At 42.3% G+C, this 115343-nt stretch carries 102 protein-coding genes and 4 pseudogenes (1 of these 106 running past the window's edge); 45 read left to right on the forward strand and 61 right to left on the reverse strand.

The genetic code is table 11. The features are described from left to right. The 4 genes from V7K46_RS15380 to V7K46_RS15395 form a co-directional block, all read right to left on the reverse strand. The coding region (locus V7K46_RS15380) for a hypothetical protein (RefSeq protein ID WP_442939843.1) at nucleotides 1-214 on the reverse strand (214 nt) is incomplete at its 3' end. Between the two features lie 122 nt (nucleotides 215-336). Continuing rightward, nucleotides 337-912: a GNAT family N-acetyltransferase gene (locus tag V7K46_RS15385; protein ID WP_335114510.1), complete on the reverse strand. Its 576-nt coding sequence runs from the start codon at nucleotides 910-912 to the stop codon at nucleotides 337-339. 143 nt (nucleotides 913-1055) lie between these two features. Beyond that, nucleotides 1056-1724 carry a DUF1345 domain-containing protein gene (locus tag V7K46_RS15390; RefSeq protein WP_335114512.1) on the reverse strand — a complete coding sequence of 223 codons (669 nt, stop codon included), beginning with the start codon at nucleotides 1722-1724 and terminating at the stop codon, nucleotides 1056-1058. 408 nt (nucleotides 1725-2132) lie between these two features. After that, on the reverse strand, nucleotides 2133-3014 hold the full coding sequence (locus tag V7K46_RS15395) for an SDR family oxidoreductase (protein WP_335114514.1): 882 nt from the start codon (nucleotides 3012-3014) through the stop codon (nucleotides 2133-2135). A gap of 565 nt (nucleotides 3015-3579) precedes the next feature. Here V7K46_RS15395 and V7K46_RS15400 point away from each other — a divergent pair. Beyond that, complete coding sequence (locus V7K46_RS15400; RefSeq protein ID WP_335114518.1) at nucleotides 3580-4728, forward strand: alanine--glyoxylate aminotransferase family protein; 1149 nt, start codon at nucleotides 3580-3582, stop codon at nucleotides 4726-4728. A 427-nt stretch (nucleotides 4729-5155) separates the two neighbouring features. Next, a complete protein-coding gene (locus tag V7K46_RS15405) occupies nucleotides 5156-5944 on the forward strand; it encodes a DUF4198 domain-containing protein (protein WP_335114520.1) in 789 nt (262 codons plus the stop codon). A 109-nt stretch (nucleotides 5945-6053) separates the two neighbouring features. Here the strand turns inward: V7K46_RS15405 and V7K46_RS15410 are convergent, their stop codons facing one another. The 5 genes from V7K46_RS15410 to V7K46_RS15430 form a co-directional block, all read right to left on the reverse strand. Further along, nucleotides 6054-6458, reverse strand: a complete 405-nt coding sequence (locus V7K46_RS15410; RefSeq protein WP_335114522.1) for a response regulator — start codon at nucleotides 6456-6458, stop codon at nucleotides 6054-6056. Between the two features lie 996 nt (nucleotides 6459-7454). Then, nucleotides 7455-8882, reverse strand: a complete 1428-nt coding sequence (locus V7K46_RS15415; protein WP_335114524.1) for a hypothetical protein — start codon at nucleotides 8880-8882, stop codon at nucleotides 7455-7457. A gap of 615 nt (nucleotides 8883-9497) precedes the next feature. Beyond that, the gene (locus V7K46_RS15420) at nucleotides 9498-9857 is read right to left on the reverse strand and encodes a VOC family protein (protein WP_335114526.1); all 360 of its coding nucleotides are present in this window, start codon (nucleotides 9855-9857) and stop codon (nucleotides 9498-9500) included. A 571-nt stretch (nucleotides 9858-10428) separates the two neighbouring features. Then, nucleotides 10429-10605, reverse strand: a complete 177-nt coding sequence (locus tag V7K46_RS15425; protein WP_335114528.1) for a hypothetical protein — start codon at nucleotides 10603-10605, stop codon at nucleotides 10429-10431. A 261-nt stretch (nucleotides 10606-10866) separates the two neighbouring features. Next, complete coding sequence (locus V7K46_RS15430; RefSeq protein WP_335114530.1) at nucleotides 10867-11556, reverse strand: class I SAM-dependent methyltransferase; 690 nt, start codon at nucleotides 11554-11556, stop codon at nucleotides 10867-10869. Nucleotides 11557-11769: 213 nt separating this feature from the next. Between V7K46_RS15430 and V7K46_RS15435 the strand changes: the two genes are divergently transcribed. Together V7K46_RS15435 and V7K46_RS15440 are read left to right on the forward strand one after the other, a co-directional pair. Beyond that, entirely contained in the window at nucleotides 11770-12846 is a 1077-nt protein-coding gene (locus V7K46_RS15435) for a sulfonate ABC transporter substrate-binding protein (protein WP_335114748.1), read from the forward strand. 293 nt (nucleotides 12847-13139) lie between these two features. Then, complete coding sequence (locus V7K46_RS15440; RefSeq protein ID WP_335114532.1) at nucleotides 13140-13859, forward strand: pyridoxine 5'-phosphate synthase; 720 nt, start codon at nucleotides 13140-13142, stop codon at nucleotides 13857-13859. A gap of 75 nt (nucleotides 13860-13934) precedes the next feature. Here the strand turns inward: V7K46_RS15440 and V7K46_RS15445 are convergent, their stop codons facing one another. Then, a complete protein-coding gene (locus tag V7K46_RS15445) occupies nucleotides 13935-14534 on the reverse strand; it encodes an arsinothricin resistance N-acetyltransferase ArsN1 family B (RefSeq protein WP_335114534.1) in 600 nt (199 codons plus the stop codon). A 28-nt stretch (nucleotides 14535-14562) separates the two neighbouring features. Further along, nucleotides 14563-14778 (reverse strand): hypothetical protein, encoded by a 216-nt coding sequence (locus V7K46_RS15450; RefSeq protein ID WP_335114536.1) that lies wholly within the window; start codon nucleotides 14776-14778, stop codon nucleotides 14563-14565. Between the two features lie 172 nt (nucleotides 14779-14950). Between V7K46_RS15450 and V7K46_RS15455 the strand changes: the two genes are divergently transcribed. Further along, entirely contained in the window at nucleotides 14951-15496 is a 546-nt protein-coding gene (locus tag V7K46_RS15455; protein ID WP_335114750.1) for a protein-tyrosine phosphatase family protein, read from the forward strand. A gap of 242 nt (nucleotides 15497-15738) precedes the next feature. Here the strand turns inward: V7K46_RS15455 and V7K46_RS15460 are convergent, their stop codons facing one another. Continuing rightward, nucleotides 15739-16317 (reverse strand): hypothetical protein, encoded by a 579-nt coding sequence (locus V7K46_RS15460; RefSeq protein WP_335114538.1) that lies wholly within the window; start codon nucleotides 16315-16317, stop codon nucleotides 15739-15741. A gap of 159 nt (nucleotides 16318-16476) precedes the next feature. Between V7K46_RS15460 and V7K46_RS15465 the strand changes: the two genes are divergently transcribed. The 6 genes from V7K46_RS15465 (at nucleotide 16477) to V7K46_RS15490 (ending at nucleotide 20955) form a co-directional block, all read left to right on the forward strand. Continuing rightward, nucleotides 16477-16722: a UPF0175 family protein gene (locus V7K46_RS15465; protein ID WP_334829096.1), complete on the forward strand. Its 246-nt coding sequence runs from the start codon at nucleotides 16477-16479 to the stop codon at nucleotides 16720-16722. After that, entirely contained in the window at nucleotides 16719-17207 is a 489-nt protein-coding gene (locus V7K46_RS15470; RefSeq protein WP_335114540.1) for a DUF3368 domain-containing protein, read from the forward strand. The genes V7K46_RS15465 and V7K46_RS15470 overlap by 4 nt, the downstream gene beginning before the upstream one ends. A gap of 245 nt (nucleotides 17208-17452) precedes the next feature. Beyond that, on the forward strand, nucleotides 17453-18304 hold the full coding sequence (locus tag V7K46_RS15475; RefSeq protein WP_335114542.1) for an ABC transporter ATP-binding protein: 852 nt from the start codon (nucleotides 17453-17455) through the stop codon (nucleotides 18302-18304). Beyond that, the gene (locus V7K46_RS15480; RefSeq protein ID WP_335114544.1) at nucleotides 18261-19115 is read left to right on the forward strand and encodes an ABC transporter permease; all 855 of its coding nucleotides are present in this window, start codon (nucleotides 18261-18263) and stop codon (nucleotides 19113-19115) included. Before V7K46_RS15475 ends, V7K46_RS15480 begins: the two co-directional genes overlap by 44 nt. A 132-nt stretch (nucleotides 19116-19247) precedes the next feature. Continuing rightward, the gene (locus V7K46_RS15485) at nucleotides 19248-19721 is read left to right on the forward strand and encodes a MarR family winged helix-turn-helix transcriptional regulator (RefSeq protein ID WP_335114546.1); all 474 of its coding nucleotides are present in this window, start codon (nucleotides 19248-19250) and stop codon (nucleotides 19719-19721) included. Beyond that, the gene (locus V7K46_RS15490) at nucleotides 19687-20955 is read left to right on the forward strand and encodes an MFS transporter (protein WP_335114548.1); all 1269 of its coding nucleotides are present in this window, start codon (nucleotides 19687-19689) and stop codon (nucleotides 20953-20955) included. Before V7K46_RS15485 ends, V7K46_RS15490 begins: the two co-directional genes overlap by 35 nt. Nucleotides 20956-21233: 278 nt before the next feature. On the opposite strand, the gene V7K46_RS15495 is transcribed toward V7K46_RS15490, so the two are convergent. Together V7K46_RS15495 and V7K46_RS15500 are read right to left on the reverse strand one after the other, a co-directional pair. Continuing rightward, the gene (locus V7K46_RS15495) at nucleotides 21234-21617 is read right to left on the reverse strand and encodes a hypothetical protein (RefSeq protein WP_335114550.1); all 384 of its coding nucleotides are present in this window, start codon (nucleotides 21615-21617) and stop codon (nucleotides 21234-21236) included. 464 nt (nucleotides 21618-22081) lie between these two features. Next, nucleotides 22082-22356: pseudogene (locus V7K46_RS15500) on the reverse strand (DNA repair protein RecN); the annotation flags it as partial. 540 nt (nucleotides 22357-22896) lie between these two features. Here V7K46_RS15500 and efeU point away from each other — a divergent pair. The 4 genes from efeU (at nucleotide 22897) to V7K46_RS15520 (ending at nucleotide 27182) form a co-directional block, all read left to right on the forward strand. After that, complete coding sequence (efeU, locus tag V7K46_RS15505) at nucleotides 22897-23730, forward strand: iron uptake transporter permease EfeU (protein ID WP_335114552.1); 834 nt, start codon at nucleotides 22897-22899, stop codon at nucleotides 23728-23730. A gap of 31 nt (nucleotides 23731-23761) precedes the next feature. Beyond that, nucleotides 23762-24949 carry an iron uptake system protein EfeO gene (gene efeO, locus V7K46_RS15510; protein ID WP_335114554.1) on the forward strand — a complete coding sequence of 396 codons (1188 nt, stop codon included), beginning with the start codon at nucleotides 23762-23764 and terminating at the stop codon, nucleotides 24947-24949. A 29-nt stretch (nucleotides 24950-24978) separates the two neighbouring features. Next, nucleotides 24979-26247: an iron uptake transporter deferrochelatase/peroxidase subunit gene (efeB, locus tag V7K46_RS15515; protein WP_335114556.1), complete on the forward strand. Its 1269-nt coding sequence runs from the start codon at nucleotides 24979-24981 to the stop codon at nucleotides 26245-26247. A gap of 527 nt (nucleotides 26248-26774) precedes the next feature. After that, on the forward strand, nucleotides 26775-27182 hold the full coding sequence (locus V7K46_RS15520) for a hypothetical protein (protein WP_335114558.1): 408 nt from the start codon (nucleotides 26775-26777) through the stop codon (nucleotides 27180-27182). A gap of 938 nt (nucleotides 27183-28120) precedes the next feature. Here V7K46_RS15520 and recN read toward each other — a convergent pair. Beyond that, the gene (gene recN / locus V7K46_RS15525) at nucleotides 28121-29869 is read right to left on the reverse strand and encodes a DNA repair protein RecN (protein ID WP_335114752.1); all 1749 of its coding nucleotides are present in this window, start codon (nucleotides 29867-29869) and stop codon (nucleotides 28121-28123) included. A gap of 248 nt (nucleotides 29870-30117) precedes the next feature. Between recN and V7K46_RS15530 the strand changes: the two genes are divergently transcribed. After that, nucleotides 30118-32109: an ABC1 kinase family protein gene (locus V7K46_RS15530; RefSeq protein WP_335114560.1), complete on the forward strand. Its 1992-nt coding sequence runs from the start codon at nucleotides 30118-30120 to the stop codon at nucleotides 32107-32109. Between the two features lie 275 nt (nucleotides 32110-32384). Here the strand turns inward: V7K46_RS15530 and V7K46_RS15535 are convergent, their stop codons facing one another. Together V7K46_RS15535 and V7K46_RS15540 are read right to left on the reverse strand one after the other, a co-directional pair. Further along, nucleotides 32385-32819, reverse strand: coding sequence for a hypothetical protein (locus V7K46_RS15535; protein WP_335114562.1), 435 nt, complete (start codon nucleotides 32817-32819; stop codon nucleotides 32385-32387). Nucleotides 32820-33112: 293 nt separating this feature from the next. Next, complete coding sequence (locus tag V7K46_RS15540) at nucleotides 33113-36094, reverse strand: valine--tRNA ligase (protein WP_335114564.1); 2982 nt, start codon at nucleotides 36092-36094, stop codon at nucleotides 33113-33115. A gap of 63 nt (nucleotides 36095-36157) precedes the next feature. Between V7K46_RS15540 and V7K46_RS15545 the strand changes: the two genes are divergently transcribed. The 3 genes from V7K46_RS15545 to V7K46_RS15555 all read left to right on the forward strand — a co-directional run bounded on the left by V7K46_RS15545 (nucleotide 36158) and on the right by V7K46_RS15555 (nucleotide 38908). After that, the gene (locus V7K46_RS15545; protein WP_335114565.1) at nucleotides 36158-36580 is read left to right on the forward strand and encodes a GxxExxY protein; all 423 of its coding nucleotides are present in this window, start codon (nucleotides 36158-36160) and stop codon (nucleotides 36578-36580) included. Between the two features lie 72 nt (nucleotides 36581-36652). Next, nucleotides 36653-37915 (forward strand): MFS transporter, encoded by a 1263-nt coding sequence (locus V7K46_RS15550; protein ID WP_335114567.1) that lies wholly within the window; start codon nucleotides 36653-36655, stop codon nucleotides 37913-37915. Between the two features lie 15 nt (nucleotides 37916-37930). Then, nucleotides 37931-38908: an N-acetylglucosamine kinase gene (locus tag V7K46_RS15555; protein ID WP_335114569.1), complete on the forward strand. Its 978-nt coding sequence runs from the start codon at nucleotides 37931-37933 to the stop codon at nucleotides 38906-38908. A gap of 9 nt (nucleotides 38909-38917) precedes the next feature. Here the strand turns inward: V7K46_RS15555 and V7K46_RS15560 are convergent, their stop codons facing one another. Next, a complete protein-coding gene (locus tag V7K46_RS15560) occupies nucleotides 38918-39658 on the reverse strand; it encodes a dienelactone hydrolase family protein (protein WP_335114571.1) in 741 nt (246 codons plus the stop codon). Nucleotides 39659-40306: 648 nt separating this feature from the next. On the opposite strand from V7K46_RS15560, the gene V7K46_RS15565 reads away from it, so the two are divergent. Then, on the forward strand, nucleotides 40307-40636 hold the full coding sequence (locus V7K46_RS15565) for a hypothetical protein (protein ID WP_335114572.1): 330 nt from the start codon (nucleotides 40307-40309) through the stop codon (nucleotides 40634-40636). A 41-nt stretch (nucleotides 40637-40677) separates the two neighbouring features. Here the strand turns inward: V7K46_RS15565 and V7K46_RS15570 are convergent, their stop codons facing one another. Next, nucleotides 40678-41949 carry an FGGY-family carbohydrate kinase gene (locus V7K46_RS15570; RefSeq protein WP_335114574.1) on the reverse strand — a complete coding sequence of 424 codons (1272 nt, stop codon included), beginning with the start codon at nucleotides 41947-41949 and terminating at the stop codon, nucleotides 40678-40680. Between the two features lie 227 nt (nucleotides 41950-42176). On the opposite strand from V7K46_RS15570, the gene psaM reads away from it, so the two are divergent. Together psaM and V7K46_RS15580 are read left to right on the forward strand one after the other, a co-directional pair. Then, a complete protein-coding gene (psaM, locus tag V7K46_RS15575; RefSeq protein ID WP_040630342.1) occupies nucleotides 42177-42266 on the forward strand; it encodes a photosystem I reaction center subunit XII in 90 nt (29 codons plus the stop codon). A gap of 253 nt (nucleotides 42267-42519) precedes the next feature. After that, a complete protein-coding gene (locus tag V7K46_RS15580) occupies nucleotides 42520-42930 on the forward strand; it encodes a hypothetical protein (RefSeq protein WP_335114576.1) in 411 nt (136 codons plus the stop codon). A gap of 248 nt (nucleotides 42931-43178) precedes the next feature. On the opposite strand, the gene V7K46_RS15585 is transcribed toward V7K46_RS15580, so the two are convergent. Continuing rightward, the gene (locus tag V7K46_RS15585) at nucleotides 43179-43898 is read right to left on the reverse strand and encodes a tetratricopeptide repeat protein (protein ID WP_335114578.1); all 720 of its coding nucleotides are present in this window, start codon (nucleotides 43896-43898) and stop codon (nucleotides 43179-43181) included. 418 nt (nucleotides 43899-44316) lie between these two features. Here V7K46_RS15585 and V7K46_RS15590 point away from each other — a divergent pair, with 418 nt between their 5' ends. Together V7K46_RS15590 and V7K46_RS15595 are read left to right on the forward strand one after the other, a co-directional pair. Next, entirely contained in the window at nucleotides 44317-44781 is a 465-nt protein-coding gene (locus V7K46_RS15590) for a hypothetical protein (protein WP_292738383.1), read from the forward strand. 6 nt (nucleotides 44782-44787) lie between these two features. Further along, on the forward strand, nucleotides 44788-45345 hold the full coding sequence (locus tag V7K46_RS15595; RefSeq protein WP_335114580.1) for a glutathione S-transferase family protein: 558 nt from the start codon (nucleotides 44788-44790) through the stop codon (nucleotides 45343-45345). Nucleotides 45346-45877: 532 nt separating this feature from the next. Here V7K46_RS15595 and V7K46_RS15600 read toward each other — a convergent pair. The 4 genes from V7K46_RS15600 to V7K46_RS15615 all read right to left on the reverse strand — a co-directional run bounded on the left by V7K46_RS15600 (nucleotide 45878) and on the right by V7K46_RS15615 (nucleotide 47837). Beyond that, entirely contained in the window at nucleotides 45878-46369 is a 492-nt protein-coding gene (locus V7K46_RS15600; protein ID WP_273767944.1) for a YajQ family cyclic di-GMP-binding protein, read from the reverse strand. 131 nt (nucleotides 46370-46500) lie between these two features. Continuing rightward, the gene (locus V7K46_RS15605) at nucleotides 46501-46899 is read right to left on the reverse strand and encodes an MAPEG family protein (RefSeq protein WP_335114582.1); all 399 of its coding nucleotides are present in this window, start codon (nucleotides 46897-46899) and stop codon (nucleotides 46501-46503) included. Between the two features lie 101 nt (nucleotides 46900-47000). After that, nucleotides 47001-47504, reverse strand: a complete 504-nt coding sequence (locus V7K46_RS15610; RefSeq protein ID WP_334976739.1) for a DNA recombination-mediator protein A — start codon at nucleotides 47502-47504, stop codon at nucleotides 47001-47003. Between the two features lie 81 nt (nucleotides 47505-47585). Then, nucleotides 47586-47837: a hypothetical protein gene (locus V7K46_RS15615; protein ID WP_335114584.1), complete on the reverse strand. Its 252-nt coding sequence runs from the start codon at nucleotides 47835-47837 to the stop codon at nucleotides 47586-47588. 94 nt (nucleotides 47838-47931) lie between these two features. Here V7K46_RS15615 and V7K46_RS15620 point away from each other — a divergent pair, with 94 nt between their 5' ends. Continuing rightward, nucleotides 47932-48210 (forward strand): monooxygenase family protein, encoded by a 279-nt coding sequence (locus tag V7K46_RS15620; RefSeq protein ID WP_335114586.1) that lies wholly within the window; start codon nucleotides 47932-47934, stop codon nucleotides 48208-48210. 41 nt (nucleotides 48211-48251) lie between these two features. Here the strand turns inward: V7K46_RS15620 and V7K46_RS15625 are convergent, their stop codons facing one another. Continuing rightward, nucleotides 48252-49346: a phosphotransacetylase family protein gene (locus V7K46_RS15625; protein ID WP_335114588.1), complete on the reverse strand. Its 1095-nt coding sequence runs from the start codon at nucleotides 49344-49346 to the stop codon at nucleotides 48252-48254. A gap of 673 nt (nucleotides 49347-50019) precedes the next feature. Here V7K46_RS15625 and V7K46_RS15630 point away from each other — a divergent pair. Next, a complete protein-coding gene (locus tag V7K46_RS15630; RefSeq protein WP_335114590.1) occupies nucleotides 50020-50484 on the forward strand; it encodes a hypothetical protein in 465 nt (154 codons plus the stop codon). Here V7K46_RS15630 and V7K46_RS15635 read toward each other — a convergent pair. The 6 genes from V7K46_RS15635 to V7K46_RS15660 all read right to left on the reverse strand — a co-directional run bounded on the left by V7K46_RS15635 (nucleotide 50470) and on the right by V7K46_RS15660 (nucleotide 58062). Beyond that, nucleotides 50470-50700: an SDR family NAD(P)-dependent oxidoreductase gene (locus V7K46_RS15635; protein WP_335114592.1), complete on the reverse strand. Its 231-nt coding sequence runs from the start codon at nucleotides 50698-50700 to the stop codon at nucleotides 50470-50472. The two genes, V7K46_RS15630 and V7K46_RS15635, sit on opposite strands and share 15 nt — an antisense overlap. 187 nt (nucleotides 50701-50887) lie before the next feature. Then, nucleotides 50888-51265, reverse strand: coding sequence for a response regulator transcription factor (locus V7K46_RS15640; RefSeq protein WP_335114594.1), 378 nt, complete (start codon nucleotides 51263-51265; stop codon nucleotides 50888-50890). Between the two features lie 90 nt (nucleotides 51266-51355). Next, nucleotides 51356-54724, reverse strand: coding sequence for a PAS domain S-box protein (locus V7K46_RS15645; RefSeq protein ID WP_335114596.1), 3369 nt, complete (start codon nucleotides 54722-54724; stop codon nucleotides 51356-51358). 13 nt (nucleotides 54725-54737) lie between these two features. After that, nucleotides 54738-56747, reverse strand: coding sequence for an ATP-binding protein (locus V7K46_RS15650; protein ID WP_335114598.1), 2010 nt, complete (start codon nucleotides 56745-56747; stop codon nucleotides 54738-54740). Then, a complete protein-coding gene (locus V7K46_RS15655; protein WP_335114600.1) occupies nucleotides 56734-57159 on the reverse strand; it encodes a hypothetical protein in 426 nt (141 codons plus the stop codon). The genes V7K46_RS15650 and V7K46_RS15655 overlap by 14 nt, the downstream gene beginning before the upstream one ends. 402 nt (nucleotides 57160-57561) lie before the next feature. Continuing rightward, complete coding sequence (locus V7K46_RS15660) at nucleotides 57562-58062, reverse strand: fatty acid hydroxylase (protein ID WP_335114602.1); 501 nt, start codon at nucleotides 58060-58062, stop codon at nucleotides 57562-57564. 1019 nt (nucleotides 58063-59081) lie between these two features. Here V7K46_RS15660 and V7K46_RS15665 point away from each other — a divergent pair. Further along, nucleotides 59082-59228 (forward strand): CopG family transcriptional regulator, encoded by a 147-nt coding sequence (locus tag V7K46_RS15665; protein ID WP_335114604.1) that lies wholly within the window; start codon nucleotides 59082-59084, stop codon nucleotides 59226-59228. A 484-nt stretch (nucleotides 59229-59712) separates the two neighbouring features. On the opposite strand, the gene V7K46_RS15670 is transcribed toward V7K46_RS15665, so the two are convergent. Next, complete coding sequence (locus V7K46_RS15670) at nucleotides 59713-59892, reverse strand: CopG family transcriptional regulator (protein ID WP_273767958.1); 180 nt, start codon at nucleotides 59890-59892, stop codon at nucleotides 59713-59715. Nucleotides 59893-60330: 438 nt separating this feature from the next. Here V7K46_RS15670 and V7K46_RS15675 point away from each other — a divergent pair, with 438 nt between their 5' ends. Continuing rightward, nucleotides 60331-63897 carry an NB-ARC domain-containing protein gene (locus V7K46_RS15675; protein ID WP_335114606.1) on the forward strand — a complete coding sequence of 1189 codons (3567 nt, stop codon included), beginning with the start codon at nucleotides 60331-60333 and terminating at the stop codon, nucleotides 63895-63897. Between the two features lie 152 nt (nucleotides 63898-64049). Here the strand turns inward: V7K46_RS15675 and V7K46_RS15680 are convergent, their stop codons facing one another. The 4 genes and pseudogenes from V7K46_RS15680 to V7K46_RS15695 all read right to left on the reverse strand — a co-directional run bounded on the left by V7K46_RS15680 (nucleotide 64050) and on the right by V7K46_RS15695 (nucleotide 68776). Next, entirely contained in the window at nucleotides 64050-64805 is a 756-nt protein-coding gene (locus tag V7K46_RS15680; RefSeq protein ID WP_335114608.1) for an SDR family oxidoreductase, read from the reverse strand. After that, nucleotides 64802-65821, reverse strand: coding sequence for an SGNH/GDSL hydrolase family protein (locus tag V7K46_RS15685; protein WP_335114610.1), 1020 nt, complete (start codon nucleotides 65819-65821; stop codon nucleotides 64802-64804). Before V7K46_RS15685 ends, V7K46_RS15680 begins: the two co-directional genes overlap by 4 nt. 40 nt (nucleotides 65822-65861) lie before the next feature. Next, a pseudogene (locus tag V7K46_RS15690) lies at nucleotides 65862-67002 on the reverse strand (3-oxoacyl-ACP synthase III family protein). A 13-nt stretch (nucleotides 67003-67015) separates the two neighbouring features. After that, on the reverse strand, nucleotides 67016-68776 hold the full coding sequence (locus V7K46_RS15695; RefSeq protein ID WP_335114612.1) for a ScyA-related TPP-binding enzyme: 1761 nt from the start codon (nucleotides 68774-68776) through the stop codon (nucleotides 67016-67018). Between the two features lie 377 nt (nucleotides 68777-69153). Between V7K46_RS15695 and V7K46_RS15700 the strand changes: the two genes are divergently transcribed. Both V7K46_RS15700 and V7K46_RS15705 read left to right on the forward strand, forming a co-directional pair. Beyond that, nucleotides 69154-69858, forward strand: coding sequence for a haloacid dehalogenase type II (locus V7K46_RS15700; protein WP_335114614.1), 705 nt, complete (start codon nucleotides 69154-69156; stop codon nucleotides 69856-69858). 240 nt (nucleotides 69859-70098) lie between these two features. Then, nucleotides 70099-70968 (forward strand): DUF5895 domain-containing protein, encoded by an 870-nt coding sequence (locus tag V7K46_RS15705; protein WP_335114616.1) that lies wholly within the window; start codon nucleotides 70099-70101, stop codon nucleotides 70966-70968. Between the two features lie 132 nt (nucleotides 70969-71100). Here the strand turns inward: V7K46_RS15705 and mltA are convergent, their stop codons facing one another. Together mltA and V7K46_RS15715 are read right to left on the reverse strand one after the other, a co-directional pair. After that, complete coding sequence (gene mltA / locus V7K46_RS15710; protein ID WP_335114754.1) at nucleotides 71101-72360, reverse strand: murein transglycosylase A; 1260 nt, start codon at nucleotides 72358-72360, stop codon at nucleotides 71101-71103. Between the two features lie 3 nt (nucleotides 72361-72363). Beyond that, nucleotides 72364-72618: a hypothetical protein gene (locus V7K46_RS15715; protein WP_335114618.1), complete on the reverse strand. Its 255-nt coding sequence runs from the start codon at nucleotides 72616-72618 to the stop codon at nucleotides 72364-72366. A 314-nt stretch (nucleotides 72619-72932) separates the two neighbouring features. Between V7K46_RS15715 and V7K46_RS15720 the strand changes: the two genes are divergently transcribed. From V7K46_RS15720 to V7K46_RS15735, 4 genes are all read left to right on the forward strand, one after another. Then, nucleotides 72933-73670, forward strand: a complete 738-nt coding sequence (locus V7K46_RS15720; protein WP_335114620.1) for an IS6 family transposase — start codon at nucleotides 72933-72935, stop codon at nucleotides 73668-73670. Between the two features lie 80 nt (nucleotides 73671-73750). Continuing rightward, on the forward strand, nucleotides 73751-74920 hold the full coding sequence (locus V7K46_RS15725) for an epoxide hydrolase family protein (RefSeq protein ID WP_335114623.1): 1170 nt from the start codon (nucleotides 73751-73753) through the stop codon (nucleotides 74918-74920). A gap of 141 nt (nucleotides 74921-75061) precedes the next feature. Continuing rightward, nucleotides 75062-75382, forward strand: coding sequence for a hypothetical protein (locus V7K46_RS15730; RefSeq protein WP_335114625.1), 321 nt, complete (start codon nucleotides 75062-75064; stop codon nucleotides 75380-75382). Nucleotides 75383-75556: 174 nt separating this feature from the next. Further along, nucleotides 75557-76936 carry a serine/threonine-protein kinase gene (locus V7K46_RS15735; RefSeq protein WP_335114627.1) on the forward strand — a complete coding sequence of 460 codons (1380 nt, stop codon included), beginning with the start codon at nucleotides 75557-75559 and terminating at the stop codon, nucleotides 76934-76936. Between the two features lie 105 nt (nucleotides 76937-77041). Here the strand turns inward: V7K46_RS15735 and V7K46_RS15740 are convergent, their stop codons facing one another. After that, on the reverse strand, nucleotides 77042-77950 hold the full coding sequence (locus V7K46_RS15740) for a Tll0287-like domain-containing protein (protein WP_335114630.1): 909 nt from the start codon (nucleotides 77948-77950) through the stop codon (nucleotides 77042-77044). A gap of 181 nt (nucleotides 77951-78131) precedes the next feature. On the opposite strand from V7K46_RS15740, the gene V7K46_RS15745 reads away from it, so the two are divergent. Next, nucleotides 78132-78986 (forward strand): phosphate/phosphite/phosphonate ABC transporter substrate-binding protein, encoded by an 855-nt coding sequence (locus V7K46_RS15745; protein WP_335114756.1) that lies wholly within the window; start codon nucleotides 78132-78134, stop codon nucleotides 78984-78986. A 129-nt stretch (nucleotides 78987-79115) separates the two neighbouring features. On the opposite strand, the gene V7K46_RS15750 is transcribed toward V7K46_RS15745, so the two are convergent. After that, complete coding sequence (locus tag V7K46_RS15750) at nucleotides 79116-79493, reverse strand: hypothetical protein (protein ID WP_335080793.1); 378 nt, start codon at nucleotides 79491-79493, stop codon at nucleotides 79116-79118. Between the two features lie 127 nt (nucleotides 79494-79620). Between V7K46_RS15750 and V7K46_RS15755 the strand changes: the two genes are divergently transcribed. Further along, nucleotides 79621-79809 carry a hypothetical protein gene (locus V7K46_RS15755; RefSeq protein WP_335024727.1) on the forward strand — a complete coding sequence of 63 codons (189 nt, stop codon included), beginning with the start codon at nucleotides 79621-79623 and terminating at the stop codon, nucleotides 79807-79809. A gap of 164 nt (nucleotides 79810-79973) precedes the next feature. Here V7K46_RS15755 and V7K46_RS15760 read toward each other — a convergent pair whose 3' ends face one another. The 5 genes from V7K46_RS15760 to V7K46_RS15780 form a co-directional block, all read right to left on the reverse strand. Then, nucleotides 79974-80744, reverse strand: coding sequence for a hypothetical protein (locus V7K46_RS15760; protein WP_335114632.1), 771 nt, complete (start codon nucleotides 80742-80744; stop codon nucleotides 79974-79976). A gap of 774 nt (nucleotides 80745-81518) precedes the next feature. Beyond that, a complete protein-coding gene (locus V7K46_RS15765; RefSeq protein WP_335114634.1) occupies nucleotides 81519-84296 on the reverse strand; it encodes a GAF domain-containing sensor histidine kinase in 2778 nt (925 codons plus the stop codon). A 555-nt stretch (nucleotides 84297-84851) separates the two neighbouring features. Then, entirely contained in the window at nucleotides 84852-85322 is a 471-nt protein-coding gene (locus V7K46_RS15770; RefSeq protein ID WP_335114636.1) for an NADAR family protein, read from the reverse strand. 314 nt (nucleotides 85323-85636) lie between these two features. Then, nucleotides 85637-85780, reverse strand: coding sequence for a hypothetical protein (locus tag V7K46_RS15775; RefSeq protein ID WP_335114638.1), 144 nt, complete (start codon nucleotides 85778-85780; stop codon nucleotides 85637-85639). Between the two features lie 53 nt (nucleotides 85781-85833). Beyond that, nucleotides 85834-86550, reverse strand: a complete 717-nt coding sequence (locus V7K46_RS15780; protein ID WP_335114640.1) for an ROK family protein — start codon at nucleotides 86548-86550, stop codon at nucleotides 85834-85836. A 298-nt stretch (nucleotides 86551-86848) separates the two neighbouring features. Here V7K46_RS15780 and V7K46_RS15785 point away from each other — a divergent pair, with 298 nt between their 5' ends. Further along, nucleotides 86849-87352: a 2TM domain-containing protein gene (locus tag V7K46_RS15785; RefSeq protein ID WP_335114642.1), complete on the forward strand. Its 504-nt coding sequence runs from the start codon at nucleotides 86849-86851 to the stop codon at nucleotides 87350-87352. A 468-nt stretch (nucleotides 87353-87820) separates the two neighbouring features. Here the strand turns inward: V7K46_RS15785 and V7K46_RS15790 are convergent, their stop codons facing one another. The 3 genes from V7K46_RS15790 to V7K46_RS15800 form a co-directional block, all read right to left on the reverse strand. Further along, nucleotides 87821-88879, reverse strand: a complete 1059-nt coding sequence (locus V7K46_RS15790) for a 3-deoxy-7-phosphoheptulonate synthase (protein WP_335114644.1) — start codon at nucleotides 88877-88879, stop codon at nucleotides 87821-87823. A gap of 198 nt (nucleotides 88880-89077) precedes the next feature. After that, nucleotides 89078-90736, reverse strand: a complete 1659-nt coding sequence (locus V7K46_RS15795) for an alpha-amylase family glycosyl hydrolase (protein ID WP_335114647.1) — start codon at nucleotides 90734-90736, stop codon at nucleotides 89078-89080. Nucleotides 90737-91214: 478 nt separating this feature from the next. Further along, nucleotides 91215-91592: a DUF1823 family protein gene (locus V7K46_RS15800; RefSeq protein WP_335114650.1), complete on the reverse strand. Its 378-nt coding sequence runs from the start codon at nucleotides 91590-91592 to the stop codon at nucleotides 91215-91217. Nucleotides 91593-91812: 220 nt separating this feature from the next. Between V7K46_RS15800 and V7K46_RS15805 the strand changes: the two are divergent. Beyond that, nucleotides 91813-92001: pseudogene (locus tag V7K46_RS15805) on the forward strand (ShlB/FhaC/HecB family hemolysin secretion/activation protein); the annotation flags it as partial. 269 nt (nucleotides 92002-92270) lie between these two features. Next, the gene (locus V7K46_RS15810; protein ID WP_298919940.1) at nucleotides 92271-92927 is read left to right on the forward strand and encodes a pentapeptide repeat-containing protein; all 657 of its coding nucleotides are present in this window, start codon (nucleotides 92271-92273) and stop codon (nucleotides 92925-92927) included. 110 nt (nucleotides 92928-93037) lie between these two features. On the opposite strand, the gene V7K46_RS15815 is transcribed toward V7K46_RS15810, so the two are convergent. The 3 genes from V7K46_RS15815 to fraC all read right to left on the reverse strand — a co-directional run bounded on the left by V7K46_RS15815 (nucleotide 93038) and on the right by fraC (nucleotide 95582). Beyond that, nucleotides 93038-93817, reverse strand: coding sequence for an ABC transporter permease (locus tag V7K46_RS15815; protein WP_335114652.1), 780 nt, complete (start codon nucleotides 93815-93817; stop codon nucleotides 93038-93040). Nucleotides 93818-93982: 165 nt separating this feature from the next. Then, entirely contained in the window at nucleotides 93983-94990 is a 1008-nt protein-coding gene (gene fraD / locus V7K46_RS15820) for a septal junction protein FraD (RefSeq protein ID WP_335114654.1), read from the reverse strand. Nucleotides 94991-95042: 52 nt separating this feature from the next. Further along, complete coding sequence (fraC, locus tag V7K46_RS15825; RefSeq protein ID WP_335114656.1) at nucleotides 95043-95582, reverse strand: filament integrity protein FraC; 540 nt, start codon at nucleotides 95580-95582, stop codon at nucleotides 95043-95045. Between the two features lie 236 nt (nucleotides 95583-95818). Between fraC and V7K46_RS15830 the strand changes: the two genes are divergently transcribed. The 3 genes from V7K46_RS15830 to V7K46_RS15840 all read left to right on the forward strand — a co-directional run bounded on the left by V7K46_RS15830 (nucleotide 95819) and on the right by V7K46_RS15840 (nucleotide 98470). Further along, nucleotides 95819-96955, forward strand: a complete 1137-nt coding sequence (locus V7K46_RS15830) for a cob(I)yrinic acid a,c-diamide adenosyltransferase (RefSeq protein WP_335114658.1) — start codon at nucleotides 95819-95821, stop codon at nucleotides 96953-96955. Between the two features lie 89 nt (nucleotides 96956-97044). Then, nucleotides 97045-97374 (forward strand): type II toxin-antitoxin system RelE/ParE family toxin, encoded by a 330-nt coding sequence (locus V7K46_RS15835; protein ID WP_335114660.1) that lies wholly within the window; start codon nucleotides 97045-97047, stop codon nucleotides 97372-97374. Next, nucleotides 97367-98470, forward strand: a complete 1104-nt coding sequence (locus V7K46_RS15840) for a helix-turn-helix domain-containing protein (protein WP_335114662.1) — start codon at nucleotides 97367-97369, stop codon at nucleotides 98468-98470. The genes V7K46_RS15835 and V7K46_RS15840 overlap by 8 nt, the downstream gene beginning before the upstream one ends. Nucleotides 98471-98537: 67 nt before the next feature. Here the strand turns inward: V7K46_RS15840 and V7K46_RS15845 are convergent, their stop codons facing one another. The 7 genes from V7K46_RS15845 to V7K46_RS15875 all read right to left on the reverse strand — a co-directional run bounded on the left by V7K46_RS15845 (nucleotide 98538) and on the right by V7K46_RS15875 (nucleotide 103709). Then, the gene (locus V7K46_RS15845) at nucleotides 98538-99515 is read right to left on the reverse strand and encodes a PleD family two-component system response regulator (protein ID WP_335114664.1); all 978 of its coding nucleotides are present in this window, start codon (nucleotides 99513-99515) and stop codon (nucleotides 98538-98540) included. Beyond that, the gene (locus V7K46_RS15850) at nucleotides 99512-99757 is read right to left on the reverse strand and encodes an Hpt domain-containing protein (protein WP_442939844.1); all 246 of its coding nucleotides are present in this window, start codon (nucleotides 99755-99757) and stop codon (nucleotides 99512-99514) included. Before V7K46_RS15850 ends, V7K46_RS15845 begins: the two co-directional genes overlap by 4 nt. A 1210-nt stretch (nucleotides 99758-100967) precedes the next feature. Continuing rightward, nucleotides 100968-101204, reverse strand: coding sequence for a hypothetical protein (locus V7K46_RS15855; protein ID WP_298919930.1), 237 nt, complete (start codon nucleotides 101202-101204; stop codon nucleotides 100968-100970). 561 nt (nucleotides 101205-101765) lie between these two features. Further along, nucleotides 101766-102116, reverse strand: coding sequence for a hypothetical protein (locus V7K46_RS15860; RefSeq protein ID WP_335114666.1), 351 nt, complete (start codon nucleotides 102114-102116; stop codon nucleotides 101766-101768). Between the two features lie 435 nt (nucleotides 102117-102551). Further along, complete coding sequence (locus V7K46_RS15865) at nucleotides 102552-103058, reverse strand: PIN domain-containing protein (protein ID WP_335114668.1); 507 nt, start codon at nucleotides 103056-103058, stop codon at nucleotides 102552-102554. After that, the gene (locus V7K46_RS15870; protein ID WP_335114670.1) at nucleotides 103055-103354 is read right to left on the reverse strand and encodes a hypothetical protein; all 300 of its coding nucleotides are present in this window, start codon (nucleotides 103352-103354) and stop codon (nucleotides 103055-103057) included. The genes V7K46_RS15865 and V7K46_RS15870 overlap by 4 nt, the downstream gene beginning before the upstream one ends. Nucleotides 103355-103586: 232 nt before the next feature. After that, a complete protein-coding gene (locus V7K46_RS15875) occupies nucleotides 103587-103709 on the reverse strand; it encodes a hypothetical protein (protein ID WP_335114672.1) in 123 nt (40 codons plus the stop codon). A gap of 129 nt (nucleotides 103710-103838) precedes the next feature. On the opposite strand from V7K46_RS15875, the gene gatB reads away from it, so the two are divergent. Together gatB and argJ are read left to right on the forward strand one after the other, a co-directional pair. Beyond that, a complete protein-coding gene (gatB, locus tag V7K46_RS15880) occupies nucleotides 103839-105314 on the forward strand; it encodes an Asp-tRNA(Asn)/Glu-tRNA(Gln) amidotransferase subunit GatB (RefSeq protein WP_335114674.1) in 1476 nt (491 codons plus the stop codon). Between the two features lie 793 nt (nucleotides 105315-106107). Next, nucleotides 106108-107421: a bifunctional ornithine acetyltransferase/N-acetylglutamate synthase gene (gene argJ, locus V7K46_RS15885; RefSeq protein WP_335114676.1), complete on the forward strand. Its 1314-nt coding sequence runs from the start codon at nucleotides 106108-106110 to the stop codon at nucleotides 107419-107421. Between the two features lie 276 nt (nucleotides 107422-107697). Here the strand turns inward: argJ and V7K46_RS15890 are convergent, their stop codons facing one another. Further along, nucleotides 107698-107889, reverse strand: coding sequence for a PepSY-associated TM helix domain-containing protein (locus V7K46_RS15890; protein ID WP_335114760.1), 192 nt, complete (start codon nucleotides 107887-107889; stop codon nucleotides 107698-107700). Between the two features lie 379 nt (nucleotides 107890-108268). Between V7K46_RS15890 and V7K46_RS15895 the strand changes: the two genes are divergently transcribed. Then, complete coding sequence (locus tag V7K46_RS15895; RefSeq protein ID WP_335114678.1) at nucleotides 108269-109615, forward strand: DUF58 domain-containing protein; 1347 nt, start codon at nucleotides 108269-108271, stop codon at nucleotides 109613-109615. A gap of 87 nt (nucleotides 109616-109702) precedes the next feature. Here V7K46_RS15895 and V7K46_RS15900 read toward each other — a convergent pair whose 3' ends face one another. Continuing rightward, a complete protein-coding gene (locus V7K46_RS15900; RefSeq protein ID WP_335114680.1) occupies nucleotides 109703-112531 on the reverse strand; it encodes a beta strand repeat-containing protein in 2829 nt (942 codons plus the stop codon). 1214 nt (nucleotides 112532-113745) lie between these two features. Beyond that, nucleotides 113746-115343, reverse strand: a pseudogene (locus tag V7K46_RS15905) (beta strand repeat-containing protein) (its annotated part continues 982 nt past the right edge of the window); the annotation flags it as partial.

A 115343-nucleotide genomic window follows, 5' to 3' on the forward strand; every position in this document is an offset into this window, starting at 1 on the left:
TTATTTCGGCGTATGCATTTGTTATTTCGGCGTATGCATTTGTTATTTCGGCGTATGCATTTGTTATTTCGGCGTATGCATTTGTTATTTCGGCGTATGCATTTGTTATTTCGGCGGACGCATTTGTTATTTCGGCGTATGCATTTGTTATTTCGGCGTATGCATTTGTTATTTCGGCGGACGCATTTGTTATTTCGGCGTGTCCATAACGCACCCTACGAAACTACTATAAGAGTTGAAACCTATGCTGGTCATACTTGTGTGTACACCGTAGACCAGGGAAGGGGGTTAGGTTTCGCGTTGGTTTTTCCACATAGCGTGAAAAGTCTGTGTAAATTAGCAATGCAATGGATTCTTTCGGTCTATTGCCATAAGCCAACAATCTGAGTATTCTCCTTCATGTAGCTCATGGGCAGGCAATAGTTTTACTTTGACAAAACCACATTTTTCATAGCAACGGATAGCGCGAGGATTGTCAACATGAGGATCTATGACAATTTTATGAGCTTGTCGCTGTTCAAAAAGAAAACTGATAACTGCTGACAATATTTTTGTACCAATTCCCTTGTTCCAATAGTCGGTTTCGCCTATGAACAAGTCAACTCCGTAGACATAATCAGTTTGATCGAGATGATACAATTGTCTATCGGTTTGGGATAAGTCATTGAGCGCACAATACTGCAAATAACCAATGGGGATATTTCGATAGTAGAACAGACACGGAACAAGCGGGTCATCTCCCCTGATCATAGGTTTGTACGCTTCTATAATTCTTTCTAAATCAAAAGGATTATCTCTTCCTTCATAAAATTTCAAAACTTGTGCATCAGTTAACCATTTTGTCATCAACTCATAATCATATATTTCATCTTGCATTAGACGAATAGCAATTTCGTCTTGTTCAATTAGCATTTAATGTATATATTTTTTTAGACGATATTTAAATAATTATAAGTCAAAGGTTGTAAATATATTAAAGGTTTGTAGTCAAGACTTTAGTCCAAAAAAAGGGTAGAGAAGCAAATAATTATAATTTTGGCTGAGTTAAGCAATTTTTAAATCAGCGATGCAACGATATTAATAGTCATAGCCAAAATGGTGGTATTGAAAAAGAAGGATAATATGCTATGTAACAGAGTTAAGCGCCTCATATCAGGTGATCTCGTCTCCACATCTGAAACTTGACTAGTCATGCCAATTACAAAAGAATAATATAAAAATTCCCAATAGTCTGGATAGTCGTTATTAGGAAAATCTAAACCTCCGATGATTTCTTCACTATTATTATGATTAATATATTTGTAATAGTTGTGTGCATATTGCACTGCAAACATCGTATGCACTAGTAACCAGGAACCGACAATGGTCATAATTGAAAGTATGACATGTAGGGTAAGCAGAATTGTTGACAACCCTTTTTTATCATTTAGTAAAAACCCAATAGCTAAAATACTCGCACTAGCTGCACCTATTACCAGCATGAATATAGCCAAATGTCCTTCATATTCATTCTCAGCATAACGGCGAATTTTTTCTGGCGTAGCCTTGTTCATTTTCCACCACGTTACGGCTAAGAAAAATTCAGCACCGGAGTTCCAAGCGCAGAGAATGCGAGTGGGTAAGTGCAGCCAAGGCGGAACGATTACTAAAACGAATACAGCGAGTCCGACAGCAATGATCAGTCGGGGTCGGGAATCAAAGTTTTTAAATAAATTAAGGTTCACAAATATCTTATACCAACTGATAGAGATTAGAAATTGTACTTCAATTGCTAGCCTTTGGAGAACCTGAAGGAGTACAAGTTTATAAAGTTACCCAACACACTGACTCGGCTATACAGAAGCGGCTTCCCTTAGTCCGTAGGGAAACGAGCTACGCGCAGCGTCAACCAAAAAAGAAGGGTAGTCCGCCCAATGGTTAACGCTCTTTTATGTCTCTGAGGAGAGAAAAATAAGATGCTGACCTTAAATCTTTTTCAAAGCCTCGCTTGATAAGGATTGCCAAAAAATCCTTGCTTGGAATCAAGCACGGAGAAAGAAGGTTTTAAATATTCTCTAATGAAAGTAATAAAAGAGCGTTAATTGAGATGGTAGCTGGATTTGAGCCAAGCTGTATTAGAGCGTGTTGCATTATCAACCCTTTGTATGTGTAGAAAAATCTTGAGCGTGAACCTGGGCGTAATACTCAGCAAACAATTCAAATGAAGTTGCAGGCTTGTGTAAGATATCTGTGATCAGCGTTGTCACCATTGAGCCTGCTCCAGCTTTCCAGCAGTCAAATAACTGCCCTTCCGCATCCAAATACCATTCGGGTTCTCCATTGGCGAGTCGAGCCGCTTTGAGGTCGGCAGGTGTAAGATTGACGTACTTAACTTCTTGGTTTAAGACTTTAGCAAAATAGTCCGCAACTTGATCAAATGAAACGGCTTCGGGGCCTGTCAGGTCGTAGGCTTGATTTTCGTGTCCTGACTGAAAAAGACAGACGGCTGCCACTGCGGCTACATCTCGCGCATCGACATGAGAGATTTTTGTGTCTCCGACTGAATTATAGAATGCACCTTGTTGCGCGATCGTTTGAGTAAACCAACGCATATTCTGCATCAACATATTCGGGCGTAAATGTGTCCATGCCATGCCTGATTCTTCCAAGTGTTCTTCAATTTGGCGATGCCACTGTTGAAATTTACTGGGTAATTCCCCAGCATGAAGCACAGAAATCTTTACAACATGGCGAACGCCTGCCCGTTTTGCTGCATCAATAAAATTGCATTCTAACTCAACTTGATGTGGCTCGTTGGGGGTAACCAGAAAGGCGGTTTCACAGCCTTGAAGGGCAGGGTCTAAAGTCTGTGGCTGTGAGAAATCACCTTGTGCCAGTTCGATCCCTTGCGCTTGGAGTTTAGCAGCTTTTTTCGGATCTCGCACCAGTCCTCGAATTACAACATCTTGGTTCAGTAGATGCTGAATGACTTCTCCTCCAATGTTCCCAGTTACACCAGTTACTAAAATCGTCATTGGCATTCTCCTAAAATAAATAAAGCATTAATACAATACCTGTTTATTAGCAATTTTAAAAAGTGCGTCGTCACGCGTTAGTTTGGATTCCAACTTATTGCGGTAAGTCTAATTGTTCATGTTTTTGAATGCAACCTGCTTGAACATCTTTAACGTACTTATTCCACTAAAAGTAAGCTTTCAAAAGCTCTCTCGCCAGGAATTTTTTACAATTAATCAATTTTAGAGTATCTGGTTCTCTAAAATAAAGTTAATGGTGCAATTTTGTGAACTGCATCTGCACTCTGATTAGAAAGGTAGTTAGGGGAATTAGGGCAAGGTACTAATTTACTGTTGTTAACATCTAAATTATTCCGACGTTTGCTAGTAAAAACCATAATTATGTCTTATGAAAAGTAAATAAGTATACTCTCACACTTTGGTTTTAATCACTGTAATACTTTAGTGCGATCGCATCTTCTGGCAAATGACAGATTCACTAAAATATCGGTGATGCGATCGCCTCTGGCGTTGGCGAAGCCATCGCTCTATGATTCGGTAAGTATGGTCTAAGCGAAAACGGATTATGACGCAAACAATTTCCATCAACGACTCTGGGCGCTTGCAACTCACACCGCTAGAAATCCCATCCCGTCTACTGTTAGGGCCTGGGCCCTCCAATGCCCATCCTACAGTTCTCCAGGCGATGAATACTTCACCTGTTGGGCATCTTGACCCAGCTTTTCTCGCAATCATGGATGAGATTCAGTCGTTGCTACGCTACGTATGGCAAACAGAAAACCCACTCACCATTGCAGTTAGCGGTACGGGAACAGCCGCAATGGAAGCAACCATCGCCAATGCTGTAGAACCTGGTGATGTGGTTTTGATTGGTGTAGCGGGTTACTTCGGTAATCGCCTCGTGGATATGGCTGGACGTTATGGCGCGGATGTGCGAACCATTACCAAACCTTGGGGACAAGTTTTTAACCTTGATGAACTTCAAACAGCATTAAAAACTCATCGTCCAACTATTTTAGCTCTAGTTCATGCCGAAACTTCCACCGGCGCACGTCAACCGTTGGAAGGTGTCGCTGATTTGTGTCGTGAATTTGGCACTTTGTTGTTAGTTGATTCAGTTACAAGTTTGGGTGGTGTCCCCTTGTTTTTGGATGCTTGGGGAGTTGACTTAGCCTATAGTTGTAGCCAAAAAGGGTTGGGTTGCCCACCTGGTGCTTCGCCTTTTACAATGAGTCCGCGTGCAGTTGAGAAATTGCAACAGCGCCAGACAAAGGTTGCAAACTGGTATTTGGATATATTGTTACTGGGTAAGTATTGGGGCGCTGAACGCACCTATCACCACACAGCACCGATTAATTTATACTATGCATTGCGGGAAGCATTACGTTTACTTGCAGAAGAGGGGTTAGCAAACTCCTGGCAGCGTCATCAGAAAAACGTAGAATATCTTTGGGAAGGGTTGGAGAATTTAGGATTGAGTATGCACGTTGAGCAGCAGTATAGACTGCCAACGCTGACTACTGTCTGCATTCCAACAGGGGTAGATGGGAAAGCGATCGCCCGGCAGTTACTCAATGAACATAATATTGAAATTGGCGGTGGTCTTGGCGAACTCGCTGGTAAAGTTTGGCGCGTGGGATTGATGGGCTTTAATAGTCGTAAGGAAAGTGTTGACCAACTTTTAGCAGCACTGCGGCAAGTTTTGCCTAAGTAGTTTTAGGTTAATTAGGTGTGTTAACAATAGCTTAACGCACCTGAGAGCAAAGGTGATTGCGCTAACATTGTTTGATAATTAAAGCAAAGCTGATACTTCACACTTGTATTATGTCCGGTTAATCAACCTGAGTAAAATCGTAGTCAGGACTTCAGCCCTGATTTTGTTCGCCTCTGGTGTCGTAGAGATGACTAGAGTCCTCACTAGAAACCAATTTCAAGTAAGCAATATATAAAAATTCTGTCTAAAAATCAGATATCAAACTTATTTTCCTTCTCAGTCCTAAATGCTTTCTCTTATTTAAATAATATTAAGAAAATCTAAATATTAAAAAATTATCCCTGTGAGGGGGATTGTTCAGAAGAAAAAAATGTGGTTTTCTAAACATGTTAGTAATTAATTAAACTAAGTAATCAAGAGAGTTAAAATGTTTCTGCAAAAAATTAAAACACTGCTTATAGCAGCAGCTATTTTGCCATGCTTTATCCAACCAGCATCAGCACATGTTGTCTGGTTTGATTACAAAAGCGGTGAATATAATATTTTGTTTGGACATCCAGAAGAGGGGCCAGAATCTTATGAACCCTCTAGATTTAAAGAGGCAATAGTTTATGATAGTGACAAACAAATACTTCCTTTTAATCTCAATGGAAAACAAGATGCTTTATCTTTGACTGCTGGTAAAAATGTAGCAGCCATTCAAGGTTTTTTTGATAATGGCTATTATGCCAGACTATCGAATGATGAATATCTTCGGATCACAGAACCAGAAATTAATAACTATGATAATGTTGGTCATTACCTGAAATACACTAAAGCTTTTTATGATTGGTCTGATGCTTTAGCCAAACCATTCAATTTGCCATTAGAAATTCTACCTCTAGAAAACCCTTTAGCTCTCACTCCAGGCGAAAGCTTACTAGTTCAGGTATTATCTGAAGGGCAACAAATTACTGATAATGTTACAGTAGAATATTTTGGTCAAGTAATAGCAAAAAACCCAAATGGCACTTTTTCCATACCCACTGGTCAAAAAGGACTAGAGCAACCTATTGAAGCTAGCTACTCACTTCCATCTAACAGTAATCTGACTATTTCTTACGAAACTAGCTTGACAGCACAAAGTATCTCTGTCCCAGAACCTTCAGATTTATTAGGATTAGGTTTTCTTGGATTACTAATTTTATATAAAAAGAAGTTACTGCTGAATAAATAGCAGAGTAATTCTATTATCATAAAAAGCACGTATTTACAGCCTCTTTGGAGATTATAGTTTTGACTAAACCTGTGCCTCCCAATCTTAAAGACATCAGGCACTACAATCGTTACCAATTACAACAAGCAACCAAGCTAGCTACTATCTCAACTAGTTCTTCTGGATCAATCGGTTTAGATACATGAGTGTCAAAGCCACCTTCCAAGGCACGGATACGAGCCTCACTATCAGTATAGGCTGTTAAAGCAATAGCCAGTACTCGTCCACCATTCTTTGGTTTTAGCGCACGAAATTTGCGGATGAAAGTGTAGCCATCCTCCCCAGGTAACCCAATATCAGAAATTAAAACATCGGGCTGCAATTCGGATAATACTTTGCGTGCCGCATCTGCTGATATTACTGATACAACTTTTGCTCCATCCATTTCCAACACAGTAGTGATAAAAAAGCGAGTATCATTATCATCCTCAACTACCAGAATATCTAAACCAGTAAGAGTTCCAGAAGGTTCCATAAATGACATTTTATTCTAACTTTCTGTAACGCATTCCCCACGACTAAAGTCGCAAGCTTTTAGTAAAGAAAGAGAAATAGCAGTTTGGTTCTTGTACAGGTTCCGAAACACTATCCCCCGAACCTCTAGGTGCGGTTACGATTAATAGAGGATGGACTCATCCCCACGCCCCAGAAACACATTGCTTTGCCAGTAGCAATCGACACTTCGCAAGCTCAATGATCATATGCTTCTACCCACTACGAGACTACGCGACAGTCTCTTATCTACTGGAAAGCCGTTTCTATTGGGTAGTAGTGCCTTATCCGATTTCGACATCACATATATTATCTCATGATTTACCATAAGTAATTGAGCAGCGATTAAAATCGCCTGGGGTACGGCACGAAGATTATGGTGACTTTTATTACTACCAGGACTTACGCAACTGTCATAAGCGATCGCTATCTATACTGAACTGCTATCCTTTTTTCATTTAGGAGATTGGGTTAAGATGGCATGGCAATACAAAGTCCGACTCGTTCAGATTTTGTGAAAAACATCGGGAGAATATATCTGTTGAGTATTCCTCACGAGCTTCACTGCGACAAAAAGCCAACAAACAGCAGAGGTAAGAGTATCAGGACAGACACAATTAAAACTAGGGTTGCTGGCTCGATTTTAATCTGATTCTTCTGTGGTTCGGGCATTTGGCACTCTCTCGAACAATAAGTATATCAACTCAGCCTAAAGGATGTTTACTTCTTTTTCCAAGCCCAATGAGGTTTAGAAGTATAAACTTTTTAGCTATTCCAGCCCATTCAATTTGCAGATTTTTGATTTTAGTAACTTTATCTCCCCATCAGGTTATTTCTTCCAAGGTAGTTTAGTTCCCATTTCAGTCAATGCAGAAAAGATGAGATAGACAATAAGTAACCCAGCACCTGCAAAGAAAGCCAGTAAATCGTTATCCATAAATGCTATTTGGTAAAACTTTGCTAATCATAACGGAATTACCTAATCTTTAAGGTTTTTCTGAGCCTGCAATCTTTGGTCTTCTGGGTGCAAATTGTACCAGCCATACCAGTGACGAACTCCTAGCCAAACGGCTGAAAGCAAACCCGCTAGGCTGAGGGTGAGGCCGCTAAACGGTACTAATAATCCAAAGATGGGTAATACTGCTCCAGCAATAGTGCAGATAATCGTAGCCAGGGAAGCACTGCGGCTGGCTCCTAATCCCCATGTTAAAATTAGTAAGATGATGGAAATTAAAGTCCAAGCCAACTGAGCATTGATGACGCGAGCTAGATAGGTCAAAGTCAATAGACAAGCAAAGAAAATACTACCAGCGATCGCTACATTTTTGAAACTCATTGGCAGTGATAAATATAATAACAATATCCACCACAAAAATATTGCTGGTGCTAGTAATAAAAGACGCCCAATTACTCCCGTCTGACGAATAGGTTCGGTGTTGGTAAACACTCCAAATGGATTTTTGACTGAAACATTATCGTCAAATTTCCAGGTAAATTGCGTACTGCGTCCGTCAGATTTAATCTCATCAGGTTCAATACCACTAGCAAAATTAGCCGGAGCAAAGTTAGCAATTGCGGTGAGGCGGAAGTTAGATAGCATCTGTCCGGCTGCACTATAAACCCAGCGAGGCCCGCCTCTAGCCTGATAGGTGACTCGAAAGGTGGTTTCTTCGCCTGGTTGCAGCCGGAAGGGAAAACCATAGTCTCCCGGATTGGTTTGTTGTAACCTAGTACTGTCACGCTCGATTTTGTAGCTAGCAAGCAGTGTGTAGCCGTTGGGTGGCGGTGCTTCAAAGAAAAAATTATTAATATCCTTGAGTTGGTTAACTACTTTATAATCGGCAGTATAATTTGCCCGATAAATTGAGCTGCGACCTGGAACATCTACGCTTTGGTCAAGCTTGACTTGAATTTGCGAACCAGCCAACGTCAAAAAGCGGTTGATCTCTCGTGTCTGGTTTACCTTAACTATTTTGCCATTGACTTGAGTGGTATAAGAGTACGGCTCTCGAATAGAGTAGCGCACTTGGGGCGCAAATTGTTCGAGCTTCTCACCTGCAACACTTTCAGCTACTTGAGCCACCTTTGCTTGTTCCCAGTAGTGGTAGCGATTGCTTAAAGTTGAACAGAGAAAAAATCCCGGTACTAACAGAACTAATACCAGAGTTAAATGCTGTAATCCCCGCAACAGTTGGGAATAACGAACAGCCCATTCACCGATGAATATAAGTTGTTCCGGCTGGCTTCGACGCAGGGAAAAACTGATCAGAGCGATCGCAACTCCCAAAGCTACAATCAAAAATACTAATAACAGTGAAGCTTTGAGCGCCTGGGTTCCAAATTGAACAAGCTCAATCGGATGCGTCAAATCGGGTAATCCGGGAATACCTTGAGCAGAAGATGACATTGGTTGATTTTTGCAGAATTTGGAGAACCAGACCGATAAAATATCTTAAAAGTTTCTGGACAATAGTTTTATTTGATACACTAACAGTTGAAACAAGGGCTGCGTAGGCGTAGCCAACCGTAGGCATCGCTCTAACCCAGAATTGCTCGACTGCAACTTGGTATAAACATCAAAAGCCCGGTCATGAAGACCGGGCTTTTGAGCGGAAACAATGGGGCTATATTCCCCGAAGGTTAGTTATAGAGGTTCAGTATAATATCGATGCTCTAATAAGTGATACCACCCCGCTGTTATCGATTCCGGAAAATTCGCTAAGAATTTTTGAGTAGCCTTTATCTCCCAAAATATAGCAAGTGACTAGTGCAGCACAGCAGAAATAACTATCCAGTTGAAAAAACCTAAAAAGGTTACTGTATAAGCTTTCTTACTTCTTGGATTATAGCAATCCGAATTTAAACGTGAGAAAATACGGAGATTAAAAGTACGTATTTATAGGCATTTCAGCGATTTTATCTCTCACGAATGATTTAGGATTGCTATAGCGCTGTTGTATCATTTTCATTAGCCAGTCTGATTGCAGCCTTCACAGCAAATCCTTTTTGGATTAAAAATTAATTATCCAAACTCAACATACTCAATAATGGTTCCATCAGGATGCATCGCTCGCATATTAAATCCAGTGGGAACATTGTTAGGTTCCACCAGAATCACTGCACCCTGCTGAATAAGTACTTCTTTAAAATCATTGAGAGAGTCAACGAGAAATGTTGCGTGTGTACTTTTGAATGGAGAGAGTGTTTCAGCTGAACCAGCAATTAAAAGAATAGAACCCACACCTGCAAGTTCCAACTCCGCCTCGGAATATTGAAACCACAACCAACATTTTTCTGTAAAAAGGTTTTCATAGAATGTGATCGCCTCATCCAAGTCTATCGGACTTAGATAGACTCTGGTTAGTACTTTAATAATTTGCATTACAAACTGTCTATTAGGCAGCAAGTGTATTTTATTTTGCTTATTCGGCAATCATCGTTTACTAAGATTAATCAATAAATAGCCTATCTTCAATTTGAAAAAGGTCTTCAACTCTCTGTTCACCTAGCTGTTGATCACGTTGTTCACTGTCAATCAAAATACATTTCATTTCTACACCTTTAGCTCCATAGAAGTCATCTGTATAGCTATTACCAATATATATACATGCTCAAGCATCAGTACCTAGCTTTAAAAAATGTCTGAAAAGTTTTTTGTATACATAAAACGCTTAGAGATCCCTCTAAATCTACACCACTTGCTCATGGGGAGCCAATGCGGTCTTGGGCTTCAAGTAAAGGAGCCAGCCGTGTGGTGTTAGCGACGTAGGAGCGTCGGCAGTCCGGTCTTCTCCCATTCATGAGAGGCTAGCGCCTGCCGTAGGATGCCCGTTCGCCGCAAGGCGTCCCGTTAGGGAAGGGCTGTAGGGGGTTTCCCCCAGGAGGAACTGCCGTTAGCGTAGCGTTAGCGAGTCATCGAGCGTCAAGGGTCTGGCGACTTGAGCGGAGTGGCGTCAAGTGGCGTGGCGTGAGACTATGCCTGCCGCCCATAGCGCAGCCTCTTCTCTACCAGAGGCTGCGCCAACGAGTCCGCGTTCGCCTCTGGTCTTATAGAGAGCGTCTGGGGTTTCCCCAAGTGGAGTGACTGGCGTGGGGAGTGGGGGGATCAGCAAATATTTGATACTTCTCATACATCCTCTCAGGAGTGTGTCATAAGTCTGTGGGCAAGGGAGCATCCCAATGCAAGCAAATTTACTAATGAAGCGTAGTCCAACTCTACCAGACGCTTTGCGAACCCAGAACCCGCAGGGTAGCCCAAATGTTGCAATTCGCTTCATCTGTACAAAACGATTGCTTTGCTTGACTGCATTCCGTACCCTACGGGAAGGCTCCGCCTACGCAATCACAAATTATGTTTTTACACATTTGGGATGCTCCCTGTGGGCTATCTGCTAAACCTTTTTCCCCTGTGCATAAATAAAATAGTTATCTGTCACCTTCACCTCAGCCTGAAAACCTGCTTTTTTTAGCTTATCCTTAAGTTCATCTGGCTGATAAAAAATCTTGAAAATCTGGAATTCTTGACCATTATTTAACTTACGGGTTTTATATATGTTTCCGTCGTCTTCAAGGATATGATTGTTAGCCGTGGATGTCGGTTCAAAAGAAGAGTCAATGATAAATACTTGTCCACCAACGCGAACAGATTGATAAACTTTCGTCAAAAATGAATCAAGTAATTTTGGTGGCACATGAGAGAGCCAAAAGGCAAAGAACACTAAATCATATTCAGTATCAGGTTGCCATGCAAATAAATCAATTAAGTGATATTCAACACTCAGTGAAAATAACTTAGAGCGATTAATTGCAATCACTTCTTCAGAGGCATCGATCGCAGTAATTTTTTTACCGATACTTAAAAGCTCCTGCGTCCAGATACCTGTTCCACATGCTAACTCTAAAATATCATCCACCACGCCAATTTGGTGTAATGTATTTTTGATAACAGCTACTTCATTAAACCAGCGCTGATTGTTTTCGATACCGCGATCGTAGCGTCCTATCCTATAGAACCACTGATCATATTCGTTGGCTCTAGCGCGATAGTACTCAATCTGTTGTTGAAGAATATTATCTGTCATCGCCTACTTTGTGATCTGATTGAGTTTAGATTTAACACCAACAGCCATAGCTTTAAGGAAAATTTTTTATTCAGCGAATAAACTTGCTTTTTAGCCTTAACTATGTGATATTTTTATCATTCTCTAATCATACGGTAAATCAATAAACTTGCCGGAGTTATGCCGTAGGTTTGCTGAAGTCTGATATTAATTTACCTTGAAAGCAGAGTGATGATGTTGAATAAGTTCTCTCCAACCCAACTGTTGGGTATGGGTTTTGCCTTCCTCCAAAGGTTCCAACAACAAAGAATCCGCACCTTTTCCCTACTGTTTGCAGTGGGATTTAGTTTAACTTTGGCTGTCTCTGCTTGTTCTCCAAGCGCAAGCAACAATGGCACACAAGAGACAACTAGCCCCAGTCCAGCAGCTAGCGGCACTACAGTTCACATAGGTTACCAGAAAGCGTCAACTGTCCTTTATGCACTGAAGGCGAGAGGGGAATTAGAGAAAGCTTTTGCAGCTTCAAAATCTTCCGTAACTTGGTCGGAATTTCCGGCTGGTCCCCCACTCCTAGAGGCATTGAATGCAGGCAGTATTGATTTTGGCTATACCGGAGAATCACCACCTATATTTGCTCAAGCTGGGGGTGTTCCTTTGGTTTATGTTGCCTATGATCCTTGGAGTTCCAAGGCTGAAGCCATCCTGGTGCCCAAGGATTCACCTATTAAAAGTGTAGCTGAACTCAAGGGCAAAAAAATTGCTTTTGCCAAAGGTTCTAATGCTAACTACCTATTGGTGAAAGCACTGGAAAAAGCAGGAGTACAGTACAGTGACATCCAACGAGTAACTCTCACTCCCGCCGATGCTCGTGCTGTCTTTGAGAGAAAAAACGTTGATGCTTGGGCAATTTGGGACCCTTACTTAGCCGCAGCAGAAGCAGCAACAGGCGCACGTACTTTAGTAGACGCGACGGGATTAGCTCCCAATCGTGGTTATTATCTGGCTGCAAAATCTTTTGTTGATGCCAAGCCGGATGCCTTGAAAATAGTTCTAGATCAGGTCAAGGAAGTCAGCAACTGGGCAAAGAATAATCCTGGTGAAGTTGCTAAATTTCTTTCCCCTGCTTTGGGTATAGATGCTCCTGTATTGGAAATAGCAGAAAAGCGGCGTGAGTATGATGTACTTCCGCTCACAGATGAAATAATTACTAAACAACAAGAGGTTGCAGATACTTTCTACAAAATTAAATTGATCCCGAAAGAAATCAAAGTTAAGGAAATTGTTTGGCAAGGCAAAGTGAATAATTCCTAATTCCTAATTCGTAATTCCTAATTTGGGAATTACGAATGATGTTACAAGCTAAATTAACAAGTTAATGATTACGACAGAAATAATGAGACACCAATTCAGTTTTACTGGAAATTGTATGTACCCGCTCCCGACAAAAAACCAACGAGCGCAGATATATTCCTCGTACCTCAAGTTTATAATGCCGAGCGATTTAAATACTCTTTAGATCCATATCCAACTATTCGTAAAATCCACAAATCATTTACATGTCAGGCGGTAAATAACAAACCTAACGATGGACTAAATTTTGTAGTATGACCAATCTCAGCGTTAACCTTAACAAAGTCGCTTTACTCAGGAATACTCGAAATTTTGGTAGACCGAGTGTGATTGAAGCGGCTTTTACCTGCATTAAAGCTGGCGCACAGGGAATCACAGTTCACCCACGCCCAGACCAACGACATATCAAGCCCGAAGATGTCGATGCACTGGCGCAGATATTGACTGTTGAGTTCAACATAGAAGGTAATCCATCACCTGAATTTTTAAAGATAGTCCGAAAAATCAAACCAACGCAGTGTACCTTAGTTCCCGATGCACCTGATGCTTTCACATCAGACCACGGATGGGATCTGGCTACAGATGGCTTTTGGCTCAGACCAATCATTCGAGAGTTAAAAGACCTCGGAGTTCGAGTCAGCCTGTTTATGGATACTGACTTAACTCAAATTAAACGTGCTAAAGAGATTGGAAGCGATCGCATTGAGCTATATACAGAACCTTATGCTACAGCTTTTCGTAATGGGAATGTAGAGTCTGTATTTCAAGACTACCAACAAGCAACACAAAAGGCTCAGGAAATTGGTTTAGGAGTGAACGCTGGGCATGATTTAAATCTACAAAACTTAGAAAAGTTCTGTTCAATTTCTGGCATACTTGAAGTGTCTATTGGTCATGCCCTGATTGCCGATGCTTTGGAGGTAGGACTATTTACTGCTGTGCAAGAGTATTTAAAAATCCTATCTTTGAATTAAATTTAAAAACTTTTCTGAATCCCAAAAGTACTTCAAAGGTTAGTATGCCAGAATCTATAATGGCAAGAAGTTAATTTAAACTCGAAGTAGCAAGAGTCCACTTCTTAAAGCTTCATCCCACAGAGACAGTTTTTGAAGTTCTAGCAAAGAAAGAGGTGGATTTACAGGTAGCGGTTGCTCTTGTTGCAGAGATAGTTGCCACCACCCGACATCATGCCACTCACTAAATTTATACCCAACTCTGCAAAATACACCTACAGGTGAAAAACCGACAGCCTCATGCACAGCTACACTTGCTGGGTTAGGTAAAGCTATCGCGGCAAAAACGTTGTAAAATCCTTGGAGTTGAAGTAACTGAAAAAGGGAACTATACAAGGCTTTAGCAACTCCTTTTCTGCGATGCTCAACATTTACGTACACAGATGATTCCACAGACCATTGGTAAGCGGCACGAGTCCGGTAGGGAGTAGCATAGGCATAACCTAGAAGTTCACCGTTAATTTGACACACCAGCCAAGGCATTTGCTGTTGATAGTTCTTGATGCGCCCTTGAAATTCCGTTTCACTAGGAGGTTGTATCTCAAAGGAAATCGAAGTTTCTCGGACAACTGGCGCATAAATTGCCAGCATTTTTAAGGCATCACTTTCATTAGCTAGTCTAATTGTAGCCTTCATAGCAGATCCTTTTTGGGCTAAAAACTAATCAAGCGAACTCAACATACTCAATAATTGTTCCATCAGGATGCATCGCTCGCATATTGATTATAATGGGAACTTTATTCGGTTCCGCCAGAATCACTGCACGCTGCTGAATAAGTGTTCCTCTAAAATCATTGAGTGAGTCAATGAGAAATGTTGCTTGTGTACTTTTGAATAGAGAAAGGGCTTCATCTGCTACCAAGGATTTCAGGCAATGCATAATTAATTTCTGGAGATATCTAATCCGAACGTGATATTATCGACGCAGATTTATACCATGTGTTTTACCGCCTGAAGGCTTTGGCAAAGTATTCTATGTTAATCAAAAAATAACTAACTATTTTATGGCTGTAACGAGCAACTTCCAAGATTCCGAAGTCAGATTGTTAAAGATATATAAGTTTGCCCCAGCTTGGAAGAACGAACAAGTAGTCTTTGGTGCTGCACGACCTGGATACATTAACAATAAGGTTCAAGATTGGAGAAAATTCATTAAGTATCAGGATATCAAGCGAATTTGCTGCCTTCTTCCTGATCAACAGCTAGCTTATTACTCTGGACTTCTGGATACATACAAACAGGAATTTGGTAATCAGCTAGTTTGTTGGGCACCAATTGCAGATTTCCATCTATCTGATTTAGAAACCCTCACACAGAAAATACTTCCTTTCTTAAGCGAAGCAGATAAGCAAAACGAGAAAGTCGTTGTCCACTGCTCTGGTGGAATTGGACGTACTGGACATGTGTTAGCGGCATGGCTAGTTAGTGTCCGAGGATTATCAAATCAAGCTGCAATAGCTGCTGTCAAAAGAACAGGTAGAAATCCTTATGAGGCTGCGATCGCTGCTGTGTTAAAAGGCAGAAATCTTTGGAAAGTTGTAAAAGAACTTGACGTGCTTCTGAATGATTGCCGTCTAGCAGTGCATGAAGAATCTTGAGTCGGATATTTTGTGGAAGGTTTATAGATAAACCTCATCTATGTTGAGAACTGTAGTTTTTGCCCTCACCCTAAATTCACATAGAAAATACCTGTGCAAATTAAGTTTTATAGCGAAGGCGGCTATTTGCGCTTAAAATACACAGGCACTTAAATTTTATTTATTTGCTACATATTATACATTTAATTGATAGCAAGGGTATATTTATTAAATTTTATTCAACTTTTTCAACAGAGTTAATGCTATTCCTTACCGCCGCCGAAAAGTTTGTATATCCCGTATCCAATAGCTGCCGCAGCCGCAACAGGTGCAGCAGCAACTATGGCAGTACCAGCGATCGCACCTCCCCCAACAACACCACCGATACCTGCAAGAGTACTCATAATTGCAGCACCAGAAGCACCAGCAGCTACTGTTACAGCACCAGCACCAGCTACACCAGCAGCAGCCCCAATATTTGTAGCTGTTCTTGCAGCTGCACGAGCTTCACGTTCTTCCTCAGACAAATCCGGTTGGTCTTTGAAGAAAGTTTCATTCATTATTTTTGCTCCAGCATAAGCTGGGCCTGCTGCCAATACAGCAGGAGCAGCCGCCATGCCACTACCAACCACACCACCTGCCGCAGCTAGACCGGAAGTGATTCCTGCTCCTGAAGTTGCTGCAACAGATAACCCTGTAGCAGCACTGACAGCAGCCCCTGCGGCCGCACTGGTCTCTACAACGGCTTTTACCGTCTTTAGGTCTTTAACGCCTAAAGTTTTTTCTACAGCAGTTTCTACACCTTTTTCAACGGCTTTATTGGTAATATCTTCAAAATTCATAAATCAATTTCTTCTAATCTGGTACACAATACTCTACTATAGCATAATTATTACTATGCTTATGTCAGTATTAACACTGGTGGCATTTCGCTGTATACCAAATCAGCAACAAAGAGTTTGCAGCTGCTTAGAATAGTAGTGATAGAGAGGATTATAATTATGAGCGTCGTCATTCCTAATGAAATATTAACCGTAACTCGGATGACTGAAGGCGAAATGAAGCAAGAAATTGCAGTGATGCTCTTTCAAAAAGAAAAGTTAACCCTTGCTCAAGCCAGCCGATTTGCAGGCATGAATCGTATAGCATTTCAGCATCTACTCGCAAGTCGTCAAATTTCAGTTCATTATGGGGTCGAGGATTTTGAACAAGATATAAAGAACTTGCGGGCGATGGGTAGGCTGTGATCATTGTCAGTGATACTTCACCCATTAATAACCTCGCCGCCATTAACCATCTTCATTTACTACAACAGCTTTATGGAACAGTCCTAATTCCTGAAGCTGTCTACCGAGAACTGACTGATCCCAACTTTCCAGTTGCAGGTGCAATTGAAGTCCAAACTTTTATCTGGATTCAAACTCGTCCAGTTCAAGATCGTATACTGGTTGAAGCACTCAGCAATGAACTGGATATTGGTGAAGCTGAAGCGATCGCTCTAGCGCTGGAAATGAAAGCAGATCAAGTTTTGATTGATGAACGTCGTGGTCGCATGGTTGCAGCTAGGCTAAATCTTGGTTACACAGGGATTTTAGGAATCTTGGTTGAAGCTAAAAGTCAAAGGCTGATTTCTGCTGTGAAACCTTTATTAAATGCACTGATTAACCAGGCAGGATTTTGGGTGGCGGAACCTTTATACAAGACGGTTTTGCAGCTTGTTGATGAAAATTAAATGCGGCATAGACTTCTTAACTGAGCAGCAGTAGGCATTCTGAAAATTTTTCACCTATTAACCATCTTAGCAAGTGTTTGCGGTTAATTTGTCAGTGATACTTCGCCCATCAATAACCTCGCCACCATTCTACTGAGTTTTCTTTTACTCTGATTCAAATTTATGCCAGAAGTCTATTGACTTCAAACAAATATATTGAGAAGCTAATAGTTAGTTTTGCTAATTAATAGAAGTGCATCAAACTTGTGACAATACTGACGGGAAAAATAAATCGGTTAGAACCTCCTACCGAACCAAAACCTCTGATTTTGGAAACTCAGGGACTCACGCGCCGTTTTGGTAAGTTAACGGCTGTTAATAATCTGAGCATATCTGTGGAACAGGGCGAAGTATTTGGCCTACTTGGCCCCAATGGGGCAGGGAAAAGTACAGTTATTAAGATGTTGACAACTTTACTGCCTATCAGTGCAGGGAAAGCAACCTTAGCTGGCTATGATGTGACTCGTCAACCTAATCCTGTGAGACGGGCTATCGGCTATGTTCCCCAGGCCCTCTCTGCTGATGGTAGTCTCACGGGTTACGAAAATCTTTTAATCTTCGCCAAGCTGTATGGAATACCTGCCAAAGGACGCGATCGCCGCATTTATGAGATTTTAGAATACATGGGTTTGCAAGATGCGGCGCAGCGCTTGGTACGAAACTACTCTGGTGGGATGATCCGCAAGCTGGAAATCGGCGTATCAGTTCTGCATCAACCCAAAATTTTGTTTCTGGATGAGCCGACTGTTGGACTAGATCCGATCGCTCGAACTCAAGTATGGCAACTTGTGCTACAACTCTGTGCTGATTACGGCACAACTATATTTTTAACAACCCACTTTTTAGAAGAAGCGGACAGCTTATGTAACCGAGTGGCGATTATGCGACAAGGTGAAGTCGTAATTACAGGGACACCAAGCGACTTAAAAGCTTCTTTAGATAAACCAAACGCAACTTTGGATGATGTCTTTATTTACTATACAGGCGACCAGTTAACATCAGGAGTCAACTACCGTGACACAGCAAGAACCAGACGTACTGCTCAACGGTTGGGTTAAAGCACCACCCACTGTCCGAATAAATATCATCTCTGCAATTAAAGAGCTAGTTACGAAAACTCTAGCGATCGCTGAATTGGAAGTGCGTAAACTCCGCCACGATCCCACTGATTTAGTAGTCAGATCAGTGCAACCGTCATTATGGTTGCTGATTTTTGGGCAAGTATTCTCCAAACTTCGGGGAATTCCTACAGGGGACTTACCATATTTAGACTTCATGGCTGCTGGCATTCTCGCTCAAAGCGTGTTAAATGTAGCCATTTTCACCGGTGGAATGACACTAATCTGGGAGCGAGATTTAGGAATTGTCCATAAATTCCTTGCTAGTCCTACACCCCGTCTAGCAATGGTCTTGGGCAAAGCTCTAGCATGTGGGGTACGGTGCTTATCACAGGTAGCAGTAATTTATGTATTGTCTTTTGTCTTAGGTGTAAAATTAAATCTCCATCCTCTAGCTTTTGGGCAAGTGCTACTGATAGTGATGCTGGGGGGGGCTTGCTTTTGTCTTTTTTCATTAATTATTGGCTGTTTGGCAAAAACCAGAGAGCGGATGACCGGAATTGGACAAATGTTAACCATGCCGTTATTTTTTGCCAGCAATGCTATTTATCCGATCTCAATCATGCCCGACTGGTTAAAGTTTGTTTCCCACTTAAATCCCTTAACTTATGAGGTTGACGCCTTACGCAGCACAATGCTAGTGGATGGAATCAGCGTTTATGGCTTTGGTTGGGATTTGGCAATTCTCTTATTAACAGTAACAGTCTTGGCGATCATCAGTGGACGACTTTATCCACGGGTAGCAATGTAATCCGTAATCGAACTAGCATCTATGACTTTGGTCGGGATTGTACAATTCTCTTATTAGCATTAATAATTTTAGCCATCATTGGTGGAAAACTTAATCCACGGGTGGCGATGTAATCAGGAGAACAACAAGCCCATGACCTTGGATAAACCTACTCAAGGTGCAACTTCCGAAGAATGTGCCGCTAGGGTAATGGACACAGTTCCATTAATGATGCGGTTTATCCGAGCGGATATGCGTGCCCATAGTGCCGCTTTTTTATCTATACCTCAGTTGCGATCGCTGGCATTTATCAACCGCAATCCTGGTGCTTCATTATCTGACCTTGCAGAGCATTTAGGTGTCACCTCTGCCACCGCATCAGCAACCATAGAACGCTTGGTACAACGCGACTTTGTGCAACGCATCGCTCATCCTCAAGAGCGGCGGCGGGTGCTGCTCAATTTGACTGAAGATGGAAAACACCATCTGAAGCAATCCCAAGATCAAACTCGTGCTCATATTAGCGACCTGCTGAAAGGTCTTACACAAGAGCAAATTTCCAACATTGAAGAAGGCTTAACTCTACTAAAAAATGTCTTCGAGAAAACAGAACTCAAATCCCCATAACTCTGAGCTTGGACAGCACGATCCCTTTGCAGCCCTGAAGTTTCGAGACTATCGGCTATTTACCATTGGACGGCTGGTGCTGTCCGTAGGGTCGCAAATGCAAACTGTAGCTATCGGCTGGGAACTCTATGAGCGGACTAACTCACCTATCATTCTAGGTGGTGTGGGATTAGCGCAAGTCTTGCCGATGATTGCTCTCACCTTGATTACTGGACATGTGGCCGATCGCCGCGATCGCAAACTCATCATGTTACTGTCAGTGATGTTGCTAGCTCTCTGCTCCCTGGCTTTGGCAGTGCTTTCCTATACTCAAGGTGCAATTTTTATAATTTACGCCTGCTTGGTATTAACAGGTGTCGCTAGGGCGTTCTCTAGACCTGCCAGTGATGCTCTGATGTGGCAGTTGATACCTGTGAGTGCGTTTACGAATGCAGCTACTTGGAATAGTAGTAGCTTTCAGTTAGCCGCTGTAATTGGCCCTGCTTTGGGGGGATTCGGCATTGCTTTGCTAGGAAGTGCTACAGGAGTATATGCAGTAGCAGCGATCGCCGCGTTGCTGTGTTTTATTTTAACAGTACCGATTAAAGAGCAAAAAGGCATCCGCACAACTGAGCCAATCTCATTCAAAGCGTTGTCAGCTGGTGCTAAATTTGTTTGGCAGAATCAGTTGATTTTAGCAGCGATCACATTGGATATGTTTGCTGTATTGTTGGGTGGTGCGATCGCTTTGCTACCCATCTTTGCCAAAGATATCTTACATGTGGGGCCAGTGGAATTGGGATATTTACAGGCAGCTAACTCCATCGGTGCTTTGACTATGGCGATTACCCTAGCGTATTTACCACCATTACGCAAAGCAGGCCCAGCCTTATTATGGTCAGTGGTTGGTTTTGGCGTTGTAACAATTATCTTTGGGCTTTCTCGTTCCTTTTGGCTGTCCATGTTGATGCTGACCCTTGGTGGCGCACTGGATAGTATTAGCGTTGTGATTCGCCATACATTAGTTCAAATCAGAACTCCAGATCATTTGCGTGGTCGGGTTGCTGCTATTAATAGTGTGTTTATTAGTGCCTCGAATGAGTTGGGGGGCTTTGAATCAGGCTTGACTGCGGCTTTATTTGGCCCGGTGATTTCGGTTGTGGGTGGTGGAATTGGCACAATTGTAGTAGTGATTGCTATAGCTATGATTTGGCCGGGAATTCGGAAATTAGGGGCTTTGCAGGAGTATAAATAGAAGTACTTATCTATTTATATAAATTGCATTCTATAGCAATCCGATTTAATTTTTGAAAAAATCTAAGTATATTGATCAAGTTATAGCCATTATCAAATCTTACATAAATAACAAAAATTCCACCCCAGCAAGAGATAACAATCAGAATATCGTAGCTTTTGCATTGAGTGGAATTTTTGTTTAGCGAAAGTAGCACATCGCGTAATTAAAAGGTAGAAAAACCCAGAGTTTTGGGATAATATCTAACTTCAATTGCCTTGAAAGTTATGCAATTGGTACTAAGCAATCGGCAAACCACCGTTACTAGCATCAAAATTTGGCATACTGCTATTAGCTGAACTACCCAAATTTAAGCTGCCTTCATTTGGAATTCCGTACTTAGCAAAGTCGAAAGTGTTAGACGTTGGGATCACAGAGCTACCCAAATTAAAGCTGCCTTCTTTTGGAATACCATACTTAGAAGGGTCAAAGCTGCCTTCTTTTGGAATACCATACTTAGAAGGGTCAAAGCTGCCTTCTTTTGGAATACCATACTTATCAAAGTCGAAGCTGTCAGCCGTTGGGATGCCAAAAGCACCTCCAGGTGCAAACGGATCGCTGAGATTGCTAGGCTGACTACCACCAAGGGAGTTACCAAAAACAGAATTTGCATCAGATGCCATTAGATTTAATCCTCCTATTAGGATATAAATTTTGCTTCATTAATAAATTTCCAGAAAGCACAATTTAGCTTCCTTAGTAGCTTTTTCCTTGCTTTTTTAATTGCTAATCTTGAGCTTTTTAGACTTAATCACAGAGTGTTTTGATGAAATTTACTGACTAAAACAAACCTGTAATTAATAGTCGTCATGTCAATAAATATATAAAAGTTAACTTATTTTTACAATGAAAAATCTTTAGATGCTGGTGTCAAATCTTTAGATACTTTTACTACTGAAATTTGCCGAAAAAAATCATTTAAATTTGTATAAATCGGGCTTGACAAATGGACATAACAAATAATAATACAATCATGCTACTTTTAAAACTTCAAGAAGCAGATTGCTTGCATACCTCAAACAGTGTCTGGAGAAGGGGAGTGATAAACCTATTCCTTACCTCTTTCAGAATTGGCAACTTAAACTTGTTAAGTTTGCTTTCCACGACGGTGGTTAGCAGCTTGTAATAACAGAGATTTTGCAAATGCGATCGCATTTGCAGATTTCTCACCAGCTAACTGCGCTAGTTCTTCCCAGCGAGTGGTTAAATTATCCAAGGTAGTAACTCTTACAACGATACGCTGCTCACCCGGCGTTGCCATTGTTGGCTTTTTTACCTTTGCCTTGATTATACAGTTTGCTTATCCACACGGAAATGACGGTCAGCCATTGCAGCAACTAAAAGCTGGTGGGTACACAAGATGTATGACACAATCCCAATTGCTAGCTGATATAGGTTAGCTAATGCAAGAAACACAGGTGTTCAACTAACCCTTTACTATCCAACTCCCAAAAGTGAAAGCACTGGAAACGACTCTTAGAGAGCCAGTCCACTAATACGTATTGACAAAATAAAAGTATGTGTATAAAGAAACGCCTATTCTGGGCTAAATATTTAAGCCTTATTTTTAGCGATGTCTACGACGGGCTATTCGGCGTCGCATCAAAACGGAGAGCCTAAATGTTTAATTTAAACAACACCCATATTCTATATTTTACATCAACTCCTTCTACTGGACTGGCGCTCTTGCAATGCGTTGCATGAGTTGTTTAATTAATTTACGTAGTTCAATTGAGTAATAATTTATAGTCAGCAATATTTTTTTGACAGACTGTCATTTAAATGAAAATTTTTCCTTCCAGAATTTTAGAGATTTTTAACTCACACTTATATACAAATGTTCTCAAGTAAGTTATTATTCTCATGATGATTTGATAGTAATTATAACTAATAAGGTTATCCATGCTTTTTCCCTTCTTGATCATGTTCCGAGAGGGCGTTGAAGCTGCACTTGTCGTAGGGATCATTGCCAGTTATCTCAAGCAAACTGGACGTACCCATCTGATGAAGTCAGTCTGGATTGGCATCGCACTAGCAACTTTTCTTTGTCTAGGTGCTGGAATTATTTTGCAAATAACCAGTCAGGAGTTTCCGCAAAAAGAACAGGAACTATTTGAAGCGGTAATTTCCATCGTCGCAGTTGGGGTTCTCACCTGGATGGTTTTCTGGATGCGCCGTGCTGCTCGTTCGATTAAAGGCGAGTTACAGTCTCAAATTGAAACTGCCATTCAGTCGGGGGATAAATGGGGTACTGCACTAGTGTGGATGGCATTCTTTGCAGTACTACGGGAAGGTCTGGAAACAGTAGTGTTTTTGCTGGCCACGTTTCAGCAAAATTTGGGAATTCAAGCTCCCGTGGGGGCATTGTTTGGATATGCAGCCGCCCTAGCCGTCGGTGTAGGCATCTATCAAGGTGGTATCCGCATCAACTTGAAGCGATTTTTTAAATGGACAGGAGTCTTCATTATTGTGGTTGCTGCTGGACTCTTAGCAAGTGGGGTGAGAGCTTTCCATGAAGCCGGAGTCTGGAATTCACTACAATCAGTAATATTTGATGCTAGCGGGGTACTTCCCAAGAACGGATTTCTCGGTTCACTTTTGACAGGATTTTTTGGATATAACGATACCCCGACTGTCAGCGAGGCGATCGCCTATTTTGGCTATCTAATTCCTACTATGTCGCTGTTCTTCTTAGGGGATAACGCTGGACAGAAGACTACAGCAAGGCATTCTTAGCTACTTAAATAATTTTTAGGAAAATACAAGAATGAAAAATGTTTTAAAGTACTCAACAATTATCTGTCTAATTGCCTTGATAGCTGCCTGTGATTCCAACAAATCAGGCGATACTTCCACGAATAATTCTCCAGAAGCTAAGGTAGCCAGCGATACCTCTACTAAAAATTCTCCAGAAACTGCTTTGACTGTGACAGATAAAGGTTGCGAACCAAATCAGCTGACACTAGCATCTGGGGAAAACAACTTTGTGCTTACAAACAAAAGCAGCCAACCTTTGGAGTGGGAGATTTTGTCTGGAGTGAAAGTCGTTGAGGAAAAGGAAAATATTGCTCCTGGCTTTGTTCAAAAACTCAAAACCAATCTACAACCGGGTGAATATGACATGGCTTGCGGTTTACGCAGCAATCCCAAAGGGAAAATCACTGTCAAAGCAGGAGGTGGAAATTCTCAAGCCAAAGGGACTGTAGATCAAGGTCAATTAGTCGGTGCGATCGCGGAATACAAAGTCTACGTCACTAAAGAAACTGACCAACTAGTGGCAGACACCAAGACTTTCACAGATGCCGTGATTGCTGGAGACGTTGCTAAAGCTCAGAAACTTTATCCCTCTACCCATGTCCACTGGGAACGTGCAGAACCGATAGCGGAACTTTTCTCCGATCTCGATAAAACTATGGATTCCCGTGCTGATGACTTTGCTAAAAAAGAGGCTGACCCAGCATTCACTGGATACCATCGTATAGAGAAAGCTTTATTTCAGGACAAAACTACAAAAGGCATGAAACCTTTTGCCGAAAAGCTACAGAAAGATGGACTAGACTTACAAAAGCGCATTGCCACCTTGACCATTGAACCAAAAAATATGGTTGGTGGTGCTGCTGACTTGATTGAAGAAGTGGCTGCTACCAAAATTTCTGGGGAAGAAGACCGTTACAGCCATACTGACCTCTGGGACTTCAGCGCTAATGTAGAGGGTTCCCAAAAGATTGTGGAGTTATTGCACCCCGTCATCCAAAAAGCCAACCCAGATTTGCTGACGCGTGTGGATAGCAATTTCACCAAAGTTAACCAAAAACTTGCTAAATACAAAACCCCTGATGGTGGTTTTGCTACCTACGATAAGGTGAGTGAAGCAGACAAGAAAGACATGAAAACAGCGATCGCTGCTCTTTCTGAAGATTTGTCTCAGTTGCGCGGCACTCTGGGCGTTAACTAATTGATTAAGAATTCCTAGAAGAGTAAATTATGTCTATTACAAAGCAACCAAGTTTACGCATTACTCCTAAGTTAGGCCGTCGTGACTTGTTAATTGGCATGGCAGCAGCAGGTGGAATAGCAGCTTTGACGACTTTGGGTTATCGGACTCTTCTGGGAACACCTCTTGACCCATCTGAAGAGGTCGTGCCCTTCTTTGGGTTTCACCAAGCAGGTATTCTTACTCCTACTCCTGCTTCCGGATTATTTGTATCATTTGATACAACCGCTACAAATAAAGCTGATTTAGTGCGGTTGTTCAAAACTTTAACTGAGCGCATCCAGTTTCTCATGGCAGGGGGAACACCCAAGCCGCGCGACCCCAAATTTCCACCCAGTGATTCCGGGATTATGGGCCCGGAGATTGCTCCTAATAACCTGACAATCACCCTAGCTGTGGGTAACTCACTGTTCGATAACCGCTTTGGACTCGGCAACTTTAAACCCAAGCGGTTAGATACTATGGCCAATTTTCATAATGACCAGCTTGACCCAGATTTATGTCATGGGGATATACTGTTACAATTCTGTGCCAATACTGAGGAATCGAATCTCCACGCTTTACGTGACATCGTTAAGAACTTACCTGACTTGCTCACTTTACGTTGGCAAATAGCGGGGTTTCTGCCGCCGAATACCCACAAAAAACAAGGCAAATCTACGGTGCGTAACCTGCTTGGTTTTAAAGATGGGACGGCAAATCTAAATGCTAGTGACGACAAATTGATGAACCGGATTGTCTGGGTACAGCCAAACAGTGGTGAACCAGCTTGGACAGTAGGGGGAAGTTATCAAGTGGTGCGGGTGATCCGCAACTTAGTCGAACGCTGGGATCGTACACCACTACAGGAGCAAGAGACAATTATTGGGCGAAACAAGGAAATTGGCGCACCCTTGGGGATGAAGCACGAGAAAGATACTCCCAATTATGATCAAGACCCTAAAGGTAAACAAATTCCTCTCAATGCTCATATCCGCCTTGCTAATCCTCGCAAATCAGAGTCGAGTTTGATTCTGCGGCGTGGTTTCAATTATTCACGCGGGTTTGACAAATCTGGACATTTAGATATGGGTTTGTTGTTTGTTTGTTTTCAAGCTGATTTAGAGAAGGGGTTTGTGACAGTGCAAAATCGCCTGATTGGGGAACCTTTGGAGGAGTACATTCGCCCTATTGGTGGTGGATATTTCTTCGCTTTACCTGGTGTCAAAGCTGAAGGAGGTTATCTCGGTCAGTCATTACTAGAAACATCAGCGGTGTAGATTTATCTTTAATTTTTTGCCGATGATTAGTCACTGTAAATAGTAGCGATCGCCTTTGTTGTAGCTTAATAAGAGTTTTCAATTAGTGAAGTCCACGACATTGTAGGGGCAATCCATGAATTGCCTCTACCACAGATATCTGCTTTCACCCTTTGTAGCTAGAACGAGTTTAGTAGGAAGAATTAATCGTGTCTTCTATCACTGAAAAGGTTTTGGAAAAAAACATGGTTTAGTAACTTGGAATCAAATAAGTAAGTAGGCAAGAATAAATCAAACTAAGTTACGCAATGTAAAATTAATTGAATTGGCTCGTATTAAGCGGCTCTATCCCTATTTTCAAGGCTAGAGCCGCTTACTACAAACCTTTAATTATTCGTAAAATTATTTAGGTAACTACTTATACCAATTTTATGTGAAGTTGACTTTATTCGCGTACTCCTGGTTTATCCCGTAGGTATAAGAGATGAGATAATATTTATGAAATTTTCAACAACATACTACATATGAAACCACGAATTCTAATTTCAATGATTACAGTCGTTTCTTTGTGCAGTGTATTTTTTTCACCAACAGCTTACGCGACCTCGGTCTACAACTACAAACCAGGTGAATACGTCGTTATTGTTCACGGTCGCTCTCCAAATGGACGTTACTCAATCGCCTCGCATGGTGAGGGCGATCTTGGCGTAGACAATTTTCACCTTTATTTGATGGATGCTCAAACAGGGAAAAAAATTGGTCCTCTCGAAGAAGTCAACGAAATACTTGATACAGGTGCCAACGCCTATTATGCAAAATGGTCAGCCGACTCTAGTCAAGTCTCCATTACTTATCGAGTTGATAGACATGTCGGTGTAATGATTCGCTATTCTATTAAAGGCAGGCGTGCCTACATCATTAGTGGACCAACACCAGTAGACAAGCTACAGCAATGATCTGTCTGAATATTGGGACTACGACGAGAGATCTATGGCAGTGCGAGTCTGTTTTAATTGTTTGTCTAAAAATTCTACACTCTCTTCAATCACGATCTTCAAACTACGCGCCATAATATCCACCACCCGAGTGTCCTTCTATTCTATGCAACTTCACATAAAATTGGTATTACTTGAAAAAATAGTTTTCGGAAAATCTGTGGTTAAGTATTTAAACCTCATCTATGTTGAGAACCGTAGTTTTATGCCCTCACCCTAAATCCCTCTCCCAAGTAGGCTAGGGTGTACACACAAGTATGACCAGCATAGGTTTCAATTCTAGTAGTTTCGTAGGGTGCGTTATGGACACGCCGAAATAACAAATGCGAACGCCAAATCAACAAATGCGTACGCCAAATCAACAAATGCGAACGCCAAATCAACAAATGCGTACGCCAAATCAACAAATGCGTATGCCGAATCAACAAATGCGAACGCCGAATCAACAAATGCGAACGCCGAAATAACAAATGCGTACGCCAAATCAACAAATGCGAACGCCGAATCAACAAATGCGAACGCCAAATCAACAAATGCGAACGCCGAAATAACGAATGCGTTGGCTAGCAAGAACCGCAGGCATCGCCATGATTGCAACAATTTAGCTTTGTCACGCCAGCGTAACGCACCCTTCTCCTATGGTCGACGCTACGCGAACGGGTTCAGCAGTCGCTTACGGAGGGAAACCCTCCTTCAGCGCTAGCTTCACTGCAAATCTTTGGTAGATGAAGTTTTTCCAACTTGTGTGTACACCGTAGCCCAAGTAGGGGAAGAGGGACTTCTTTCCGGCTCCGCTTCTGGCAATATTGGGAGAAGGGGCTGGGGGATGAGGGTTTTTTCTTTTCATACGGAAAGAACTACAGTTTTCAAGGTGGATGTAGTTTAATAATGCTACCGATCTAACTTTGGTTCCCACGGCGGTGGTTAGCAGCTTGTGATAACAGAGATTCGGCAAAAGCGATCGCATCACTTGCAGATTTACCACCAGCTAACTGTGCTAGTTCTTCCCGGCGAGTAGTTAAATTATCTAAGGTAGTAACTCGCACAACGGTACGCTGTTCGGCGTTATCATTGTTAGTTTTTTTACCTTTGCCTTGATTGATAGTTAACTTATCTACGCGGAAATGGCGATCGGCCATTGCTGCAACTAAAGGCTGGTGGGTAACACATAATACTTGATTACGTTGACTTAGCTGGTGTAATTTTTCCGCGATCGCTTGGGCTACCCTTCCCGAAACCCCGACATCAATTTCATCAAATACCATTGTCCCAGCCACATCAACCTGAGAAAAACAAGCTTTCAGCGCCAGTAAAAAGCGGCTCATTTCCCCACCAGAGGCAATTTCTGTTAAAGGTTGTAGTGGTTCTCCAGGGTTGGGACTAAACATAAAGGTAATTTTATCTGCTCCGGTGGCAGTTGGAGAAGCAGGCACTATCTCAACCTGAAACTTTACCTTTTCCATCGCTAGGGGCTTGAGTTCAGCTATCAAACGTGATTCTAAATTAGCAGCCGCCTTACTCCGCAGTTGAGTTAACTGATTACTTGCTTGGGTGAGTTTCTCAAAACACGCCTTTTCTTGCTGTTCTAGGTTTTCAATAGATTGTTCGCTGTCGTTAAGTACCGCTAATTCCCCTTGAATACGTTGGTAATAGGCGATCGCTTCTTTTAGTGTCGGCCCATACTTGCGGCAAATTTGCTTTAATTCCCGAACGCGTTCTTCCACCTCTTCCAACCTGTGGGGATCGGCTTCCAAACCATCCCCATAGGCATTAATCTGCCTTCCCACTTCCATTACCGCAGCTTGCGCGTCTCTCACCAATTCCAATAGGGGTTGCAGTTGGGTATCATATTCTACCATATGATTTAATGTCGCCTCACTGTCTCCCAATAAATCGGCGGCGGCTGGGGTTTCATTATCATTTTGATACAAAGCCTGATAAACTTTGTAACTCATCTGTTGCAAATCGACGACGTGATTTAGGCGTTCCCGTTCTTGTCCTAACTGTTCCAATTCATCAGGTTCAGTGAGATTGGCTGCTCCCAATTCCTGCACTTGATAGGTGAGCAAGTCGAATTGTTGCAACCGTTCCCGTTCTGATGTCCGGCGTTTTTCTAGTGCTAAATGCGCCTGTTGGTAAGTACTGAAGCTGGTGGCAACTTTATGACGTTGCTGCATCAAGGAGTCGCCGCCATATAAATCTAGCCAGTCGCGGACTTGGGCAGATTGTCCCACTTGTACCGTTTGACCTTGGGCTGTGATTTCCACCAAGCGATCGCGCATTCCTCCCATGATCTGCCGATTTACCAACACGCCATTCACCCGCGATCGACTGCGGACATTACTAGCAGTGGCTGTGATTTCTCGGCTAATGACTACGGAATTTTCATCAAGCAAATCTATTTCCTGTTCACTCAACCAAGCTGCTAGGGGGGCGTTTGAGGTGAAAGTAGCTTCTACCATTGCCCGACTTGTCCCCGTGCGAATCACTCGACTAGAGACTTTGCCACCCAAAGCGGCATCAATGGCATCCAAAATAATCGATTTTCCAGCGCCGGTTTCACCTGTCAACACATTTAGTCCCGCGTCAAATTCCAATTCCAGTTGGTCAATTAGGGCAAAGTTTTCAATTCGCAGGCAAAGCAACATCAAACCAAATTCTCCGTTAGGACAGATGCCGGATACTTCTAACTTACAGGACAATAAGTATGATATTTCAGCAACTAGCAATACCTACTACTATTGAACTAGTATGCCCATTTAAGTGTAGCAAACGACTGGGAACTGGAAAAAAATTATTTTAATTCCAATGCCCTGTTTGACTTATACCTAATGCTCAATCTCTGAACATATTGTTACAATACTTAATGTGATCGTTCTGACTGGTGGCCTTCTTCATGATTGTTAAGACACTTCCCCCTAGTTCCCGACCGATTCAGGAGGACAGTCGCAACGGCACAAATGGCCGAGGCGAACTGGACGTTATTGATGTAGTGCCAGAAGAAAATGGTACACAAGGCTTGGTTGTGCAATCGCCAGAACTTTCAGTTGCCCAACAGTTAAGGATAATAGCCCAACCTCAGACGCTTTACGATCCTCTGGGCATAGCGGCGCATTATCAAAACAGAAAAGTGCAAGTTATCCGACGGATTTTCGCCGTGTTGGGGCCGACTCTATCCTTTGCTTTTGGGTTGTGGTCGGATAGCAAACGGGGAATTGTCGTCAAAAATAACCGCCGCCGAGCCACTCAGCTACGAGTCTTGCTGACCCAACTGGGGCCTGCTTACATCAAAATTGGACAAGCTTTGTCCACCAGACCGGATCTGGTTCCTCCCGTATACTTAGAAGAATTAACTAAGCTACAAGACCAATTACCGCCTTTTGCCAACGAAATTGCTTACCAGTTTATCAAAGAAGAACTTGGTGCCCCTCCAGAAGAGGTTTACGCCGAACTCTCGCCCCAGCCAATTGCTGCGGCTTCATTGGGACAAGTTTATAAAGGTAAGCTAAAAACTGGTGAAGAAGTAGCTGTTAAAGTCCAACGCCCCGATTTAAGAGAGGGGATCACAATTGACTTGTATATTTTGCGTAACCTCGCCGCCTGGGCGCAGAAAAAGATCAAGCGGGTAAGAAGTGACTTAGTTGGTATTCTCGATGAATTAGGTGATCGCATTTTTGAAGAGATGGACTACATCCATGAGGGTGAAAATGCCGAAAGATTTTTCGAGTTATACGGTCATATAAAAGACGTATACGTACCGCAAATTTACTGGGAATACACCAATCGTCGTGTGTTGACGATGGAATGGATTAACGGCACGAAATTAACCCAGACAGAAGAAATTAGCGCCCAAGGGATAGATGCTCGTTATCTAATTGAAGTGGGTGTCCAGTGTTCCCTACGCCAACTGCTAGAACATGGATTTTTCCACGCCGATCCCCACCCTGGTAATTTGTTAGCAACAACCGATGGCAAATTGGCTTATCTCGACTTTGGGATGATGAGCGAGATTAAGCCACCACAGCGTTATGGTTTAATTGAAGCGATCGTCCACGTCGTCAACCGCGACTTTGAAGGATTAGCAAAAGACTACGTTAAGTTAGATTTCTTATCACCAGAAACTGATTTAACACCAATTATCCCAGCTTTTGCCAGAGTCTTTGCTGATGCCCAAGGAGCCAGCGTAGCCGAACTTAACATTAAAAGCATTACCGATGAACTATCGGCTTTGATGTATGAGTATCCTTTCCGCGTACCGCCCTACTACGCTTTAATTATTCGCTCTCTGGTGACGCTTGAAGGGATTGCAATATTTATAGATCCCAACTTTAAAGTCCTCAGCGAAGCTTATCCCTACGTTTCTAAACGCCTGTTAACAGACCCAGCACCGCAATTAAGAACATCATTGCAAGATTTGCTATTTAAAGATGGCAGATTTCGCTGGAATCGCTTAGAAAACTTGTTACTTAATGCGCGTAAGAGTCAAGACTACGACTTTGACTTAGTGCTGAATCAGGGGATAGAATTTCTGTCATCTGAACGCGGTGCTTTCATTCGTGACAAGCTGGTAGATGAATCTGTTAACGGACTTGATGCTTTAGGTAAAAATGTTTTGCATAACTTCACCTATCTGCTGCGAGAACGCGTTGGGTTAACAGCAGTTAATAAAACTCCGGCGGCGACAGTTGAGCAACAACAAACCTTAGAGCATATTAAACGTATATTGGGTATTCTTCGAGAAACACGAGGCTTTGATCCAGTGCAACTTGCGCCCCAAATTGCCCAGTTATTGGTAAATTCTGATGTCCAACGTTTGGGTCAACAAATTGCCAGCCGCTTCACGCAAAAGGCTGTAGCCAGGTTAATTCGGCAATTATTGGCATCTTAGTAAAAATTATGAGTTAAAAACTTTTTTTAACTCATAAATCATTCACTCTAGCAACTATAGCGGTTCCCATTCAGATGCGGTACAAAATTATATCGCCAAGTGTAAGGGCACGGCAGTGCCGTGCCTCTACGGGTATACCTCATGAAAACGAGAACCGCTATATATAGCAACGGACAGGAAGCTTAGGACGACGATAAATTCACAATGTATCCTGTTGAAGGTGTCTATCGCCAACTTGTCCTAACGGCTTTGGCGACTGCTATAATTGCAAACTTTTAACTTTCCTCTTGGAGATAGCCATTTTTATCGCGTTTGAGGCTTTCTTCTAAGGCTTGAATTTGTTCACGACGAGCTTCCAATTCCAAGGAACGCCGCGCTAAGTCTTGGTTTTGCAACGTCAGGGATTGTCGCCAATGTTCTGCTCGTTCAGCTTCCTGCTGCAAAAATTCTGGGGTAATGCCGCTGGTGAGGTAGTTTTGTACGAGATGGAGTACCCAGTTGGTAGCATCTTCTAGTTTTTGAATGTCGCCTGTAGAGGAAAGTTCTACTAAAACAAGCAAGTTCTCACTCATTAGCTTTCCCTTTCCCAGCAGAATAAAAGCCTCTTCTGGAATTATCGCCCACAAGTTATCAGCTTCTTGACGCGCCAACAAGCGTAACTGGTGCTGGTCTAAAAAATCGTTTTTACGCACCTGGGCTAGATATAGCATGAGAGTCGCTTCGCTCCAATTCAAAATTCAAAATCACCGTTGGCGCAGCGTTTGCGATCGGAGAAGTTCTGATCTAAGGAAGCCTTAGCTTCGACTTCTCTGGAGTAACGGAAACGTCCCCGGCTCCACTCAAAATTCAAAAAATGATTTTTAATAAAAAACAAGGACAAAAGTGATATTTGGAATAAATTTAATTGGTAATGGGTGATCGGGAATTAATAACTTTCCCATTACCCATTACAGTTATCCTAAGCCATGTAGGTGACGCCTACAGCAATCCCTTCAAACGATGCCTACGGCAACGCCTTAAGGCGTACGCGCAAAATTTCAGCTTGCTTCTGTGCTTCTGCTAAGGCATCCCGCGCTCCTTGTACTACGTCGGCTCTAGCTCTATCCACAAAACTAGGATTGTTTAATCTTGTACTCAGGGATTGAACTTCGGCTTCAGCTTTACTCAGGCTTTTCTCTAGTTTGGCACGCACAGCTTCAATATCTACTACACCGCTAAGAGGAATTAGCACTTGTATTGTACCAATCACACCAGCGATTGCATTTTCTGGTTCTTGTGATTGTTCTAATTCTCTCTGCAAGAAAAAGCGTCTCCATAACTTAAGTCTCGCTTGAGCAGTTAGTAAATTTTGGCTAACAAACCAAGCTGTGTAACTAAAACCAACTATTTCAAAGAAAGTTCCGACGATGGGAGTATCATCAATGGCATTCCCTACAGCTAAACCCAATCTACCTAAGAAAATCGCCAAAATAACTAAGCCAATTGTCTTCAAACCACTCTGAGGTTTTTTAGCAGCAATTTGGTTTTCTTGCTTGTCAGTTATGCTTAAAGTCTCAACCTTAGCCAAATCTTTAATGTAAGACTGTCCAGCAGTGAGAATTTCCCGCTCCTTCTCGCTTTCAGTTTGCAAATTCGCTGTCACTTTTACCCCTGGCTTAATATCCGCTTCAGCACGCAAATTCCGAATTGTGCGGATAGTACCAATCAGCAATTCAAACTGTTCTTCTAAAGCTATACCAATCAAGTTTGCATCTACCTGGGGATAGATTTGTAACGGTAAAGTTTGCGGGGAATCTGCTGATTGTTGCGTGAGAGTCTGCCAAATTTCTTCGGTAATATGAGGCATGAAGGGATGAAGCAGTTTCATAATCCCTTCCAATATGTAGCCGAGGGTTTGCTGTGCTACTCGCCGCGATACTGGATCAGCGTCTGCTTGCAATCTGGATTTCACTAGTTCAATATACTGATCGCAGAAATCACCCCAGATGAATTCGTAGAGTCCTTTTGCTGCTTCCCCTAAACCGTAATTATCGATGTAATTAGTGGTTTGTTTGATAACTTGATGATACCGCGAGATAATCCAGCGATCGCTCAGTTCTGTGGCGACTGGATTCCCTAATTGTTGCGGCGTTTGTCCATCCAAATTCATGATCACAAACCGGGCAGCATTCCACAACTTGTTAGCAAAGTTGCGGGCTGTTTCTACCGATGCTGATTCATCCTTTTTGCGATCGTATTCCAATCTGATATCTTGTCCAGCGCCAGCCACTTCCCTAATTAGGGTATACCGCAAAGCATCAGTACCATATTTGTCAATTAATAACAACGGGTCAATACCATTACCTTTGGTCTTTGACATCTTCTGGCCTTTTTCATCCAGCACCAAGCCGTGGATATAAACTGTTTGGAAAGGCATTTGACCAGTAAAATGCCCAGCCATCATGGTCATTCTGGCTACCCAGAAAAAGATGATATCAAAGCCTGTCACCAAGGTAGTAGTTGGGTAGTAAGTTGCTAAATCCTGAGTTTGTTCCGGCCAGCCCAAAGTCGAAAACGGCCAGAGTCCAGAAGAAAACCAAGTATCTAGCACATCTGGGTCTTGTTCTAACTTGACATTTTCACCAAATTGTGATTTAGCTTTATCCCAAGCTTCGGTTTCCGATTTCGCCACCACAAACGGCGTGTTATCGGTAATTTGTCCATCCGTTTCACTAACAGCGTACCAAGCAGGAATTTGGTGTCCCCACCATAATTGGCGAGAGATACACCAATCAGTGAGTTTTACTAGCCAATCACGATAGACCTTAGTCCAGCGTTGGGGGACAAACTCTGGAGAAGTTTGCTGGTCGAGGAATTCTAAGGTTTTGTCAGCTAGGGGGCGAATTTTGACAAACCACTGAGTCGAGAGGAGAGGTTCAATAGGTACTTTACCGCGATCGCTGTAGGGAACGGTATGTTTATAATCTTCTATCTTCACCAAAAAGCCATCTGCTTCTAGGCGAGAAACCACATTTTTTCTAGCAACAAAGCGGTCTTGTCCTTGAAACTCCCCAGCATTGGCGTTGAGAGTGCCGTCTTTATTCATAATGTTGATTAACGGCAGATTGTGACGCTTACCCATGTCAAAATCATTCGGGTCATGGGCGGGAGTTATCTTTACGCAACCTGTGCCGAAAGTGGGATCAACATATTCATCGCCAATGATCGGAATTTCTCGGTGTAGAATTGGCAGAGTTAAAGTTTTGCCGATGAGATGTTTGTAGCGATCGTCATTGGGATTAACTGCTACAGCTGTATCACCCAGCATCGTTTCTGGTCGAGTTGTCGCCACCTCTACAAAACCGGAACCATCGGTGAGGGGATAGCGGAAGTACCAGAGATTTCCATTCACCTCTTGATTTTCTACTTCCACGTCAGACACAGCCGACCCAGAAGCGGGACACCAGTTAACTAAATATTCACCACGATAAATTAAGCCTTCCTCGTAAAGACGAGTAAACGCCTCGACAACAGCTTTAGATAAACCCTCATCCAGGGTAAACCTTTCCCGTGACCAGTCCACCGAGACACCCAAGCGTCGTAGCTGATTCAGAATCGTTCCCTCTGACTCCGCCTTCCATTCCCAAGCGCGTTCTAAGAATTTCTCGCGCCCCAATTCGTAGCGAGTCTTACCCTCTGTCTTGAGTTGCTTTTCCAGCATACTATGCACAGCAATGCTGGCGTGGTCAGTTCCGGGTAGCCACAGGGTATTGCGTCCCTGCATCCGGTGGTAGCGCACGAGGGTATCAATTAAGGCACTTTCAAAGGCGTGACCCATGTGTAAGCTGCCGGTGACGTTAGGCGGGGGGATGACGATGCAGTAGGGTTCGCCGCTTTTGTTGGGGTCAGCTTTGTAAACTTGGTTGTCTTCCCAGAATTTTTGCCACTTGGCTTCAGTGGAAAAGGGGTCGTAGAGACTGGGGAGATTGGGGATGGTTGCGGTCATGCGGGGAAAACTAGGTATGGAAGGACTTTAATAAATTTTGCCATAGGGTTGGAGAGGGTTTATATGGAAACGAACCGCAGAGGCGCAGAGAACGCGGAGGGAAGAGAGGTAGGAGAAGAAATGAATCGGCTTACGGGCGAGGTGATTGGGGCGGCGATTGAGGTGCATAGGGTGTTGGGGCCAGGGTTTTTAGAGGAGGTGTATAAGGAGGCGCTAATTATAGAATTTTTCAGATGTGGGATACCTCATGTGGTTGAGAAGGGGGTAATAGTAAATTACAAAGGACATGAAGTAGGCAAGGGGAGATTAGATTTTCTGGTTGCCAATTGTTTAATTGTGGAATTAAAAGCTGTCCAAAATTTAGCCCCAATCCACGAAGCTCAAGTCCTCTCCTACCTTAAAATGACTAATTACCCCTTAGCCCTTCTCATCAACTTTAACGTCCCCCTTCTCAAAGACGGCATCAAACGCATTATCCTCTCTTAATCTCTCTCTGCGCCCTCTGCGCCTCTGCGGTACCCTTCGGGAAGCCACTTCGTGTCTACGTCCCCCAAACCTATGAAAAATCAAACAACCTTCCCTTGGACATTCATCCCCACCCTATATTTCACCTCCGGCATACCTTACGTCATCATCAACACAGTTTCCGTAATCTTTTACAAAAAACTCGGAATAAATAATACTCAAATCGCCTTATGGACAAGCTTTCTCTATCTACCCTGGGTTATCAAAATGTTTTGGGGCCCAATTGTCGATATTTACTCTACCAAACGCAAATGGATACTTTATACCCAATTTGCCATGTTCTGCTGTTTGAGTTTGATAGCCTTCTCCTTACAACTGCCAAATTTCTTTTTCATCTCCCTTGCAACATTAACAATAGGAGCATTTATTTCTGCAACTTATGATATTGCTACAGACGGCTTTTATCTGCTGGCTTTATCTCCAGAACAACAAGCCTTTTTTGTTGGCATTCGCTCACTGTTTTATCGAATGGCTGTTATCTTCGGTTCTGGGATATTAGTAGTTTTAGCAGGTCAGCTTGAAGTATCTCTTAATAACATTCCTTTAAGCTGGACTATAGCTATTGGCTTCTCAGCTTTAATTTTAGCAATCCTATTTATTTTCCATCGCCTAATTTTACCCTTACCTGAATCAGATAATCGCCGACAAATACAAGCTAGGGAAAATATACCCTTTTGGTCAATCATTAGCTCATATTTTGCTCAAGAGAAGATTATAGCCATTTTAGCATTTATCTTACTTTATAGACTTGGTGAAGCAATGCTTGTCAAAATAGCCTCTTTATTTTTATTGGACAAACCAGAAGTAGGTGGTTTAGGGTTATCAACATCAGATGTCGGATTAGTCTACGGGACATTTGGGGTAATATCCCTGATTTGTGGAGGAATTTTAGGAGGTTTGTTCATTTCTAAATATGGATTAAAAAAATGTCTGTTTCCTATGGCTTTGGCGTTAAACTTGCCTGATATATTTTATGTGTATATGGCTTACAGTAAACCTTCACTAACATTAGTGTATCCCTTGGTTTCTTTGGAGCAATTTGGGTATGGGTTTGGATTTACAGCTTTTAGTGTTTATTTAATGTATATTTGCCAAGGCGAATATAAAACTTCTCATTTTGCTATTTCCACTGGCATCATGGCTTTAGGAATGATGCTACCAGGTTTAATTAGTGGTTATCTGCAAAAAGCTTTTGGTTATCCATTATTTTTTATTTTGGTTTGTTTGCTGACCATTCCTGGGATGATTGCTCTATTTTTTATACCTTTAAAAGAACCAAAGCATCAGAATAATTAACATTATCACAGAATTATGAGTTATGTTTTGGGAATAGATGGCGGCGGTAGCAAGACTGTTTGCATACTAATGAATGATTTGTGTCAAGTACTAGGTCGCGGTGAAGCCGGTTCATCTAATTATCAGAGTATAGGTATTGAAGCCACTTTAGAATCTATTCAATCAGCAATTCACAATGCGCTTGAAACAGCAAGAATTACAAATACTGTGAATATTGAGGCGATATGTCTGGGTTTAGCTGGTATAGGTCGTGCAGCAGATATCGAAGTAGTAAAAGGTTTAGTTAAAGAGTTACAAGATAACAAATATCTGCCTATTACTTGGGCATTACAGCCAGCGAATATTGTAATTTGCAACGATGCTTTAATTGCTTTAGTTGGTGGAATTGGTCAGCCTGTAGGAATTGTGGTTGCAGCAGGTACTGGTTCGATAATTTTTGGGCGAAATCATCAAGGACATACTAAGCGAGTCGGCGGCTGGGGGTATATTTTAGGAGATGAAGGGAGCGCCTATAAAATTGCGATCGCTGGCATGAATGCAGCATTAAAATCTTATGATGGGCGGGAAATATCAACAAGTTTGCTAGAGGATTTCAAACAGCATCTTGATTTGGAAAGTATAGAAGATTTAATAGAAGTAGTCTATCGGCGAAAATGGGGAGTGAAACAGATAGCGGCTTTAGCACCAATTGTAGATTTTGCAGCAGCATCAGGTGATATAGTAGCGAATATCATCATTGATGATGCTGTCAAAGAATTAGTGAAAGCTACATCTACAGTAATTGATGCAATTTTTACTGCCGACTCAGTTTTAGAAGTAGTCACAACGGGAAGTCTATGGCACGGTAGATGCAAGATCCATGAAAGATTTGCAGCATCTCTTGTTAATAAGTTTCCTGAAGTAAAGGTGATTTTTCCGAGGTATGAGCCTGCTTATGGTGCTGGTTTGTTAGCATTGCAGACAACTTCAAAATTGACGCAAAGAAAGCAATAATAGGAGTTTTCAGTCTGCGAATATGCGCTCCAAAAAAGCTACAATTTCAGACCAAGCTGCGGTGGTAGCACTAGAATCATAACGATAACCGTCGTCGCGCATGAATGTATGCTCTGCTTCATACAAGAAAACTTGGTGAGGTACGTTAGCATTCTCAAGAGCTTTAATTATAGTTTGGCGATCGCTCTCTGGTATATGAGGGTCAAGAGTACCAAACACCATTAGCATCTCGCCTTTAATTTCACTTACTCTCTCGATTGTATCGGCTACCTCCTTACCCAGTTTGCCACTGGGAATACCAGTAGGGTAACAGCAAACGGCAGCCCGAATTTCGCTTTGAAATGCGGCGCGGAAAGCTAAATGTCCACCAATACAAAAGCCGAGAGTCCCTATTTGATTTGGAGAAACCGCACTTTCTGTTTTCAGAAATTCAATCACAGCAAGGCAATCGGCATCATAATCAGCTACCGAGGTTCGACGCGCATCGTCATTACCCCGCATTCGTCCAAGATCGTCTGGCTCAATTACTAAACCAACTGGCTCAATTCGGTGAAAAATTTCTGGGGCTGCTACTACATAGCCGTATCCTGCTAAGTAGTTAGCTAGACGAATCATTGGCTCACCTAACTGATAAATATCACTGTAGAACACAATACCAGGATATTTTCCTGCTGCTTTGGGAGCCGCTACATAAACACGCATTAAGCTGCCATCTACTCTTAACTCAACATTGCGCTTAGTGATTTGCACTTTTTTATCTCCGTGTACTGCTTGCTGTGATTAAAGTAGCTACTGCCGTCAGGCATTCATCCGCATCTACAAAATACCCGAAGTTTTTCCAGCATCAGGATAGGCTACTAACTGTCAATGAAAGAAAGCAATGGCGTTGCATATTTGCGGGATGATTTTTTTAGTTTTGTGAGACGGGCAACATGAGCGTTCCTTGTATATCGGGGCGCTCATGTTGTCCACCCTACAAGAATCATCCCTTGATTCAGTAACGCCAAAGCAATAATAGGAGTTTTCAGTTTGCAAATCACCCCACCCTAACCCTCCCCTTATAAAGGGGAGGGAACTAGATTTCCTGTTTCCCCCCTTTGCAAGGGGGGACTAAGGGGGGTAATTCGACTTGTGTGTACACTGTAACCTTTCAGGAGAGAGGCTTTGAATCTTACTCCCCTTCCCTTGCACTACGGTGTACACACAAGTATGACCAGCATAGGTTTCAACTCCTCTAGTTGTTTCGTAGGGTGCGTTATGGAGCAATACAGTTCAGTTAAGCATTTTTTTCTTCTCTCTGTGTCCTCTGCGCCTCTGCGGTAGTCTGCGGCAAGCCGCTCCGCGTCTACGTTAAAAAAACTGACTTTGACAAAGAGTTTTAGCCTTAACTGAACCGTATTGCGTTATAGAGACGCCGAAATAACAAATGCACTCGCCGAAATAACAAATGAGTTCGCCGAAATAACAAATGAGTTCGCCGAAATAACAAATGAGTTCGCCGAAATAACAAATGAGTTCGCCGAAATAACAAATGAGTCCGCCGAAATAACAAATGAGTTCGCCGAAATAACAAATGAGTTCGCCGAAATAACAAAGGGGACAGATGACATTCGCTTGCTGCGAAGCACCCATCCCCGAATAGCTGCCCAGATGATCAACCTGGAATCTATAGTCCGGTATCTAATAATTCCAATATCGGCCGAGATATGTAGATTGTCACTGGGATAGATACTGATTTACGAAATACCTATGAAAAGATAGTTACACAATTACTCTTGCTCACTCCTTCTTCCTTTCCCCATTGCCAACAGCGCCGTTCCGTAAGCAGCTTCTGTATATACTGACGCTACTACAGGAACCTGCAAATAACGCGCCCTAATTGCAGTCCAAGTATCATTCGTTGCGCCACCGCCAGCAGTATAAACACGGGTCAACTTGTCTGCACCCATTTGTTGTAATAATTCATACCCTCGTGCTTCTATGCGGGCAATGCTTTCTAACAACCCATGCAAAAATTCCACTGGATGATCTGGGCGTGGTGACAAACGTGGGGGTAGATTGGGATCATTAATAGGAAAGCGATCGCCTGCTTTCAATAATGGATAATAATCTAACTCACTGGCAATTGAAGCATCAATCTCCCGGCTAAGGCTTTGTAACTCAGCGTTTGTGAAAAATTGCTTAAGTACTGCACCCCCAGTATTAGAAGCACCCCCAGTCAGCCACAAATCACCCAACCGATGGCTGTAAATCCCATATCGCGCATCTTCTACACGGGTACGACTTAACAACTTTAGTACCAATGTTGAACCCAGAGAAGTCACGGCTTCACCAGGTAATTTTGCCCCACTGGCGAGAAAAGCGGCAATACTATCAGTTGTACCTGCACACACCTGACAATCACCGCAAAAACCGAACTTATCGGCAATTTCAGGACGCAATTTTGCAATCGGAGTCCCAGGAGTTAAAACTTTGGGTAGCTGAATCGGTATTTGCAAATTTTCTAGCCATTCTGGGTATTTCAACTCTTCCACGTCATAACCCAGCTTTAAAGCATTATGGTAATCGCTAATCCCCAACTGACCATGTAGAAGAAACGCCAGCCAATCTGCTTGATGCAGGAAATATCTAGCTTCGCTAAAAGAAGGTAACTGCCTCATCCACAAAAGTTTGGCGAGGCTGGAGGTGGCACTCAACACGGTATGATTGGGGGGTGCTATGCTCCTCAAATGCTCTAGCATCAATGATCCCCGCGCATCGTTATACAGCAATGGTGCATCTGTTGGATTGCCAACAGCATCGACCAGCAAGACGGTGGAAGAAGTACCATTAATTGCGATCGCTTTAATTTTTCGCCGCAATTGGTCAGGTATTTGTTCCATCAGCGCAAATAAAGCTTGCTGCCAAATTTTTGGCATAACAGGGGCTGGTGAATCCTGGAAGGGATATCGCACCTCAGCCTGGATATAAGAAGCTTCCTCGTCAATCACCACACCGCGGGCACCAGATGTACCGAAGTCGATACCCAAATACAAATTCATATTTTTTATCAATCCCGGATTTATCCGTGGAGTCAATCCAAAATCCAAAATCTAAAATCTAAAATTGTCTGACCAATAACTGCTTTTGTTGCATCTTGTAACAAGATATTCCCCAATCTTGGCAAAACAAGGAAAAGTAGTAAACGAACTGTTCAAAATCCATTCAGGTTAGGAGGTTTTCAGCCATGCCTATCTTAGATACTCTGTACATCGCTCAGATATCTTCCATCTCAGATACTCAAGTCTACATCGCTCTAGTTGTGGCGCTGATCCCAGGAGTTCTAGCTTGGCGATTAGCCACAGAACTTTACAAATAACACTCCGATGTGACACAGTTAAAAAGCTAATAATCCTGGCAGTACGGGGTGCAATTTCCTTTCTTCTTGTGGCTTTATGCCATAAATAGCTAGGAAACTGGCACTTACGTAAGCCAGGTTGTTTTTTAACTGGTGCAACACTTGTAGTTATTTCAAAAAAATGAAGTAATATGACAGCTAAATCAAGCAGTAATTAGCGCCAGAACGCTTTTACAGTGCTTCCCTTCATTCAGCGAGGTTATTTTTTAGCATCATGAACGCGATTCAACCCTCCAGACCACCGTCACAACCTATACAAAAACGCCGGGCTGTTCCTCGACCAAAACGGCATCTACGTCAACGTTCTTACCAGGTGATGGCACTGGAAAGCACAGCCAAAATAGCGGTTAATCTTGCAGTTACAGCCATTGCAGCATCTGCATTAGCACAACTTTTGCCTTATCATTGGTTACAGCAAGAAAAGTTGCGAGAAATTAGTACTGAAGTCAAGCTGATGGAAGGACATGTGAATGGTTTGCAGGCGAAATTTGGCCGTAACTTCGATCCTCAGCAAACTAAAACTATTATGCAAGAACAAGGATACCGATTTGATCCCAGCCAGCGTCGGGTCGTGTTAATGAATCAGGATCGCCAAGAAGATGAACAAACAGAGTCATCACCCTAAGACAAATCGCAAATTTGGGATTATTCAGGTTTCTTGTGATTCAGGCTACGTATAAACCGGGTGTTAATTTATATTATTGCTAATAAATAATGGTTAATAGCTAATTTTTGAATAGCTATGTAGTTATCATATATTAGTCATTAGCGATACAGCGTCGCTCCGCTCCAATTCAAAATTCAAAATTCAAAATTCAAAATGAAGAATTTACTTTTTGAATATTGAATTTGCAAAAAGAACTCATCTACCAATTAGGACGCTGATTCAGATAGCAACTCGTTTAGCCAATTTTCGAGTTGTAAACGCAAGCGACAACCAGTAATATCCTTAGTGTTGTCGATAGAGGGCAGTTGAGTGAGGGCGCGACGATAATCAGCGATCGCACAATTCCAGTCGCCCCAAAGATGGTAAGTCCTGCCGCGTTCAGCCCAGATATGACCTTCTAGTTGACCCAAAAGCAGTGCTACCTCAAAATTCTCAATTGCCTCCTCATATTGCCCCAAGTCACGCCAGGTAATGCCTCGGTTAATCCACGCCCGGACATGGCGAGGATTAAAATTAATCGCTTGATCGTAGTCGGCAAGTGCTGCTGCTAATTCTCCACAAGCAGCGTAGTAATTTGCCCGATTATTATAAGCACTAGCCAAATTGGGATTGATTTTGAGGGCAGTATTATAGTCGGAAAGCGCTTTTTGCCTTTTACCACTTTGGAAATAAATTAGCCCCCGGTTATTGTAATCAACAGCATTGTGTGGATGGCGGGAAATTAGTTGGCTTAAAAGTGCGATCGCCTCACTATAATCTCCTTGTTGAGCCGACTTCAAAGCACAAGAGCGTAAGTAGCTATCCCCTAAAGTAGATTCGCTGCGATCGTTCATCCTCTGCTCTTGAACTTTATTTGTATTATTTAGAACATATTTGTATTGCTTACTTTGCTGGTCATCGTCAGCTAAAAATGAGTGAGTATTCATCTTTTTATACATTAAATCAATGCTTCTGGAAATAAAATTATAGTTTTTTACCGCTAGTGGTTTTACCACTGTGTCTATTTTTAAGGTACTTAGGGTTACATTAAAGCTATCTAAAGAGAGAACTTAACTTAGCCGCATAAGAGAAATTTACGCCCTAAACAATTGCTCCTCAAACCTAATCATGGATACTTGATCCCGAAGTTAAATTCCAGAAATAGCAGATGTTAATCTCAAAGACTAGTCAAGTAGTGAGAGCGACAAATTGGTAGAATGCCAACAAGCCGTTCATCAAAGAGGGGATGAGCAGGATAAGGGAGAAGGGGAATCTGGGGGAGAACAATTAATACCCAATGCCCAATGCCCAATGTCCAATGCCCCATCCTCTGGATTCAATTTTTAAGTTTTGAGAAATTTTCCGATGACAACTGCAATTTCCTATCCCAATGCCCCTGATTTAGCAACCGATGATTATATTGTTATCGGCTTGGCAACCTGCTTCGTCAAAGAAGATGGAGAAGTTTATCAAATCGAAGTTATAGAACCGATTCCCTCCGCGGCTTTGGAAGCGCTTTTAAAGGGCATCCCTACCTCCTATAAGCTGGCTCATGCAACAACTTTGGGATCTGTGCTGGATGGCGATTCACAACTGCTGCCAGATGGCTTCCCAGAGTCGGCTCAGTTTGGAGAGGAATTTGTGCCACGGGCATTTGCAGCAGCTCGTACCTACAAGCGTCGTGAATCTGCAAAATCCCTGATTCCCTTAGGTACAAATTACACTGAATTTAAGTATTCCATTGAGCGCAAGCGGGTGTTAAATGCCGCTAGAGTTGTCACTAAAGAAGACAACGTTAAACAGCATTCTCACACTCACAAAGTTCTTTAAGTAATTATGCTAAAACTTTACGGCGGTGCTAGGAGTCGAGCCTCAATTGTTCACTGGTATTTAGAGGAAATAAAAGTTCCTTACGAATTTATCAAGCTCGATATGCAGGCAGGTGTTCACCTCCAGCCTGAATATTTGGCAATTAACCCAATTGGTAAAGTTCCAGCAATTGTTGACGGGGATTTTAAACTTTGGGAATCTGGGGCAATTTTGCTGTATCTTGCCGATAAATACGGTAAAACCTCAGTTTCAGCAGAGGAACGTGCTGTATTTTCCCAATGGGTGTTGTTTGCCAATGCTACCCTTGGGCCAGGAATTTTTGTCGAAGCAAGTCGGGAGCGGGAAATGCCCCGCTTGTTGACTCCATTAAATGAAATTTTCAGTAAGCAACCTTTTCTGCTGGGTAATGAGTTCACCGTTGCTGATGTGGCAGTGGGGTCTATTCTGAATTACATTCCCATCATGCTAAAGCTAGACCTCACCTCCTACCCAGCGGTGTTGAACTATATGAAGGAGTTATCTGAGCGTCCGGCATTTCAAAAAAGTATTGGCAAAGGGGCTTGATTGTAGTCAACTTAGGGACTGACAAAAAATAAATTATCCAAAATTATTTGTACATTTGTAGGGGATCTTGGCCTTGCGCCCTGGAGATGGGATGTTTTTTTAACTGGAAGTACTTTAAGCCTCGGCGAATGGAATGAGACTGTTGGTCAATTGACAAGGGGTTTAACCCCCCACCCCTAAAACTTTAGCTTTGCGTTGCTTTCCCGCCCTGCAATAATTTGTGGGCTAATAGCTAAAGTGCGTTTCAACATACTAAAATTCCAGAAATTTCAGATGGATTGGGGCTGATGGGTTAGACCCCCTATTGCGCCAACAGTCTCATGGAATTCGCGGCTACACAAACAAAGCCTACGGAGGTGGGCTAAGTAGAAAATTAAGGTTTTTTACCCTCCTGTGCAGGCGGGTAAAGCCTCGTGTAGACGCGGTTTCTAACCGCCCTTTTAGCGTTAAGTTAGCTACCGTGTATTATATCCAAACATAAAAATCTTCAAAAAACTTAGTTTGGATAGGCATTGCCCACCATACAAATCTTTTAACGATAATTTGTAAATTGCAAAGCCACCGGATAGTCTTCTTGTTTCAGCCGCTGCATGACTACTTGTAAGTCATCTTTAGATTTGGCAGAAACCCGCACAACATCGCCTTGGATTGAAGCTTGTACCTTTTTAAATTCGTCGCGAATCAATTTAGAAATTTGTTTGGCGATTTCTTGACTTATGCCTTTTTTGAGTTTGATTTCTTGACGGACGCGATTACCACTAGCTGATTCAACTTTGCCAAAATCAAAGATTTTCTGGGAGAGGTTACGCTTGGCGGCTTTTTCCCGCAGGATGGTGTGTACAGAATCTAAGGTAAACTCGCTATCAGTACTAACGTTAATGCTTTCTTCGACTAACTCGACAGTAGTTTGAGTGTCTTTGAGGTCGTAACGACCTTTAATGTCTCGGATAACTTGATCGACAGCGTTAACCAACTCTTGTCGGTCAAAGTCGCTCACAATGTCAAAGGAAAAAGTAGAAGCCATAAAACATTTTGGATTTTAGATTTTGGATTTTGGATTGGGAATTGGGGACAAGAAGAAAGACTTGTTGCAAGTTATCCTCCTGCTCCCCCTGTTCCTTCATCTCCCTCATCTCCCCACTCCCCACTCCCTAATTAATTACTAGTTTGGATGATACTTAAGAAAAAAAGAGCGCTAGAGCTAAGGATGCCAATGCCAAACATCAGCGATCGCAAAAGGGGTATATTCAAAATATAAAAAATTGAGTATAGCAAACGGGCCACCACAAAGGCGATCGCAGCCAGTTGTGCCTTAGTTGAATTTACACCAGTTACGTATGCCATCAATGCAGCTGCCGCAAACACCATAAACGCTTCAAAGGTGTTCTGATGTGCCCAAGTAGCTCGTTGGGCGTATGGTGGCAGTTTCTCAAACATAGCACGAGGAGTAGAAAACATTTCATACCCAATCCGCGCACGGGCATAAGCTACCACCAAAAATGGCACGTAAATCAGAACGGCAGCAGCAGCGATCGAGTACAAAAAAATTATCATTACTTATTAGTTATTGGTTATTAGTCATCAGTCATCAGTCATCAGTCATCAGTCATTAGTCAAATATAAAGGACAAATGACAAAAGACAAATGACAAATGACTAATCAAAGTAGAAGAGGGTCACTACTTTTCTTTGTTCTTCTGCATCTTGACAAGTTTGCAACAGGGTGCCACTGTCGTGAAATGCAAAGCAGATCAGTTGCTGGCAACGAGAGACAATTTCCTTGTTGCACAGGTAACTAGCTTCAGCAAGAGACAGATTATCATTACTGGAATTTTCCACTAGATGCATTACCTGTTCTAGTTGCTGGCGCGATTCCAAAGGCTGGCGTTCCAGGCTTTGGGGTAGAATCACGGTCAATAAATTCGCATCAGCCCGCGTTGCTCCCTTGATGGCAGCTGAATTTGTACCTGTAGCACCAGAAGTAATGATGCGATTACCCGATAAAACTAGGGCATATGTCATCATTTCAATAAGATTCTGATGCGTAATCGGGACGTGACGAGAACCCAGCAAGGCAATTCTTTTAGAACCCGTTTGCTGGATTGTTGCCAGTTCTTGCGCTAATGTATCGAGGTTAATAAGGTCTGTTGATTGGCTCAAAGATGGACATAATCCGATTAAACGACCCAGATATTTTACCAAACAGCGTGTAGGTGCGAGGCGAACCTGAGTTAGACTTTGCTACAATTTTTCGATTGTTTGGATTACTTGGTCACACCAAGCCAGCCAATGTGTTTCATAAGTGATGCCATTCAGGAGAGTCAAATACTGAAATTTTGCTGATTCTGGGAGTTCTTGCGGATTCTGAAAGCATTCTTGTTCTAAATCCTTATACGTAGATAATTTTTTTAAGTGGGCTTTTTGGTGACGCTCTAGCTCTGCCAAAATCATCTGGTTAGAAGCAATATGCCCAGCAAAAATTTTAACAAGCAAATCATCTTTAATCGGTGTGGGTTCACAAGGAGGAGAAACTTTTGTTTACTGGCGAGGCGCAGGATTGATTCAGTATTGGTGATCGTTCGAGGATTTGGAGCGTTTTGCCAGAAATCCCGCTGATGCACATCTAAAAGCTTGGCAAAGGTTTAATCAAGCCATTGGTGCTGATGGCAGTGTCGGCATTTGGCACGAAACTTATTTAATAGAACCGGGAAGATATGAGGCGGTTTACGGTAATATGCCTATGTTTGGATTAGCTGCTGCAACTAAGCACGTCCCAGCTATGGGGCGGAAAGAGACAGCACGCCGTCGCCTGGGAGGTGACGGCGAACCAGCTGTACCCTCACCAGCAATACACCCTCCTAAGTGATAACTGAGCATAGATGCTCTTAATTGTTTAGGTTGATCAACCTAAGACAATGCCGCTGCCGGAGTTAAACCCAGTTTAGATAACAGGCGGTCAATGTCAAAATGCTCTGACATTAACTGGCGAATGCACTGAACTTTAATCGGCTCGTGGAGGCGGACTTGCCCGAAAGTGCGGTCAACAATTTCTACAGTGGTCAGGGTATCTAAGTCAACAGATAAAATAGGGATTTCTAGTTCTTCAGCGCGACTGAGAATGAACCGCGGGGGTGGTAGTTGCCCGGTGAGAATTAAACATTGGGTAGAAGTTTCCAAAGCAGCTTGCTGAATTTCTACACGATCGCCTCCTGTTACCACTGCCATATTCCGGCGTTTGCGGAAATACTTCACAGCGGAGTTGACATTCATCGCTCCAATTGCCAGACTTTCCACCAACAAATCTAGGCGATCGTTGCGACAGAGAACATCAGCCTTTAACTGCTTAACTAGTTCGCCAACACTGACACTGCGGAGCAAATCGTTGTTGGGCAGCATTGCTAGCACCGGAATCCCCTGCTGTTCCAAAAATGGGCGCAAGAGAGTGTCAACCGCTTCTAGTTGGGTGAGTGGGATATCATTGATCACAACTCCAATCAAGCGATCGCCCACACGCCCTTTAGCAGCCAATAGCGCCTCAACCGAAAGCAACGATTTATAGCGGGTTACTAACAGCACAGCAGCATCCAATACTTCAGCCATTTGCAGCAAAGACAAGTCAAACAAATTGCCTTCTGACAAATCACCAGGCCCCTCCAGTAACACCAAATCTCCTTGGGACATTTGGAAATATTGCTGTATTAGGGACTGTTGATAATCGGTTTTGTCTTCCCCCCGCAAGCGCTTTTGCACATTTAGTTCATCCAAAGCCAGCATTGTAGGTGCAACACGGTTTTCCGGCAAATTGAGGCTAAGAGCGATGAACTGAACATCTTCCTCAATTACGGTTCCACTAGACAAATTCAAACACGTACCGAGCGGTTTACCGTAGGTAATATCCAGTCCTTTTTGCTGTAGCTGATGAGACAAACCCAGAACAGTTGCAGATTTACCGCTGTAAGTCTCGGTTGATCCAATCAGCAAATATTTAGGGGATTTTGGCACACATGCACTCCTAATTTCAAAAGTCAGAAGAACCCAGCTAGGTGTTTCCTAATTCTAGTTCCTTCTGGCAAAAGCTCTCGCTCTCACAAGTTAAGGTTTCCCAGAATTACCTTTTAATTGAACAAGCAGGAGCAAGTGCTGAAGAGACTCTATGGGTGGGAGAAAGGGTGCAGTGGAGAGGAATTTTCCCCCTGCTGCCCCCTGCTCCCTGCCCAACTATTTGTAGAAGATCGGGGCTGGGACAGAAGGAAGATATTTGTGTTATCCGTATTTTGAGCAGAAAATTGCTTTTATAAATATGAATTATAGATGAATATAAACTTGTCAATAGTAATATTCAGTAATTTTTAAATTTATTATTAATTTGGTTGACTTATATGAAACTTATATGGCAGTATAAATACACAGGTGTCTGGCACATAGCTTCATAAATCCTACAGGCTTTAAAGGAAATTTAGTCAGCTTTGAGGATTGCATTATCCCCAAATAAAAAACCTGTTGATAATAATTACTTCGCATGACGTGCTGAAGTAGAGGGATTTTAAAAACCTAGATTCTAGTTTGACTAGGCGGCCTCAATTTTTTTAATTGAGATTGCAATAACGTTTTGAATTATTCACTTTCATGATATTGAAGTGAAGTAGATTTTTGTGAATAAACAACACTTAAAAAGATGAAACTATCTACCACTGAATTAAATTCTGTAGAAACCCAATTTATACTTAACATTTTTTTTGAACTTCAAGATAGTTTGGTTAAAGGTTGGCAAGACTTTAATACAAGTGACAACCTCAAGATACTTAACGGATTTTTTGAATTTATTTTAAGGGCTGGATTCGACGAAAGTGAGTACAGGAGAGCAATACCTAACCCTGCTTATGATAATGGTGCTAAATTGATTGGCAAACCTTTCTTAGAAACGGCAAAGAAATTTGAAGTTCATTTTGATGAAATTTTTCCGGGAAGCTTTTCTGAATCGAGAGAAGCACAAAAGGAAGGTTTTGATGTTCGCTTCTTTAAGCTAAAAGCTTTTTATCACAATAAACCTTTGTGTCTATTTTTACTCAAGTTTCCTCATTTTCATGATAAGTTTGGCTTTCCACTATCACCAGAATTAGAAATTTTAGAATTGTATTGATTGCAGAAAAGACCCAGCGTAAGTCAAAAATCCTGAATCTGGGTCAATTAAATAGTTTTCACTGCCATAGTAATTTACGCCAACCGCAGCACCATGTTGTCCTAGCAGTTTGGCGGTTGCTGCACCAATGCCACGACTTGCGCCTGTGATCAAAACAACGCGATCGCGCAGCAATTGGGTAGTATTTGAGCTTTTTTGAGGTTGGGTCGCAACCATAATTTTCTCCTTTTATTTTTTAATCAGGCTCAGTCACACTATTGAGGGTTCGGTTTTAACTATCAGGATATTTATAAATGTATCTGTTAATGGCACTCTTCAAGATTGTTTCTTTCATTCATTGCAGGTGAGCGATCGCTTCCGACAGACTGGAAGTGATCGCAGTGAAAAGCATTCCACAATTTCCTCAAAAACCCAATACCTGCATTGATTTTTCAAGTACTTCTTTGGGGCGAAATGGTTTCGTTAGATATAAGTCTGCACCAACCTCAATTCCTTTTTGTTTATCAAATTCCTGTCCCTTAGCTGTCAATATCACAATGTAGATGTCAGTCATTTGCAGGTCATGTTTAACAATATAGCAGACTTGCAGACCATTCATTTTAGGCATCATTACATCCAGAAAAACCAGGTTTGGTTTTTCAGTTTTAATAGTTTCGAGAGCTTCTTCTCCATTTCTAGCAGTTAAAAGTTCAACACCCTTATCTTCTAATGCTTCTAGGGCTTGTTCCATCAAAATCAAGATATTGGGTTCATCGTCAACAATCAGAATTTTCTGGGTCATAAGGATTGGGGATTGGGAATTGGGCATTGGGCATTGGGAATTAGGCATTGGGGATTAGAAGAATTCTTTCCCAGTCCCTAGTAGCAGCAATTACTGTTCTGAGAGCATAATAAAAAATACATTTTCCAACTTCTTCTCAAAGCGTAGAGTTTTCACCAAATCAGCTTCTTGAGAAAACATAGAATCGATGATGATCATGTCAGGTTTGGCTGACAAGGCTTTATGGATGCATTCTTGCGGATTCGAGGCTTCAATCACGCTGTATCCCTGAGTTTGTAGTACATCTGATAGGATTTTTAAGGCTGATGCATTTTTATCTACAACCAATACCTTTTTACTAGAAGTGCCCTGGTAAAGCAGTGAGCCAATTTCGTTGAGGAGTTTCTCTGTGTCAATGGGCTTGGTGAGATAGCGATCAATGCCAATATGGTAGCCCCGTTCCTTGTTTTCAATAATTGACAGAATAATGATCGGAATGTCTGCGGTCTGAGGATCATTTTTGAGAACGGCTGCCACGTCGAAGCCGTTGATTTGGGGCATCATCACGTCCAAGAGAATCAGATCGGGACGGGCTATTTTGATTTGATGAATTGCATCCATACCGTCTTTCCCTTCCCGAACATTGTAGCCTTCGTTTTCCAGTTGTTGACGGAGCAGTTCTCTAATGTTGGCATCATCATCCACAACCAAGATGGTTTTACGGTTTTGGTTCAGCACAGCGTTTTTGGTGATGACGTGTTCTTTGAGTTGTTTGACTAGCGTATCCAGATTCAGATTAGCAGTGGTTTTTTGATCGCAGGTGTAGGTGGGAATGATGAACGAGAATATGCTGCCGTTACCTGGTTCACTCTCAACCCAGATTCTACCGCCATGATGATCGACGATTTGTTTACAGATGGGCAGTCCTAACCCTGTACCTTTGGGTTTGTCGGTGAGAGTGTCGCCTACTTGGCGGAATTTCTCAAATACTTTCGGCTGGTCTTCAAGTGCAATACCAATGCCTGTATCAATGACACTGATGCAAACACCGTCGTTTCCTTGTTTGACGCGGCAAGTGACACAACCAGATTCGCTAAACTTAACGGCATTGGAAATCAGGTTGATTAAAACTTGCAGCAGACGGTTGCGATCGCCTACGATCTGAGGCAGTCCAGGTTCAATCTCGCAAACCAACTGCAAGCCATTGGTTTCAAATAACCCTGCGGTGGAATTGCTTGCCCAATTGAGTAATTCGCTGGGATCGAGAGGCTGCATCTGCCATTCCACCTTACCTGCTTCCATCTTGGCGATGTCCAGGACATCGTTAATCAAAGACGTGAGCCGTTCTGCTTCCGATACAATAATGTTGAGATTGTCACCCACCCGCTTGATGGTTTTCTGAAGCTTGCGGTCTTCGGTAGAAATTATTGGGAACACATCAGTTTCTAGCTTTTCTTTAATGATCGATGCAAAACCGAGAACAGAAGTCAGCGGCGTCCGCAGCTCGTGGGAAACCGTTGAGATAAAGTCGGTCTTCATCTGGTCGATTTCCTTTTCTGCCGTCACATCCCGAATCAGCAGCGCCGAACCGAAGCAGGCAGCAGGTTCTTGGTCTGTCGTCTTTTTGAAAATGGCGGTCGCCACAGCCTGACCAATGCGTTCCTTCGTCAGTGCAACTTCGGCAGAGAAAACCTCTTTGGGATGGGACTGAGTTCGTGCAACCAGGTCTGTTAAACCAGAGATCGGCAGTTCTCGGTAGTGACCGTTGAGGGCGGTAGCTGTCAATCCATACATGCCTAAAAAGGCAGGATTGAAGTGGGTGATTTGTCCTGCGGTGTCTGCCACCAACAGACCATCTGCTAAGTTATCTAAAATGGCATTTAATCCCTGCGCTTCTGCTAGGGTATTTTGCAGGGCAGCTGTCCTTTCTACAACTCTGGCTTCCAGTTCTTGATTCAGTTGCCGCAAAGCGATTTCTGCTTGTTTGCGGCCAGTGATGTCGGTATTAATTTCTAGCACCGCGCAGGGCTGACGGTCGATGTCCCGTTGTAACGTCCATCGGCTCTCGACGGTAATCAGGCTGCCATCATGGGTGAGATGTTGTACTTCTCCTTCCCAATTACCTTGCTCTAATAACTCTGCGATAATTTCTTGTTTTGGTTTTGGAAAGGTTTTTTTAATAAATGCGTGAATGTATTGGCCTTTCACTTCTTCACGTGTCCAACCGTAAAGACTTTCGGCACCTTGATTCCAGTACAAGATTTTCTCGGTCATGTCGCGGACGATGATCGCATCGCTAGAATGATTCAACATATCCAATAAACGTTGATTTTCAGCTTCTGCCTGCCTGCGATCGTGAATATCAGTACAAGTGCCAATCCATTCCCGAATACTGCCATCATCTTCGATGACGGGGGCACCACAGACAGAGAAGTAGCGGTATGTGCCATCCTTGCCACGCAGCCGATATTCGGTTTGGTAGATACCTCGGTTCGCCACAGCAGCATTCCAAACTTCTGTGGAGCGGGCACGGTCATCGGGGTGAATTGGATCAATCCAGCCCCAACCCTCAACTTCAGCTTCGCTCTGCCCCGTATAGGCTATCCAGGTGAGCATTTCACTGCTTATTCCTAGTCTTTCTGGAGTAGCTGCCCAGACGATCTGTGAACTAGCAGTTACTAAGGAACGATATCGTTCTTTAAGCCGCTGATTTTCGGCTTCTGCCAGCTTGCGATCATGAATATCGGTACAAGTGCCAATCCACTCCCGAACGCTACCATCATCTTCGATGACGGGGGCACCCCAGACCCAAAAGTAGCGATAATTGCCATCCTGGCCCCGAATTCGGTATTCAATTTGATACATGCTCAGGTTTGCTACGGCAATGCCCCAGGCTTCTCCGGTGTAGGCGCGATCGTCGGGATGAACAGCATCAATCCAGCCCCCATTTTCCGCTTCAGCTAGACTTTGACCTGTGTAGGCGATCCAGTCTGTCAATTCAAAGCAAATTCCTTCTGGTGTGCTGACCCAGATAATTTGTGTGTTAGTTTTGATTAGAGAGCGGTATCGGGCTTCGCTCCGTTTCAAGATTTTTTCGGAGTGTTGACGTTCCTGCTGGACCCGCCTGAGGTCGCTAATGTTTTCCACACTTGACCATATTAGGCGCTCTCCATCCTTGTCAATCATTAGTCCAGAAACCCTGACCGGAACTAGATGCCCGTCTTTGTGGATGAACTCCTTCTCATCCGGCCCGTAGTGACCAGTCTGTTCTAGGTTCTCTAGCAGGGCTTGCTCGGCGGCATAGTTTTCCGGAGTAATTTGCGAGTACGTGAGATTCAGGGTTTCTGGAACAGTACGCCCCAAAATGGCAGCATAGGCGGGGTTAATATTAATTAGTGTCCCATCTGTTCGGCATAGTACTAACCCAACAGGACATTGTTCAAATAGCTGACTGTTGTATTCATCGAGTTGGTTAAACATAGTTGAGGTTTCTTTAGTGGCGTATTTGGGTAGGGTTAGAACAACAGAACCAAGACAACAAAGTGGCGTAAAGCTTTAACGAAATTGGGTGGCGTTGGAACATCTGGTAAATTTGATCGGGTGATGCAGCTTCCACCTCTGGACTGTGCTGTGAAAGTCGCTGGATCAATTGAGTGTGGCAGATCAGCAAATCCGTCGGTTTGAGCATTGGAACTGTTGATGCAATGAAGCCGTCGGCATCGGGAGTGGGGGATGATTCGGTTGTGATTGGCGAGCTAGAGGTGCTATTTTGTTCTTCAGTAGCGTCCACCATTGCACAATTTACCGGAATCTGAATCCAGAATTCTGTCCCTTCACCTGGTTGAGAACGACACTTGAGAATTCCCCGATGTTTGTCCACAACAATTTGGTAGCTGATTGCCATGCCTAACCCGGTTCCCTTACCAACATCTTTTGTGGTGAAGAAGGGATCGTAAATGCGGTGGATTATCTCCTCCTTCATGCCTGGGCCGTTGTCGGCAATGCGAATCACAACCGAATGGTGGTCGAGGACTTTAGTACGAATGATGATTCGGGGAGTAGGGGCGGATATTTCCCCATTTTTTATTCCCCGTTGCCCTTTATCGCTAATCCCCAGAGGGGATACTGAGTCCTCCATTCCCTCTTCCAGCGCATCAATGGCATTTGCCAAGACGTTCATAAACACCTGATTCAACTGTCCGGGGTAGCATTCAATCAGGGGAAGTTTTGCATAGTCTTTAACGATTTCAATTGCCGGACGATGAACATCTGCTTTCAAGCGATGGTGAAGAATCATCAGCGTTCCGTCGATGCCATCGTGGATGTTGACAGCTTTCATTTCGGCTTCGTCATGGCGGGAGAAGTTTTTCAGAGATTGCACAATTTCCACAATGCGATCAGTGCCCACCTTCATCGAATTCAGCAGTTTAGGGAGATCCTGCATGATAAATTCCAGATCGATATTGTCTAATTCTGATTCCAGTTCTGGAGGAGCAACAGGTAGAAATTTCTGATACTTTTCCAACAGGTGCAACAAGTCTTGGGCGTATTCGGCAACATATTTTAAATTGCCGCAAATAAAGTTAACCGGGTTGTTGATTTCGTGGGCAACTCCGGCAATGAGTTGCCCTAGACTGGACATTTTTTCGCTTTGGATCAACTGAGTTTGGGCCAATTGCAACTCATGGAGAGCTTGCTGAAGCCTCTGTGTCTGGGCTTTTGCCTGGACGGCTGCTTGAGTGCTTTGTTCGTAAAGCACAGCTTTGTCAATAGCGATCGCACTTTGGGAGGCAAAGATACTCACAAGCTTGAGGTGTTCAGCCTTGTATGAGTCAGTTTTGGGCGTTCCAATGGCGATCGCTCCCAGTACCCGCTCCTTGGCTCGTAACGGTACACAAATCATTGCACTAACGTTTTTTTGCCCCTCTAATCGAGGATCGGCTTGCACATCATTGACGAGTTCTGCTCGGTTAGATTGCACAATGTTGCCAATAATTCCCTTACCTGGTTCCGGGTGACTGTCGTCAAAAAACACTCCAAATTCGGCAATGATTTCAAATGCAGTTGCATCTGGACTTAAAAGCAGAATCATCCCCGCAGACGATTCAATTAATTGACTCAATTCCTGAAGCACGAGTTGGGCAATCTGTCGAGTATCCAAACTTGTTGTGAGTTGAGTCGAGATATCCTCAAACAAATCAATTTCCTGGTATCGTTCTAGCAATTCTTTAGCGAGTATTTTCTTCTCAGCTTCCTGCTTTGCTAAAAAGGAGAGCAAAGTTGCAAGTAGAGTTGCCTGTTCTCCCCCAACAACCCAACCGATGATTTCTCCTGACACCTCGATTGGATATCTGTTTTCCGCAGTTTGCTTCCCAATGCTAATTAGTTTCGTGCCGTCTACCAGTTCAACATCAATCGCAATGTTCAACTGGTAGACTAACCCCTGAAGAAGAGATGGTAACTCTTTTTTGTTGAGAATCTTTCTGAGGCTAACTGGCGACATGAAACACCTCATAAGCAGCAGGTTGCAAATTTCCAGCAATAAAACCAACCGGATTATTAATTTTATTTGCCACCTCTGCCACTAAGTTTCCCAAAGCGGACATTTTCTTACTTTGTACTAGTTGCAGTGGTGTCTGTTGATAAAACCCTGGATTTTCTGAAGACGTGGCTTGAGTGCAGAACTGATTCAGGATTTCGGCGAAATCGCGTGTAAATTCTTCTCTAGACTGTTTGATGGCAATAAAGGATTGGTTAGTGTCACCCTTAGAGTAAATCTCTTTGGTGGTCACATAGCAGAGAATCCGAACCGTTGCCTTAGCGTAGCTATCTGTAACCCTACCCTTCGGGAACGGCTTCGCCGAACGGGAAAGCAAGCTAGGCCTAGCATCGCCCCAAAAGAGAGAAATTGTCATAAAAATCTAGGCAATATAATAATTTACTAATTAAGACTAGTTTTCCCAAAAAGATTGGCGGTATAACATTGAAGTTAAGCAGCGGCAAATACCTTTAAACTCTTTACCAGAGGCATCCTTCTGTCCGTGTAACTCGCTTACTTTTTGATGAGTTATAGAAAAACTATAAATAAAGCTTTCACAATTAGAGAAAAGCATAGATTTAAATCTATGGTGAATTGATATTTCTTATTGCTACTACTCCTAAATTGGCAATCAGCTTTTTTGAGTATGTAGGTGATCGCATTTCTGAGACTGGAATAATCCCCTCTCTGACAAAACATAAATAGTGTACAAAAAGCAGCTGCGATCGCAGCTGCTTTTGGTAATTTTAAAAAGTATTTAGGTAAGCGGTAGCTTCAGTTAGATCCGAGAGTAGCGAAAACGAAGTCTGAGTAGCCGAAGCCAGCGTAACCACCTTTGTGCAGGTTGTTCAAAGAAGGTGAAAATATCACCGAAACCCAAATTAGTTTTGTGATGGTGTAACCAGTGTCTCTCAGGAGTAGTAATAAATAGAATTTGGCATAAAATATTTACAGGCTTTGAAGTTTGCCAACCTAGTACACTTATGTGTCTCCACCATACATGAAACTGACCAAGTAGTAATCCAGAGATAACGCCAATGGGAGAGAAAGACCACAGGACTACTGCTATGAGTACATAAGGCAAAGCTCCCAAGATACCATCTAAAAGAACCTGGGGATTAAAAGTCAAAATAGCGTAGTGGCGGAAGTCTTTCTTCCAGGAGTGGTGCGTTTTTAAATGAAGGCTACCAAAAACGTGCTCGGGTATATGATAAAAGAATGTAGATAGAAAATCGCCAAAAAGCAGTAATAACCAAGCAACAGCGATAGCCTCAAGCATTTGTACTCCTCAAGTAAGTAAAACTCCACAGAAAATATGCAAATGTCATGCTGTCGGCGTAGACACCTGTTTTGTACTATGCAAAGTAACTGTGCGTTTCATGGGTCTACGCTCCAGTTAATTTGGCTCAGAGTAGATGTAATCGGGTCAGTTGCAGTTTCAATGAATCTCCGATCCTTCATGCAGTCAACAGCAACTCCTAATAACCTCTAACTTGACTTCTAGCTCTCGGTTAATGGTAGCAATACATGTAAAAATCGATATAGATACAGTACTTTGCCATAGTTACTACACAATCTTCTTACTAAGGCATACAGTGTAAGCAAAGATTGAGTTAAAGTTAGTACAAATTTAGGTTAAGACTTTCTTCAAGATTGTTAATTCTAAATTAATTACAATTAAGCTGCAATTAGGAATCTAATCAGAACGATATTAATAGGTATTATGCCAAAGTAATCAGGATTATCGAGGTGAAGAAAGCGCGTTTATAATTAAATTGAAAAGCGGCAAAATTTTGAGCATCTAGAATTAACTAGATGCCATAATAGTAGACTATCAATCAATAGAGCATGGGTAGGGAGCGATGCAATCAGACGAAGACACAGTGACGCGGAAAATGAATATTTACCCGTGTCCCCGTCTCAACCTTTCAATTTAAACTTATACCAATTCTATGTAGGCTTAAAGCAAGTGGCATCGGCTTTCCCGACTTGTACCCCTACGGGGATCTTGCTAGCAAAAGCATCTCCCTTAGGAGAAGCAAGTAGCGTGGGTTAGGGGGAGTTTCCAAAGACGATTATCATTAACCCAAGCGTATTGGATTATAGAGTACCAAATCTTGATTCTTTCAATATCATTTATGGATAAGTTAGTAAATAATTAAAGCACAACTGCAATATTTATTTACAACGTGTCCTATTAAAAAGGTATGTTGTTACATCCTAAATTTAGGTTACTTTCCAGTTGGGAAGGTAAAATCAGGGTTTGAAGCTATGATTACACGATTTATCTGTTTTAGCATGAACAAAAAATGGGCCGTCAAGCGGATCACTATAAACCTGGCATTAAATGAAGCCAAGAACCTTGAAAAGTATTGTGAACAGACAGGTAGACCAGCAACGGATGTGATTAGAGAACTCATTCGAGCCTTGTCGCTGACGAAATAAAAGTAGATTTGCGAACCATTTCTCTCAATATATAAGCATTAGAATTTGGTTGAATTGGAGGTGTTAAATTAACGAGTGGTAATTTTTTGTGAAGATTGAGAGGGACGTGAAAATTGAGTAAAAGCGTGCTACGCCTGCCGTAAACGAGCGCAGCACGCTGAAAACAAGATGACGTGATAACTATTATTGAGTTGTATAATGAGGAGTAAGAGACTGTTTCTCCGTTCGGCGACTATCCTTATTTTTTATCACTTTCGTCAGAGAATAATCTATAACCTTTGTTTTTTAGTATTTTTCCAACAAAGAACAGTATTTAAATAGCAAATATCCAGTCAGGAGGGTCTAATCTATGATTACTGCTCTTGAATTACTCTCGTCAGATTAAATTTGAAAACTTTGTCCAAATGTGCAACACCTTCTACTTTAGCCATGACTCTTCTAGACTGAAACTTTTCAGACTTAGCGTGAAAAGTCAGGTCAAGGGTCAAGGCAAGGCTTGAATGAGTTCTCGAATCACATCTATTGCTAGTCTGCCTGTCTGTTCACAATATTTTTCAAGGTTCTGGGCTTCATCTGATGTCAAATTTAAGGTAATTCGCTTAAGCGCCCTTTTTTTACTGGAGGTTGCCAAACGGGGAAATTTGAGTGCAACAGTTTTATTCATTGATTGATAGGCTAGATATATAGAAACTTTCCTTATCAAGATTGCCAATTCAAAACTGTTTTTACCAGTGAAAATCGGGATTTTGAGATTGAACTTAAGCTTTACGCCCCAAATATATTACTGAAATGTCAAGGTATTAAACAATTAGTACCACACGTAGTGATTCTGCCATTACCCAAGTGCAAGAAGCTTTAGGCTGAAGAGCTGATGTCAGCAATGCCCCACAGACCAGATTGTCTGTTGAGCCGGTGTTGACTTACCGAGACGAGTGGATTGCCAAAGGTGGTTTTCATTAGTGAATATTTTGGTAATAAACCTGTTTTAAATCCTCTACAACATAAGATTATTTGTTTGTTATGGCTATCACCTCATATCTATAGCAACCTAGTAGATAATTCCTTTTAATCAAAGGTAATTACAGGAACAGTGAGTTAATACATGACTTTACAGAATTGGAGACGCAAGCGTGGCGTTGCACTTACTACCAAGGGTTTACAAAAAATTAAGGAAGCAAAGCATCAGTCAGAAACAAAGGAAAATTTTGGAAACAGGTACACTCTTGAAGAAATGAGTGCACGCTCTGGGTTATATTCCGCTACTATATCGAAAGTATTGAATCAGGAAGGAGGAGTTGACAAACAGACTATTGAAAAGCTTTTTTCGGCTTTTCAGTTAAAAATAGATAAAAGTGACTATTCAAGCTCAAATAATTGTCTCGATTGGGGAGAAGCTATCTTTAGTTCAGTTTTTTATGGACGTACAGAAGAACTTACTACCCTAGAGCAATGGATTCTCAATGAGCACTGCCAATTGGTGGCACTATTGGGAATAGGAGGCATTGGTAAAACGGCGCTGTCTGTAAAGCTTGCTCAAAAAATTCAGGACAACTTTGAGTATGTGATCTGGCGATCGCTACGAGAAGCTCCACCTGTTAGAATTATTCTAAGTAACCTGATTCAATTTCTATCTGACGAACAGGAAACAGAAGGTAACTTACCGGAAAGCTTTAGCGATCGGCTATCGCGACTACTCTATTATTTACAAAATTATCGCTGTTTGGTGATCCTTGATAATGCAGAGTCAATTCTCCGCAGTGGTAGCCGCGCCGGACTTTATCGAGAAGGATATGAAGAATATGGTGAGCTTTTAAGACGGGTAGGAGAAGCAACTCACCAAAGCTGCTTAGTGCTGACTAGTCGTGAAAAACCTAGAGAAGTGGCATTATTGGAAGGACAAGCACTACCTGTTCGCTCATTTCCACTGAGTGGCTTGAAGGTGGCAGAAGGGCAAGAAATCTTAAAACTCAAGGGGCTATCGGCGGCAGAGGATGAATGCAAAGTAATGATTGAACGTTATGCAGGCAATCCATTAGCCTTAAAGATAGTTGCCACGACCATTCAAGATGTTTTTAATGGTAATGTAACTGGATTTTTGCAACAAGATACGTCTGTTTTTGGCGACATTCGCGATATTTTAGAGCAGCAGTTTGAGCGCTTGTCAGATTTAGAAAAGGACATAATGTACTGGCTAGCGATTAATCGTGAGCCGATTACACTCTCAGAATTGCGAGAAGATATTGTATCACCAGTACCACAAGCAAAATTACTGGAGGCTCTGGAATCTTTAGGAAGGCGATCTCTAATCGAGAAGGCTTCTCTACCAGAGGCTTTGCCAACGCCTACGCTGATTGAAAAAAGTGAAGCACTATTTACACTTCAGCCTGTGGTCATGGAGTATATGACTAGTAGATTGATAGAACAGGTCTGTGAAGAGATTGTCACTCAGAATATTGATTTGTTTAGGTGTCATGCTTTGATGAAGGTGACTGGTAAAGACTATGTTAAAGATATCCAGGTTCGCCTTATCCTTAAACCAGTCATAGATGGGTTGCTTCACGACTTAAGAAGCAAAAAAAATATTGAAAGTCAGTTAACTCAAATTCTTGCAAGACTGCGAGAAGAATCTCCGCTAGAACCAGGATATACGGCTGGCAATATTCTCAATCTGCTTTGTCATCTAGAGACTGATCTAAGTGGCTATGATTTTTCTTATCTAACTGTTTGGCAAGCAGACCTATGCAACGTAAGTTTGCACAATGTAAATTTGACTCATGCCAATCTAAGTAAATGTGTTTTTGCTGAAACCTTAGGGGGGATTCACTCAGTGACATTCAGCCCTGATGGAAAACTTTTAGCGACAGGAGATACTAATAATGAGATTCGCCTGTACCAGGTTGCGGATGGAAAACAACTGCTCATCTGCAAGGGGCATAAAGGCTGGATCTGGCCAGTTACCTTTAGTCCCGATGGTCGTATTTTGGCCAGTGGCAGTGACGACCAAACAGTCAAGCTATGGGATATTAGCAGTGGGCAATGCCTCGCCACCTTAGAGGGTCATAGCGGTGGAATATGGTCTGTTTCCTTCAGTTCAGATGGTAATATGTTGGCAAGTAGCAGTGAAGACACAACAGTGAGGTTGTGGGATGTCGGCAGCGGTGAATGGATTAAGACTCTCCAGGGATCTGGTAGTCGGGTATGGGCAGTCGCATTTAGTCCTGATAATACAATGCTTGCTAGTGGAAATGATGATCACACGGTAAAACTGTGGGATATCAGCATCGGTCAATGTATCAAGACCTTGCTGGGACACACCCATAGGGTGCAGTCTGTTGCCTTTAGCTTGGACGGTTTGCTAGCTAGTGGTTGTCATGACCAAACATTAAGGGTGTGGGATATCAGCAGTGGTCAATGTCTTCAAATTTTGCAAGATCATACTGACTTAATAAATTCAGTTGCCTTTAGTTTAGATGGTCGAAAGTTGGCAAGTGGCAGTGATGACCAAACAGTTAAGCTGTGGGATGTGAGTACAGGTAGATGTATCAAGACTCTGAAAGGACATGGTAGCAAGGTGTGGTCAGTTGCCTTTAATCCTGATGGTACAACGTTGGCGAGTGGTAGTGATGACCAAACGGTTAAGCTGTGGGATGTAAGTACAGGTGGATGCCTCAAGACCTTCCAAGGTTACTGTAATGGGATATGGTCAGTTACATTCAATCCTCAAGGAACGATGCTTGCTAGTGGTAGTAATGACCAAATGATAAGGTTATGGGATACCAGCACAGGTAAATGTCTCAAAACGTTGCAGGGGCATAGTAATCGGGTTACATCAGTTTCTCTTAGTCCAAATGGTAGCATCCTTGCTAGTGGCAGCGAAGATCAAACAGTGAAACTATGGGATATTAACACCAGTAAATGTCTCAAAACTTTACACGGACATAGTAATAGAATATTATCAGTCGCCTTTAGTCCCAATGGCATGATGCTGGCCAGTGGTAGTGAAGACCAAACAGTAAGGCTGTGGGATGTTAGCACTGGGCAATGTTTGCGGATTCTGGAGGGACAAACTCACCGGGTATGGTCAGTCGCTTTCAGCCCAGACGGTGATACATTAGTCTGCGGTTGTCACGATCAAACATTAAGGCTGTGGGATGTTAGCACTGGGCAATGTTTGCGGATTCTGCAAGGTCATACTGACTGGATCTGGTCAGTTTCCTTTAGTCCTGATGGTACGACACTGGTGAGTAGCAGTGGTGACCAAACATTGAAACTCTGGGATATTAGTACAGGTCAGTGTATTAAAACTTTGCAAGGGCATACCAATTGCGTATATTCAGCTGCCTTTAGCATGGATGGTTGTACTCTAGCAAGTGGCAGTGGTGACCAAACGGTAAAATTCTGGGATATTAGCACAAGCAGCTGCTTGAAAACTTTGTCAGCACATACTAAGTTAACATGGTCAGTTGCTTTTAGTCCTCAAGGTGATAGTTTAGCTAGTAGCAGTGAAGATGGAACAATTAAGCTTTGGGATATTTTGACAGGTGAATGCCTAAAAACTCTTTTTAGCTCTAGACCTTATGAAGCGATGAATATTACTGGTATTATAGGTGTAACTTTGGCGACTATTGCCACTTTAAAAGCTTTAGGAGCGGTTGAGCACAAAGAGTAGCAGTACCTTAGTACTACTACAGTGATTGCCCATTTGTTCTTCATTCAATATCTTGAGATGCTCTCAAATTCCACACTTGTCGTTGGCAAAATAGATATTTTTGAAGCAAGTGAGATTGCGAACTTGTCACCCTCACCTTCATCTACCCTCCCTTACTGTGCGGTATATCCTCCATCAATTATCATATTGTGCCCCGTGATGAAGGAAGTCGCATCTGAGCACAACCAAACTACCGTTTTTGCAATCTCCTCAGGCTTGCCGATACGTCCTATTGGATGCGCTGCTGGAAGTTGAGCAAGTAAATCTACGGGAAGACTAGCTAGCATATCAGTTTCCGTAGCACCCGGACTCACGACATTGACTCGGATACCAGATTTAGCATATTCTACTGCTGCTGCTCTAGTTAGGGCAATGATCGCGCCCTTTGTGGCAGAGTAGATGGCATAACCAGGTACACCAACGACAGCACCGACGGAAGCCACGTTCACGATCGCTCCGCTGTTCTGTTTGAGCATCGCCCTGATTTCGTACTTGAGGCAGAGCCACGTTCCTTTAAAATTTACGTTAACCAGACGATCCCAGTCTTCTTCTGAGATATCATCGGTGATTAAGCCAGGATTGCCTAGAATTGCAGCATTATTGAAAGCGCAGTCTAGACGACCATAAGTTTTTAAAGTTTTATTGACCAGTGCCTCCACTTCAGCAGCATTTGAAACGTCGGTCTTGACAAAAATAGCTTCACCTCCTATCTCTTTTATAAGGCGCACGGTCTCCTCACTTTCGGCGAGCCGACGACTAGCAACCACGACTTTTGCTCCAGCACTTGCAAATGCGATAGCTGTCGCCCGACCAATACCTGATGAAGCCCCTGTAACCAGCGCGACTTTTCCATCGAATTGACCAGTCATATATCTGTTTCTTCCCTTTTGATTGCTTTGCTTTGTACTAACTGATAGCTATTGTGTTTCCGTAGCGATACTGCACCTACACCAAAAGCTAAGACTCCTAACACAACAGAAGGTTCAGGGACAGGCACTGGCTCAAGCGCTGAAAATGCTAATTTTTCGATTAGCTTATGAGTGGCAGTCGTTGGATGGACTTCGTCCCAAAACAAAAACTTGTCTGGGATACATATAACTGGCTGTGTGGTAACCTCAATAGGCACTACTGGTGAATCTCCGATGCATGAGTCAGTTCCATTCATGAGACTGAATTTCTCCGGCTCTGCGATCACCCGATTAAAAAGAGAATTAACATCAAGAGGAATAATGTTAATGTTAGGGTTTAGTTCTTGACTCAAAAGGTTGAGGTTTGCGGTCAAGCTGGAGTTGTGTTTACTGGTAAAAGTGCTAAGTAAGATAGAAATTTGACGATTACCGCCTGTAACTGGAAACTTTCCTAAATCTGGCACATTCAAGACCATGATATCTCTAGCTCCAACAGCAGCAAGCGATTTTACTGCTGTTGATAAATTTGTAACTGTCTGGGTAGGGTTGGGAGTGCCTTTGAAAAAGTAATCTAAATAATCATTAATACCCGCCCACAAGATATAGAGAGAGTTTGGATCGGCAGAGGGATTTGCTGTTGTAAAGCTGTTGATTTGTTGTTGTAATCCTGGTAGAGTGCTGAGTCCTATATTCTTGAATCCTGTAGTTGCACCACCGAAGGCAAAGTTGGTGTTTGGATTGAAAGTTAACCCTAGATTGGAGGCGAGATATTCCACCCAAACTGGACCATTAGAAAAACGCCCACTAAAATAGCTTGGGCTTGGAGGAACGGCCCCTTTAGTGGTGTTGAATACATTACCTGTATCAGAGAGACTGTCGCCAAAGACATAAATCTCGTCATAATTTTGTGCCGAGACTTTTAGCGGAAATATTAAAGATAACAGGAAAAATCCTGTTGCTAAGATTTGTTTTTGCACGATTGACTACTGGCTATGCTTTAAATATTAATAGATATCCTTAATTAGTAGCGAAGCTACAATCTGAGGAACTTTTCAGTGCTGATTCAGGTTCGTTGAGATGTAGAACAAGACCTAGCGCCACCTTACCCCAGCGCATCACACTTGCAGAAGCAGTACCTGCTGCACCTAAGCCATAAATAAGAACTAGGTCATTTTCATGAATCTTACCCAACTGTGCAGCAAAATACAGATTAGCTACCGTGATTACTGGTCCAATGTTTGCATACTGGGGGTAGAGGTTGATTACGCGCTCTGGGTCAATACCAAGTACGCGCGTGCAAAAGCTTGCCCCCCAAGCAGTAGATGTATTGAAAACAAAAAAGTCAACTTGCTCGATGGTGACACCAGCTGCGGCAATAGCGCCCTCACAGCACGTACGCAGTTGCCCTACAGCCGTTTCGCGAATCGCCTTATTTGCACTCTTGTCCATCTGCATATGCACTCGTGGATTGCCCTGCTTATCCTGCGTGAGTTTAGCAAAAAATGTCACATAAAGCACCAGTATGAATGGTCTTTGTGCCGAGGATACCCTGGTTCGGTGCAAGTGAACCGACCACAAAAGCACCGGCACCGTCACTCATAAACCATGAGAGGGTATCGTCTTCATCGAAAAAGCGAGAGTATGAACATGAGACAACCACCAGCACGTTGCGGTATTCTCCCGATCGCACTAAAGCACAAGCAGTTTGAAGTGCAACCGGGGTAACCCCGCACGCAGCATCAAGATTCCAAGCAGCACCCTGCAAACCCATTTGACGAGCTAGGTAAGCAGCATCGCCAAATCCAATTTGTTCAGGCCAAATGGAGGCGACGAGCATAAGATCGACTTCTTCGGGAGCAAGCTTTGCTGCATTAAGGGCATCACGAGCTGCGCGCTCTTGCAGCATCAGCGACGATTCATCTGAACTAAGCACCCATCGCTCAATAGTACCGCGAAAAGGGTCTTTAAGATAGGGCAACATCTCTGAGTCAAACTCGTTGCTGGGTGTAGAGCCAGCAAGCGAAAACAACCTTGCCAAACTTCTTTGCTCAGCCTCAGCAATCAGCTCGGGGTATTTTTCTCTATAGTAATCATTTGTACGCTTAATGCTCGGCAAGCTCAATGCCAGCGCTCGAATACCTACTGAGTGATGCACCATAATATATCTCCTATCAATAATCTGTAGCGCCCTGCGAAATCAAACTGGAAATACGATCTCCAATTGGTGCAAGTCTGGTTGGGTCAATTACTATGTCAACAACGAATGGACTAATCGTGGCTATTGCTTTTTCCAACGCTGCTTGGATGTCAGATTCTCTTTCCACACGGATGCCATCGGCTCCCATTCCACAAGCAATCTTGACGAAATCAGTATGCGGAATCTCGACATCCATACCCTTAAACCCTTGCATTTTCGTGCCTTGGGCGCACATATTGTAGAGACCGTCGTTGAGCACAATCCAAACAGCAGGAATATTGTATTGTACAGCCGTGCTTACCTCATTATTCATAAGCATGGCACCATCCCCAACGATGACGACAGCTTTGCTATTGTGTACCAGCGTCGCACCCACAACGCCTGTGACGAAATGACCCATAGATGCAAACCTAGTGCTGACTCGAAAACGACTTGGTTTGGCAAATCGCAGTAGATTAATTGCCCAAGCTAGCGAGTTTCCTCCTTCAGCCATGACGAGCGCATTGCTCCCTTCAACTATTTGCCGTTGAATTGCATCCATGAGTACTTCCGGTCGCACTGAACCCTCTGCACGTGGATTAATTATTACAGGCTTGGAACAAGGCAGCAACAGTTCTGTTAACTGATTTTGGTGTTGTAGAAAGTACTTTAACAGTGCCTTTACAAAAATTCCCACGTCGGATTGGATAGCAAACGTTTCGGCAGATGGATATGCAGTTCCTGGAATCTCTGGGTCGATATCGACATGCACGAACCCTCGTTTTGGAACCATCACAGAATTCCAGAACGAGGTCCACTCCCCAAGGCGCGTTCCTAGCACCAACACTCGTAAAGGTCCTTGTTCTTGCATCATATACGTTAAAACTGACTTATGTCCTGCAAAGCCCGTAACACCAACAAATTGAGGATGGTTTTCGGGAAAAATACCTTTTGCCCGTGGTGAACACATTACTGCAGCCCCTGTCCTCTCAGCAAGCTGGCGAATCTCTTTTGCAGCACCCCGTGCTCCGAAACCGACCCAGATGGCAAACGGCCCCTCAGACAGTAACCGGACACATTCTGCAATTGTTTCTTCACTTGCTGTTGCCAGACCATGAGATAGAGTTACTCGTGGCAATGAAGTTTTTAGTGAACTTGTCTGGATATTTGTAGGGATACTTAGATGGGCGACGAATCCTCCCGGTTGTGCTAGACCGAGAGCAATCCTTCTAGCAACCTCTGGGAGTTCATCACTGCGTTCGAGGGTTGTCGCATAATGAAATATTTGCCCCGAAGTAAAAATACCTGTGCTAGGCATAGTGTACGTGCTAGTTTCTTGGCAAGCCCAACGTCCCCGCTGTGGTGCTGAGGTCGAAGCTGACACAAAAATCACTTTAGCGCCCTCCCAACGGGCAGCCAATAGCCCTGTCAAAGCGTTGGTGATCCCCGGCCCTGTAGTAGTGAATACCACAACCGGCCGATCGCTAGCAAAGTGCGCCTCAATGGCCGCAAAAGCAGCTCCTGCTTCATGACGAAAGTGCAGCACCTGAATGGAACTTTGGTGTAACGCAGCCCATACTGGCGCGATCGCACCTCCCGAAACACCAAAGGCATACTCCACTCCCATATCTGCCAGGATTTTTACCACTGCCTCTGCTACCGAAAAAGTTACGGATGGCTTGCTATGAGATAGCTGTTGAGTTGAGTTTAATTGTTCAGTGCTATTTGCTTGTCTATCCTGAAATTTAACATCCATACAAACATCTTACGTAGAATTCCTTATATCAGATAATATTATTCCACACTCTAAGTAAGTCGGCGTAAATATTTTTCGTTTAAATAAGGCAGCAAGCAACTATGTTAGAGGCAATAGTTAAAAGGGTTTTAGTCTACTTCATCTTTATTAAGATAGTTTAGTTTTTTTGTACCCATCTATTTGCTTATCTTCACACAGTTTGGTATTTCATTGTCTACCTACTTAAACTCTGCTTTGATATAGAAAAAATGTTCAGAGACTTTAAGAGCTGCAAATGCGGCGATGCCTGCGGCGGGCTGCGCCAACGCAGATGGGTTCACCCGTCTTTTGGTTTGTGAAAACTGAACACTATTAGTCAAGCTCTGGAGTATAAAAAGGTGATTAACTTCAATCAGTATAAGGCTTTAACTTTCGATTGTTACGGAACCCTGATTGATTGGGAGAACGGCATCTTAGGGGTGCTAAAGCCACTTCTGCTGACACATAACACTAATTTTGATGACGATCAAATTCTGGAACTTTTTGCTGAATTTGAAGCAGAAGTGGAAAAAGGAGAATATATCAAATATCGAGAAGTTTTGCAGATAGTAGTCCAGAAATTTGGTGAGCGATTTAGCTTTAAGCCAACTGCTGAGGAACTAAATTCACTTGCTGATTCGATTCAGTATTGGCTGCCTTTCCCCGATACAGTTGAGGCACTTAAAACCCTCAAGCAAAAGTTTAAGCTGGTAATTATCTCAAATGTCGATGACGATCTCTTTGCTTTCTCAGCAAAGCATTTGGAGGTGAAATTTGACCAGATAATCACAGCAGAACAGGCAAAAAGCTACAAACCCTCCTTAAACAACTTTAGACTGGCTATTGACAGAATTGATTTGCCGTTAGAGCAGATATTACATGTTGCTGCTAGTGTATATCACGATATAGTTACAGCTAAATCTCTGGGACTATCAACAGTCTGGGTAAACCGTCGAGCAGACCAACAAGGAGTTAATTCCACAGGAGCAGCAATAAGTCAACCTGACTTAGAAGTGCCGGATTTAAAGACTCTGGCTGCTTTGAGTTCACCAAAACAATACTGAGCAATAAGTGCTGAGTGCTATCATTATTTCGATGAGGATTTGTTGTTACAAAACGAAACAGGGATTGCAACATAGATTGATTCTGCCTTAATCTGGAAAAACTACTACGCCAGTTTGATGGCATGTTCGCCCTTCTTTTGAGGGCGACTTGCAAAGGACGCGTAGACGCTCTCCTTCTGGCTCTCCAGGATCAGCGTGCTGATAAACTTGTTCAATAAAACACTTTGATAGCCTAAAACGATGAAAGCATCTGCTAATTTCGACTTTGAAGACGAGAAATTCAATGCACCGCCTTCTCAAGTCATCCCCTGGTGTCAGATGATTAATCCTCGGTATGGCGCAGATGGTATGCAATCCCACGGTTTGGCGATTAAGCTAGATAATGCCCATGCTGTCGGCTTTGTGCCAGATGATAATTGGCAGCAGGTAGAGCATGAATTTAGCTCTGGAGTCGAAACGGTGTTTATTAGCACTAGTCCACACTTGGTTTTAGTGCGTCGAGGACCATTGTCTGTCAAAGACCGGGAAAGTGGTCTAAAACTGGGTACGCTCAAAGAAAATTATGATGCTTTTTTAGCCGACAAACTTAAATTTAAAACCTTTACTCGCTATCTAATTTTTATAGTGGGTGAGAATAAAAAGTTTTTACATGAATCACCACTACAACTAACTCTTAATGGTGCCGCAGGAGCGAGTTTCAGCAAAACCTACTGCGAATATCAACAAGGTAAAGTAGTTAGTGGATTCGTTGCTGAACTAGAAAAGACTTATGCTGTTTACCGCAAGCAACCCTTGACACCAAAAGGCCCTTTGTTCCACGCTCACGGGATTTTTTGCCCGATAATTGAGTGTGAAGAAAGAGGTATTGAACCAAATACAGTTCTGGTAGCTTCAACTGTAGACTACAAACATCCGACAGTAGGAACTTTAACACAATACTTAATTGCTTCCGATTCTCTTGAGTCTGCAATGATTTGCAAGACTTTTGAAGAATACAAAGATTTTGGAAAGGAACCTGTAAAATCAGAAACGCCTAAATTGGCGATGGCAGGAGTTTCCAACTCTTACGTTTATGCTGATGAAGATGATTTTGCTTATCCACCGTACTAAAAAAAGTAAGGAGTAAGGAGTGATAAATGATGAGTTTTGAATTAATAACTCCTAACTCCTATACAGACGCGATTAATCGCGTCTCTCCTAACTCCTATACAGACGCGATTAATCGCGTCTGTACTCCTAACTTTATTCTTTGAGCAGCAAATAATATAGTGAACCATTACCGCCTGTGATGCCAGCGCGATCGCCTGCTAGTTTACCAGACCCCATGAAATAATCTACCCGTCCTGGGCCTTTGATGGCGCTTCCTGTGTCCTGGTCAAGCACAAAGCGGCTGACAGTACGCCTCTCTAGTTTGCCACCACTGGCAGGATAGGGAAATGAGTTATGAATCAAGGCTAGCGCTCCCGGTGGCATGAGAGACTTATCTGTAGCAATGGAACGTTCTGCTGTCACTGGCACACGAATACAGCCTGTAGCTGCGGTACCACCAGTTTCTTGAAAGAAAATAAATCGTTTCCAGCGTGGCAGATAATTGCTCAACTCCTGCGGCCGTCGCCGGAAGTAAGCAGTCATCCGTGGCAGTGTCAATCCATCTAGTGAAAGTTTGCCATCTCTGGCTAGTTCTTTACCGATACTAGTCCAGGGGTAATCAGTTCCACCTGCATAGCCAACTGACGTTGTTTTGCCATTAGTTAAGTTAATTTGGGCAGAACCTTGGATATGTACCATGTATGCGTCAAAGCGATCGCGGAACCAAAGCAATTCTAAACCGCGCAACTTGCCCTTATTTCCTTGTAAACCATCCTTACCTTCCAAATCAATTCGTTTTGGGTGGGGTTTACGCCATTGGCTGAAATCAGGTGGTAGCCGATAAAGAGGATACTTATATATTGAAGTCCTGACACGGCTAGCGGTGTAAACAGGCTCATAATAAGCAGTAAACTTAACAGTACCCTTGCCATCGTTGCCCACAGACTGGTAGAAGACAAACTCACGGCGGACAGCGGCTTGTAATTGTGCTGCTGACTTAGAACCGATAACCAGTTCGCGGAAACGTAGCAAACTCGTGCGGACGCGATCAAGGGTAATTTCCTTAACTGGATAATTTTGATATGCTGCGATCGCCTCCTTCTTTGTTAGGTAAAGCAGACTGTTGTCAATGGAAGCCAACAACGCATTGCGATCGCCTATTTTACCTGTTTGACCCCAAATTTGGTCATCCCAACCCAAACAAGTCTGCCCGAACGCACAATCGCTTGCAATAGCGATTGGTTTTAGCGGTGGCGTTAACTCAGGAGTAATTGGTACTGGTAGAGGTGGAAGATCAGGAGTTGTGGGTACTGGCAACGGCAGTAAGTAAGGAACCTGAGCAACAGCCGACCAGAGAGGGTTTATAAGGGCAATTCCCAAACTCAAGGAAAGCAAAGCAAGGGTTTTTCTCATCATTTAGTTGAATCTTTCAACACTGGAACTAAAAACGGGTTCTACCCGGATTGCCACGATCCGAGAAGGGCGGATGACCATATATTCCCCTTGAATATTTTTGATCGGCACGCTAATAAAGTCATTAGAAGCAGACTTTGGCACAAGTTCGCCACTATACCACTTCTGAAAATCTTGAATAGTAGGAAAACGTACTTCTTCCCGGTGACCGCTTTCCAGTAGGAGGTATACGGCATATTCATTTGCAGTTCTAGGCATAAGGTTGGATCGTTAGAAAAACATTCAACCCATTGTTAACCACGTAACCCCCGAATGAAAAGGGTAAGCATACGGGAGGTGGGGAGCAGAGGGGCAAAAGGGAATAAATGACTAATGCCCAATGACTAATACTGCATGACTCTTCACTGTAGACGCCTAATCCTTTAACCAGTTCCTTAAAAAGTGTAAGTTTACATTAGCTCTTGCATAACTCTCCAATGGCTACCTACCCTACTTCACGTCCGGTTTTGTAGGAGAGGTGTGGGAGGCGACTCCTGCATCGACTCTCTACCACCAAAGCAGCAGGTGGTAGAGTGAAAGATTGTGTCCACTCGCTCCCGTTTCCATGCCCAAATCCGTTTAGGTGGCGTCACTATGAACCAGAAATCATTCTGTTATGCGTGCGCTGGTATCTCACATATCCGCTTTCCTATCGACAAGTAGCAGAGATGGTGAATGAGCGGGGCTTGGATGTTCACCAGTCAACGATTTATGGTTGGGTGCAGCGATATGCGCCCGAACTGGAAAAACGCTGCCGACCTCATTTGCAGTCAAACAACGACTCGTGGCAAGTAGACGAAACGTACATCAAGATAAAAGGCAAGGATAGATATTTGTACCGCGCCGTCGATTCACAAGGGAAGACCATTGACTTTTTGGTAACGGCTCATCGGGATGCACAAGCGGCTAAACGGTTTCTCCGTAAAGCATTGAAGGCAGTTCATAATCAAGAACCACGAGTGATTAATGTCGATAAAAATGCGGCTTATCCCAAAGCTATGAATAAGCTAAAAGAAGAAAAAGAGTTGTTAGAGAAAGTGAAACTGCGACAGAACAAGTACTTAAATAATCGGATTGAGCAGGACCAGAGATTTATCAAATGGTTGGTTAAGCCAGGGAGAGGATTCAAATCATTCAACACGGCAAGGAGAACAATTAAATGTTATGAAATTATGCACATGATGAAAAAAGGACAAATTAAGAAAGTAGATAAAGGAGCCGTTAGAGAACGGGTGAAATTCATAGCTGAAATCTTCGGAGTGGCTGCATAACTAATTCCCTTTCCAAAGCGTTTTCTGTCCCCAACAACTTTTTGCAACACAACCATTTTGACAGCGTTTGAAGGATAATCATGATGAAGATTGAGCCATTCAGGATCGACGTTCCTCAAAGCGAGATAGACGCGCTTCGCACGCGCTTGGCCAACACGCGCTGGGCGCCCGAACTTGACAACGAGGACTGGTCCTACGGAGTCAACGGCACCTACCTGCGCGAGCTGATGACCTATTGGCAGGACGGTTTCGACTGGCGCGCGCAGGAAGCGCGGATCAACAGCTTCCCGCAATTCCGTACAGAGATCGACAGCGTGCCGATCCATTTCATTCATGTGCGCGGCAAGGGCCCCAACCCCGTTCCCATCGTTCTCAACCACGGATGGCCCTGGACGTTCTGGGACCTCAAGGACGTCATCATGCCCCTGGCCGATCCTGCTGCACATGGCGGCGATCCCCAAGACGCCTTCGATGTCGTCGTCCCTTCGCTGCCGGGGTTCGCCTTCTCGGGGCCGCTGCCCCGGAACGGTGTCGGCTATGTCGAAACGGCCGACATGTGGGTCAGGCTGATGCGGGAACTGGGCTATGAGCGATTCGTCACGCAAGGCGGCGATGCAGGCGCGTTCCTGAGTGCGCGGCTTGGGCATGCACATCCGGACTCGATCATCGGCGTCCATCTGAGCTTCCCTGTCCTCCCGGGGGTACCCAACGACGCCGGCGACCCGGCCGATTTTACCTCGGAGGAACGCGCCATGGTCGAAGGGGAGAAGGACAGAGGCCAAGCGGCCTTCATCCACCTTCTGGTCAATGCCTCTGACCCACAGACCCTCGCCTGGGCGATGCACGACAGCCCGGCGGGTCAGGCGGCGTGGATGCTCCTTCGCCGCCGCGCCTGGAGCGATTGCCATGGGGACGTGGAAACCAAGTTCGACAAGGATACGCTGCTCACGCATTTCTCGTTATACTGGTTCACAAACAGCTTTGTCGGGTCGGAGCTGTTTTGCCGAGCTTCCGGATTTCCCCAGCCCATACCTCTGGCTAACGACATCAAGCCTGAGATCAGCGTGCCGACGGCTGTCGCCGTGATGCCCAAGGACATGATGCACAGGCCACGCTCAATCGTTGCCGCACATAGCGATCTGCGCCAGTGGACCTTGTTCCCCAGCGGAGGACATTTTGCTCCAGCGGAGGAACCGAAGCTGATTACCGAAGACATCCGCTCGTTCGTTCGCCCCCTGCGCCAGCGCTGACCATCTTCAGTGGAAGCGCCGGGCGGCGCTTCCACTGACGAAGGCGGACTTAGGCTAGCTGATCCGCCGCGACGCACGCGAATTCAATGCCGCCAGAGCTTGCCCGGACGACCCAGAGAGAACCGGGAGGGAGGAAAAGACATGCAAATAGAGCAATTCGATCCAAGACTTGCGCGGCTTCTCCAGCCCGGCGCGGAGTTACAGGCCATGCCATCGGGGTGCGACGTTTCTGGCGGCGACTTCCGGTTTCGCGGCTGCGGCGAACCCGTCTGGCTTCCGGAACTCGGAGCACTCGCCTTCAACGATGTCGGACATCGACGGGTGCTAACGTGGGTTCCGGGCGGCGACGTGCTGGTCCCGCGCCACGGCGCGATGCAGGCCGGCGCCGCCCGGGATGCACAGGGACGCTTCATGGCTTTGATGTTAAAAAAAATACTTTTCAAACATCCTCTAAGGAATTAAAGCTTCAACAATAAAATGGCTACAAGCTGATCTGGAGTTTAGGAAGTCATGAACTTGTAGTACAATCCTCAAAAAATCTTGGTATTTCAGCACTACCTAGTTTATTTCTCAACAAACCTTGCTAAAGCTGGTAGTTGTGCCAAGATTAATTTGAGGACTTAGGCAAGTGACACAATGTTAGGACAATTATTAGACGGACGTTACCAAGTCCTTCAAGTCTTAGGTGGAGGTGGATTCGGTCAAACCTACATTGCCCAAGATACCCATCGACCAGGTTTGCCGAAATGCGTTGTCAAACACCTTAAGCCTGTCACTCGTAGCCCTGAATTTCTTGAAACTGCTAGACGGCTATTTACCAGTGAAGCAGAAACACTAGAACAACTGGGCAACCATGACCAGATTCCTCGGCTTTTAGCCTATTTTGAAGACAACCAAGAGTTCTTCTTGGTGCAAGAGTTCATTGAAGGGCATACTCTCAAAGCGGAACTATTCCCCAATCAACCTTGGACAGAAGATCAAGTAATTCAACTGCTCCAACAGGTGTTGGGTATTCTACAATTTATTCACAGCCACAACGTTATTCATCGAGATATCAAGCCGGACAATATAATCAGGCGGCAACAAGACGGCAAGTTAGTGCTGATTGACTTTGGCGCAGTTAAACAAGTCCAAACTCAACTGCTTACAGTTCTAGGACAGATGGGGGCTACTATTATCATTGGTACCCCAGGATATATGTCTACAGAACAGGGGCAAGGTAAGCCCCGCCCCAACAGCGATATTTATTCCTTAGGCATTATTGGTATTCAATCGCTAACGGGGTTACATCCGATAAACTTTGAGGAAGACCCAGATACAGGAGAAATTTCTTGGCAGCATCAGGCTAACGTCAGTTCAGGGTTGGCATCTGTGCTATCTAAGATGGTACTACACCACTTCAAACAACGCTATCAGTCTGCGGCTGAAGTTCTACAGGCGCTTAAGGATCTCGATACTAAAATAGAAGCGCAATCACTTCAACCACTATCTTTTACACAACCGCCTCAAGCTTTACTTTCTCAACAAAACTCAATTGCGTATCCGCCTGCTTCTATCCTGTCTCCAGAAAATTACAGTCGGTTGGAAACAATTCTTTTAGAATTTGTCGGCCCCGTTGCCTCAAGATTACTACGACAAGTTGCGGCATCAGCGCCCAACCCCGAAGAATTAATTAATCAATTGGCCCTTCATCTTCGAGGAAATCAACAAATTGATTTTAAGAAGAAAACAATGTTTCTACTAGAGAAACCTACTCTACTACAGGAACTTACTGTTAAATCGGAAATTAAGTCAAATAATTTACCAAGCCAAGAACCTCAAGGAATCAGTGATAGCTTTGTGCATCAGTGCGAACGGGAATTAGCTAATTTAATTGGTCCAATAGCTACGTTCTTAGTCCAAAAAGCTGTTAAGTCTTCTGGGCAGATTTCTCGTGCAGAATTTGTGAAAGTTTTAGCATCACAAATTCCTGAACCTCAAAAAGCTTTGCAATTTCAGCAACGTCTACTTTCTTAAATTTTTAGCTGATATTAATTTTGAGAAAAATGCAACAAATGGGTAGGTTGTATTTCGCTTGACTCATTCATAAGCCAAAATCTAAAATCCAAAATGGAATTAGCTCTAATTATTCAGCATCTCCAGAGCGATTTTTAAGCTAGCTTTCATCCGATTAAATGCTTCTGCTAACCCGCCAATTTCATCACTAGAGCTTTCTTCAAAATCAGCGCTCATATCACCCACACTAACTTTTTGGGCTATTTTCTCTATTCTTCTGATGCGCTGAATCACATATTTTTTGATTAAGAAGTTAATTAAGAAAACTACGAGCGCAAAGATAGTAATTAAAATTCCCATTATCAATATCCAAGTCCGTTTGGCATTGGCAAAAATCTCTTGAGAGGGAACAGAGATTATTTGGGCAGAAACAATCTGATTCAGTTTCCAGCCAAAACCATTTTCCGATCCATAAGTTACCAGTTGACTTTTAGGAGCCTGATCTGGTGTAGTATGACATCGCAGACATTGCTGTTGTGTAATCTTGAGTGGTTGGGCAATATAAAATACTTCGCCTTCTGACAAGGTGCGAAAGCCAGTGATTTCTAGAGTGTTCGGTTCGTTACGAAAACGCTCTACAAGTTGAGTTTCAAAACTATCGGCTTTATCTGCTAAATTAGTTGGATTAAGTGTTGCATCCTTATGAAAAAAGTTTTTATATTCCGGCTTTTTACGAAAATTCTCAAAAACCTCTTTAGAGGAAAAAGTTGGTACTACTTCAGGCATAAACGTTGGGTTAGTATCTAGTCTAGGTTCCAATAGAGGAACTATCCGATTTTGTGTATAATCTCTAACTGCGTTCACCATTTGGATGAGAGTCTGTGCTTGAGAAGCCACTTCATTTTGCGCTCTCCCTTGAAGTACACTGGATAAGGCAACACCACTTCCCACAATACTGACTATGAAAACTAATATTAAAAGTAAGTTAAATTTAGCACCTATTTTTAAGTTTTTTAACGTAATGTTGTTTAACATAACCTAAGCAACGAAGGTGGGATCTGAGTTTGTCTAATATTTATTTATACCTGTTAGAAGGCATCTCAACAATATTTAAATAAATATTAATTTTTTGTTGCAATGTAACCTATTTAGGCAGCAGTCAAACTTATCTAAATTAGTCCTGAAAGCCAAGTTATTTCTTTAACCATAATTAATGATGTTTTTGCGATTTCCCCGGCGTTTCTTTCTGTTTAATCTGCTAGGTTTGACATTTGCTGCCTGCCAATCACCAAAGGAGTTTGAAGGCACGTTAACTATTGGTGTTATCAACTATGGTGGAGGCGAACAGATAATTAACCAATATGCTAAATTCAATAGTTACTTAGGTGAAAAGACAAACTCATATATTCAGCTAGAGCCTGCTTTTAATGAAAATAGAGCGGTTGAGCGCCTTCAGGCTCGTGCTTGGTCATTGGTATTTGCTCCACCAGGTTTAGCGGCTATTGCGATCGCACGTCACCAATATGTTCCCCTGTTTCCTTTAATAGGTATTAGTAATTTGCGTTCAATCTTCGTTGTTCGCAAAGACAATCCAATCTCTGACTTAAAACAGCTGCAAGGTCAAACAGTGGCTTTAGGTCAGTTAGGTTCAGCAACAGGATATTATTTCCCACTTTACAATCTTTATGGTACAACACTAGCAGAGATCCTATTTGCACCCACACCCAAAGCCGGGCTGGAATTGGTCGCCCAAGGAAAAGCGATCGCCTGTGCTGTCTCAGAGGCGGAATTGGCTCTCCACGGTTCACAGTTGGGCCCAACCGAATTCCGCATATTATTTAAAGACCCTCACTATGTACCATTAGGTGTGGTCTTGATTGGACCGAATGTAGAACGTAACCGTCAAGAGTTCATCCGCAAAGTAATGAGTGATACACCTTCAGGTTTAGCTCAAGAAGTAGGGTACATATCCAATGGACAAGTACCAGATTACAAATACATGATTTCTGTGGTTGATCGGCTGAGTTCGATTACTTCTCAGCTACAAAAAAAACCTGTTCGTTTATTTTAATCAATGTAATAATAAACTTTTTTAGCTTATCGGGACATTATTTACATACCCTTACCCTGTAACCTAAGGCACTTACAAAAAACTCCCCTCTAGGATGAAGGGAGTTAGCTGACAGAAATTAATGGATGATTACTGACTCAGTAACCCGATAGCGATTTCAAGATACATTTTCGCTTTATGCAAAGCTAACAGCTTCTCTTGAGTGTACCTATCTGGGTAATTCATAATTCTCCCTTCCATCGTAATTTTGATGAGTGCTGCTTGTTCATCCGTAGGAGCATTCATCTCATCTATAGCGTTACTCAGTGCTTGCATGAAAGCAAAGGTAGGAGGTTTTAACCCTTTACCTGCCTCGAATTGAGATAACGCCATTCGAGGGAATACCATCAAGGATGTAATCCATGAGGTCTTATACCCTTTATTCCCAGTTGGTTTGATGCCGTAGCGTAAGCATAGCTCACTGAGTTCTTTGATGGTTTTGATTTCTAACTCGGAACGCGTAAACATAAAATAGAGTTACCTCTTGTAAAAGTGGTATCGGTGAGCTACAAGTTTTCCAGACAATATGCTCACCGATTTAAAACTCTAATCGAATGCTAGCAATCGATTCAATCTATATTTACATCTCTCAACAATGCCTAACCCTAGAGGAACTCCTGAAAATTTAGAACCGGGAAAAAGAAAAGGTGATGAACCATTGACCGAGCAAGTTAATTTGCGTGTCACCAAGACAATGAAAGAAGAATTGTCAACTAAGGATGATCCACCAGAATTTTGTCGCCAAGCTATCCAAGAAAAAATAGATAAAGATAAAAAAAAATAATTCCAAAAAACTCTAAAATAAAAGCTCCCTGATAAGTAGGGAGCTTTTATTTTAGAATAGCAAGTCTAAAAATAGAGTTTGCAGTTCAGAGCGTCAATGAGCCGACTCTCACGAATGATTTAGGAGTGTTATAGTTCGATTTTTGGTAAGTAATATTATCTTGCTCAAAAAAACAATTTGAATCGTGCTAGCTGGTTTTCAATGGTTCCTGTGAGGATTTTATTTAGTTCTGTGGTGTCTTGGAATTGCAAAATTTGCTGTGTGGGTAAGTCGAAAGGAAATTGCCCTTCAAACTCTGGGCGTTGCATTTGCGCTAGTAAAATCTGTTCAGACCGCTTACTTTGAATAGCATAGCCAATCTCAATACAGACATTAGGACTGGGAATTAGTTGGGGAGTCTCTTTACCATCAATACTAGCAATGGGCGTGGTGTCAGCGATAAATAACAAACTCTTACGGATTTTTCGCATGATCGTGCGGTTAATCCGTACAGGCGCACCGCTGGGACGAGAGGATTCTACTAATGTTAGGGGAAAGCGCGATCGCTTGTTTAAACTGTCCAAACTTTTTCGCAGTTCTTCTCTTAAAACATTCGTCGCTGCGGCATACTCAGTTTGATAGCACAAAAAAATCGTTGGTTCTGACTGAGCCAGCACCGCCTGCTTAGTGAAATAAATTTCATGACTAATTAAATCAATGTTAGCTACGCAATAGCCACCACTACCTTCAATATAAAATTCAATATTTTCCCCTTCCAGATAGCGCCCAAACCAAGTTGATTTGCTAACTTCGTCACTTTCTTCCAAAAAGTCTGCTCGCAATGCTGATTTCAGCAGGCTTTTTTTGCTTAAGCGAATATCTGGCAGACGTTTTTCTAGTTCTGGAATCGGCTCGTAATCCTGTAGATACCACGCTCTGAGCGCAATAATTGACATAAGGCGCTATTTCAACTCTTTCTCGCTATTCAACTTCGTATAATCTTACACCCAGAGGAGTCCCTATTTCAGACTTATCTTTAAACACAACAACACCCAATCCTCTACTGGCTGAACTATCTCCTCTCCTTGTTTATCTTAACCAGGGATGTACTAACTTTCATCGCTTCTGTAAACAAGTAATGAAAATCAGTTACAGCGCCCCCTAATCTTCCATGTTTGAGGAAATAGCAGTTTTCGCGTTGGTGTTGCTGTGTTTTGACGAGACAGATGTAAGTTAAACAGCGTCTTTTACCTCTTACTACATTCCTAATGCAGCTGTTATCTCTGCCAGGTAAGCTTATTTAGTGGCTTCAACTATTAGATTATCATTTGGAGATTGAAGGGACTTTTTTTGCAACAAAACTTTACTTTTGAAGCATTTTTAATTTAAGTTAATATATTACAGTTCCTGGATAGCTTCTAAATCTTTTTTTTAGTCTAGTTCCCAGTGCGAAACTAAATTTCCAAAAAATAAGGATACGGATTTAAGATGTTTCCAGGAACTAAAACCTTGGTTTTTAGGCTTTAGAGAATGAGCCTTCTGAGTTTTGCACTCCTGACTAGTCTAATGTTAAAAATTTTATCATAAGCCTTTTGGATGAATTGAGTAATTATTTCAATCTTTAAGTTTTGATACTAATATTTTGTCATATTCTGAAAATCAGCTAAAAAGGTATGTCTCATTGATATAAAAAGCAAATTTTTAAAAGACTCCATTGTACCATGAATTATTTATGCAAGAAGTCTATTGATTTTAGCTTGAGGGTTGAGGGGAATTTCAATCCAGAACTCTGTACCTTTGCCTGGTTCTGAAATACACTCCATTATTCCACCATGTTTTTCGACAATAATTTGATAGCTGATTGCCAGTCCCAATCCTGTACCCTTGCCCACAGGTTTAGTAGTGTAAAACGGGTCAAAAATTCGCTTTTTCACTTCTTGAGTCATTCCAGGGCCATTGTCACAAATACGAATCAACAAACGAGAGTTGTCTACTGAGATTTTAGTGGAAATATAAATAGTCAGTATTGGGCATGAGGTATTTCTTTTGTCCACCTTGTCCCTAGTCTTCAGTTCCCCAGTCCCTAGTCTCCAGTCCTCAGCCCCCATTATCAGGGCATCTATGGCATTGCTGAAAATATTCATGAATACCTGATTCATTTGGCCGGCATAGCATTCCACCCGGGGGATGTTGCCATAATCTTTAATTACCTGAATACCTGGAAATTCAGCATTTGCTTTCAGCCGATGTTGCAAAATTAATAAGGTGTTGTCAATGCCTTCATGCAAGTCAACGCGCTTGTTTTCAGCCTCATCCAAGCGAGAAAAATTTCTTAACGACAGCACTATTGAGCGGATGCGCTCGGTTCCTACTTGCATTGAGGTCATGATTTTCGGGAGGTCTTCTACCAAAAATTCAAAATCGATCGCTTTGATCGCAACGTGAATTTCACTATGCGGGAGGGGATAGTGTAACTGGTAGAGGCGTAAAATTTCTAGCAGTTGTTCGGTGTAGTCACTAGCGTGGCACAGGTTACCGTAGATAAAGTTAACGGGGTTGTTGATTTCGTGGGCGACACCCGCCACCAACTGTCCTAGACCAGACATTTTTTCGGTGTGAATCAATTTTGTCTGTGTTTCTTGGAGTTCATGTAGGGTATGCTCTAAATGTGCAGCTTGATTTCTGGCTTCAATTTCGGCATGACAGGTTTGTTGGTAGAGTTCTGCTTGTTGAATGGCGATCGCAGCCTGATCTCCTAACTGTTGCAATAAATCAATTTCTGCATCCTGCCAATTTCTGGGAGCCTTACACTCATGGGCAATTAGTAACCCCCATAGTTCCATACCCATATTTATCGGAACTATTAAGTTTGCTTGCACTTGCAGACTCTGCAAAAACTCTTGATGACAATTACTTAAAGGATCTGTTGAAACATTGTTAATTGCCCTTACCCTGCCCTGAAAGTATGGACGGGTATACTCATCAGGAAAGCATTCCGGTGGTGCATTCACTCCCAAAGTTGACTGCCAATTACCATTGATCTCTTCCACAATCACCGATCTACTCTGAAGTTGGAAAATCAGCACCCGGTCTGAGTTTAGCAGGGGACGGACTTCCCGAACGATGGATTGCAGGGTTGTCTGCAAATCCAATGTGCGGCGAATCTGCTCTGTGACTTGCTTGAGTACTTTGGTAAGCAGTAATGATTTTTCGAGTTCAGCCGTTTGCTCTTGCACCCGCAGTTCTAGGTTGACATTCAGCGCTTGTTCCTGTTTATACATTTGCTGCTGCTGAATTGCCATTGAGAAATGATCGTACAAGGCTTGCGCCAATAAGATTTCTTCCGGTTTCCACTCAGCTGCTTGCCCCTTTTTTTGCTCTCGCCAAACCTCAAAGGAAAGCTGGGGTAAAAGTTGTCGCCGATTTTGTTCACATAGTCCCGCCCACAAGATTTCCGTTTCAAATTCCGAGCGAAAAATGCTTAATACACCGATAAATTTTTCGCGGTAATGTAAGGGAATTACCATGAGTCCGCGAATTTGAGTTGAACGGAATGCTAAAGCCAAAACTCGCAAACGTGGTTCTTTATAGAGGTCAACAGTTGTCCAAATATTACCTGGTTTCCACTCAGCCATCCAGTTTTGCCACATAGGATGCTGTTCGATAATACTGTTGTCTAACTCGTAGGGGAGTGTAGGTTGATCGCCCCAGGTGTATAGTTCTCGACTCTGTTCAATGTAAAGCCTGCCACCTACTCCACCGAAGGCAGTAATAACTTCTTCTAGCGCTCTCTGCAATTGGATTATCGGTAGTTTATGCAATAGTGTGGTAACTCGGTTAATAGTAACTTCTCGCTCTTGCTTGGCGAGGGTTTCGCTGAGTAGATTACTTTGAGCGATCGCGATCGCTACCTGATCGGCAACTTGCTGCGATACTTTTAGTTCCCGCTTCAAAATCTTTCGCGGTTCACTATGGTGAGATACCAACAATCCCCACAATTTAGGCTTTGCCGATTGTTCTTGTGGGTCGCAATGTAAAATTGGTACTACCAAAGAAGACTGCACGCCCATTGCCTTTAAGTATTGAATATGGCACGGGTCTACCTGCCGATAGTAGATATTAGTTTGTAGTGGTTTGCCAGTTTCTTTTGATTGTAGAGGCGATAGCCCGATCTTCTCGTTTGCTACATCGACAATCGAACGTTGTCCCACTGACAAAAACATCTCTCTGGCCGCTTCGGGAATATCATGAACTGGGAAGCGCAACCCCAATAAGGATGGCAGACGCTGGTCATAAATAGATTCAGCAATAACTTCACCATTACCATTAGCATCAAAGCGATACACCATTACTCGATCTGAACGCAAAAATAAACGTACTTCAGTAACGGTAGTCGTTAATATTTCTTGCAGGTCGAGCGATCGCCTGATCTGGTTTATCATCCGATGCAGTAAACTTTCTTGGTCTAAGCTTTGCTGCAAACCTTTTGGTTTATCGGTAAATGTCATTGCCTATATACACCATGACTGAAGTAGAATTTTTTTTATAATTGTCTTTGATAAAAATTTTCAACTTACAATGCCTTGATTTTCATCCAATTTTAAGAAATTCCTGCTACAAATGCATTGCTTGGGGCGTACATTTGTTGCAAATATTTTTGGCAATGGATTATGAGGATATTTGAAAAGTATCAGATATTCTACTTGATACCCGTAGCTTTCTAAAATTTATTTAAGTAAATATTAAAACGCTTACTGGATCAGTAAAGAGTTTTCAAACATTTCTCAAGTCTAAAGTTAAGAAATTTTAATCATTGTCATCTATTAATTTTATATTCTAAAACATAAAGTTATTTCAGTAATTATACTTAAGTTTACACCTTAATAATTTCCTGAAATTAAAAATATTTTTTGACGATTTTTGCCCATTAATTCAATTAATTAAGATTTTTTCAAATAAACAACTAAATTATTGGCAATTTTTTAAAATATTTTTGGCTGGGGAATTTTACTATTCCCCGTACAATTGCTGATTTTATGTTGAATGCAACTATTTTGATGAAATTATTCGTAAATTACTGTTAAAGATAGTAACTTACGGATTTCTTCACGTACACTCATGAGAGTTTTACCGAGATGGTTTTGACCTGTTTTATTAGCACCACAGCCCCAGAAAGAATCGGTTGGGGAGTTCTCAACCAAAATCTCATCGCCTGTGTTCAGGAGAACTTCTCTAATATCAAGATGAGTGAGAAACTTTTTGAGTACAGCTTCTCGCATAATTTGAGTTTTCACCAAATCCCAGTCTCGACGGAATTGGCGAGTGTTACATCTTCCCAAAGCGGCAGCTTCTTCTGGGGTGGCGGCGGCATGAATGAGGGGTATAATTGCCGCATCTATGCTGCCGACAAACTTTTGTGCTTGATAATAATGCTCAACCGTTGGCCAGTAAGTACCCTGGATGTGGATTCTATGGAGAGAAAAGTTAGAAAAACAGCCATAAGGCTGCCAAACCTTATAAAAGTAAATAGTCATTTGAAAATTGCTCTTTTATATATCAACTTCAGGGTAGCTGAAAGATTGATCGCACTCGCAACCCAAAACCGAACTTATCAAATAGATTTTCTCTCAGTTCATATGATTGGGGATTCTTCCCAACGACTTATAAAGATTATCAAAGTTCAGGGTAATTCAAACTTTATCAGATTTGAAAACCCCTCATTTGTATGAAGGGTTTATAACATCATACTACGGTAATTATTTTACACAATACTTGGAACAACAAGTTTACTACCTTGCTCATGAGCTTACCCTGGATATGCTTACCACCTAGCAGCTTCTCGCCTTGCTCATTGACTGTCTTCTTGAGTGAGTCGCAGTGGTAAATCAATTCGTTTAGTCAGTTCGTTCTCTGGTAGCCTTCCAGTTTCCACGTCGGTTAGGATGATAAAGCTCCTGCGATCGCAATGGGTGCTAATACCCTTTGCAACCAATCCAGCCCGCCCTTAGCGCTTAGTACGCCCAGTTGTGGCTACTGAAAAACTTTTTACCTTTTCTCATCTCGCCACAAAGCAATACCACCTAATAAACCAGTGATATTGGGGATGAGTTTCACATTTAACGGTAGCTGGAAATTCACTCTCACGGCTTCACCACCGCCAATGTAAAGGTAATCATAATTGAACAGATGTTGCAAAGATGCGATCGCTTTTTCTAAACGCCTATTCCATCTTTTCTCACCAATTTTTTCTAACTCTACACGCCCCAATTGTTGCTCAAAAGTCTCTCCTTTGCGAAACGGATGATGCCCCATTTCCATATTCGGCACCAGCTTACCATCCATAAATAAAGCCGAACCGAACCCCGTACCCAGAGTAATCACTAATTCTAGGCCTTTACTTGCGATCGCACCAAACCCCTGCATATCTGCATCATTGATCACCCGCACAGGCTTATTTAAATGTTTTAATAATGCTGTTTCCAAATCAAATCCGATCCAATCTGGATGTAAGTTTACCGCTGTTTCCGTGACTCCAGAGCGCACCACACCAGGAAAACCGACCGAAACGCGATCAAATTCACTTTGAGCCGCTGCTAACCCAACAATTGCATTAATTACAACATCTGGGGTAGCAGGTTGGGGTGTATCTAAACGTGCCCTTTCCGTTACAGGATTCCCCGTAATATCTAAAACCATAGCCTTAACGCCACTACCACCAATATCTACTGATAGGGTACGAATCGATCCATTTTCTTCAACCATTAGCTTAAGTCCTTGTTATTAGTCCCTATTTGGTTATTATCCTCTGCCGCATCTTGATTAGAGTGGATATAGCTAGAGTTCTTCACATGGGGATTTACAAGCGATCGCTGTGGAGGTGCTGGGAAAAGCAATGGAAAAGCTGGATGCCAGTTTTACTCAAAGTTAAAAATACAATACATTAGACGCGCGACAACATCCAGATTTGCTAATGTAGAGATAATGGAAATAGTACTGGCATAGCTGCTTAAAATCTATTGGGTAGCAAATTTCTATTAAAACTAATATAAGCGAAAGAATTATGACAGCGTTTGAACCTCAAAGCATCCGCTCTTATAGCCAAGAAGATGTCCAACAGATTCTGCACTTAGCGATCGCTCGTCAAGCTAATGACAAAGACACAGAATTTTCTTATGAACAGATATTAGAAATTGCTGCTGAGTTAGAAATTTCACCCGAGTCTTTAAAATTAGCCCAACATGATTGGTTAGTACAACAGGGTCAAGTCCAACAGCGAAAGGCTTTTGACACCTACCGCATCAGAAGATTTCAGAAGCGTCTAGGGAATTATGCAATTTTCAATGGCTTTTTGATACTGGTCGATTTGATCACTGGTGGCGGAATTTCTTGGTCGCTATACATTTTGCTATTCTGCGGATTACCTGTAGGGCTGGATGTTTGGAATACCTTTCAAATCAAAGGCGAAGAGTATGAAATGGCATTCCAGAAATGGAGTCGTAAGCATCAGATTAAGAAAACCATCAGTACAGTTTTAAATAAGTGGTTTAAGGCATTACAGGTTTAGTAGATTTGCTTGCGTAAGCGTACCCACACGAAGAATCAAGCTACGCATAGCATCTCGTAAACAAGCTTGTCGTAGACATCGTTAATTCAAAAAAAACCACAGTAGAATTCAGGGTCATATTTACCACAATATTTGTTGTGTAACACCAACATTCCTATACAGAGCATAGGAACGAGAGAAACGAGATAACAATGGGAAATCGAGCTTTTTTCGACTTGTGTGTATATCGTAGCCCCGCTTGGTCTTAGGGAAGACAAAGCGTAGCTTTGGTGGAGTGGGGTTCTTCAGGTTTAATAAGTAATCAAGCGGACATAATATAAAATTCTTGTTTATTTCTCTTGAGAGGAATTCAAGCTATTAGCCTTGGAATAGAATTCCAAGGGGGGATTGTCATATATTGGGTAATGACAAGCCCTACTAGGATTGGGGAGTAAGATTCAAAGCCTCTGAAAATCTCCGCTATGGTATTTACTTAAGTTTTTCGTGAGCAGCCAAAATAATTTTTTCAGTTTCTTCCCAGCCAATACATTTATCAGTTACAGAAATACCATATTTTAATTCTTCTTGTTTAGCAGTAATTGATTGACTACCTTCATACAAATGGGATTCCAACATCATGCCAACTATTGATGTATTACCATCCACTATTTGCTGAATAATATTTTCTAAGACAATACCTTGTAATTTGTAATCTTTATTAGTATTGCCGTGGCTACAGTCAATCACAATTCTCGGTGATAAATTTGCCTGTTTTAATTTCTCTTCAACCAGTTTGACATTTGCTGGATCAAAGTTGGGCTGAGTACCACCCCTTAAAATTACGTGACCGTAGGCATTACCTTTAGTTTTAAATACGCTGACCTGTCCGTTTTGATTAATTCCCAGAAAATTATGCGGGCTTATAGCTGATTGTAAAGCGTTCAAAGCTACTTGAATATTGCCGTCAGTACCGTTTTTGAAACCTACAGGCATCGAAAGCCCACTTGCCATTTCGCGGTGAGTTTGTGATTCGGTCGTGCGTGCTCCAATGGCAGACCATGTAATCAGTTCACTAATGTATTGAGGGATGATTGGATCTAGTGCTTCTGTGCCAGCAGGTAATCCTAACTCTGTAATTTTTAATAACAGGTTCCGGGCAATTAACAAACCATTTTCTACATGGAAAGAATCATCCATATCTGGATCATTAATTAATCCTTTCCAGCCTACAGTTGTTCTTGGTTTTTCAAAGTACACTCGCATAACTAGTAGCAAGTTATCCTTAACTCGCTCGGCCAATATTTTCAATCTCTCAGAATATTCGATCGCTGCTTTCGGATCGTGGATTGAGCATGGGCCAACTACTATAAATTTTCTGCGATCTTGAAAATCCAGTATATGTTCTATTTCTTGTCTAGATGCTAAAACTCTTTGTTCAGCTATTTGTGTTAAAGGTAATTTTGATTTGACTTCATTGGGAGTTAATAAAATGCGATCGTTCTCGATGTTAGTGTTGTCGATATTACTATTAAATAATTTATTGTGCATGGGGATGATTTGGCAATTTTATATCCGCACTTCAACTCAAAAGTGTAACACAAACCGATGATATTTTAAAATAGCCTGTTTTCTGCTTGACAAATTTCTAATTAAACTGTATATGAATAAAATAATAACTGAAAAAGGGGAAAAATGTTTCCCCTTTTCTTTCCTATTGGACTACTGACTCAGCAATAGTGTATATCATTACTGCCATACAAACACTTTGGCTTCGTATGGTCCCAAATCAGCTATGATACCATCGTCACTAGCTTCGACATCATAATTCCCTGTCCACTCGTGCCATGTACCACCGCTTGCTAAATTAGGAACATGATAGTCACCTAGAAAATTTTCTGAAAAATTAGCTACCACGACTACACGAGAACCTTCATCATTCCAACGAGTATAAGCTAATACTTTTGCCTCTGGATTTTCATGGATAAAATCAATATTTTCTGTGTAGAGTGCATGATTATTTTTACGCAGGTTGGTTAAGCCTTTGTATGATTCAAATAAACCACGATTTAAATCATTACCTAACAGCGTCCAATCAATTTTGGCTGATTCAGGTTGTTGAGGTTTATACTCGCCAAATTCCTCTCCCATCCAAATCAAAGGTACACCAATAGCAGTCATTAGGATTGATACTCCTAATTTAGCCCGCCTAAAGGCTTCTTCGTCAAAAATTTCACGGTTCCCCAATTCAACCATGAGATGGTTATGGTCGTGGTTGGTAAGGTAATTTACTACATTAGTGGCACCCAAGAAGCCTTGGCGCTTACAGTCAATGACATCTTTGAGACGCTCTAAATCAAATGTATCACCGCAGATATGTTCTAAAATACAGTGATAGAAACTGTCATGCCAGCAACCATCCATTGGGCCATCTACATTGGTAATGCTGGGAGTTTCAGGAATATGTTCGGCAACGTTGTAAAAAGGCTTCATGCTAGCAGTTTTTTTGGCTTCCTGAACAATCCAGTGCATGAAGTCGTAGTTAGCAATTTGCCGCGCTGCATCATAGCGAATACCATCAAGATGATATTCCCCAATCCAAAAACGGATTGTATCACCAATAAATTTCCACGCAGGATGAATATCTAATTTTTCGTCATAATGTTCATAATTAAACTCAGGTCCCCAGTTATTACCAGGGTCACGGGGAGAGTGATGATACCAATAATCGTGGTCAATTTGTGTTAAAGGAGCAGATGCTTCTGAGTGGTTATAAATCCCGTCAAGAATTACACGAATACCTTTAGCATGACACTCATCAATCAATTTTTTCAATCCAGCAGTAGAACCATAACTAGATTCTGTTGCAAAGAAGTGGCGAGGATTATAACCCCAACTATAATCACCAGGATATTCTTTAAGTGGCATCAACTCAATAGCGTTGATTCCGAGTTCACATAGATAATCTAACTTTTCAATAACGTGTTTGTACTTGCCTCGTGCATAAGGGTCATCCTCGCCACCAGAAAAGTCACCGACATGCAATTCATAAATTACCAATTCATGGTCAGCAGGTAAAGGTTTATCATCATGTTCCCAAACGTATGTATCGGTAATTCTTTTGCCATCTTTTACCTGGATAACACCATCATCTTTTCCACTTTGTTCATCTATATCAGTTGCATAGGGGTCTGTGACATCAACCCATTGTTCTGGTTCCAAAAACCATGAATTTGACTGGATGCGAAATTTATATTTATAAATGCCGTCTTCTAGTTCAACACTTGTACGAAAATAACCATCATCACCTTTTTCCATTGGAATTTCTTGCCAATCAGAAAAAGAACCAATTAATGCGGCTCCTTTGTTGTAAGGTGCAAATAAATTAAATTCAATTGGCTTTGCCATAAAAGTGTTTGTAATATCAATGGTTGATAAGAATATTTTCTGATGCTCAATTGAATTTGCAAATCAATCTAGAGAAATAATTATATAACTAATGCTTCTATCTTCAGGAATAATTAATAAATATTTTATAAAAATTAACTATTTACTTACAATTTTTGAATGTTTATAGCATTTATTTTTTGATTAATATTCAAATTTACTTACTGCAATTTGGTCTGATGATACTAGTAAAATTCAAATATTATTGTACCCGACTGCAAGATTTTATTAAATAAATTAAGAGCTTTTTATTAAGTTATAAAACAGCAGATATTCGGGAATGAGAACAATATTGGTAATAATAAGATATTTTTTACTAGAGCAATCTGATTTAATTTGTGATAATTGCAACCCTTAGCTCACCGACAACTTTTACGAAGTCGGGGAGCTGGTTTCTCAGAAATGATTTAGGATTGCTATAAATATCTGTTGCATGAGATTACTCAATTTTGCCGTTAGTTTGTTGCAGATAACTTAACAACCAATTCGCCGCCGTCGCCCTGCGAGTTTGTCGAGGCCCAAATTCACCAATTTTGTAACCTTTGAAACCCAGTTTTTCTTTTAGCATTTGTTTATTTTCAGTAGGAATGGAACGAGTCAACTTGACTGTTGCAGGGCGAGATTCAATGAAATCTGGTGGTTGTGGGTACTCATCTTGCCATTCTGGTGCAACTTGGCTAGTGTCCCATTGTGCAGTTGAAGAATCATAGCGATAGCCTAAATAATGCCATAGCAACTGGTTGACTGTGGCATCATCAAGTTTCTCGTCAAGAATTGCCCAAATTGTTTCTGTATTCAGTGATGGTAGGTTAGACATAAGCAATTCCAAATTCCAAGTTGAAAAACTGACTAGTAATTAAAATAAATCGTAATTCGTAAATAGGGGATTTGTTCCAAAATATAGTCGGTGGCAAGCAGAAATGAGGTGATTACAGCAGTTTTAATGCATTTGAACCACATCTGTCGTAAGGGCACAGCATTGCTGTGCCCCTACCGCGTGGTCTATTTACGTGAAAATAGCTGTAAGAGTGGGATAATTGCGATCGCCAAGAGTTGAATTTGCCCTATCCTTGGGATTTACCTATGAGGATGGTCAAACTTTTCTCTTCGATAACCTTGCAACCCCCTTTGGTATTGGCCCTGACACCAATGGAGTTAGCCGTACCAGTGTAATTAAATTTGGTCAAGACTATATCAAGCGCAAACCTCAAGGAGCTTGGTTTTTACTTTAGCCTTCGCTATCAACCTTAGTAAAGTGGTGCGTTAGTCTTTAGCGTAACCCACCTTACCAACCTGACTTATCAATGTTTCCTGACCTATGTCAGCATTTTTTGTTTTAAAAACCACTTCAAAAGCGTATTTTCAGGTAATTGGCGATTTTTTAAGAATTTATTTTTGATTATTTACTGAGCTGATCTGCATTTGGGGTGTACTCTCAATATACGGTAACTATCTACTCGATCTTTGAGATAAATTACACCCAGAGGTGAATACCATGAAAAATTATGCTGATAAGCAGGAATTTATATTAAGTCAAATTACAAATAAATATTTTCAGCGCCGAGATTTCAGTGGATGTGACTTGAGTGGAATCGACCTGAAAGGAATTGATTTAAGTGGTGTTAACTTCATAGGAGCGGATTTGCGTGATGCAAATCTGTGTGGCTGTGTCCTCACTCGTGCTAATTTAAGTGGCGCAAATTTGATGCAAGCTAGCTTACGTGAAGCTAATTTGTATGAAGCATCTTTGTGTGAAGCTAATTTGATTAATGCTGATTTAACACGAGCAAATTTGTGCGGAACTTTCTTATGGCGGGCAAAATTCACAAATAGTAATCTTTGGGGTGCTTCTTTGTGTGATGTAGATTTGAGAGAAGCAGACCTAAGTGAAGCAAAATTAATTGAAGCATCACTGATTGAAGCTAACTTAGTTAGAGCAAATCTTACAGGAGCAAAGCTATGTGGAGCAAAATTACTAGAAGCTAATTTAACTGAGGCTAACTTAACTGGTGCAGACCTGACATGGGCAAATTTAACCAAGGCCAACTTGAGTAAGGCAAACCTTTGGGAAACAAACCTGATTTATGCGAAGTTCCGAAATACTATCATGCCTGATGGCACAATTAAGCAGCCTCAAATAGTGATTTATTAAAAGAGTTAGGAGTGATTCAATTTTAGATTTTAGATTTTTGCTTCAATTTAAAATCTAAAATTAGCAGAGTTAGGAGAGAATAACTTTCTGTTTGTTCTTCTGCTCAATGACTAAAATTCGCGTTGTGAAAAGATAAAAATAGCGATCGCTAACAACATGGCACTATAAAGTAAGCCATAGCCAGCATTCATAATCAGTGCAGTTGTGTCAGGTAGTGCTTGCAGACCATAAACAGCATCATTTTTCAAATCTAATCGAGATAAATTTGGTAAGATAAGAAACAAACCTTGAGTTAGACGTTCCATACCGAGGTTGTGACTAAGACGACCAAGTTGTACTAAATCTTGAGTAATATTTCCGATTAAATATACTGCAAAGGTTAAAATAGTCGCTAGCAAAGAAGCAGTAAAAACACCAAAGGTAATAGCTATAGCAGTAATTAATGATAACTGCAAAAATAAGAAAATTGCCGCAATTAAAATGCTCACCGTTGGATGAGGAATGTTACCAAATTGCAGAAATATCAGATAAATTGCTGTCATCGTGACGATAAGTACAGCTAGTACTGCGGATAAACCCAAGTATTTGCCGACGATAATTTCGCTGCGGCTGACAGGTTTAGCAATTAACATTAAGACAGTGCGTTTTTCAATTTCTTTATTAACCAGTCCCGTACCAACAAATATCGTCACAATTAGCCCGATGGCATTCATCGCCGCCATCCCAAAGTCTAAAAAAATTTTGTCTTCAGTCGTAGCTGCAAATTCAGGAAGGACACGGAAAGCGGTGGCAAGTATTAACGCATAAAAACCAATAATATATAAGATGCGATCGCGTACCACTTCCTGAAACACATTCTTTGCCAATACAAAAATTCTGTTAATAGTCATTTCTCATTTTTCCCTCATCTTTTCATCTCACAGAAGTTTATATTTTAAATTTTGAATAATTCAAAATCAAAGAATTTAAAAATGTCTGTCCCTTACACCTTTTGTAAAAGTTGCCCCCGAATTAAAATGCGAGAATAAATCTAAAATCTAAAATCAAAAGTTGAGTTACTGCTGCGGAGGCGGTGATCCAGCAATTAATTTATTGATGCGATCGCATTCAATTTCTGCAACTGTAATTTTATTCCCTGAATTGTTAGTTGCCGCAACTGGTTCAATCCGACAAGATTTTTTCAAGTAATAGCCCCGTGGATTAGAACTTGGGCCTATCCAAATACTTAATAAATCTAATATATATCCAGACTTAGTATTAGCTACACGCGGTTCAACGTGCCATAGTTCCTTCTCTTCATATCTCCCCAGATTTTTTTGAATTACTTCTGTACCCAGAGTTCTTACCCGCTGTTTTGCATCTAGCAACCATTTTTCTACTTCTGACCAAGGTCTTTGAGCTATTTCTTCTACTACTATTGGTTGAAGTTTTTCTAGAATTACAACACCGTTTTGCGGTATTTTTACTCGTTCTTCTGTTCTGACAACAAAGGCACTACGTTTAAAAGTATCTGCCTGCAAACTAGGATATTGTTGAAACCAATTATCCATCACAAAGAAAAACTGAATCCAACAACTTAGCAGCATACTACTAGCAACTAAAATTATGATTCTTTGGCGGTCTTCTGGCTTAGGAATTCGAGCTTTAGAGTCTGTATCAGTTCCTTCAATAAATTCTGGTATTGCTGTAATTAATGCTGAAATTGTCGGCCAAAAAACGATTGTTCTTGATGTAATTACATCCTGTTGATTTCCAAAGGCAAAAACGCTAACTAAGAATCCAGTGATCACTGCCCCGACTGGCATAAAAGTACCAGGAACCCTTAAAGGATCTTCAGTTGTATACCAAGCTGTACCAGCAATTAAAAATAACCAACCGAAAAAGGCAATTATATCTTTGATATAACCTGTAGCACAATATGAAAGTACCCAAGAAAAAACACTCAGATAAATAAATGTCTGCCAGGAATAAGCTCTGGGTGGAACTAATACTTTTCTAATTCCCTCATAAAGTCCTTCAGCAAATTTTAAAAGCCCAAATACATCTTTAAATAGCGTATTCATATTCCTCACCACACCTGATTAATCACTATTTTTGCTTTAAAGTAAATTCTTCCTACTTTGAGCGAAACAATAAAATAATGGTGATAGCACTATAACTTACAGAATTCGCTATTAACGTAGTAGTGACTAAATTGGTACTTTGTAATCTAAGATTGCTAAAACTCCGCCAACGCCGCCGTTGAGATGTTTGAGTATCCTCTTCTTTTTTAGCAAATGATTCATTTAATAATAGTAGTAATCCTCTTAAAAGGAAAAATTTCATCAAAAAAGTAGCAAAGAAAACTCCAAAAGCAGTTAAGATTATTAACGTTTGTGTTTTCGGTGATTGAAAATTATTAAAAAACATATAGTTAATTAATTCTGATTTCACCTGGATCGGCAACATTGGTTCTGATACAAAAAATATGATCCAACCAATCACACTAGAAAACAGATTGATAGAAATGGCATAAAAAATACTGGATTTTTTGTCAAATTTTAGTCGATTGTGGAAAACATATGCCTCGATGGGGATGGCAATCAGTACAAATAAAAAGTCAAACAGAATTCCACCAATGGGAAAAATCCTGGGAAGTATCCAATTTTCAGGCATAAATGGTCAACGGTAAGGGTTAACTGTAGAGAGTATAACTGGGATAGTGAGGGTGATGGGGGAAATTATCACATTGTTCTTGTCCTTTACCGTGTTGGTGTGCCAGTATTCCTTTATTGATATTGTTAATGTATCAAGCTGATGCTTGTACGAGCGTGCTAGAGGGGCAGTTTCTCAGATGAGAGTACAAGACGTTAGGTAAGATTAAAGATTGCCACGTTATAGCTTTTCCAAAGATGACAAGGAACGGTATTGGTATTCGGACGGCGCAAATGCGTCAGGAGCGGCTCATTGGTCAAATTCACGTCTACGATGGGGTGGGTAAAGGTAAGTCTCAAGCGGCTTTGGGAGTGGTTTTGCGCTCCATTGGCTTGGGGATAAATACGCCTAGCAATTCTAATCGGGTTTTACTGCTGCGGTTTTTAAAAGGGCCGGAACGTGATTATGATGAAGATGGCGCGATCGCAGCTTTACAGCGCGGTTTTCCCCATTTAATTGACCAGGTTCGCACTGGCAGAGCCGAATTTTTTGGGCATGAGCAAATTACCCCCTTTGACCGAGATGAAGCGGAGCGGGGTTGGGATGTAGCCAAAGGTGCGATCGCCAGTGGTTTATATTCAGTTGTGGTTTTAGATGAAATTAACCCTGTTCTGGATCTAGGTTTGCTACCAGTGGATGAAGTGGTAAAGACATTAAAATCCAAACCCCAAGAGTTAGAAATCATCGCCACCGGACGCGCTGCGCCGCAAAAGTTGCTCGATATTGCAGATTTGCACTCAGAAATGAAACCTCATCACCACCCAACAGCTAAAGCCCTCTTACTTGAAGGGATTGAAATTTATACCGGTGCTGGGAAAGGCAAGTCTACCAGTGCTTTGGGCAAAGCTTTACAGGCAATTGGTAGAGGAATTAATCATCCCGGGTCTACCCGTGTGTTGATTATGCAGTGGCTTAAAGGTGGTAGCGGGTATACAGAAGACGCAGCGATCGCCGCTTTGCAGCAGTCATATCCAGAAGTGGTGGATCATCAGCGCTGTGGTCGAGATGCGATCGTCTGGCGAAATTCCCGGCAAGAATTAGACTACGTAGAAGCCGAACGGGGTTGGGAAATCGCTAAAGTTGCGATCGCTTCTGGACTGTATAAAACTATTATCCTTGATGAACTCAATCCCACTGTTGACTTAGAATTACTCCCCGTTGAACCCATTGTCCAAGCTTTGCTCCGCAAACCGCGCGACACCGAAATCATTATCACTGGTCGCTGCCAAAATCAACCAGCATACTTCGACTTGGCTAGCGTTCATTCTGAGGTTTACTGTCACAAACACTATGCCAATCAAGGTGTAGAACTCAAACGGGGGGTAGATTTTTAGGCGTTGCTGATTAGTTGATATCCTAGATTCTTTAAAAACATAACAAATTTATTTACCAAAATGGTAAACTTATATTAGTCTGGTAACGCATGGAAATCACCTTCGCTAACAGCAAACTGCAAAAGCTATGCGAACAACAAAACTTAGCGCAAAAAAAATTGGGTGTAAACTGTGCCAATAAATTGACAGCCCGATTGGCTGACCTTGCAGCTGTTAGCTGTCTCAAGGAATTGTTTGCAGGTCATCCCCATCCCTTAAAAGGAGATCGTGCAGGTGAATTTGCAGTAAACCTAGAAGGTGGTAAACGACTTGTATTTAAACCAGACAACGACTCCATCCCCCTTACCGAGGATGGAAGCATTGATCGGTCAAAAGTTACTGTTGTTTGTATTGTTTCCATTGAAGATTACCATGATTGAGACAACCCGTACCTTTACTCCAGATTGGGTATCTCCTCCCGGTGATACCATCGCTGATATATTAGAAGAGCGTGATTGGACACAAGTACAGTTAGCAGAGCGGTTAGGCTACACTACCAAACATATCAGCCTACTCATCAACGGCAAAGCACCCATCAACGAAGAAACAGCCCTGAAGCTAGAACGAGTTTTAGGGAGTACAACAGCATTTTGGCTTAATCGTGAAGCCCAATATCGCGCTGGTTTAGCACGGATAGAAGAAGAAAACCGCTTAAAGGGGTGGACATCTTGGTTAGATCAGTTACCAGTCAAAGAATTGATGAACCAAGGTGTAATTCCTAAGTGCCGTTTAATTGATAAGAATAAGCCTGGTTTGGTAAAAAAGTTACTGCAATTTTTCGGTGTTGCCTCGCCGGAAGATTGGCACAATTATTATGCAGGTATGGAAGTTGCTTTTCGTCGGACACGCGAAGAGCAAAGTGATGTTGGTGCTATTTCCACTTGGTTACGGTTGGGGGAAATAACAGCAGAAAAACTAGACTCTCCCAAGTATAGTAAACCAAAATTTGAAAAGGCAGTGCGGCAAATTCGCACTTTGACGGTGTTACCGCCAGAAGAGTTTGAACCACAGATGCAAAAGTTGTGCTGGGAAGCAGGGGTTGTGCTTGTTTTAGTACCATCAATAAAGAGAGCGCACGTCAGTGGTGTTGCCCGGTGGTTAAACTTGCATAAAGCACTGATTCAACTTTCGCTTTACGGCAAAACCAATGACTGCTTCTGGTTTAATTTTTTCCATGAAGCAGCACATATTTTGCTACATGATAAGGAAAATATTTTTCTTGATGAATGGAATAGTGGGGAAAGTTGGAAATCGGAGCAGGAATGCCAAGCAGATAAATGGTCGCGGGAATTTTTGATCCCACCTGAGTATGAGGGGGAATTAGCGAATCTTAAATATGAAACTGATGTGATTGATTTTGCAGAACGTATTGGTATTCATTCTGCTATTGTTGTGGGTCGGCTGCAACATGATCATCTAATTGATCCGTCCTCGATGAATGGTTTAAAGGTGAGGAAGAGCATTTTCAAGGCATAGAATAAGCAGACGATACATACAAGCCGATACATTGAAAATAGGGTGAAAATGTCTGAAGTTTGGCGCACTAGCCGGAATTTTTACTTTTGGGTAGTAAAATATTTTGTATAAAGCGATCGCGTCCTGCTGCCTTTGCTTGATACAACGCCCCATCCGCTGCGGAAATCATTTCTTCCAAGTCAGAATCTGGCTGAGGAATTTCTGTCGTAAATCCGACACTAATGGTTACATGAGGACTAACTTGGGAATTTTGATGAGGAATTGCTAGTGTGCGGACAGCATGGCAAATTTTGTCGGCAACATGAGTCGCCCCCTCAGTGTCTGTGTTAGGTAAAATCACAGCAAATTCTTCCCCACCATAACGGGCAACAAGGTCTGCGGGACATTTAATAATATCTTTGATAGCTTTAGCAATTTTTTGAAGACAGCGATCGCCTACCCGATGACCATAAGTATCGTTATATAATTTGAAGAAATCAACATCGCAAAGAATCAGCGAAAGGGGCCGTTGCTCCCATTTCAGGCGCTGCCACTCTTGGTTAAAATACTCTTCAAACCGTCGGCGGTTAGCTATTTGAGTTAATCCATCGATAGTAACTAATCGCTGCAATTCCACATTAACGGCTTCCAGTTTTTGCTGTAACTGAGATTGTTGAATCAAGCGTTTTACCCGTTGTCGCAAAATTGGCCAGTGAATCGAGTCAATCGGTTTGGTAATATAATCTGTTGCCCCCACTTCAAATGCACGGTCAACTGACTCTTGATCTTTAAGTGCTGTAATCATCAAAACTGGAGTGTGCTTGCTACAATCAAGACGGTGTAACTGAGTGCAACACTCAAACCCGTCCATATCCGGCATTATGGCATCAAGGAGTACTATATCGGGGTGGAGTTGCTTAAAAACATTTATTGCCTCTATACCATTTTGAGCTTCTGCTATTTGATACCCTTCCTGCTCCAATAAATGTCGCAATATCAGGCGGATTAAAGGTTCATCATCAACAATTAGAACTAAAGATTGACTTTCTTGAGCATTGGCTTTCATGGTGCTTCCTTCACAAGTTCTTTTTGTAAGGCTGTTTTAACTTGTTCATATTCCTGATATAGTTGTGAAAATAATTCTAAGCTGTTTTCTAATTTACTGCTGCGTCCCTGTGCTTCTAACAGCTTGCAAAGCTGCACCAGGGCGATCGCTCCAACAGAAGCACTGCTGGACTTGAGTTGGTGGGCTGTCTTCCATATAGTCTGGGCATCCTCATTTGTGATCGCTGTGCTAATATGTTGCATCAGTCTCCGTGTTTCTGTCAGATAACACTCAATTAGTTCAGCAAATGCAACAGGATCTCCTCTGACGATATCTCACAAGGATTGGAGCATTTTAGGCTCAATTTTGGCGCTTTTTAATGTCTGCTTTTGTCCTGACTGGAAGATATTTGGCGAAGGTTGCAATTCTTTGCAGATTACTTTACGAGTTTAACTATGGAAGTGAATTCAAAACTTCTTTGGGGTGAATATTATACTCTGCTACTAGAGGAATTCGGGGTGTGGGGTCGCTAATGTAAGAATGGAATTGTCCGTACTAGTACACTGTGGTAAAAGTTTGGCTACCTTTAACAAGGGGATTTTACCCCAAGTCTTGTTGATTGAGATGGTAGGTGGATTTATGCGCCTGCTGTACTAGGCTTTTCTACCAAACGCACTCGCGATCGCTAATGTGTCGCTGATGCAAATAAACTTGAAGTTACTCGCTCACCAACATAGACGCGCAAAGGCTTACTGTTTGGTGAATTATCAAAGGTGGCTCAGAAACTCGGATTTGGAAAGGTAGAATACAAAGGTCAATATACTCGTTGGCAATATCCAGAATTTTTAAGTGAAGCGTCAATTAATTTTGGATTTTAGATAATAAAATTTAGATTGACCCCAGCAATCAAGTTACTTGCTTGTCAATTAATTTTAGATTTTGGATAATAGAATTAGTCTTACGTTTAAATTTTCCTGCTCTAAAACATGCATTAAGTTTTGGATTTTGAATCTTCTTTACGAGAGGCTCCGCCAACAATTCCATTATCCAAAATTTAAACATCGTAAATTTGGTGAATTGCAATCTGGAGTGTAAGCAATGTTTAAGGGTAGGCTACGCCTACGCATTTTTAATTCTTTTATCATGCCCTAACTTTACTATAAGTGCGTATACGCCCAGAGGCAGACTTCTTGTACCGCTACTTTTAAGCAAGCTACGCCTATGATCTACAAGAAAAGGGTAGTGGGGATTAAGAGCAAGGGTTATAGGGATTGAATTTTCTTTCCCCTTTAACCCTTCCCTTTTCACCACAAGAGTGCAAAAGTACCTTTTGCAAGAGACGCTCATGAACAGAGTCAGGACAAAGCACCCTCTACGCGAACACAATTTAGAACGAAAATCTCTTTCCCTGTTCCCTATCACCTGTAAGCTGTTCCCTATTTTCAAGATAGGTCTATTGCCTATACTTATACTTTAAATGACAGCTTCTTGGTGTTGACAATCAAAAACAACCATGTAGGAAGCATTTGGTATTTCCTGGGGGAGGTGCCGCATATAGCCATCGGCATCAGAACGGCTGCGGAAGCGAGCAACAATTTCCCGTTGTGTATTAGGAAGTAGACGAGCGATCGCCCAAGAATTGAGGCGTTCTTTATAGGCAATAGCTTGATTGTCTGATTTAGTAGCTTTGTTATCCGTATTTTCTGGCATAATTATGTTATCCGTATGAAGTTTCATGAAGGGCGTCAATTAGTTTCTAGGTAGGAATGCACTAACGCTTTTTTTAATGCTGCTGCCACCTTGTTATTCGATTATTTATATATTGTCAACACTTAACGCTATATTTTAGACCAACTAAGTTGGAATTTTCAGGTGGCTATGAATCTCAAAACCTTAATTTGCAATTGTTTCCAGCACACAACAAAGCTCAAGCAGAAAGTTTGGCAAGTATTGGGTTTGCATGATTTGTATGCATACACAGAAGTAAAGTCCGTATCAGTGGTAAAGTCAACATTAATGTCTGAAAAAATACTCTCAAAAATCAGTTGGAAATGAACAATAACGTGCCTAAAATTAATGGGCGTAGACACACTGTTAAATTTTCCACTATGCTTCATTTGGTGAAGTTCAGACGAAAAGAGTAGAAAATTTATATCTCAAAATTCTCAAAGCACTTGAAAATGAGAAGAATAGAGAAAACTACTGATTTTAACTGGAGGCGGAGCAGGAGTTGCTCCGCTCTATAATTCTTCTTCAATTCTACGTATCTCTTCACCACTTCTTATCTAGTAGCGATTCAAATTCAGCTTGTAAGGCGGTTATATCCGCCAATCTTGCGACTAATAAATTATCCTTACCAGCATCACTTAAACGTACTTTCCAATAACGAATACTGTCTGAGTTGTTCAACCAAAACTGAATCACGGTATCTACCACTTGATCTAAATTCCAACCCCACTTTGCTGGAACTGATTCCACTGATTCTAGAAATGTATCTAATGTACACGTATACATTCCTAAGTATTCCACGCCTTGGTAGGGTAGTTTTTGCTCATTTTGCTGTTGGTGATTAAAAAACTGTAAAAGTGGAGATACTCCTACAATATCAAAAGTGTATTTCATCCTAGTACTCCCAGTTTTAAATTACTTGCAGTAAAGCTTTAGGTTTTTATAATATAATGTATTAGAAGTAACTAAAGCATCTAAAAAAAGTATAGTTTTGGTCTATATTATAGGCATTAAACCTCAGTCAAAAATTAGCACTAACAAGCCTTGAGTGCTAATATTTAATTAATAGTTTGATTTATTATTAAAGAGTTTGAGGCATTAATAAGGGTGTATGTATATTTTTAATAATTATTTAATTAATTCCCTTATGACGTGTAAAGGCTTGATCCTCGCGAACCCTCTTTAAAAAGGAGGGAATTAGAACGAGCCGTGTGCGGGAGTTCCCCCTGTTGAGCAGACTAGCGTAGGTAGGTTGGGGGAATCTTTGGGTCTAATTATTACTAACCCAAGCGTATTGCTTTAGGCGTAGGGTTGAATTTCATATTTTTACTACCAGTTAAAGATACGAATATTGTTAAAGTTAATCACGTCAACTTCTACACTCTGAAGATAATTTGCTAGCTTGAAGTTATCAGTTAGTACAAGATACTTCCCTTTAGATAAAGTTAAGATTCCACTGTCAGTAAGTCCGAATTTTACAAATTTTTCAGTATTAACAGCATCTAAACTCTTTACGTAGTATTCATCCAAAAGAGCAACATTTTTAGCAAATTGAGCAAATAATGCAAAGCACTGAGAACGTTCAGGTTCACCAAGTTGATTTGCAAGGCTATTAACTTCTGTCAGAATATTCGGAGTTGTTACAAGCTTTTGAAATTTTGCAATAAATACTAGCAAAAGCTCATAATCTTCTGGTATAAATTGCTGGGTTCGATTAAATTTAGTTATTCGTTCTTGATTGACACTCCCAACTAAGAAGAGAAGCAGGATATTTGTATCAATTAAAACCCCTTTTTGGCAATAACGACGAATTAGGGAATTAATCACATTTTTCATACTTGTCTAATTTTCATTGCTTCTACTTCACCAGTTTGAGAATTTACCTTAAAAAGTTTATATTCTCGTTCATACAACACAGGTGTAGAAGCAAGAGAGATAGGAATTAAGTCTTCCAATCGGTTTTTAGGAGGTTTTTTAGGAACATCAAACCCTAAAGTAATCAACCAGAAGGTTTTATCTTCAGAAAGTTCGACTTCTTCAAGTCTCAAATCTCCTAATGAAGAACCCATTTGATATTGTAGGGATTTTATGTATTCATAGGCAGCATTTACTGCTGTTTTGACATCAATCATAATATTAGTTGCTCCGTGACATCATTTGCCAATTTAATCCCAATACAGTTCAGTTAAGGCTAAAACTCTTTCTCAAAGTCAACTTTTTTAACGTAGATGCAAAGCAGCTTCCCGCAGGGTATCACAGAGGCGCAGAGGACACAGAGAGAAGGAAAAAATTATTAACTTAACTTTATTGAATTTAATACCTTTTTATAATAATTTATCTTTGGTTACTGGTAATAGTCTCAACCTAGCCAGAATTCCAATACCAAGCATCCAAGTGGATGACTTCTAAGCCTAATATGGTTCCCAGTTCGCGGGCTAGGGTAGATTTACCAGCACCCCCAGAACCAATGATTAAGATTTTCTTCACCTTAGGTTTGCATCTTCCTTTTCAAGCTCAAGAGGGTAAGCATTACTCACCCAAATAACCGTCTTCAGGGCAACTCAATACGCCGCTACAATAGTACCACTAGAAGGATTATGCCGAAATATTGATATTATGACCACTGCTACGACCGTAAAAACTGAGTATGAAGCGATTATTGGTTTAGAAACCCATTGTCAGCTGAGTACCAATACCAAGATTTTCTCTAATAGCTCTACGGCATTCGGTGCTGACCCAAATACTAACATTGACCCGGTTTGTATGGGTTTACCTGGGGTCTTACCTGTACTCAATGAAAAAGTATTAGAATACGCTGTCAAGGCTGGTTTGGCACTAAATTGTCAAATCGCTAGATATAGCAAATTTGACCGTAAACAGTATTTTTATCCGGACTTACCCAAAAATTACCAAATTTCTCAATATGATCTACCGATCGCAGAACATGGTTGGTTAGAAATTGAGTTGGTAGATGCTGAGGGTAACCCCATTCGCAAACGTATTGGCATTACGCGTCTGCATATGGAGGAAGATGCTGGAAAGTTAGTACACGCAGGCAGTGATCGCCTTTCCGGTTCTTCCTATTCTCTGGTAGACTACAATCGCGCAGGTATACCGTTAGTGGAAATTGTCTCAGAACCTGACCTGCGTTCTGGACTAGAAGCTGCTGAATATGCCGAAGAGTTGCGCCGGATTGTGCGGTATCTCGGCGTGAGTGACGGCAATATGCAAGAAGGATCTCTGCGTTGCGATGTCAACATTTCTGTGCGTCCGGTGGGGCGAGAGGAGTTTGGCACTAAGGTAGAAATTAAAAACATGAACTCGTTCAACGCCATCCAAAGGGCGATTGACTACGAAATTGAGCGCCAAATTGCCGCCATCGAAGCAGGCGCGAGCATTATCCAAGAAACTCGGCTGTGGGAAGAAGGCGCTCAACGCACAAGTAGTATGCGGGTAAAGGAAGGCTCTAGCGATTACCGTTACTTCCCCGAACCAGATTTAGCACCAATTGAGGTGTCAGATGCCCAATTAGAGCAATGGCGCAGCGAATTACCAGAATTACCAGCCCAAAAACGCCATCATTATGAAAGTGAGTTGGGGCTTTCAGCTTACGATGCGCGAGTGTTGACAGAAGATCATCCCGTAGCGGAATATTTTGAAACTGCGATCGCAGCTGGAGCAAATCCGAAAGCTGCTGCAAACTGGATTACTCAAGATATCGCAGCCCACCTCAATAAGCAAAAACTCAGTATTACTGAAATCGCCCTGACTCCCACCAATTTAGCTGATATCATCACTCGCATTGAAACGGGCAAAATTAGCAATGCTCAAGCTAAAGAAAAGTTGCCAGATTTGATCAGTGGTATTTCTCCAGACAAAGCCTTTGCTGGTCAGGAGTTAATCACCGATTCTAGTGTACTAGAACCCATCGTTGATGAAGTAATAGCCGCCAATCCCAAAGAACTAGAAAAGTATCGTAACGGTAACACCAACCTCAAAGGCTTCTTTGTCGGACAAGTTCTGAAAAAGACAGCCAAACGTGCTGATCCTAAGCTGACTAACGAATTGGTGGAGAAAAAATTGAACGCCTAGTAGTCTGTCATAGTCAACAATACTTAGTGAGGGGGGCACAGGAGTAAGAATTTTATATTTTGGATTGAAATTTAATCTAAAAGACGCTCTCTTACGAGACGCTGCGCGTAGCTTGCTTCCCCGTTCGCGCTAGCGTCTCCGTTGGCGCAGCCTCTCCGTCAGGAGAAGGGGTACGCAGACTCGCTAACGAGCGAAGCCATGCCGCAGGCTTTACGCTGCGCTATCATCAATTCCATTATCCAAAATTGAATTGCCCCATGCCCCAAGTAAGTATTTTCCCGGTGCTTCTTCACAGAATCTTCACATAAAAACTGGTGACAACCCGCATACATAAAATGATATAGTGTGGTAAGTAGATGCACCCTGATGATCTGGAGAGCTGCCTAAGTGGCTCTCTTTTTTATTTTTGTGGTATTTACGGATAAACTCATAACATTATTAGAAATAATTTCAATAATACAAGTATTAACCCTGGCATCATCAATTAATTGGTGTAAAAAAAAGAATAAATGGTAATGATCTAGAGAGCGACCCAAATGGCTCTCCTTTTTCGCTTTTGTGTTTCGTCATAAGAAAGGTAAAAACAATTATGCTAATCGCCAACTCGTGCATTATTATTGCCATCAGTAAATCAACTCACAACAAGTAGAAATACTTTAATTTTGAATTTTGTTAGCGCAGCGTAAAGCCTGCGGCATGGCTTCGCTCGTTAGCGAGTCTGCGAGCGTCATTTTGAATTTTGAATTCCCCAAAGGGGTTGACCTATCCAACCTGATAGTTGTAAGGAAAAATAATGGCAGATTGGCAAAAAATAAGAGGTGGCATCACAGCACCAAGGGGGTATCAGGCGGCGGGAATTACCGCAGGGTTGAAACCTTCCGGGTTGCCAGATTTAGCTTTGATATTCTCAGAGGTGGAAGCGATCGCAGCGGGTGTATTCACCACCAGCCAAGTTAAAGCTGCCTGCGTAGAATATTGTCGCCAACGCTTGCAAGCCAAACATAGCGCTCGTGCCATCCTCTGCAACGCTGGACAAGCAAACGCCGCTACAGGGACTGAAGGTTACCTTGATACCCTAGAATCGGCTATGGCAGTAGGCCAAGCACTGAACATCCCATCTGAATCTGTGTTATTGGCTTCCACTGGCGTGATTGGTCAAAGAATTAAGATGGATGCTTTGCGAAGCGGGATTCCCAAGGTAATAGCAGCACTATCAGAAACAGGATCAGATGCTGCCGCCGGGGCGATTATCACCACAGACTTGGTAACAAAATCTATTGCCCTAGAGACAACTATAGGCGATCGCCCGGTACGAATTGGCGGTATTGCCAAGGGTTCCGGCATGATTCACCCCAACATGGCAACCATGCTGGCATTTGTCACTTGTGATGCAGCGGTTTCATCAACTCTTTGGCAGCAGATGTTAGCAAGAGCAGCTGATAGAAGCTTTAATTCGATTACTGTGGATGGTGATACCAGTACTAACGACAGCTTAATCGCCTTGGCAAATGGTCAATCTCGCACCCCAGCAATTACAGAATTGGGCGCAGAATCAGAGAAATTAGAAGCCATGTTAACAGCAGTTTGTCAGCATTTAGCCAAAGCGATCGCTCGTGATGGTGAAGGCGCAACCTGTCTAATTGAAGTGGAAGTAACAGGGGCCCACGATGAACTCTCAGCCCGGCAAATAGCCAAAACTATCGCTGGCTCATCATTAGTTAAATCTGCAATCTTTGGACGTGACCCCAACTGGGGACGCATCGCCGCTGCTGCTGGACGTGCAGGTGTGCCCTTTGAGCAAGAAAACCTGCAAATTAAGTTAGGAAATTTTTTAATGTTAGAAAATGGGCAACCTTTAATCTTTGATCGTGCAGCAGCAAGCGCTTATTTAAAACAAACTGCTGCTGATTCTTCCCTGCCCAAAGACTTCATTGCCACCAATAATAGTAATGATTTATCCTTTGATAGAAGCACTATCAAGGCTCAACGAGTAGATAATCCGGTGATCATTGCAGTCAGCGTTGGCAACGGTCATGGTGCAAGTAAAGCTTGGGGTTGTGATTTGAGTTATGACTACGTGAAGATTAACGCCGAGTACACAACATGAACTACTCCGACTTGTTTACAACTTGCTAACCCTAAGTCCCTATTCAAGGAACTCAAATTCTCAACACCCTTCACTGCTGCATTTACCGAATTTAAATTTTAAATTGATGAACATCTGAGTCCTACATACCGTCCCCAACTTGTGCGGCGTAACCTTGAATTGGTCGTGCGTATCCTCTATCTGGAGTAGTTTATGCAGATATTAGGTAGCCCCTGCCTAGTCTTTGGAAGAACTTCCATGTTTGGGCGCTTTGCTCATCACAATTTCAATTGTCAGTTAATTTCGACCTGAGTGTGACATTTGTATTGTGGAATCGCTAACTACAGTTTTTGCCCGATAGCGATATCGCCACATCACAAAACCAGTGATGAACAAAATTAATGGTGCAAGCCCAACGAAGACGTAGAAAATTCGGGATGGCAGTCCCCAGAAAGTACCGAAGTGTAAAGGGCCAAAAGAGTTGAGAATGCGTAGCCGCTTTGAAAATGTCGCTAGACATCGCCTAACGACATTTTCAAAGAACTATCCACTCGCAAAACTTTACCACTATATTGGTCAAGATAAACAGTACTTTGACCGTAGTCCTCAGTTTCTTGAGGTAGCTTAAAGCTAAACGTTAAGACTTCTTCTGGTTTATTTGGAAAATAAATTCTCCTAAGCGCTGCATAAGGATCTTGTTTCTGCGCGTTTGATTTAGGATTGCTATTAAGCTTTTTAATTCCCAAACGCTATGCAAAACCGCAATTTGACAGTTACCGACATTGTCCTAGACTTCCTCTTTAACTGCTTTGCCCATGATGACGTAGGTTAAGCTAATCGTCATTCTCCTAACTTCTCACTCGAAAAAATGGTTCCTTCCAGACGAGTTTATTTATTGTTGGTTTTGGGTATAGCGATGCCTACGGCGGGCTACGCCTACGCCCCGATCCTATCCTTATTTCTCGGCATTAGAGCAACGATCGCCATCACTTTGCTATTTGATGCGATCGTTCTCGGATTGATGGTTGTAGATGGTTTACGGGTGCGGCGTTCTCGCGTGCAAATTAGCCGCGAATTACCGTCACGATTATCGATTGGGCGGGATAATCCGGTGATCCTAAAAGTAACATCGCCAAATGCCAACGCCTTAATTGAAATCTGCGATTACTACCCAACAGGGTTTGGCGTATCTGCACCCGCACTCCGGGCTATTGTTAAGAGTAACAGCACCCAAGAATTGACGTATACCGTCAACCCAACACAGCGGGGAGAGTTTCCTTGGGGAAATATTCAAGTCCGACAGTTGGGACTTTGGGGATTAGCTTGGGATGATTGGCAAATTCCCCAAAGTCTGCCAGTGAAAGTTTATCCTGATTTAGTGGGGTTGCGATCGCTCACAATTCGTCTGACACTGCAATCATCAGGATCAATCCGCCAATCTCGCCAAACTGGTATTGGTACAGAGTTTGCCGAACTGCGGAACTATCGCACTGGTGACGATTTACGGTTTATTGATTGGAAAGCTACCGCCCGTCGGGTTGGGGCCTATGGGAATGCAACGCCACTGGTGAGGGTTCTGGAACCAGAACAGGAACAAACTTTACTGATATTGCTTGATCGCGGACGCTTAATGACAGCAAAAGTGCAGAATTTGCAGCGATTTGACTGGGGTTTGAATGCAACTTTGTCCTTAGCTTTGGCGGGGTTACATCGAGGCGATCGCGTGGGTATTGGTGTATTTGACCGCCAGATGCATACGTGGATTCCCCCAGAACGTGGTCAACATCATTTGAATCAGCTAATTGATCGCCTGACTCCAATTCAACCAGTGTTATTTGAATCTGATTATTTGGGGGCGGTGACAAATGTTGTGCAACGTCAAACTCGCAGGGCGCTGGTAGTGGTGATTACCGACTTAGTTGATGTCACCGCTTCTACAGAACTCCTGTCCGCACTCTCCAAGCTAGCACCCCGCTATCTCCCATTTTGCGTTACTCTGCGAGATCCGCAAGTTGATCGTCTGGCACACACCTTCACAGATGATGTTACAAATGCTTATGCCCGTGCAGTGGCACTCGATTTATTAATGCAACGACAAGTAGCATTTGCTCAGTTGAAACAAAAAGGTGTATTGATACTAGATGCACCAGCAAATCAAATTGCCGATCAGTTAGTTGAGCGATATCTGCAACTCAAAGCGCGAAATCAGCTTTAGTTAATTGCATTCATGAATCGAATGCGAGGTGCTCTTGTAAGCACCTCACAATCCATGTCTAAAGTGATGAAAGAGTTATAATCAGGATTAGACAACCAAAAAGTTGTTTTTGGTTAGTGACAATCCAGCAGATAGTTGTGCAAACTGTACCTTAGCAAATGCACCCGCACTGCCATCTTGGTCAAAGTACAGTCCACCTGTAGAATTATCATAGATAAATCGTTGAGCGATCGTCGTTGCAGATGCTCCAAGGGTAAACTGATTAGCTAAAAGTGAACCTATAGATAACCCGCCACCAAAACCAGCAGTTGATACCCGAATGATTTCATTAGTGGCATTGAAGTCATAAAGACGATCAACACCTTCGTTGTAACTATTGAAAGCAAAGGTATCAGTACCATTATTTCCATAGAGGGTGTCATTACCAAAACCACCTGTCAGGATATCATTGCCATCGCCCCCAGACAGCAGGTTCTTGCCTGTTGAACCGCTAGCACTCAAGGTATCGTTACCAGCACCACCGTTGAGAGTGTTATTGCCAGACGAGTGAGAGTCGATTGTGCTGCCTGAGTTGCGTTGTGAGTACGGATCTCCGCTGGGAAAGGATTCGATGTAGCCAGCGATGGAGAGAGAATCATTGCCATCGCCACCAGAAAGCAGGTTATCGCCTGTTGAACCGTTAGCACTCAAGGTATCGTTACCAGCACCACCGTTGAGGGTATTATTGCCAGACGAACGAGAGTCCGTAAAGGCGTAGGGATCTCCTCCGTAGGAGCCAGAGACAGAAAGAGAATCATTGCCATCGCCACCAGAAAGCAAATTATTGCCTGTTGAACCGCTAGCACTCAAGTTATCGTCCCCAGCGCCACCGTTGAGGGTATTCTTGCCAGACGAGCGAGAGTCGTAGTAGTCGTTTACGTACACGAAGCTGTAGTAGCCAGAGACGGAAAGAAAATCATTGCCATCGTCCCCAGAAAGGAGGTTATCACCAATCAGGGTATCATTACCCGTACCACCAATCAAGGTATCATTCCCCGCACCACCAATCAGGGTATCATTCCCCGCACCACCGCGCAGCAAGTCGTTGCCACTCAAGCCATTGATTTTATCATTACCGCCCTGACCATTAACGACATCATTTGAGTTATCTAAACCCGTAATATTGTTAGAGAGGTCATTGAGGAAGGTCACTGTGTCCTTGATGCCGATGCTCGTATCAGTAGAGTTGGCATCCAGGACATTAAAGCTGTCGATAATGCTAGTTTCCCCATCAAATAAGATATTACCGATAGCTGGTCTGGCTCCAGAAGCTTTCAAATTCTCCAAGTTTTCTAGTTTGAAGTTTTGCAGGATGACTTTAGCATCAGCCTCATCTTCATAGGTGATTTCCAGATTGTTGCCATTCTGGGTGAGCAGTAAATTTCGGGCAGTTAAGCCTGCACCTTGGAATTTTATGGTATCTACTTCGGCAATGACTTCTGCTGTCGGGTTGGTTCTTTTACCCATGCCACTGAAATTAGTGATAGTATCAGTGCCGTCGCCCAAATTGTAAACAAATTTATCCTTGCCACGGCCACCAGTGAGGATATCATTCCCATAACCACCATAAAGGGTGTTATTACCAGAGGCATTAGAGGCAGAGAGAGTATCATTGCCATCGCCCCCAGAGAGTAGGTTATCGCCTGTTGAACCGCTAGCATTCAAGTTATCGTTACCTGCACCACCGTTGAGAGTGTTATTGCCAGACGAGCGAGAGTCGTATGTGGTGGAGAGGTCGCGGGGTTCGTAAGGATCTTCGTAGGGGGTGTAGCTGTAGTAGCCAGAGATGGAGAGAGAATCATCGCCATCGCCACCATTGAGCAGGTTATCGCCTGTTGAACCGCTAGCACTCAAGGTATCGTTACCAGCACCACCGTTGAGGGTGTTATTGCCAGACGAGCGAGAGTCATTATTGAAGTAAGGATTTCCTTGGTAGTAGCCAGAGACGGAGAGAGAATCATTGCCATCGCCACCATTGAGCAGGTTATTGCCTGTTGAACCGCTAGCACTCAAGTTATCTTCACCAGCCCCACCATTGAGGGTGTTCTTGCCAGCCGAGCGAAGGTCGCCGCCATCTGGGTATTTGGTGTACTGGTAACCAGAGACGGAGAGAGAATCATTGCCATCGCCTCCAGAGAGCAGATTATTGCCTGTTGAACTGTTAGCGTTCAAGTCATCGTTACCTACACCACCGTTGAGGGTATTATTGCCCGCACCACCAATGAGAGTATCATTCCCCGTACCACCGCGCAGCAAGTCGTTGCCACTCAAACCGTCAATTTTATCATTACCCTCCTGACCATTGATGACATCATCTGAGTTATCTAAACCCGTAATATTGTTAGAGAGGTCATTGAGGAAAGTCACCGTGTTCTTGATGCCGATGCTCGGATCAGTAGAGTTAGCATCTAAGATATTAAAGCTGTAGGTGATGCTAGTTTGCCCATCAAACAGGATATTACCGATAGCTGGTGTTGTTCCAGAAGCTTTCAAATTCTCCAAGTTTTCTAATTTGAAGTTTTTTAGGATAACTATGGCATCAGGCACATCTTCAAAGGTGATTTCCAGATTGCTGCCATTTTGGGCAAGCAGCAGATTTCGGGCAGTTAAGCCAGTACCTTGGAATTTGATGGTATCCACTTCGGCAATCACTGCTGCCGTGGGATTTACACCTTTACCAATGCTAGCGAAATCGGTGATTGTATCAGTACCGTCACCCAAGTTGTAAACAAATTTATCCTTACCACCGCCACCAATCAGAGTGTCGTTACCCTTGTTAGCTGTGATGGTATCGTTGCCTGCAAGACCCTTAATCGTATCCGCGCTGTTACCGCCCAGTAAGATATCATTACCGTTGGTTCCAATGATATTTGCCATAATTTTTACCAACCTCAATCGATTTTTTCAGTAACTAAAGTTCTCAATCTGCTGTTAGTGCTGTTTTAGGGAACAAATAACTCGCCAAAATTTGACATTTTCGGCATAGTTTAACTTCACCGTTAAGGATCAGTAATATTTCTCGAAGATTCACCCTTTAAATGGCTTGTAAATAACACTTGCCAACTATTGAGAACTATCTAAATCTTATACACCGTACACAATTATCAGCGTGTGCATTCTAGTCAAATACATAGTTTCAGGCTTTTTTTAATTATCCTTGATTCAGTAACTTCGGCATAGCTTACAGCAGTTTCCATGTATTTGAACCACATCTGTCGTAGGGGTGCAAGGCCTTGCGCCCCTACCGCGTGGTCTATTTGCCTGAAAATAGCTGTAAACCAGCCTTCGCTGAAAAAACCTCGAAAAATCAAGCTGGAATGCCTAAAACTCATACTTGATAGTTGGTTTTGTTATCAATGCTTAAGTCTTACTGTCTTCAAAATAGCAAACAATTAACTCTTAATAGAGAATAGATATTTTTATAGCCTCGTTGTGGGCTATTGCCCCTGGGTGTCTAGCTTGAAAATAGGGAACATTTAAATAACCCGATAATGACTAGATACTAGCGTATTTACTTAGACATTTATACTGATTTCAGCAGAATCTTTACATATTCTTGATATTATTTGCCGACAAGTATATATTAGTACTTCTCTTCGTCTATTCTTCACATTTTTAAAGTTTATAGGCAATTATTTATTTGCAGAAAGCAGCAGGCAAATGCTCGAAGGACTGATCAAAAAATACATATTTGACTTTTGATCGCAGCGATACCTTTCCTGCGGAACGCTACACGTAGCAAGATCCCCGTAGGGGTATGGTAAGTAAGCTTCTCTACCAGAGGCGATACCAACGCTAACGCCTGGGTTGGGTGTAGATGCGGCTATGATCAAGATTAAGCGATGCCTGCGGCGGGCTACGCCTACGCCTGGCAATGTTTTCTATCTAAGCAAGAATCGCTATAGGTTACCAAAATTATGAGCGCAGACATGAACACTTTTAAACTATCCACACCCATGCCCAAAGTTGAGGAACAAAATCCAACATTTATTCTCTGCTAGCAGTAATTGTATTCAACAATCTAATGGGAGGTGCTTAAAATAGAACCTCCCATTGCGTGCCGCTTAGTGATAAAAGAACGCTAATTATGATTAAACAACCACAAAATTATTGTTGGTTAGTGACAATCCAGCAGATAATTGTGCAAATTTTACTTGAGTAAATGCACCCGTACTGCCATCTTGGTCATAGTACAGCGCACCTGTAATGTTGTCATAGATAAATCGTTGAGCAGTGGTCGTTGCAGATGTTCCGATGGTAAACTGACTTTTCGGAAGTGAAGGTGTTGATAACACGCCACCATAACCAAAAGCCGATACCTGAATCAGGTCATTAGTGGCGTTGAAGTCATTAATACTATTAACGCTGTCATTGTAACTACTGAAGGCAAAGGTATCATTACCGTTGCCACCTACCAGGATATCATTGCCATTGGCACTAGTGAGGGTATCATTCCCATTGCCACCGTTGAGGGTGTTACCATAATAATTAGAATTAGAGAAGCCAGAGACGGAGAGATAATCATTTCCATCACCCCCGTTAAGGATGTTTCCACCAGTAGGACCATTAACAATTAAGTAATCGTCACCAGTGCCACCGTTGAGGGTGTTTAAACCGGAGCCGATTGCTCCATTGGAAAAAGAGGAAAATAGAGAATCATTACCATCGCCCCCTGAGAGCAGATTAAAGACATCAAAAGAGTCAGAACCCAAAGAGTTAATACTTAAGTAATCGTCACCAGCGCCACCGTTGAGTGTGTTAGTACCTCCACTACCAATGAGAGTATCATTTCCCGCATTACCCCGCAGCAGGTCGTTACCAGTACCACTATCGAGGTAGTCATTACCTGTACCACCAATGAGAGTATTATTCCCCGCACCACCGTTGAGGGTGTTATTGCCAGAGGCGTCAAAGGCACTAAGAGAATCATTGCCATCGGCTCCAAAGAGCAGGTTATTGCCTGTTGAATTGTCAATATTCAATGTATCGTTCCCCGCACCACCGTTGAGGGTGTTATTGCCTGATGTGACAAAATGAAAACTTTGGTCGTAGTCGTTGCGGTAGTAGACAGAACCGGAGAGATAATCATTACCATCACCTCCATCCAGCAGATTATTGCCTGTTGAATTATCAATATTCAATGTATCATCACCAACGCCACCGTTGAGGGTATTCTTGCCAAAAGCGGTGGAGAATCCTGCGTTATAGTCAGCGTAGCCAGAGGCTATGAGAGAATCATTGCCATCGCCACCATTGAGTAGGTTATCGCCTTCTGAAAAGTCAATATCTAATGTATCGTTACCAGCACCACCGTTGAGGGTGTTATCGCCTAAAGAGTTAACAACGCCGTATCTGGTAGGATTGCCAGAGGCACTAAGAGAATCATTGCCATCGCCACCATTAAGTACGTTATCACCTTTTGAAGCGTTAACATTCAAGGTATCATTACCAACGCCTCCAGAGAGGAAGTTATGGCCTGTTGAATAGTCAGCAGTCAAGTAATCATCATCAGCACCACCGTTAAGGGTGTTATTGCCTGAGGCACCAACGATAGAGTAGTACTGGAAGCCAGAGACAGAGAGATAATCATTGCCATCGTCCCCAGATAGCAGGTTATCGCCTGTTGAATAGTCAACATTCAAGTTATCGTCACCAGCACCACCGTTGAGAGTATTATTTCCTGAGGTGT

Source organism: Nostoc sp., from assembly GCF_036917395.1.
Taxonomy (GTDB): Bacteria; Cyanobacteriota; Cyanobacteriia; order Cyanobacteriales; family Nostocaceae; genus Nostoc.

Bases quoted from the DNA above. Each gene is read 5' to 3' on its own strand.
- V7K46_RS15400 (WP_335114518.1), top strand. From the start codon at position 3,580: ATGACGCAAACAATTTCCATCAACGACTCTGGGCGCTTGCAACTCACA.
- V7K46_RS15840 (WP_335114662.1), top strand. From the start codon at position 97,367: ATGATTGAGACAACCCGTACCTTTACTCCAGATTGGGTATCTCCTCCC.
- V7K46_RS15800 (WP_335114650.1), bottom strand. From the start codon at position 91,592: ATGTCTAACCTACCATCACTGAATACAGAAACAATTTGGGCAATTCTT.
- V7K46_RS15815 (WP_335114652.1), bottom strand. From the start codon at position 93,817: ATGACTATTAACAGAATTTTTGTATTGGCAAAGAATGTGTTTCAGGAA.
- V7K46_RS15410 (WP_335114522.1), bottom strand. From the start codon at position 6,458: ATGGAACCTTCTGGAACTCTTACTGGTTTAGATATTCTGGTAGTTGAG.
- V7K46_RS15745 (WP_335114756.1), top strand. From the start codon at position 78,132: ATGTTTTTGCGATTTCCCCGGCGTTTCTTTCTGTTTAATCTGCTAGGT.
- V7K46_RS15765 (WP_335114634.1), bottom strand. From the start codon at position 84,296: ATGACATTTACCGATAAACCAAAAGGTTTGCAGCAAAGCTTAGACCAA.
- V7K46_RS15895 (WP_335114678.1), top strand. From the start codon at position 108,269: ATGGTTCCTTCCAGACGAGTTTATTTATTGTTGGTTTTGGGTATAGCG.
- V7K46_RS15395 (WP_335114514.1), bottom strand. From the start codon at position 3,014: ATGACGATTTTAGTAACTGGTGTAACTGGGAACATTGGAGGAGAAGTC.
- V7K46_RS15645 (WP_335114596.1), bottom strand. From the start codon at position 54,724: ATGTTTAACCAACTCGATGAATACAACAGTCAGCTATTTGAACAATGT.
- V7K46_RS15385 (WP_335114510.1), bottom strand. From the start codon at position 912: ATGCTAATTGAACAAGACGAAATTGCTATTCGTCTAATGCAAGATGAA.
- V7K46_RS15785 (WP_335114642.1), top strand. From the start codon at position 86,849: ATGACAGCGTTTGAACCTCAAAGCATCCGCTCTTATAGCCAAGAAGAT.
- V7K46_RS15705 (WP_335114616.1), top strand. From the start codon at position 70,099: ATGAAAGCATCTGCTAATTTCGACTTTGAAGACGAGAAATTCAATGCA.
- V7K46_RS15405 (WP_335114520.1), top strand. From the start codon at position 5,156: ATGTTTCTGCAAAAAATTAAAACACTGCTTATAGCAGCAGCTATTTTG.
- V7K46_RS15535 (WP_335114562.1), bottom strand. From the start codon at position 32,819: ATGCTATATCTAGCCCAGGTGCGTAAAAACGATTTTTTAGACCAGCAC.
- recN (WP_335114752.1), bottom strand. From the start codon at position 29,869: ATGTTGCTTTGCCTGCGAATTGAAAACTTTGCCCTAATTGACCAACTG.
- V7K46_RS15430 (WP_335114530.1), bottom strand. From the start codon at position 11,556: ATGACAGATAATATTCTTCAACAACAGATTGAGTACTATCGCGCTAGA.
- V7K46_RS15530 (WP_335114560.1), top strand. From the start codon at position 30,118: ATGATTGTTAAGACACTTCCCCCTAGTTCCCGACCGATTCAGGAGGAC.
- V7K46_RS15420 (WP_335114526.1), bottom strand. From the start codon at position 9,857: ATGCAAATTATTAAAGTACTAACCAGAGTCTATCTAAGTCCGATAGAC.
- efeO (WP_335114554.1), top strand. From the start codon at position 23,762: ATGAAAAATGTTTTAAAGTACTCAACAATTATCTGTCTAATTGCCTTG.
- V7K46_RS15695 (WP_335114612.1), bottom strand. From the start codon at position 68,776: ATGGATGTTAAATTTCAGGATAGACAAGCAAATAGCACTGAACAATTA.
- V7K46_RS15460 (WP_335114538.1), bottom strand. From the start codon at position 16,317: ATGAATTTTGAAGATATTACCAATAAAGCCGTTGAAAAAGGTGTAGAA.
- V7K46_RS15585 (WP_335114578.1), bottom strand. From the start codon at position 43,898: ATGAATACTCACTCATTTTTAGCTGACGATGACCAGCAAAGTAAGCAA.
- V7K46_RS15675 (WP_335114606.1), top strand. From the start codon at position 60,331: ATGACTTTACAGAATTGGAGACGCAAGCGTGGCGTTGCACTTACTACC.
- V7K46_RS15425 (WP_335114528.1), bottom strand. From the start codon at position 10,605: ATGAGAAGTATCAAATATTTGCTGATCCCCCCACTCCCCACGCCAGTC.
- V7K46_RS15490 (WP_335114548.1), top strand. From the start codon at position 19,687: ATGTCTTCGAGAAAACAGAACTCAAATCCCCATAACTCTGAGCTTGGA.
- V7K46_RS15550 (WP_335114567.1), top strand. From the start codon at position 36,653: ATGAAAAATCAAACAACCTTCCCTTGGACATTCATCCCCACCCTATAT.
- V7K46_RS15865 (WP_335114668.1), bottom strand. From the start codon at position 103,058: ATGAAAAATGTGATTAATTCCCTAATTCGTCGTTATTGCCAAAAAGGG.
- V7K46_RS15485 (WP_335114546.1), top strand. From the start codon at position 19,248: ATGACCTTGGATAAACCTACTCAAGGTGCAACTTCCGAAGAATGTGCC.
- V7K46_RS15795 (WP_335114647.1), bottom strand. From the start codon at position 90,736: ATGGCAAAGCCAATTGAATTTAATTTATTTGCACCTTACAACAAAGGA.
- V7K46_RS15760 (WP_335114632.1), bottom strand. From the start codon at position 80,744: ATGTCAATTATTGCGCTCAGAGCGTGGTATCTACAGGATTACGAGCCG.
- V7K46_RS15810 (WP_298919940.1), top strand. From the start codon at position 92,271: ATGAAAAATTATGCTGATAAGCAGGAATTTATATTAAGTCAAATTACA.
- V7K46_RS15655 (WP_335114600.1), bottom strand. From the start codon at position 57,159: ATGACAATTTCTCTCTTTTGGGGCGATGCTAGGCCTAGCTTGCTTTCC.
- V7K46_RS15790 (WP_335114644.1), bottom strand. From the start codon at position 88,879: ATGCACAATAAATTATTTAATAGTAATATCGACAACACTAACATCGAG.
- V7K46_RS15650 (WP_335114598.1), bottom strand. From the start codon at position 56,747: ATGTCGCCAGTTAGCCTCAGAAAGATTCTCAACAAAAAAGAGTTACCA.
- V7K46_RS15415 (WP_335114524.1), bottom strand. From the start codon at position 8,882: ATGTCATCTTCTGCTCAAGGTATTCCCGGATTACCCGATTTGACGCAT.
- V7K46_RS15770 (WP_335114636.1), bottom strand. From the start codon at position 85,322: ATGACTATTTACTTTTATAAGGTTTGGCAGCCTTATGGCTGTTTTTCT.
- V7K46_RS15590 (WP_292738383.1), top strand. From the start codon at position 44,317: ATGACAACTGCAATTTCCTATCCCAATGCCCCTGATTTAGCAACCGAT.
- V7K46_RS15600 (WP_273767944.1), bottom strand. From the start codon at position 46,369: ATGGCTTCTACTTTTTCCTTTGACATTGTGAGCGACTTTGACCGACAA.
- gatB (WP_335114674.1), top strand. From the start codon at position 103,839: ATGACCACTGCTACGACCGTAAAAACTGAGTATGAAGCGATTATTGGT.
- V7K46_RS15855 (WP_298919930.1), bottom strand. From the start codon at position 101,204: ATGCCAGAAAATACGGATAACAAAGCTACTAAATCAGACAATCAAGCT.
- efeU (WP_335114552.1), top strand. From the start codon at position 22,897: ATGCTTTTTCCCTTCTTGATCATGTTCCGAGAGGGCGTTGAAGCTGCA.
- V7K46_RS15725 (WP_335114623.1), top strand. From the start codon at position 73,751: ATGATGAAGATTGAGCCATTCAGGATCGACGTTCCTCAAAGCGAGATA.
- V7K46_RS15635 (WP_335114592.1), bottom strand. From the start codon at position 50,700: ATGGTTGCGACCCAACCTCAAAAAAGCTCAAATACTACCCAATTGCTG.
- V7K46_RS15845 (WP_335114664.1), bottom strand. From the start codon at position 99,515: ATGAAAGCCAATGCTCAAGAAAGTCAATCTTTAGTTCTAATTGTTGAT.
- V7K46_RS15715 (WP_335114618.1), bottom strand. From the start codon at position 72,618: ATGCCTAGAACTGCAAATGAATATGCCGTATACCTCCTACTGGAAAGC.
- V7K46_RS15440 (WP_335114532.1), top strand. From the start codon at position 13,140: ATGACCAATCTCAGCGTTAACCTTAACAAAGTCGCTTTACTCAGGAAT.
- V7K46_RS15555 (WP_335114569.1), top strand. From the start codon at position 37,931: ATGAGTTATGTTTTGGGAATAGATGGCGGCGGTAGCAAGACTGTTTGC.
- V7K46_RS15445 (WP_335114534.1), bottom strand. From the start codon at position 14,534: ATGAAGGCTACAATTAGACTAGCTAATGAAAGTGATGCCTTAAAAATG.
- V7K46_RS15860 (WP_335114666.1), bottom strand. From the start codon at position 102,116: ATGAAATACACTTTTGATATTGTAGGAGTATCTCCACTTTTACAGTTT.
- efeB (WP_335114556.1), top strand. From the start codon at position 24,979: ATGTCTATTACAAAGCAACCAAGTTTACGCATTACTCCTAAGTTAGGC.
- V7K46_RS15595 (WP_335114580.1), top strand. From the start codon at position 44,788: ATGCTAAAACTTTACGGCGGTGCTAGGAGTCGAGCCTCAATTGTTCAC.
- V7K46_RS15660 (WP_335114602.1), bottom strand. From the start codon at position 58,062: ATGCTTGAGGCTATCGCTGTTGCTTGGTTATTACTGCTTTTTGGCGAT.
- V7K46_RS15780 (WP_335114640.1), bottom strand. From the start codon at position 86,550: ATGGTTGAAGAAAATGGATCGATTCGTACCCTATCAGTAGATATTGGT.
- fraD (WP_335114654.1), bottom strand. From the start codon at position 94,990: ATGAATACGCTATTTAAAGATGTATTTGGGCTTTTAAAATTTGCTGAA.
- V7K46_RS15495 (WP_335114550.1), bottom strand. From the start codon at position 21,617: ATGGCATCTGATGCAAATTCTGTTTTTGGTAACTCCCTTGGTGGTAGT.
- fraC (WP_335114656.1), bottom strand. From the start codon at position 95,582: ATGCCTGAAAATTGGATACTTCCCAGGATTTTTCCCATTGGTGGAATT.
- V7K46_RS15680 (WP_335114608.1), bottom strand. From the start codon at position 64,805: ATGACTGGTCAATTCGATGGAAAAGTCGCGCTGGTTACAGGGGCTTCA.
- V7K46_RS15730 (WP_335114625.1), top strand. From the start codon at position 75,062: ATGCAAATAGAGCAATTCGATCCAAGACTTGCGCGGCTTCTCCAGCCC.
- V7K46_RS15850 (WP_442939844.1), bottom strand. From the start codon at position 99,757: ATGCAACATATTAGCACAGCGATCACAAATGAGGATGCCCAGACTATA.
- V7K46_RS15580 (WP_335114576.1), top strand. From the start codon at position 42,520: ATGAACGCGATTCAACCCTCCAGACCACCGTCACAACCTATACAAAAA.
- V7K46_RS15465 (WP_334829096.1), top strand. From the start codon at position 16,477: ATGAGCGTCGTCATTCCTAATGAAATATTAACCGTAACTCGGATGACT.
- V7K46_RS15835 (WP_335114660.1), top strand. From the start codon at position 97,045: ATGGAAATCACCTTCGCTAACAGCAAACTGCAAAAGCTATGCGAACAA.
- argJ (WP_335114676.1), top strand. From the start codon at position 106,108: ATGGCAGATTGGCAAAAAATAAGAGGTGGCATCACAGCACCAAGGGGG.
- V7K46_RS15830 (WP_335114658.1), top strand. From the start codon at position 95,819: ATGACAAGGAACGGTATTGGTATTCGGACGGCGCAAATGCGTCAGGAG.
- V7K46_RS15605 (WP_335114582.1), bottom strand. From the start codon at position 46,899: ATGATAATTTTTTTGTACTCGATCGCTGCTGCTGCCGTTCTGATTTAC.
- V7K46_RS15570 (WP_335114574.1), bottom strand. From the start codon at position 41,949: ATGAATTTGTATTTGGGTATCGACTTCGGTACATCTGGTGCCCGCGGT.
- V7K46_RS15435 (WP_335114748.1), top strand. From the start codon at position 11,770: ATGTTGAATAAGTTCTCTCCAACCCAACTGTTGGGTATGGGTTTTGCC.
- V7K46_RS15520 (WP_335114558.1), top strand. From the start codon at position 26,775: ATGATTACAGTCGTTTCTTTGTGCAGTGTATTTTTTTCACCAACAGCT.
- mltA (WP_335114754.1), bottom strand. From the start codon at position 72,360: ATGAGAAAAACCCTTGCTTTGCTTTCCTTGAGTTTGGGAATTGCCCTT.
- V7K46_RS15755 (WP_335024727.1), top strand. From the start codon at position 79,621: ATGCCTAACCCTAGAGGAACTCCTGAAAATTTAGAACCGGGAAAAAGA.
- V7K46_RS15540 (WP_335114564.1), bottom strand. From the start codon at position 36,094: ATGACCGCAACCATCCCCAATCTCCCCAGTCTCTACGACCCCTTTTCC.
- V7K46_RS15670 (WP_273767958.1), bottom strand. From the start codon at position 59,892: ATGAATAAAACTGTTGCACTCAAATTTCCCCGTTTGGCAACCTCCAGT.
- V7K46_RS15750 (WP_335080793.1), bottom strand. From the start codon at position 79,493: ATGTTTACGCGTTCCGAGTTAGAAATCAAAACCATCAAAGAACTCAGT.
- V7K46_RS15450 (WP_335114536.1), bottom strand. From the start codon at position 14,778: ATGCATTGCCTGAAATCCTTGGTAGCAGATGAAGCCCTTTCTCTATTC.
- V7K46_RS15740 (WP_335114630.1), bottom strand. From the start codon at position 77,950: ATGTTAAACAACATTACGTTAAAAAACTTAAAAATAGGTGCTAAATTT.
- V7K46_RS15665 (WP_335114604.1), top strand. From the start codon at position 59,082: ATGAACAAAAAATGGGCCGTCAAGCGGATCACTATAAACCTGGCATTA.
- V7K46_RS15640 (WP_335114594.1), bottom strand. From the start codon at position 51,265: ATGACCCAGAAAATTCTGATTGTTGACGATGAACCCAATATCTTGATT.
- V7K46_RS15870 (WP_335114670.1), bottom strand. From the start codon at position 103,354: ATGATTGATGTCAAAACAGCAGTAAATGCTGCCTATGAATACATAAAA.
- V7K46_RS15735 (WP_335114627.1), top strand. From the start codon at position 75,557: ATGTTAGGACAATTATTAGACGGACGTTACCAAGTCCTTCAAGTCTTA.
- V7K46_RS15900 (WP_335114680.1), bottom strand. From the start codon at position 112,531: ATGGCAAATATCATTGGAACCAACGGTAATGATATCTTACTGGGCGGT.
- V7K46_RS15545 (WP_335114565.1), top strand. From the start codon at position 36,158: ATGGAAACGAACCGCAGAGGCGCAGAGAACGCGGAGGGAAGAGAGGTA.
- V7K46_RS15630 (WP_335114590.1), top strand. From the start codon at position 50,020: ATGAAACTATCTACCACTGAATTAAATTCTGTAGAAACCCAATTTATA.